This is a genomic window from Candidatus Manganitrophaceae bacterium (assembly GCA_016200325.1).
Classification (GTDB): Bacteria; Nitrospirota; Nitrospiria; order SBBL01; family Manganitrophaceae; genus Manganitrophus.
Genome location: JACQEZ010000011.1, coordinates 1 through 115,343, shown reverse-complemented (window position 1 = coordinate 115,343; position 115,343 = coordinate 1). Strand labels below are relative to the sequence as shown.

Annotated in this window: 105 protein-coding genes, 4 tRNA genes and 2 pseudogenes (1 of these 111 running past the window's edge); 62 read left to right on the top strand and 49 right to left on the bottom strand. The window is 57.3% G+C overall.

All coding sequences use genetic code 11. The features are described from left to right. From lon to HY282_08420, 4 genes are all read right to left on the bottom strand, one after another. Positions 1–2,444, bottom strand: the 5' portion of a protein-coding gene (lon, locus tag HY282_08435) for an endopeptidase La (protein MBI3803773.1). It extends 28 nt beyond the left edge of the window; only the first 2,444 of its 2,472 coding nucleotides appear in the window; the start codon lies at positions 2,442–2,444; its stop codon lies off the left edge, out of view. 133 nt (positions 2,445–2,577) lie between these two features. Further along, the gene (gene galU / locus HY282_08430) at positions 2,578–3,450 is read right to left on the bottom strand and encodes a UTP--glucose-1-phosphate uridylyltransferase GalU (protein MBI3803772.1); all 873 of its coding nucleotides are present in this window, start codon (positions 3,448–3,450) and stop codon (positions 2,578–2,580) included. Positions 3,451–3,582: 132 nt separating this feature from the next. Continuing rightward, positions 3,583–4,197: a dephospho-CoA kinase gene (locus tag HY282_08425; GenBank protein MBI3803771.1), complete on the bottom strand. Its 615-nt coding sequence runs from the start codon at positions 4,195–4,197 to the stop codon at positions 3,583–3,585. Between the two features lie 85 nt (positions 4,198–4,282). Next, positions 4,283–5,941 carry an MFS transporter gene (locus tag HY282_08420; protein MBI3803770.1) on the bottom strand — a complete coding sequence of 553 codons (1,659 nt, stop codon included), beginning with the start codon at positions 5,939–5,941 and terminating at the stop codon, positions 4,283–4,285. A gap of 315 nt (positions 5,942–6,256) precedes the next feature. On the opposite strand from HY282_08420, the gene HY282_08415 reads away from it, so the two are divergent. The 6 genes from HY282_08415 (at position 6,257) to HY282_08390 (ending at position 12,984) form a co-directional block, all read left to right on the top strand. Then, positions 6,257–7,177 (top strand): MoxR family ATPase, encoded by a 921-nt coding sequence (locus HY282_08415; protein MBI3803769.1) that lies wholly within the window; start codon positions 6,257–6,259, stop codon positions 7,175–7,177. A 24-nt stretch (positions 7,178–7,201) separates the two neighbouring features. Continuing rightward, entirely contained in the window at positions 7,202–8,317 is a 1,116-nt protein-coding gene (locus tag HY282_08410) for a DUF58 domain-containing protein (GenBank protein MBI3803768.1), read from the top strand. After that, positions 8,304–10,418 carry a DUF3488 domain-containing protein gene (locus HY282_08405; protein ID MBI3803767.1) on the top strand — a complete coding sequence of 705 codons (2,115 nt, stop codon included), beginning with the start codon at positions 8,304–8,306 and terminating at the stop codon, positions 10,416–10,418. Before HY282_08410 ends, HY282_08405 begins: the two co-directional genes overlap by 14 nt. 229 nt (positions 10,419–10,647) lie before the next feature. Then, on the top strand, positions 10,648–11,145 hold the full coding sequence (locus HY282_08400; protein ID MBI3803766.1) for a MarR family transcriptional regulator: 498 nt from the start codon (positions 10,648–10,650) through the stop codon (positions 11,143–11,145). Beyond that, complete coding sequence (locus HY282_08395) at positions 11,142–11,873, top strand: pirin family protein (protein ID MBI3803765.1); 732 nt, start codon at positions 11,142–11,144, stop codon at positions 11,871–11,873. The genes HY282_08400 and HY282_08395 overlap by 4 nt, the downstream gene beginning before the upstream one ends. A 76-nt stretch (positions 11,874–11,949) precedes the next feature. After that, positions 11,950–12,984 carry a trypsin-like peptidase domain-containing protein gene (locus HY282_08390; protein MBI3803764.1) on the top strand — a complete coding sequence of 345 codons (1,035 nt, stop codon included), beginning with the start codon at positions 11,950–11,952 and terminating at the stop codon, positions 12,982–12,984. Positions 12,985–13,088: 104 nt separating this feature from the next. Here HY282_08390 and smc read toward each other — a convergent pair whose 3' ends face one another. Next, entirely contained in the window at positions 13,089–16,682 is a 3,594-nt protein-coding gene (gene smc / locus HY282_08385; protein MBI3803763.1) for a chromosome segregation protein SMC, read from the bottom strand. 427 nt (positions 16,683–17,109) lie between these two features. Here smc and HY282_08380 point away from each other — a divergent pair, with 427 nt between their 5' ends. Both HY282_08380 and HY282_08375 read left to right on the top strand, forming a co-directional pair. Beyond that, positions 17,110–17,808, top strand: a complete 699-nt coding sequence (locus HY282_08380) for a type 1 glutamine amidotransferase (protein MBI3803762.1) — start codon at positions 17,110–17,112, stop codon at positions 17,806–17,808. Between the two features lie 30 nt (positions 17,809–17,838). Continuing rightward, complete coding sequence (locus HY282_08375; GenBank protein MBI3803761.1) at positions 17,839–18,495, top strand: HAD family phosphatase; 657 nt, start codon at positions 17,839–17,841, stop codon at positions 18,493–18,495. A 332-nt stretch (positions 18,496–18,827) separates the two neighbouring features. Here HY282_08375 and HY282_08370 read toward each other — a convergent pair whose 3' ends face one another. Further along, positions 18,828–19,064 (bottom strand): hypothetical protein, encoded by a 237-nt coding sequence (locus tag HY282_08370; protein ID MBI3803760.1) that lies wholly within the window; start codon positions 19,062–19,064, stop codon positions 18,828–18,830. Here HY282_08370 and HY282_08365 point away from each other — a divergent pair. Next, a complete protein-coding gene (locus HY282_08365; GenBank protein ID MBI3803759.1) occupies positions 19,039–19,602 on the top strand; it encodes a hypothetical protein in 564 nt (187 codons plus the stop codon). The two genes, HY282_08370 and HY282_08365, sit on opposite strands and share 26 nt — an antisense overlap. Positions 19,603–19,734: 132 nt before the next feature. Here the strand turns inward: HY282_08365 and rnr are convergent, their stop codons facing one another. After that, positions 19,735–21,888 carry a ribonuclease R gene (gene rnr / locus HY282_08360; GenBank protein ID MBI3803758.1) on the bottom strand — a complete coding sequence of 718 codons (2,154 nt, stop codon included), beginning with the start codon at positions 21,886–21,888 and terminating at the stop codon, positions 19,735–19,737. 226 nt (positions 21,889–22,114) lie between these two features. Between rnr and HY282_08355 the strand changes: the two genes are divergently transcribed. Beyond that, positions 22,115–23,062 (top strand): diguanylate cyclase, encoded by a 948-nt coding sequence (locus HY282_08355; protein MBI3803757.1) that lies wholly within the window; start codon positions 22,115–22,117, stop codon positions 23,060–23,062. Positions 23,063–23,186: 124 nt separating this feature from the next. Continuing rightward, positions 23,187–23,636 carry a CBS domain-containing protein gene (locus HY282_08350; GenBank protein ID MBI3803756.1) on the top strand — a complete coding sequence of 150 codons (450 nt, stop codon included), beginning with the start codon at positions 23,187–23,189 and terminating at the stop codon, positions 23,634–23,636. 145 nt (positions 23,637–23,781) lie between these two features. Here the strand turns inward: HY282_08350 and HY282_08345 are convergent, their stop codons facing one another. The 9 genes from HY282_08345 to HY282_08305 all read right to left on the bottom strand — a co-directional run bounded on the left by HY282_08345 (position 23,782) and on the right by HY282_08305 (position 31,019). After that, positions 23,782–25,149 carry a tetratricopeptide repeat protein gene (locus HY282_08345; GenBank protein ID MBI3803755.1) on the bottom strand — a complete coding sequence of 456 codons (1,368 nt, stop codon included), beginning with the start codon at positions 25,147–25,149 and terminating at the stop codon, positions 23,782–23,784. A 3-nt stretch (positions 25,150–25,152) separates the two neighbouring features. After that, positions 25,153–25,524 (bottom strand): ribosome silencing factor, encoded by a 372-nt coding sequence (gene rsfS / locus HY282_08340; protein ID MBI3803754.1) that lies wholly within the window; start codon positions 25,522–25,524, stop codon positions 25,153–25,155. A gap of 157 nt (positions 25,525–25,681) precedes the next feature. Then, on the bottom strand, positions 25,682–26,347 hold the full coding sequence (locus HY282_08335; protein MBI3803753.1) for a nicotinate-nucleotide adenylyltransferase: 666 nt from the start codon (positions 26,345–26,347) through the stop codon (positions 25,682–25,684). Between the two features lie 72 nt (positions 26,348–26,419). After that, positions 26,420–27,691, bottom strand: a complete 1,272-nt coding sequence (locus HY282_08330) for a glutamate-5-semialdehyde dehydrogenase (GenBank protein ID MBI3803752.1) — start codon at positions 27,689–27,691, stop codon at positions 26,420–26,422. A 1-nt stretch (position 27,692) separates the two neighbouring features. Then, on the bottom strand, positions 27,693–28,826 hold the full coding sequence (gene proB / locus HY282_08325) for a glutamate 5-kinase (GenBank protein MBI3803751.1): 1,134 nt from the start codon (positions 28,824–28,826) through the stop codon (positions 27,693–27,695). Further along, on the bottom strand, positions 28,826–29,887 hold the full coding sequence (gene obgE / locus HY282_08320) for a GTPase ObgE (protein MBI3803750.1): 1,062 nt from the start codon (positions 29,885–29,887) through the stop codon (positions 28,826–28,828). The genes proB and obgE overlap by 1 nt, the downstream gene beginning before the upstream one ends. Before the next feature lie 88 nt (positions 29,888–29,975). Further along, positions 29,976–30,233, bottom strand: a complete 258-nt coding sequence (gene rpmA, locus HY282_08315) for a 50S ribosomal protein L27 (GenBank protein ID MBI3803749.1) — start codon at positions 30,231–30,233, stop codon at positions 29,976–29,978. Positions 30,234–30,256: 23 nt separating this feature from the next. Beyond that, positions 30,257–30,568 (bottom strand): 50S ribosomal protein L21, encoded by a 312-nt coding sequence (gene rplU, locus HY282_08310; GenBank protein ID MBI3803748.1) that lies wholly within the window; start codon positions 30,566–30,568, stop codon positions 30,257–30,259. A gap of 223 nt (positions 30,569–30,791) precedes the next feature. Then, the gene (locus HY282_08305) at positions 30,792–31,019 is read right to left on the bottom strand and encodes a response regulator transcription factor (protein MBI3803747.1); all 228 of its coding nucleotides are present in this window, start codon (positions 31,017–31,019) and stop codon (positions 30,792–30,794) included. Positions 31,020–31,279: 260 nt separating this feature from the next. Here HY282_08305 and HY282_08300 point away from each other — a divergent pair, with 260 nt between their 5' ends. Further along, the gene (locus tag HY282_08300; protein ID MBI3803746.1) at positions 31,280–31,936 is read left to right on the top strand and encodes a GNAT family N-acetyltransferase; all 657 of its coding nucleotides are present in this window, start codon (positions 31,280–31,282) and stop codon (positions 31,934–31,936) included. A gap of 45 nt (positions 31,937–31,981) precedes the next feature. On the opposite strand, the pseudogene HY282_08295 reads toward HY282_08300, so the two are convergent. After that, positions 31,982–32,500, bottom strand: a pseudogene (locus HY282_08295) (autoinducer binding domain-containing protein). A 560-nt stretch (positions 32,501–33,060) separates the two neighbouring features. Here HY282_08295 and HY282_08290 point away from each other — a divergent pair. The 9 genes and pseudogenes from HY282_08290 (at position 33,061) to HY282_08250 (ending at position 40,982) form a co-directional block, all read left to right on the top strand. Then, entirely contained in the window at positions 33,061–33,483 is a 423-nt protein-coding gene (locus tag HY282_08290; protein ID MBI3803745.1) for a CBS domain-containing protein, read from the top strand. A 17-nt stretch (positions 33,484–33,500) separates the two neighbouring features. Continuing rightward, positions 33,501–34,781 carry an ABC transporter substrate-binding protein gene (locus HY282_08285; GenBank protein ID MBI3803744.1) on the top strand — a complete coding sequence of 427 codons (1,281 nt, stop codon included), beginning with the start codon at positions 33,501–33,503 and terminating at the stop codon, positions 34,779–34,781. A 2-nt stretch (positions 34,782–34,783) separates the two neighbouring features. Continuing rightward, positions 34,784–35,674: a nitrate ABC transporter permease gene (ntrB, locus tag HY282_08280; GenBank protein ID MBI3803743.1), complete on the top strand. Its 891-nt coding sequence runs from the start codon at positions 34,784–34,786 to the stop codon at positions 35,672–35,674. After that, a complete protein-coding gene (locus HY282_08275) occupies positions 35,661–36,572 on the top strand; it encodes an ABC transporter ATP-binding protein (protein MBI3803742.1) in 912 nt (303 codons plus the stop codon). Before ntrB ends, HY282_08275 begins: the two co-directional genes overlap by 14 nt. 71 nt (positions 36,573–36,643) lie before the next feature. Continuing rightward, positions 36,644–37,300 (top strand): annotated as a pseudogene (locus HY282_08270) (ABC transporter substrate-binding protein). Between the two features lie 91 nt (positions 37,301–37,391). Beyond that, positions 37,392–37,832 carry a cyanase gene (cynS, locus tag HY282_08265; protein MBI3803741.1) on the top strand — a complete coding sequence of 147 codons (441 nt, stop codon included), beginning with the start codon at positions 37,392–37,394 and terminating at the stop codon, positions 37,830–37,832. 65 nt (positions 37,833–37,897) lie between these two features. Next, the gene (locus tag HY282_08260) at positions 37,898–39,259 is read left to right on the top strand and encodes an alginate export family protein (protein ID MBI3803740.1); all 1,362 of its coding nucleotides are present in this window, start codon (positions 37,898–37,900) and stop codon (positions 39,257–39,259) included. A gap of 87 nt (positions 39,260–39,346) precedes the next feature. Then, on the top strand, positions 39,347–40,060 hold the full coding sequence (locus HY282_08255) for a hypothetical protein (GenBank protein ID MBI3803739.1): 714 nt from the start codon (positions 39,347–39,349) through the stop codon (positions 40,058–40,060). 148 nt (positions 40,061–40,208) lie between these two features. Next, on the top strand, positions 40,209–40,982 hold the full coding sequence (locus HY282_08250) for a hypothetical protein (GenBank protein MBI3803738.1): 774 nt from the start codon (positions 40,209–40,211) through the stop codon (positions 40,980–40,982). On the opposite strand, the gene HY282_08245 is transcribed toward HY282_08250, so the two are convergent. Beyond that, positions 40,972–42,936 carry a carbon starvation protein A gene (locus HY282_08245; protein ID MBI3803737.1) on the bottom strand — a complete coding sequence of 655 codons (1,965 nt, stop codon included), beginning with the start codon at positions 42,934–42,936 and terminating at the stop codon, positions 40,972–40,974. The two genes, HY282_08250 and HY282_08245, sit on opposite strands and share 11 nt — an antisense overlap. A 175-nt stretch (positions 42,937–43,111) precedes the next feature. Between HY282_08245 and HY282_08240 the strand changes: the two genes are divergently transcribed. Both HY282_08240 and HY282_08235 read left to right on the top strand, forming a co-directional pair. Beyond that, positions 43,112–43,417 (top strand): non-heme iron oxygenase ferredoxin subunit, encoded by a 306-nt coding sequence (locus HY282_08240; protein MBI3803736.1) that lies wholly within the window; start codon positions 43,112–43,114, stop codon positions 43,415–43,417. Positions 43,418–43,437: 20 nt separating this feature from the next. Next, positions 43,438–44,070 (top strand): hypothetical protein, encoded by a 633-nt coding sequence (locus tag HY282_08235; GenBank protein MBI3803735.1) that lies wholly within the window; start codon positions 43,438–43,440, stop codon positions 44,068–44,070. Between the two features lie 36 nt (positions 44,071–44,106). Here HY282_08235 and HY282_08230 read toward each other — a convergent pair whose 3' ends face one another. From HY282_08230 to HY282_08220, 3 genes are all read right to left on the bottom strand, one after another. Next, positions 44,107–45,141, bottom strand: coding sequence for a zinc-binding dehydrogenase (locus tag HY282_08230; GenBank protein ID MBI3803734.1), 1,035 nt, complete (start codon positions 45,139–45,141; stop codon positions 44,107–44,109). Positions 45,142–45,279: 138 nt separating this feature from the next. After that, positions 45,280–46,263 carry an aminoglycoside phosphotransferase family protein gene (locus HY282_08225; GenBank protein ID MBI3803733.1) on the bottom strand — a complete coding sequence of 328 codons (984 nt, stop codon included), beginning with the start codon at positions 46,261–46,263 and terminating at the stop codon, positions 45,280–45,282. Positions 46,264–46,288: 25 nt separating this feature from the next. Beyond that, on the bottom strand, positions 46,289–47,164 hold the full coding sequence (locus HY282_08220; GenBank protein MBI3803732.1) for an SDR family NAD(P)-dependent oxidoreductase: 876 nt from the start codon (positions 47,162–47,164) through the stop codon (positions 46,289–46,291). Here HY282_08220 and HY282_08215 point away from each other — a divergent pair. The 5 genes from HY282_08215 to HY282_08195 all read left to right on the top strand — a co-directional run bounded on the left by HY282_08215 (position 47,145) and on the right by HY282_08195 (position 50,582). Then, positions 47,145–47,831, top strand: coding sequence for a glutathione S-transferase (locus tag HY282_08215; protein ID MBI3803731.1), 687 nt, complete (start codon positions 47,145–47,147; stop codon positions 47,829–47,831). The two genes, HY282_08220 and HY282_08215, sit on opposite strands and share 20 nt — an antisense overlap. Positions 47,832–47,895: 64 nt before the next feature. Then, positions 47,896–48,753, top strand: a complete 858-nt coding sequence (locus tag HY282_08210; GenBank protein ID MBI3803730.1) for a methyltransferase domain-containing protein — start codon at positions 47,896–47,898, stop codon at positions 48,751–48,753. A 28-nt stretch (positions 48,754–48,781) separates the two neighbouring features. Continuing rightward, positions 48,782–49,216 (top strand): GNAT family N-acetyltransferase, encoded by a 435-nt coding sequence (locus HY282_08205; GenBank protein ID MBI3803729.1) that lies wholly within the window; start codon positions 48,782–48,784, stop codon positions 49,214–49,216. Next, positions 49,213–49,662 carry a DUF5069 domain-containing protein gene (locus tag HY282_08200; protein MBI3803728.1) on the top strand — a complete coding sequence of 150 codons (450 nt, stop codon included), beginning with the start codon at positions 49,213–49,215 and terminating at the stop codon, positions 49,660–49,662. The genes HY282_08205 and HY282_08200 overlap by 4 nt, the downstream gene beginning before the upstream one ends. Continuing rightward, a complete protein-coding gene (locus HY282_08195; GenBank protein ID MBI3803727.1) occupies positions 49,659–50,582 on the top strand; it encodes a DMT family transporter in 924 nt (307 codons plus the stop codon). The genes HY282_08200 and HY282_08195 overlap by 4 nt, the downstream gene beginning before the upstream one ends. A gap of 19 nt (positions 50,583–50,601) precedes the next feature. Here HY282_08195 and trxA read toward each other — a convergent pair whose 3' ends face one another. Together trxA and HY282_08185 are read right to left on the bottom strand one after the other, a co-directional pair. After that, a complete protein-coding gene (gene trxA / locus HY282_08190; protein MBI3803726.1) occupies positions 50,602–51,456 on the bottom strand; it encodes a thioredoxin in 855 nt (284 codons plus the stop codon). 74 nt (positions 51,457–51,530) lie between these two features. Further along, positions 51,531–52,361 carry a kinase/pyrophosphorylase gene (locus tag HY282_08185; GenBank protein ID MBI3803725.1) on the bottom strand — a complete coding sequence of 277 codons (831 nt, stop codon included), beginning with the start codon at positions 52,359–52,361 and terminating at the stop codon, positions 51,531–51,533. Between the two features lie 247 nt (positions 52,362–52,608). Here HY282_08185 and glgP point away from each other — a divergent pair, with 247 nt between their 5' ends. After that, positions 52,609–54,750, top strand: a complete 2,142-nt coding sequence (gene glgP / locus HY282_08180; protein MBI3803724.1) for an alpha-glucan family phosphorylase — start codon at positions 52,609–52,611, stop codon at positions 54,748–54,750. A 12-nt stretch (positions 54,751–54,762) separates the two neighbouring features. Further along, positions 54,763–55,299 carry an NUDIX hydrolase gene (locus tag HY282_08175; GenBank protein ID MBI3803723.1) on the top strand — a complete coding sequence of 179 codons (537 nt, stop codon included), beginning with the start codon at positions 54,763–54,765 and terminating at the stop codon, positions 55,297–55,299. A gap of 7 nt (positions 55,300–55,306) precedes the next feature. Here HY282_08175 and HY282_08170 read toward each other — a convergent pair whose 3' ends face one another. From HY282_08170 to metH, 7 genes are all read right to left on the bottom strand, one after another. After that, positions 55,307–55,738, bottom strand: a complete 432-nt coding sequence (locus tag HY282_08170; protein ID MBI3803722.1) for a response regulator — start codon at positions 55,736–55,738, stop codon at positions 55,307–55,309. Next, positions 55,738–55,977 (bottom strand): response regulator transcription factor, encoded by a 240-nt coding sequence (locus HY282_08165; GenBank protein MBI3803721.1) that lies wholly within the window; start codon positions 55,975–55,977, stop codon positions 55,738–55,740. The genes HY282_08170 and HY282_08165 overlap by 1 nt, the downstream gene beginning before the upstream one ends. Positions 55,978–56,167: 190 nt before the next feature. Continuing rightward, entirely contained in the window at positions 56,168–56,800 is a 633-nt protein-coding gene (locus HY282_08160; GenBank protein ID MBI3803720.1) for a response regulator transcription factor, read from the bottom strand. Then, positions 56,793–63,386 carry a PAS domain S-box protein gene (locus tag HY282_08155; GenBank protein MBI3803719.1) on the bottom strand — a complete coding sequence of 2,198 codons (6,594 nt, stop codon included), beginning with the start codon at positions 63,384–63,386 and terminating at the stop codon, positions 56,793–56,795. Before HY282_08155 ends, HY282_08160 begins: the two co-directional genes overlap by 8 nt. A 194-nt stretch (positions 63,387–63,580) precedes the next feature. Continuing rightward, entirely contained in the window at positions 63,581–64,171 is a 591-nt protein-coding gene (locus HY282_08150) for a DnaJ domain-containing protein (protein MBI3803718.1), read from the bottom strand. Between the two features lie 56 nt (positions 64,172–64,227). Next, positions 64,228–64,545: a pyrimidine/purine nucleoside phosphorylase gene (locus HY282_08145; protein MBI3803717.1), complete on the bottom strand. Its 318-nt coding sequence runs from the start codon at positions 64,543–64,545 to the stop codon at positions 64,228–64,230. 182 nt (positions 64,546–64,727) lie between these two features. Next, positions 64,728–68,168: a methionine synthase gene (metH, locus tag HY282_08140; GenBank protein ID MBI3803716.1), complete on the bottom strand. Its 3,441-nt coding sequence runs from the start codon at positions 68,166–68,168 to the stop codon at positions 64,728–64,730. A 223-nt stretch (positions 68,169–68,391) separates the two neighbouring features. On the opposite strand from metH, the gene serS reads away from it, so the two are divergent. The 5 genes from serS (at position 68,392) to HY282_08115 (ending at position 70,949) form a co-directional block, all read left to right on the top strand. After that, positions 68,392–69,675 (top strand): serine--tRNA ligase, encoded by a 1,284-nt coding sequence (serS, locus tag HY282_08135; GenBank protein ID MBI3803715.1) that lies wholly within the window; start codon positions 68,392–68,394, stop codon positions 69,673–69,675. Between the two features lie 188 nt (positions 69,676–69,863). Beyond that, positions 69,864–69,949, top strand: a tRNA-Ser gene (locus tag HY282_08130). A 222-nt stretch (positions 69,950–70,171) separates the two neighbouring features. Continuing rightward, positions 70,172–70,265: transfer RNA gene (locus HY282_08125), tRNA-Ser, on the top strand. 46 nt (positions 70,266–70,311) lie between these two features. After that, on the top strand, positions 70,312–70,860 hold the full coding sequence (locus tag HY282_08120) for a DUF2155 domain-containing protein (protein MBI3803714.1): 549 nt from the start codon (positions 70,312–70,314) through the stop codon (positions 70,858–70,860). 12 nt (positions 70,861–70,872) lie between these two features. Next, positions 70,873–70,949: transfer RNA gene (locus tag HY282_08115), tRNA-Arg, on the top strand. 108 nt (positions 70,950–71,057) lie between these two features. Here HY282_08115 and HY282_08110 read toward each other — a convergent pair. From HY282_08110 to HY282_08090, 5 genes are all read right to left on the bottom strand, one after another. Continuing rightward, positions 71,058–71,432, bottom strand: a complete 375-nt coding sequence (locus HY282_08110; GenBank protein MBI3803713.1) for a response regulator — start codon at positions 71,430–71,432, stop codon at positions 71,058–71,060. Then, complete coding sequence (locus HY282_08105; protein ID MBI3803712.1) at positions 71,429–73,645, bottom strand: hypothetical protein; 2,217 nt, start codon at positions 73,643–73,645, stop codon at positions 71,429–71,431. Before HY282_08105 ends, HY282_08110 begins: the two co-directional genes overlap by 4 nt. A gap of 79 nt (positions 73,646–73,724) precedes the next feature. Then, the gene (gene lexA / locus HY282_08100) at positions 73,725–74,360 is read right to left on the bottom strand and encodes a transcriptional repressor LexA (protein MBI3803711.1); all 636 of its coding nucleotides are present in this window, start codon (positions 74,358–74,360) and stop codon (positions 73,725–73,727) included. A 100-nt stretch (positions 74,361–74,460) separates the two neighbouring features. After that, entirely contained in the window at positions 74,461–74,847 is a 387-nt protein-coding gene (locus HY282_08095; GenBank protein MBI3803710.1) for a response regulator, read from the bottom strand. A gap of 224 nt (positions 74,848–75,071) precedes the next feature. Then, positions 75,072–75,434: a PilZ domain-containing protein gene (locus HY282_08090; protein ID MBI3803709.1), complete on the bottom strand. Its 363-nt coding sequence runs from the start codon at positions 75,432–75,434 to the stop codon at positions 75,072–75,074. A gap of 654 nt (positions 75,435–76,088) precedes the next feature. Here HY282_08090 and HY282_08085 point away from each other — a divergent pair. The 4 genes from HY282_08085 (at position 76,089) to rpsU (ending at position 80,116) form a co-directional block, all read left to right on the top strand. Continuing rightward, positions 76,089–76,889 (top strand): hypothetical protein, encoded by an 801-nt coding sequence (locus HY282_08085; protein ID MBI3803708.1) that lies wholly within the window; start codon positions 76,089–76,091, stop codon positions 76,887–76,889. A gap of 56 nt (positions 76,890–76,945) precedes the next feature. Then, positions 76,946–77,380: a response regulator gene (locus HY282_08080; GenBank protein ID MBI3803707.1), complete on the top strand. Its 435-nt coding sequence runs from the start codon at positions 76,946–76,948 to the stop codon at positions 77,378–77,380. Positions 77,381–77,422: 42 nt separating this feature from the next. Then, complete coding sequence (locus HY282_08075) at positions 77,423–79,447, top strand: diguanylate cyclase (GenBank protein MBI3803706.1); 2,025 nt, start codon at positions 77,423–77,425, stop codon at positions 79,445–79,447. A 471-nt stretch (positions 79,448–79,918) separates the two neighbouring features. Then, positions 79,919–80,116, top strand: a complete 198-nt coding sequence (gene rpsU, locus HY282_08070; protein ID MBI3803705.1) for a 30S ribosomal protein S21 — start codon at positions 79,919–79,921, stop codon at positions 80,114–80,116. A 149-nt stretch (positions 80,117–80,265) separates the two neighbouring features. Here the strand turns inward: rpsU and HY282_08065 are convergent, their stop codons facing one another. Then, positions 80,266–80,472, bottom strand: a complete 207-nt coding sequence (locus HY282_08065; GenBank protein ID MBI3803704.1) for a hypothetical protein — start codon at positions 80,470–80,472, stop codon at positions 80,266–80,268. A gap of 14 nt (positions 80,473–80,486) precedes the next feature. Between HY282_08065 and HY282_08060 the strand changes: the two genes are divergently transcribed. The 4 genes from HY282_08060 (at position 80,487) to HY282_08045 (ending at position 84,522) form a co-directional block, all read left to right on the top strand. Next, positions 80,487–81,122: a radical SAM protein gene (locus tag HY282_08060; GenBank protein MBI3803703.1), complete on the top strand. Its 636-nt coding sequence runs from the start codon at positions 80,487–80,489 to the stop codon at positions 81,120–81,122. Positions 81,123–81,144: 22 nt separating this feature from the next. Beyond that, positions 81,145–82,677 carry a leucyl aminopeptidase gene (locus HY282_08055; protein MBI3803702.1) on the top strand — a complete coding sequence of 511 codons (1,533 nt, stop codon included), beginning with the start codon at positions 81,145–81,147 and terminating at the stop codon, positions 82,675–82,677. A gap of 75 nt (positions 82,678–82,752) precedes the next feature. Continuing rightward, positions 82,753–83,859 carry a beta-N-acetylhexosaminidase gene (nagZ, locus tag HY282_08050; GenBank protein MBI3803701.1) on the top strand — a complete coding sequence of 369 codons (1,107 nt, stop codon included), beginning with the start codon at positions 82,753–82,755 and terminating at the stop codon, positions 83,857–83,859. Between the two features lie 24 nt (positions 83,860–83,883). Continuing rightward, positions 83,884–84,522: a DedA family protein gene (locus HY282_08045; protein ID MBI3803700.1), complete on the top strand. Its 639-nt coding sequence runs from the start codon at positions 83,884–83,886 to the stop codon at positions 84,520–84,522. On the opposite strand, the gene HY282_08040 is transcribed toward HY282_08045, so the two are convergent. Beyond that, entirely contained in the window at positions 84,519–85,304 is a 786-nt protein-coding gene (locus HY282_08040; protein MBI3803699.1) for a TerC family protein, read from the bottom strand. The two genes, HY282_08045 and HY282_08040, sit on opposite strands and share 4 nt — an antisense overlap. Before the next feature lie 142 nt (positions 85,305–85,446). On the opposite strand from HY282_08040, the gene HY282_08035 reads away from it, so the two are divergent. The 10 genes from HY282_08035 (at position 85,447) to HY282_07990 (ending at position 94,488) form a co-directional block, all read left to right on the top strand. After that, complete coding sequence (locus HY282_08035; protein MBI3803698.1) at positions 85,447–86,019, top strand: hypothetical protein; 573 nt, start codon at positions 85,447–85,449, stop codon at positions 86,017–86,019. 23 nt (positions 86,020–86,042) lie between these two features. Further along, positions 86,043–86,777 (top strand): SDR family oxidoreductase, encoded by a 735-nt coding sequence (locus tag HY282_08030; protein MBI3803697.1) that lies wholly within the window; start codon positions 86,043–86,045, stop codon positions 86,775–86,777. A gap of 76 nt (positions 86,778–86,853) precedes the next feature. After that, the gene (locus HY282_08025; GenBank protein MBI3803696.1) at positions 86,854–87,453 is read left to right on the top strand and encodes a DUF502 domain-containing protein; all 600 of its coding nucleotides are present in this window, start codon (positions 86,854–86,856) and stop codon (positions 87,451–87,453) included. Positions 87,454–87,533: 80 nt separating this feature from the next. Then, positions 87,534–89,978 carry a heavy metal translocating P-type ATPase gene (locus HY282_08020; GenBank protein ID MBI3803695.1) on the top strand — a complete coding sequence of 815 codons (2,445 nt, stop codon included), beginning with the start codon at positions 87,534–87,536 and terminating at the stop codon, positions 89,976–89,978. Positions 89,979–90,191: 213 nt separating this feature from the next. Beyond that, entirely contained in the window at positions 90,192–91,031 is an 840-nt protein-coding gene (locus tag HY282_08015) for a hypothetical protein (protein MBI3803694.1), read from the top strand. Between the two features lie 104 nt (positions 91,032–91,135). Continuing rightward, complete coding sequence (locus HY282_08010; protein MBI3803693.1) at positions 91,136–92,041, top strand: TraB/GumN family protein; 906 nt, start codon at positions 91,136–91,138, stop codon at positions 92,039–92,041. Next, entirely contained in the window at positions 92,025–92,933 is a 909-nt protein-coding gene (locus tag HY282_08005; protein MBI3803692.1) for a S1/P1 nuclease, read from the top strand. Before HY282_08010 ends, HY282_08005 begins: the two co-directional genes overlap by 17 nt. Beyond that, positions 92,933–93,292, top strand: a complete 360-nt coding sequence (locus HY282_08000) for a hypothetical protein (GenBank protein ID MBI3803691.1) — start codon at positions 92,933–92,935, stop codon at positions 93,290–93,292. The genes HY282_08005 and HY282_08000 overlap by 1 nt, the downstream gene beginning before the upstream one ends. 36 nt (positions 93,293–93,328) lie before the next feature. Then, positions 93,329–93,703, top strand: coding sequence for a two pore domain potassium channel family protein (locus tag HY282_07995; protein MBI3803690.1), 375 nt, complete (start codon positions 93,329–93,331; stop codon positions 93,701–93,703). A gap of 332 nt (positions 93,704–94,035) precedes the next feature. Continuing rightward, positions 94,036–94,488, top strand: coding sequence for a cytochrome c (locus HY282_07990; protein MBI3803689.1), 453 nt, complete (start codon positions 94,036–94,038; stop codon positions 94,486–94,488). Positions 94,489–94,506: 18 nt separating this feature from the next. On the opposite strand, the gene HY282_07985 is transcribed toward HY282_07990, so the two are convergent. Beyond that, complete coding sequence (locus HY282_07985; protein MBI3803688.1) at positions 94,507–95,556, bottom strand: rod shape-determining protein; 1,050 nt, start codon at positions 95,554–95,556, stop codon at positions 94,507–94,509. A 117-nt stretch (positions 95,557–95,673) separates the two neighbouring features. Beyond that, positions 95,674–96,675, bottom strand: a complete 1,002-nt coding sequence (locus HY282_07980; GenBank protein MBI3803687.1) for an NAD-dependent epimerase/dehydratase family protein — start codon at positions 96,673–96,675, stop codon at positions 95,674–95,676. 194 nt (positions 96,676–96,869) lie between these two features. On the opposite strand from HY282_07980, the gene HY282_07975 reads away from it, so the two are divergent. Beyond that, positions 96,870–97,307, top strand: a complete 438-nt coding sequence (locus tag HY282_07975) for a VOC family protein (GenBank protein ID MBI3803686.1) — start codon at positions 96,870–96,872, stop codon at positions 97,305–97,307. Between the two features lie 18 nt (positions 97,308–97,325). Here HY282_07975 and HY282_07970 read toward each other — a convergent pair whose 3' ends face one another. Then, the gene (locus tag HY282_07970; GenBank protein ID MBI3803685.1) at positions 97,326–97,757 is read right to left on the bottom strand and encodes a cupredoxin domain-containing protein; all 432 of its coding nucleotides are present in this window, start codon (positions 97,755–97,757) and stop codon (positions 97,326–97,328) included. 380 nt (positions 97,758–98,137) lie between these two features. Here HY282_07970 and HY282_07965 point away from each other — a divergent pair, with 380 nt between their 5' ends. The 4 genes from HY282_07965 to ettA all read left to right on the top strand — a co-directional run bounded on the left by HY282_07965 (position 98,138) and on the right by ettA (position 102,386). Further along, complete coding sequence (locus HY282_07965; GenBank protein ID MBI3803684.1) at positions 98,138–98,413, top strand: DUF485 domain-containing protein; 276 nt, start codon at positions 98,138–98,140, stop codon at positions 98,411–98,413. After that, positions 98,410–100,023: a cation/acetate symporter ActP gene (gene actP, locus HY282_07960; protein MBI3803683.1), complete on the top strand. Its 1,614-nt coding sequence runs from the start codon at positions 98,410–98,412 to the stop codon at positions 100,021–100,023. The genes HY282_07965 and actP overlap by 4 nt, the downstream gene beginning before the upstream one ends. A 1-nt stretch (position 100,024) precedes the next feature. Further along, entirely contained in the window at positions 100,025–100,564 is a 540-nt protein-coding gene (locus HY282_07955; GenBank protein ID MBI3803682.1) for a DUF2845 domain-containing protein, read from the top strand. Between the two features lie 142 nt (positions 100,565–100,706). Next, on the top strand, positions 100,707–102,386 hold the full coding sequence (ettA, locus tag HY282_07950) for an energy-dependent translational throttle protein EttA (protein ID MBI3803681.1): 1,680 nt from the start codon (positions 100,707–100,709) through the stop codon (positions 102,384–102,386). 86 nt (positions 102,387–102,472) lie between these two features. Here the strand turns inward: ettA and HY282_07945 are convergent, their stop codons facing one another. Then, entirely contained in the window at positions 102,473–102,847 is a 375-nt protein-coding gene (locus tag HY282_07945) for a transcription elongation factor (protein MBI3803680.1), read from the bottom strand. Between the two features lie 183 nt (positions 102,848–103,030). On the opposite strand from HY282_07945, the gene HY282_07940 reads away from it, so the two are divergent. Continuing rightward, positions 103,031–103,867, top strand: a complete 837-nt coding sequence (locus HY282_07940; GenBank protein MBI3803679.1) for an Fpg/Nei family DNA glycosylase — start codon at positions 103,031–103,033, stop codon at positions 103,865–103,867. Between the two features lie 76 nt (positions 103,868–103,943). Here the strand turns inward: HY282_07940 and HY282_07935 are convergent, their stop codons facing one another. From HY282_07935 to HY282_07900, 8 genes are all read right to left on the bottom strand, one after another. Then, positions 103,944–104,654, bottom strand: a complete 711-nt coding sequence (locus tag HY282_07935; protein MBI3803678.1) for a heme-binding protein — start codon at positions 104,652–104,654, stop codon at positions 103,944–103,946. 180 nt (positions 104,655–104,834) lie between these two features. Continuing rightward, the gene (locus HY282_07930) at positions 104,835–105,599 is read right to left on the bottom strand and encodes a gamma-glutamyl-gamma-aminobutyrate hydrolase family protein (protein ID MBI3803677.1); all 765 of its coding nucleotides are present in this window, start codon (positions 105,597–105,599) and stop codon (positions 104,835–104,837) included. Further along, the gene (locus HY282_07925) at positions 105,596–107,149 is read right to left on the bottom strand and encodes an ABC transporter substrate-binding protein (GenBank protein MBI3803676.1); all 1,554 of its coding nucleotides are present in this window, start codon (positions 107,147–107,149) and stop codon (positions 105,596–105,598) included. Before HY282_07925 ends, HY282_07930 begins: the two co-directional genes overlap by 4 nt. A gap of 47 nt (positions 107,150–107,196) precedes the next feature. Beyond that, a complete protein-coding gene (clpX, locus tag HY282_07920; protein MBI3803675.1) occupies positions 107,197–108,450 on the bottom strand; it encodes an ATP-dependent Clp protease ATP-binding subunit ClpX in 1,254 nt (417 codons plus the stop codon). Positions 108,451–108,507: 57 nt separating this feature from the next. Further along, complete coding sequence (clpP, locus tag HY282_07915; protein MBI3803674.1) at positions 108,508–109,098, bottom strand: ATP-dependent Clp endopeptidase proteolytic subunit ClpP; 591 nt, start codon at positions 109,096–109,098, stop codon at positions 108,508–108,510. A 50-nt stretch (positions 109,099–109,148) separates the two neighbouring features. After that, complete coding sequence (gene tig, locus HY282_07910; protein ID MBI3803673.1) at positions 109,149–110,429, bottom strand: trigger factor; 1,281 nt, start codon at positions 110,427–110,429, stop codon at positions 109,149–109,151. Between the two features lie 202 nt (positions 110,430–110,631). After that, positions 110,632–110,715 (bottom strand) — tRNA-Leu (locus HY282_07905). Between the two features lie 125 nt (positions 110,716–110,840). Next, positions 110,841–111,506 carry a hypothetical protein gene (locus tag HY282_07900; GenBank protein ID MBI3803672.1) on the bottom strand — a complete coding sequence of 222 codons (666 nt, stop codon included), beginning with the start codon at positions 111,504–111,506 and terminating at the stop codon, positions 110,841–110,843. A 223-nt stretch (positions 111,507–111,729) separates the two neighbouring features. On the opposite strand from HY282_07900, the gene HY282_07895 reads away from it, so the two are divergent. The 3 genes from HY282_07895 to HY282_07885 all read left to right on the top strand — a co-directional run. Continuing rightward, positions 111,730–113,064, top strand: coding sequence for a nicotinate phosphoribosyltransferase (locus HY282_07895; GenBank protein ID MBI3803671.1), 1,335 nt, complete (start codon positions 111,730–111,732; stop codon positions 113,062–113,064). Positions 113,065–113,142: 78 nt separating this feature from the next. Continuing rightward, the gene (locus HY282_07890) at positions 113,143–114,879 is read left to right on the top strand and encodes a hypothetical protein (GenBank protein ID MBI3803670.1); all 1,737 of its coding nucleotides are present in this window, start codon (positions 113,143–113,145) and stop codon (positions 114,877–114,879) included. A gap of 290 nt (positions 114,880–115,169) precedes the next feature. Next, positions 115,170–115,343 (top strand): NAD-dependent epimerase/dehydratase family protein (locus HY282_07885; GenBank protein ID MBI3803669.1); only part of this gene is annotated, 174 nt, incomplete at its 3' end.

The window sequence follows — 115,343 nt, the reverse complement described above, 5'->3', positions numbered from 1 at the left end:
CGGGTCCGCCGACGGGATTTTACCGCCTTGGCCGGAGCCTTGGCCACTTCCGGCGCCGGTTTCTTCAGATGAAAGGCGGTCGACAGAACAGTGTCCATGTGATCGGCGAAAACCAGAGCGAGTCCCCGTTGAATATGCCGGGGGACCTCTTCGAGGTCTTTTTCATTCCGCTTCGGGAGGACCACCGTCTTCATCCCGGCCCGTTTGGCCGCCAAGAGCTTCTCCTTGAGGCCGCCGATCGGAAGGACCCGGCCCCGCAGGGTCACCTCGCCGGTCATCGCGACGTCGCGGCGGATCGCTTTGCCGGTAAGGACCGAGGCCAATGCGGTCGCCATGGTAATTCCGGCCGAGGGGCCATCTTTCGGAATCGCCCCCGCCGGAACATGAATGTGGATGTCGTTCTTTGAGAAGAGGTCGGCTTTGATTCCCATCCCCTTCTCCATCGAGCGGATGTAGGAGAGGGCCGCCTGGGCCGACTCTTTCATGACGTCGCCGAGGTGCCCGGTGAGGGTGAGCCCGCCCCGGCCCTTCATCAACGTCGCCTCAATCCGAATAATGTCGCCGCCGGCCGGCGTCCAGGCCAATCCGGTTGCGACCCCGACCTCATCTTTCTCCTGTTCGGCTTCGGGAAGAAATTTGGGGATGCCGAGGTAGTGATGGAGGTTCGCAGGGCTGATCCGGTAGCGCTTCTCTCTCCCCTCGGCGAGCTTTCTGGCCACCTTCCGAAGGACATGCGCGATCTCCCGCTCGAGGTTGCGGACCCCCGCTTCGTGGGTGTATTGCATGGCAATCAACTCCACCGCTTTGTCCGAGAGGGCAACGGTGTCGGCGGGGACGCCATGCTCCGACATCTGTCGGGGGATGAGAAAGTTTCGCGCGATGCCGACCTTCTCCTCCGTGGTATATCCCGAAATATCGATTATTTCCATCCGGTCTCGCAACGGCGCCGGGATCGGATCGATCTGATTGGCGGTCATGATGAACATGACGTTCGAGAGGTCGAAGGGGACGCCGAGATAATGATCCGAAAAGCTCTGGTTTTGCTCCGGATCGAGCACCTCCAGCAAGGCGGCGGAGGGGTCGCCGCGAAAGTCCATCCCGACCTTGTCGATCTCGTCCATCATAAAGACCGGATTGTTCGAGCCGGCCTGGCGGATCCCTTGGATGATCCGTCCGGGGAGCGAGCCGACATAAGTCCGCCGGTGTCCGCGGATCTCCGCCTCGTCCCGAATGCCGCCGAGCGAGATCCGGACGAACTCGCGTCCCAGCGCGCGGGCGATCGATTTTCCGAGCGAGGTCTTCCCGACGCCGGGAGGCCCGACGAAACAGAGGATCGGCCCCTTCATCTTCTCTTTCATCTTTCGGACGGCCAGGTATTCCAGGATCCGATCCTTCACCCGCTCCAGATCGTAGTGGTCCTCATCCAAGACCTTCTTTGCCGCGTGGAGGTCGAGGTTGTCTTTCGTGGTGACCTCCCAGGGAAGCTCCACCAACCATTCGAGATAGGTCCGAACGGTCGAGGCCTCCGCCGAATCGGGATGCATCTTCTCCAGCCGCTTTACCTGCCGCTCCGCCTCCTTGGCGACCTTCTCCGGCATCTTTGCGTCGGCGACCTTGGTGCGAAATTCCTGAATCTCTTCGACCCGCTCATCGGTCTCCCCCAGCTCTTTTTGAATCGCTTTGAGCTGCTCGCGCAGGAAGTATTCCCGTTGGGTGCGGTCCATCTCTCCCTTTGCTTCGGCCTGGATTTTCTGCTGCACCGAGAGGACATCGAGCTCTTTTGTCAGCAGGTCGCCGATTTCGCGAAGGCGTTTCACCGGGTCGAGCGTCTCAAGAACGGTCTGGCCCGTTTCGACCTTCAGGCCGAGGTGGGAGGCAATCATGTCGGCAAGGCGGCCCGGGTCTTCCAAATTTTCGATGACGGAGAGGATGTCGGGGACAAGAAGTTTTCCATAGCCGACGATCTTTCCCATCTGCTCCTTCACCGTCCGAACCGCGGCTTCGATCTCAAGCGGATCTTCCTTGGAGACGATATCGGTCAGCGGTTCGACACCGACTTCATAATAAGGGGCCGTTTGAAGGAAGGACCGGACCCGTGCTTTGGCCACCCCCTGCACCAGAATCTTCACCCGCCCATCGGGGAGCCGAAGCATCCGCATGATCGTTCCGGCGGTCCCGACCTGATAAATATCCTCGGGCTTCGGCGCTTCCACCTCCGACGATTTCTGGGCCGCCAGGAGAACCATCCGGTTCCCGGCCAGCGCCGCTTCAATGGCCTTGATGGAAATCTCTCGACCGACAAAGAGGGGAAGGACCATGTGGGGAAAAATGACAATATCCCGGACCGGAAGAAGCGGGAGCTTCTCCGGAACTTCACTGCGCTGTTTCTCTGATTTTTTTGAAGGCACAAACACTCCTACATCAAAATGATTCGGGACGATCATCCTCGATCGGATGAAGGAAAATGTGGATGGAGGTCGGTGGGCCGCATCTGTATAAGAGGATAACCGATCGTCTCGACCCATTTTACACAGGTCGATTCGACTCTGCAAGCTGCCTTATGGGTTGGGGAAAGGGCTAAAGGGGGAGGTCTTTTAGATATTTCTTGAATTCTTTGCCGAGTTCGGGGTTCTTCAGGCCCATTTCCACCGTCGCTTTTAGGAAGCCGAGCTTATCGCCGGCATCGAAGCGTTTTCCCTCGATGATATAGCCATAGATCGTGCGAATCCGGGCGAGCTCTTTGAGGGCGTCGGTCAATTGGATCTCATTGTTTTTGCCCGGTTTGGTTTTTTCGAGGAGCTCGAAGATCTCCGGGGTGAGGATATAGCGTCCGATCACGGCCAAATTGGAAGGGGCCTCCTTCGGGGTCGGCTTTTCGATCAGATCTCTGATCTTATAAAGTCCATCGACGGCCGCGTCGGCCTGGATGATGCCATATTGGCGAACGTCGGCTTTCGGGACCCGCTGGACGCCGATTAAAGGGGCCGGGTTTTTCTGATAAAGATCGATCATCTGCTGAAGGGCGGAAGTGCGATGGTCGATGATATCATCCCCCAGCAGAACGGCGAAAGATTCGTCGCCGACTAAATTCTTCGCAGAGAGGATCGCGTGTCCGAGTCCGAGCGCCTGCCGCTGACGGATATAACAAAAATCGGCCATGTCGGAGATCTTCCGGAGGCTCTCGATCAGCTCGATCTTTCCGTTTTGTCTGAGGGTCTCTTCTAACTCGAAGGAGATATCGAAGTGGTCTTCAATGGCGCGCTTGCCGCGCCCCGTGATAATGATGATCTGCTGAATGCCGGCGGCGACCGCTTCCTCAACGACATATTGAATGAGTGGTTTGTCGACCAAGGGGAGCATTTCTTTGGGAGAGGCCTTGGTCGCCGGGAGGAATCGGGTCCCCAATCCGGCCGCTGGTATAACCGCTTTTGTAATCCGCCGTGCTGACATCCGTTTCTCCACAGACACCTAATTTATTTTATCGACGTATATGACAGAAGTCAAGAAAATCGCGCCAAAAAATTACACATTCCGCCTGAAATCATAAAGAACTAGAAGCAGAAGCAGCGCATTCATGGGTCTTTACTTCTTTGAGCTCGCCCTCTCACGCAGGCGTTGATAAAGCGCTTTCACCGCCCGTTCGATTTCCTCGATCGGTGCGCGGGTGTCGATCACTTCATCCGCAAAGGGGCGCTTCTCATCCAGCGGCATCTGCGCATCGATTCGCCGCTCCGCTTCCTCCAGCGTGAGACGATCGCGCTGCATCAGCCGGGCGATCTGCGTGGCCCGGTCGACATAAACCAGGATCACCCGGTCCATCTGCTGATGCGCACCGGTTTCGATCAAAAGGGGAACGTCGAAGAGGATGACGGCATCGGGATCGGCCGCGGCCATGCTCCGCCGCGCTGCCTCCGCCTGCACAAAGACATGCGGATGAACGAGCTGATTCAGCCGCGCGCGCCGGTCGGGATCTTTGAAGACGATCTCGCCAAGGCGTCTCCGGTCGATCTCGCCGTCGGGATCCAGAATGCCGGCGCCGAAAGACTCTACAACCGGGGCGTAGGCCGGTCCCCCTTTTCGGATGACGCCGTGCGCAATGTCATCCGCATCGATGACAGCGGCCCCCGCGTTGCGGAAGAGCCGTGCCACGGTGCTCTTGCCGCTGGCGATCCCCCCAGTCAATCCGACCCAGATCATCTGTCTCTCAACAGTTGAACAAGCCGCCAGGGTAACACAGTTCTACGGTCTCCACAATTGGTCTTTGCTCTTTTCGGTTCTTTCTCTACGGTTCTGACTCCATCATTTCATAGGCGTCAATAAAATGAGAGACGGTCGGAGGGATCGCGCCGATGTGGAAGGCTTGAACCCGCTCCTCCACCTCTCGGTCGGAGATCGTTACCCGCGCGTGTTGCCGGAGATGTTCCGCCCAAGAGGCGACGAGAAAGGTCTCAAAGTACCGACCCGGATCGGCGGTGTCGCGGTAGAGGGCCCATCGCATCCCGCCGTCGCGCCGTCGAACCTGCGCCAGCTCCAGCATCACCTCTGTAAATTTCTTGGCCTGTTCCGGGTCAATCCGGTATTCGACCGTCACCAAAACCGGTCCCTGCTCCGGCAGCGCCTTTCCGACTAAAACCGGTTCGGCCCAATGTAAAGAAGGGGTCAGATCGAGCCCCGCACTGTTCGGCGGCTGTTTCCGTACAGTGAACAGCCAGCTGAGGAGAAGGCTGCCTGCGGCCAGGAGCAGGGTGGTCGGGATGCCGACATGCTGCGCGACACTTCCCCAAAGGAGGCTCCCCAACATCATTCCCCCCTGGAGGACGAGGAGAAAGACGGCCAACGAACGGGCGAGCACCCAGGAAGGGGAGAGGGTCTGCGCCAAGACCGTGAGGCTCGACATCTCCACCATCCAGGCGATGCCGCCGAACGTCATCACGATGACTGACAAGGGAAAAGAGCGGGAGAGTGCGAAGAGCCCCGTGACCAGCGCAAACAGAAGGGTTGCGGCGGTCATCAGTTGGTCGATCGGAACCCGTCTTCGGATCTCCTGGAGAAAGACCGCTCCCATCACGGCCCCTGCGCCGAGGCTGCCGAGAAGGAGTCCATAACCCAAAGAGCCGAGGCCGAGTCGACGTTGTGCGATGAGGGGAAGAAGCGCCCAGAGGGCGCTCGCCCCCAACATAAAAAGGCCGGTTCGGACAAGCACCCACTGAAGGGGGGGCGCATAGCGGACATAACGGATTCCGGTCCGGATCGCCTCGAAGATCTGCTCGGGTGGAAACGGGCTCTTCCGGAGAGGGCGGCGCCAGCGGTAGACGACCACCACCACGCCGAGGAAGGTTGCCGCGTTGAGCAAGAAAACGACCCCCGGTCCGCTGGCTGCGACAACCAGTCCGCCGAGGGCCGGACCGATGGCTCGGGCGATATTGAATCCGGTGCTGTTCAGGGAGATCGCCGCCGGCAGCTCGTTCCGCGGTACCAGCTCGGGCAAGATCGCCTGCCAGGCGGGCGCATTGAGTGCCGCGCCGGCGCCGATGAGAAAAGTAAAGAGGAGAAGGGTTGCCGGGGAGGCCTGTCCGGTCAGGGTGAAGAGCCCAAGGAGCGCCGCCATCGCCAACATCCATCCCTGAGTAAAGAGAATCAGTCCGCGCCGATTGACGATATCGGCCAGCGCCCCCGCCGGAAGAACCAGAAGAAAGACAGGGAGGCTGGTCGCCGTTTGAACCAGTGCGATCATGAGGGTGGAATGGGAGAGCGACGTCATCAGCCAGGCGGCGGCGACATTCTGCATCCAGGTGCCGATGTTTGAAAAAAGGGTCGCCATCCAGAGCGCACGAAAGAGCGGTCGGCGAAGCGGCGCCCATGCTTCGGCGAAGGTCGATCGATCGGGAGAGAGAGGCGCTTCAAGGGGAGATTCTGTGTTGTGGCCGGAAGGATCACTCATCGATCGATACGAATAACTCCATCTTAAATCCTCTTTATCACGAAGAGAGCGGAAGAAGCCGAGGGGTTCATTCAGAACTTACCCGATCTGGAAGCGATTTTGCAAATTTAGCACATCGGAGGATCGGGTGCGAAGAGGATCTACAGAAGGATCAAGAGCCTTGGAATGGGGCTTTGCCCCAGACCTATTATCTAAGGTCGTGGGATGAAACCCACGCCTTCAGGCACTGCTGCCTGCAAATAAAGAGACCCCTTGCAACCGCGCTGTTTGCTCCGTTTCATTGACGGGCTGAGCCCCCTTTGTTACACTCTTCGGATGGAATCGCGCGATCAAGTTCAAGCCCTGCGGCAGAATATCGAACAGGCGATTAAGGGAAAGCCGGAAGCGGTCAAGATGGCGGTGGTGACCTTGCTGAGCCGCGGACACCTCTTGATCGAGGATGTTCCCGGCGTCGGCAAAACGACGCTGGCGGCGAGCCTCGCCCGTTCGATTGATTGCGCCTTCAAGCGCATCCAGTTCACCAGCGATCTCCTTCCGAGCGACATCCTCGGCGTGCCGATTTTCGACCCGAAGAAAAATGTATTCGAATTCCGGCCCGGGCCGATTTTTACCCACATCCTGCTCGCCGACGAGATCAATCGGACGACCCCCAAAACGCAAAGCGCCCTTCTGGAAGCGATGAACGACGGACAGGTGACGGTGGAAAACCAGACCTATTCGCTTCCCGATCCGTTCATGGTGATCGCGACGCAAAATCCATCGGATCATCAGGGGACCTATCCCCTTCCGGAATCTCAGCTCGATCGGTTCACCATGCGCATCCGCCTCGGCTATCCTGAGGCGTCGGACGAAAGAGCGATTTTGTTGCGGGCGGCCGCCCCGGCCGAAGTCCTAAAGCCGGTGTTGACCCGGGATCAGTTAATCTTGCTCCAAAAAGAGGTAGAGGAGGTCACCCTGGAAGAGAGCCTCATCGATTATCTCCTGGCGATCGTTCAGGCGACGCGGCGGCTTCGGGACCTCTCTCTCGGGGTCAGCACCCGGGGGGCGCTCTTCCTCCAAAGGGCGGCGCGGGCCCTTGCTTTTGTGGAGGGGCGCGCCTATTGCTTCCCCGACGATATCAAGCGGCTGGTTCCGTTGGTCTTCAGCCACCGCATTCTCTTGAAGGGGGTCTCTCCCCGGCAAGAGGCCGATGCGGTGATGATGCAGATCCTCGGGACGATTCCGGTTCCTCTCTGATCCGGCGAACGGCGGAGCAGACCGATGGTTTCCCGACTCACCCTGTTCAACTATTTTCCCCGCACCCTCCGTCCGACCAGAGAGGGAGGGTATTTCCTCATTCTGACCCTGGGGATCGGGGTTGCGGCCGTCAACACCGGCAACAATCTTCTCTACCTCTTGGTCGCCTTCATGCTCAGCCTCATCATCGTTTCCGGCCTCCTCTCCGAGCAATCGCTTCGAAAGCTCGCCCTCTCCGCGATTCACCCCGCAGCGACCGCAGTCGGAATGCCGGTGTCGATCTGGGTGCAACTTCGAAACGAAAAAAAACGCCTCCCCTCCTTCTCGCTTCGGATCGATCCGGTGCCGGCGCCTGAAGTGTCGGACCGCATCTACCTGTCGGAGGGGGCGCGCTTCGGGTGCATCGCCCCCCGGTCGGCCGAATCGCAGCCGTTGCGGATCACCTTTTCGAAGCGGGGCTGTTATCGATTGGAGGGGGTGACCCTTTCGACCACCTTTCCGTTTGGGTTTTTCATCAAAACCGCGGCGAGACGCGAGCCGATGGCGCTCTGGGTCTATCCAAGGCTTCGTCCGATCGCATCCCCGGTCCGGCCCGCTTCCTTCGGGATCGCATCCGCTTTCTCCTCTCACCAGACCGGGCAGGGAGCGGCATTTCATCAATTCCGAGCGTACCAACAGGGAGACGATTGCCGGTTAATCCACTGGAAGCTGTCGGCCCGGCAAGGTCGATGGATCCTCAAAGAGCGGGAGCGCGACGCGCGCGGCGTCGACGTGTTGCTGCTGTTGAACAACGTCGCGCCCCCCGCGCACGCCGAAGGATGGGAGGATCGTTTTGAGCGAGGGGTCGAGACGATCGCCTCGCTGGCAGCGGAGATGATCCGGACCGGGATGACGGTATCGGTGCAGACCGCCGATCAGGAAATCGAGGCGGGAGCGGGGCCGGCCCATCTCGATCGGATGCTCCGGGTTTTTTCTTTGATCCAACCGCTTCCGCTCGGGACCGCTCCGCTCCGGACGGTTGATCCTGACGGGAGGCCGGTCGTCTTCATCCAATGGCACCCGGAGTCGCGCGGGCTGGAGATTCCTTCCGAAGCGACGGTCATCGATTCCGAAGAAGAGAGGAGCAATGACGTTCACTAAAGGGGCAAAGTTCCTGAGCCATCTGACGGCGCTTGCTTCCTTTTCGGCGCTGATCACCAACGATCAATTCGCCTGGACCTGGAGCGTCGCGGGGCTCGGCCTGATCCTCGCCTCGCTCTACTTCGTCGTGACCGAACGCCCGACGGCGCTCTCTTCGTTCTTCTGGCGCGGGGCGTCGGTCCTCTTTTGTCTCATCTTTTTGGTCGATCTCCGCTTCTCTGGCGCCCTCCTGGCGGCCTGCATGCATTTCCTCGTCTACCTCATGGCTTACCGTCTTTTCCACCTTGAAAAAGCGAAAGACCACCTGCAACTTTATCTGATCTGTTTTTTGCAGCTCCTCGCCGCCGCCGGCGCGGGGAGCGGGTTTGGATATGCCCCCTCGTTCATCGTCTCTTCCGCGCTGTTGATCTGGGGACTGGTGGTTCAACATCTGAAGCGGGAGGAAGAATCGCGCGGTCCGGCGAATTCGGCGCGCTCGTTTAGATCGGTCATCCCCCTGCATTTCATGATGTCGATCCATCTCCTCTCCGTTGGGGTGCTCTTGCCGACGCTGCTGATTTTTTTTCTCCTTCCCCGGATGGGGGTCGGTTTTTTTCAGCGGGAGCAGACCGCCTCTCAGAAGATCTCGGGATTTTCCGAGAAGGTCGATCTCGGATCGATGGGCCCGGTGAAACGGGATTTTACCCGGGTGATGCGGGTCCTCCCCGTCGAAAAGGAAAAGGAGGCGCCGCTTTACCTCCGTGGGATGTCGTTCGATGCGTATGATGGGCGAACCTGGAGAAACACCCTGTCGCGGAAGGCCTCTGTCCGGAGGTCGTTTGATCGGACCTTTGAAATCAGTTCGGGTGAAATCGGCTCGGACCGGATCGGTTCCGGCCCGCCGACAGGAAAATCCCTTCGGCGAACCATCCTTCTGGAACCGTTGGAGAGCACTGTCCTGTTTACGGTCGGATCGCCGGTGACGGTTCGGGGCGGATTTCTTTCTCTGCTGGTCGATTTATCGGGGACCCTCTACCTCTCCTCCTCTCCGCTCCAGCGGACCGAATATGAGGTCACGGCGACCTCCGCGCTTTCTTCCGAAGCCGATCAGTCGGCCCGGCAGATTGACTATCCCCCCGACATCCGAGACCACTATCTCTCCACCCCGGTTCAGCCCCGTCTGGCCATCCTGGCCCATACGATCGCCGATCCCTTTCCAACGGTCTACGAGAAGGCGCAAGCGATCGCGCGTCACCTCCGAACGGAGTATGCCTACAGTTTGGACGTCAGCCCTTCGACCCGCCCGCCGCTCGAAGAGTTTCTCTTTTTCCAAAAGCGCGGCTACTGTGAATACTATGCCTCGGCGATGGTGATGATGCTCCGGAGCGTCGGGATCGCTTCCCGATTGGTAACCGGCTTTCTCCCCGGAGAGTGGAACGAATTCGGAAAATATTACCTCGTCCGGCAGAGCGATGCCCATGCCTGGGTGGAGATCTACTTTCCGGAGGGGCGATGGCTGACCTTCGATCCGACGCCGTCCGGCGACCCGGCGGAGGGGGCCCCCTCGGTGGGGGCCTATCTTGATTGGATGCGGCTGAAGGCCGGCGCCGTCTCGGCCTATGTCGATTGGATGCGGTTTAAATGGGACCGGTATATCATCCGTTATTCGCTTCGGGACCAGTTTGCGCTGCTGGAAGGAACCCGAAATCAGGTCGATCGTCTTTCGGATCGGATCAGTGAATTGATCGTTACCTTGAGGCGATGGGTGAGCCGGTTTCCGTTCCGTCTCTCCTTGGCGGGGGCCGCCACGATCGGCGTGATGCTGTTCTTCTATCGATCGGCCAGATGGAAACGCCTCCGCAGCACCCCCTCCAAACAGAGGGCGACGCTGCTCTATGAGCGGATGCTGCGTCTGTTGGCCAAACGGGGCTTCAAGAAGCGACAGGAGCAGACCCCGATGGAGTTTGTCGAAATGATCGCCCAAAACGGGGAGCGGTCGATCGATGCGATCAGGCGCTTGACCCAGCTCTATTATGGGGCCCGTTTCGGGGGGCAGGCCTTCTCCTTGGACGAGGTCCGACAGGCCGAGTACCTTTTCTCCGAGATCAAAGCCGGACGTTAAAGCGCGCCCCGCCTCTCCTCTCAAACGTCAGCACACCGATTAAGATCGCCTTTTTTCTCATCAGGCTTCAATCCTAGGACGTAGGACTATCTGCGGCTAAGAGCCTCTTTCTCTTGTTGGGGCCGTGCCGAAAGACGCCGATGGATCGCACCCCTTGATAATCGGGGCGGCCGGACTTATAATCTGAGATAGTTTAAGCTTAAAGCATTTAAATTTGAACCGTCGGTTTATGGAAACGCAGGAAACGCGAGCATTGGGAAGGGCGGAAGAGATCGACGCACTGAACACTTTCCTAAAGCTGATGCGGGCGGCCGATTCGCTGACAGCGCGGTTAAGCCCCCGGCTCTCGGAGGCGGGGCTGACGATGAGCCAATTCGGCGTCTTGGAGGTGCTCCTTCATTTGGGGCCGCTCTGCCAGAGCGAGCTGGGAAGAAAGCTCCTCCGAAGCGGCGGGAATGTCACCCTGGTGGTCGACAACCTGGAGCGGCGGGGGCTGGTCCGGCGGGAGCGGGGGGAAGACCGCCGTTTTATGACCGTTCACCTCACGGCGGAAGGGCGGCGATTGATTCATAAAGTGTTTCCCAAGCAGGTCGGGGCGCTGGTCGAGGAGATGCGCGTCCTGACCGGCGCCGAGCAGAAGATACTCGGTCGGCTTTGTAAAAAACTTGGGATGGGATCGGCGCGGGAAACCGAAACAGACGGCCGGCCCGAAAGGAGGAAGAGATGATTCGGACGAATATCGACATTCGACGCAATAAAGAGCGGTTTCATACCGAGATCCCTTGGCTTGACTCGCGCCACAGTTTCAGCTTCAGCCGGCATTACGATCCGGAGAATACCCATCACGGGCTTCTCTTGGTCAACAACGACGACATCGTCCGGCCCGGCAGCGGGTTTCAAACCCACCCCCATCAAGACATGGAGATCGTCACCTGGGTGCTCGAAGGGGAACTGGAGCACAAAGACACCCTCGGCAACGCCGGGATCATCTATCCCGGATTGGCTCAGCGGATGAGCGCGGGACGGGGGATCTGGCACTCGGAGATGAACCCGAGCGGCGATCAGGCGGTCCGACTGGTCCAGATGTGGGTCTTCCCCGATACGGAGGCGATCGATCCTTCGTACGAGCAACTCGACATCAACCGGGAGTTGGACCGGGGGGGACTCGTGCCGATCGCCTCGGGACGGGGACACCAGGCGGCGATTCAGATCCGTCAAAAAGGGGCGGTGCTCTGGGGAGGACGGTTGAAACCGGGAGAATCGGTCCGGATTCCGGAGGCGCCGTTTGTCCACCTCTTTGTCGCCAAAGGGACGGCTGAGTTGGAGGGGGCGGGCCGGCTCGAGACCGGAGATGCGGTTCGACTGACCGCCGCCGGAACCCCGGCGCTGAAGGCCGATCCGGCCGCCGGCGCGGAGATCCTGATCTGGGAGATGAACCGGCAGAGCGGCTCTTAAGGCCGCGGGGTCAGCGGCGGTTCGTCGATCCCTCCGTAGAAGCAGGAAGGAGAATGAGATGATTGAAGTAGAAAAAATGGCCACGATTGAACAGGAGACAACGAACGATGGAACGATCAGAGCGAACACCGGCGGTGCGGTGAGCGCGCCGGCCGATCCGGTCGAAAGCTCCGACCTGGAGCTCCTCGACGCCTATTCGCGCGCGGTGATCAACGTGGTCGATGTCGTCGGACCGGCCGTGGTCAGCGTCATGGTCGGCGGCGCCGGCCGCGGCCGGCGGCCGGAGATGACCGGCTCCGGCTCGGGGGTGATCTTCACGCCCGATGGGTATATTTTGACCAACAGCCATGTGGTGCATCAGGCGAAGCGGTTGGAGGTGATGATGACCGACGGCCGCCAGCTTCAAGCGACGCTCATCGGCGAGGACCCGGCGACCGATCTGGCCGTCATACGGATCGATGCCTTCGGCCTTCCCTTCGCCTCCTTTGGAACCTCCCGTTCGCTGCGGGTCGGGCAGCTCGTCATCGCCATCGGAAACCCGCTCGGGTTCCAATCGACCGTCTCGACCGGGGTCGTCAGCGCATTGGGCCGATCGCTGCGCGGCGTGGGGGGGCGTCTGATCGAAGAGATTATTCAGACCGACGTCCCGCTCAATCCGGGAAACTCGGGCGGTCCGCTCGTCGACTCCCGCGGTCGGGTGATCGGAATTAACACGGCCATCATTCGGATGGCGCAAGGAATCAGCTTCTCCGTTCCGATCGATACCGCCCAGTGGGTGATTCCGCAGCTGCTCACGCATGGCCGCGTCCGCCGCGGGCTGTTGTTGATCGGCGGCCAGCAGCGGCCGCTCGATCGTCGGCTGACGCGGGCGCTCCAGCTCAATCAAGCCCAGGCGGTAGAGGTGATCTCGGTCGAAGCGGGTGGGCCGGGCGCCCGCGCCGGTCTCCGCGATGGGGATATGATCCTCTCCATCAACGATCGGATCGTCACGAGCGTCGACGACCTTCATCGTTTCTTGGCCGAGTGGCCGATCGGCAGCACGGTGACGTTGACCCTCCTCCGCGGAATCGAGCGACTGATATTGGAGGTGACACCCGCAGAGGCGCCTTAAGGGTGACGGTTCGGTTGCGATTCAGAAAAAAAGCCCCGGCATCGATAAGATGTCGGGGCTTTTTTTCTTTTGAGAGGTGACCGTCGGACGATCGGCCTTTTGTATTAAGCCGAATCGGAAACGACGGGCGATTCGACCGGGTGGCCGTTTGTCCCTTGGCGTTCGTGTAGATCGACCGAGATCAATCGCGACAGACCGATCTCTTCCATCGTGACGCCGTAGAGGACGTCGGCGATCTCCATCGTCCGCTTGTTGTGGGTGATCACAATGAACTGCGTCTGCGACGACATGTTGGTCAACGCCTGGGTAAACCGGCGGGTGTTCTCCTCGTCGAGCGGGGCGTCGATCTCATCGAGCAGACAGAATGGACTGGGATGAATCAAGAAGGTGGCAAAGAGGAGCGAGATCGCGGTGAGCGCCTTCTCTCCGCCGGAGAGGAGGGAGATGCTCCGCGGTTTTTTGCCGGGGGGCTGTGCCACCATTTCGATTCCCGACTCCAGCGGGCGGCTCTCGTCGAGGAGGATGAGCTCCGCCTTGCCACCGCCGAAGAAGGAGACGAAGACCTCTTTGAACTTTTCGTTCAGCAGATAGAAGGTGTCGGTGAAGAGGCTCTGTGTCGTCTTGTTGATCTTCGCAATCGCCTGGCGGAGGCTCTCCATCGAGGTGGTCAGATCGGTCTCCTGGGAGGTGAGGAATTGATAGCGGCTCTCCAGTTCCCGATACTCTTCGATCGCGCCGATATTGACCGGCCCCATCTCATCGACGGCCCGCCGAAGGGCGGCGGACCGCTCGCGGGCCTGGTCGAGGGAAATCTCCTCCCCTTCCGGAGAGGCGGGGGGGGCGGGGCGGGTCTCGGCGATTTCGGTCTGATAATTCATGAAGATCGTCTCCCGGACCTTCTCCATCGTCATCTGGGCCTCGATCTTTCGGAGCGCACGCTCCTGAAGCGACTTCTGTGTCTGGTCGAGTTGGGCGCGGCACTGCTGGATCTCCTGATCGACCTGTTGGAGCTGGGCCAGGATCTCTGCATGGGCCTCCGTCTTTTCCCGAATCCGGGCATTTAAGGCCTCCCGCTCCACCGCCCCCAGCTGGATGAAGGAGGTGGTCTCGGCCTCTTCCCCCTCGGCCGCCCGGCGCTTCTCTTGGAGCGAGGCAACGAGGCGTTCCTTCTCTTGGAACCGCTGGACGAGCTCTTCCTTCGCCCGGACGACACGGCTCCGTTTTTCCAGCAGGTGCCGGTGCCGCTCTTTCAGCGAGGCGGTCTCCATTTTCAGCCGGACGACCTCTTCTTTCACGATGCCGAGACTTTGCCGCAGCGCTTCGACCTGCTCCTGCTGCTGGGTGATCGCCGCTTCTTTCTCCTCCTTCATCCGCTGCGCCTCGGTGACCTGATTCCGCTCGGTCTCCTCCTGTCGCAGCAGCTCGATCTCTTCCTTCGTTCCCTCTTCCTGCTCGAAGAGAACGGTCTGGAGGGCGTTTTGAAGCCGGTCGATCTCGGTAAGCGATGCGCTGTGATCCTTCAGGTCATGAAGGTGTTGGATCTCGATCGCCCGGATCTCGCCGCCGAGCGCCTCGATCTCTTGCCGCGTCGTCTGGAGCAGTGCCTGATTCTCTCCGATCTTTTCTTCCTGTCGGCGCATCTCTTCCTGCAAATGGGCCATCTGATCGGAGAGCGCCTTGATCTCCCGCTTCTGCTCGAGGAGGCCGGTCTCTCCCCGCTCTCCTCCGGTGACCGCGCCCGATCGATCGAGCACCTCCCCGCGGAGGGTCACATAGACCGCGGCCGGGGACAATTCCCACTGCTCGAAGGCGACGTCGAGATCGCGAACGAGAACGACGTCGCAGAGCAGGGCCTGGGTCAGCGCCTCGTAGCCGTCGCGGTGGCCGACCAGATCGAGCGCCCGACCAATCACCCCCTCCTGGCCTGTCTCCGTCGAAGAAAGGGGGGACTGCGTCCGGGGTTGGCGGGGGAAGAAGGTTCCCCGTCCGAGCTGCGCCTCGCGCAGATGCTCGATCCCCTGCCGGATCTCTGCCGCTCCATCGACGACGATTCCGCGAAGCCGGCTCTCCAACACCGCCTCGATCGCTTTTTCATAAGGGGCCGGGACTTCGATGAAGTCGGCAACCATTCCATGGAGTCCCTGGAGCTGGGTGAGAAGGTTCTCGGTGCCGGGCCCCAGAAGGCCGCGGTAGAACCCTTCGCGGGAGGCGAGCTGGGCGGCCAGTACCCCCCATTCTTCTTTAACCTGAGAGAGACGGGCGGTGCCGGCCTGCAGGGTCGCCTCGGTCTCTTTCAGCTGCGTGGCGGCGGCGGCCTGTGCGGCCTGTTTTTCGGAGAGCTGGCGCTTCATCTCTCCCAGTTGGGCCTTTAATTGTCCGGAGGCCGCTTCGGTCTCTTCTTTTTTCCGCTGAACCTCTTCTAACTCTTGTGCTCCCCGTCCTTTGCGTTTCATCAGTTCATCTTTGCGGAGCTGCAGGTGGACCAGGTTGTTCTTCGCTTGGGTGAGACGGGAGGCCAACTCGAAGAGATATCCCTTCTCCTGCTCCAGCCGGGCGATCTCCTCGGTCAATGCCGCCTCGATCCGGTTTGACTCCTCCTGCCGCTCGGTGAGGTGCCGCTCCCGCTCGGGAAGGGTCTCCTCGATCTGCTCCTGTTCTTGGTCGAGCGCCTGATCTTCCGCTTGAAGGGCCGTCTCGGCCTGGCGGATCTCGGCAATCTCTTGCAGGTTTCGGGTTTCGGTCTCGGTCCACTCCCGCCGTTGGGCGCGGATCGTCTCGATCCGCCCTTCCAGCCGTTGGATCTTCGCTTCCGTCTCGAAGATTTGGGTTTTGAGCTGCCCCAATGCTTGCTCTTGTTCCGTCAAAGAGAGCTTGATCTCCGACTGACGCAGGTCGAGTCCCGACCGTTGATTCTCTTGCGCCGAGGCGGTCTCCTGCAGGCTCCGCTCTTCCTGCTCGAGCGCCTCGCGGGTTCCGCTCCACTGGTCCCATTCGGCCCGGGCGACAAAAAAATCGAGCGATTTGAGCTCTTCGCGTATTTTTTGAAATTTCTCCGCCTTCCGTGCTTGCCGATCAAGCGAGTTGATCTGTCGCTTGATCTCGCCGATGATATCGCGAACCCGCGTGAGATTCTGCTCCGTCGCCTCCAGCTTACGCAGCGCCTCGGCCTTGCGAAGCCGGTATTTGGCGATGCCGGCCGCTTCCTCGACGATCTCCCGCCGCTGCAGCGGAGAGGCGGAGATCAGATCGTCGACCTTTCCCTGCTCGATGATGGTGTGGGCGCGGTAGCCGGCGCCGGTGTCGATGAGCAGGTCACGGATGTCTTTCAGACGGCAAGGGGTCTTGTTGATCAGGTATTCGCTCTCACCGGAGCGAAAGAGCCGCCGGCTCACAGTGATCTCCGAATAAGGGGCATACGGTTCCGGGAGGGCGCCGTTGATATCGCCGAAGGTCAAAGAGACTTCGGACATCCCGAGCGGCTTGCGATGCTCGGTTCCGTTAAAGATCACATCTTCCATCCGCTCGCCCCGAAGATTCTTGGCGCTCTGCTCGCCGAGGACCCAGAGAATGGAGTCGGCGATGTTGCTCTTGCCGCAGCCGTTCGGTCCGACGACGGCGTTGATGCCCGGCTGGAATGTGACGACGGTTTTGTCGAAGAACGATTTGAATCCGAAGATCTCTAATTTTTTAAGACGCATCTATTCATCCTCAGGTGACCAGTCAGTAAACAGTGAATTGGAGTGGAAAAGGGTGGACCCACCGGGAAGGGAAGACCCTGCCCGGACGCGTGGGGGATCGATCCCGAATTTCGAATCGGTCCATCATGATCAACAAGATAAAGGAAGACCTCCAACCAAAAAGAAATATTTTTCTTCATAACACAAGTTTGGGTTAAAGTAAAGTGAAATAGCCCATCCCTGGGGGATGGATTGGAGAAACACCCCCTTGGATCGTAGCAGGGTTGCAGCTTTTATATGGAAGTGCTAAAGATTTCGATCTAAGATGGACCGAGAGGGATATACTGATGCCGGAACGGGGCTGGCGAAAAGAAACGCAGTGATTCCGCAAAAAGGGTAAAATGACGGCTGAGAGCGTTTAACCCCTGGCAGCAAAGGGAGTGGATCGATGCCGAAGATCAGGGTGATTCAACACATCGGCTGTGAGACGTTGGGATCGATTGCCGATGCGCTCGATGCGGCGAAGCGCTCCGTGGAGTATATTCGACCCTTCGAGGGGATGCCGATTCCGGACACGATGGAAGAGACCGCGGGACTCATTATTATGGGGGGACCGATGGGGGTCTATGAGCATTCCCGATATCCATTTCTTTCAGAGGAGATGCGGCTGATCGAGCAGGCGCTCAAAGCCGAAACGCCGGTTCTTGGGGTCTGCCTCGGGAGCCAGCTTTTGGCGGCGACGTTGGGGGCCGCGGTCGCGCCGGGGGAGAAAAAAGAGATCGGATGGCATCCGGTCGAACTCTTGCCCGCGGCGCAGGCCGATCCGCTCTGGAGTGGAATTGAACCGGCCTTTACCGCGTATCATTGGCATGGTGACATTTTCCAGCTTCCGGACGGTGCGGTTTCGCTGGCGAAGTCGGCACAGACGGAGCGCCAGGCCTTTCGCTATCGATCCAATGCCTATGGATTTTTATTCCATATGGAAGTCACCGAGAAGATGATCGGGGAGATGGTGAGCACTTTCTCGGAAGAACTCAGAGAGAATCGGGTGGATGGACAAGAAATCCTCGGGAAGGTTTCCCATCATCTCCCGCGTCTTCGTGAGATCGGGGGCGTTGTCTTCGGGCGGTGGGCAAGGTTCATTTAATGCGACATTACTTTGATTGATGGAGGGGTGATGGATCAGTCCATTCATAACATCGTTTTCGACCTTGGCGGGGTTTTGCTGGAGTGGAAACCCGATCAAATCTTAGCTCGGCTTTACCCCGATCCGGACCTCCGGGCGGTCGTCAACAGGCAAGTCTTTCAGCATCCCGATTGGCTGGTCTTGGACAAAGGGGCGCTCGATGAAGAGGGGGCGGTGAACCTCTTCCATCGGCGGACGGAGCGACCCCTCTCGGAAATGAAGGAGCTCATGCAGGCGGTGAGGGAATCGCTCGTCCCGATTCCTTCCACGTTCGATCTTCTAGAAGCGCTGTCGAAGGAAGGGCTTGCGCTCTATTGCGTGTCGAATATGCAGGTCGCCGTCTTTGCCTACCTTCAGAAGAAGTATGATTTTTGGAGCAAGTTTAAAGGGCTTGTGATCTCGGCGCACATCCAAATGATCAAGCCGGACGCCGAGATTTTCCGCCACCTCTTCACCCGGTATGGATTGATCCCTTCCGAGAGTTTGTTCATCGACGACCATTTCCCCAACGTGGAAAGTGCGCGCCGGCTCGAAATGAAGGCGATCTTATTTCAAGGGGCCGACGATTGCCGCCGCCAGCTTCAGGAGTTGCACCTTCTCCCGCACTATGAAGGGGCCGCCCCTCCCGTAGGATTCCCGAGCGTTTGATAATCGATCTTAATCAAAACCGCAATCCGTTCAGGCGTGAATCGCCGCTGTTGCTTTTCCTTCATCCGATAGATAACAATTTGTCTGAACAAGAGAGCGGTCCGACCGAATCGGCGGGAGGAGAATGTTCCGGAAGACCCGGATCCGGTGAACGCGGATTCGGTCTGAACGGGGAGGGTGCTGAGATGAAGCGGTCGAAAGCAGAGCGGGACATTTTAGAGGCGGGAACGAAAGCGCTGGTAACGCGCCGTGCCAATAAAGAAAAGCAACGAACGCAGATCGCGTCGTTTATGGCGACGCGACGGCGGGCGGCGGGCAAATTCAAGCAGAAATTATTTGACCAGGCCCTTCAGGCAGCGGGGATCGATACCGAAGCGATCACGCAACGGCAAGCGCGTGATCGGGAGGCGGTCGCGCGGTTTTTCGACAAACAGAGGCAAGGGGCGCTGTCGCGATCGGGGAGGATCAATCGGGAGCAGAAGCGGAACGCCGCCGCGCGAAGGGCTCGTCTGGAGCGGGTCGTGGGTCGCGGATCGCGGATCGATGACGTCGGCATCGGTGGTCTCCACCTATCTCGAATCGGCGACCGACATCGTTACCACCCGGGGGACGACCTCCATCGGGCCGGAAGCGAATCTCGTCCAGACCCAGGCGGAGGTGTCGGGCGGAGGCTCCCTCGGCGGATCGTTCGAAGCCGATTTGGTCAGCATCGACTGGCATTTTGTCTGGACCCCGCCGGGGGATGGGTTTTTGAATGTCACGACCTTTTTGCAAATGAACGGCTTCAGCTGGCTGTCGATTAACTCCGATTGCAACGGGGGAGAGGCGTCGTCCAATGTGGGCGCTGCCGTGATGCTGACGCAGCGCGATGCGAGCGGGACGTCTCATAGCGATAGCCAATCGGTCAATCTTCTTGACCAGCAGATCACCGATACCCGTTGGTACGATTCGATCGGCGAGGTTCAATTTATTAATCTGGACGAATCGGATACTGTCGGTTATCGCGCCTTTCAATTCCCGACGATGCGGAATTCCCGATTCTCATCACCGTGTCGGCCGATCTTTTTGTCGATACCTATAACGGCCAGGCGATCCTCGATTTCATGAGCGAAGATTTTCGGCTCAATGTCCCGTTCGTCTTCGTGTCGCTCAATTCCTCTTCCGGCTAAATCGGGACAGGCTGCCGTAGGGGCGGTTTCCGCTTTCGAGAGGCCAGCGGACCGGTTTCACGCCGTGAGCTTATCGGGTCCGCCGTTTCCGGCTGCGCCGCTTCTCTTCCTCCAGCAACCCAAAATCAATCTGCCAGTTCTCCAGATCAACCCGCTCGACACGAACCTGGATCGGGTCACCCAGTCGGAAGGTCCGGCGGTGGTGCTCTCCAATGAGGGCGTGCTGTCGCTCGTCGTAGATATAATAGTCGTCGTGAAGATTGCTGACGTGGATCAGTCCTTCCACGAAGTAGGTGCCGAGCTCAATGAAGAGGCCGTAGGCGGCGACGCCGGAGATGAAACCGTCATAGGTCTCGCCGACTTTGTCCGACATGAATTTGACCTTCTTCCGTTGGATGACCTCTCGCTCCGCTTCCATCGCCTGGCGCTCCCGCTCCGAGGTCTGCTTCCCGATTTCGGGGAGGCGCTCGGCCCACGCCTCTTGCTCCTCTTGCGACATCCGGTGGTGAATGACTTTCTTGAGGAGCCGGTGAACGATTAGATCGGGATAGCGCCGGATGGGAGAGGTGAAGTGGGTGTACTCCTCGGAGGCGAGTCCGAAGTGGCCATGATTTTCAGCGGAATATTTTGCCTGCTTCAGCGAGCGGAGGAGGATTTGATGAATCAGACGCTCCTCCGGCCGTCCTTTCACGACATCCAAGATATCCGAGAGCGACCGAGGCCGAGGTTTTTCCAGGTCGTGAAGGACCAGACCGAAGGTTTTGAGCAATTCATTAAATTCGAAAATCCGGGTTGGCGTCGGCGGGTCATGGATGCGGTAGAGGAACGGCACCTCCAGGCGGGTCATATGCCCGGCAACCGTCTCATTGGCGGCGAGCATGAACTCTTCGATGAGTTGATGGGCGACGTTCCGCTCGCTCCGGATGATATCGATCGTTTCGCCCGTCAGGTCCAAAATAATCTCGGGCTCCGGAAGGTCAAAGTCGAGACTCCCCCGCGCCAGCCGGTTTTTCCGAAGCTGCATCGCGAGCCGCTCCATCATTTCAAATTGAGGGAGGAGTCCGGCATACCGCTTCCGGACCGTTTCGTCTCGGTCGGTCAGAATTTGCCGGACGGCGGTGTAGGTCATTCGCTCATCGCTTCGGATCACGCTGTCATAGAGCTTATAGTCGATGCGCCGGCCGGCCTCGTCGAAGACCATCTCGGCCGTCATGGTGAGGCGATCTTCTTTCGGGTTGAGGCTGCAGATGCCGTTGGAGAGTTTCTCCGGAAACATCGGCAAGACCGCATCGGGAAAATAGACCGAGGTTCCCCGCTCATAGGCTTCCCGATCGAGCGCCGACCCTTCCGGGACATAATGGGAGACGTCGGCAATATGGACCCAGAGGCGATAGCCCGACCGGGTTTTCTCAATCGAGATGGCGTCGTCGAAATCGCGCGCCCGTTCTCCATCAATCGTGACCGTCGGCAGCTCCCGAAGGTCTTCCCTCCCCCGGCGCATCTGCGCGGTGACTGATTCTTTGACCTTGTCCGCTTCCTGCAGCGTGTCGTCTGGAAAGGTGCGCGGCAGGTTGTACGACTCGACGACCATGACCGTATCGATCCGGGGATCATCGATCTTCCCGAGAATCTTGATGACCTTCCCCTCCGGGTTTCGGTTTTTGGTCGGATAGGCGAGAATCTCAGCGAGGACGATCTCCCCCGTTTCGGCCGAGAGGCGATGTTCGGGGGCGATATAGAGGTCGTTGGTGATCCGCTTGTCGGCGGGGATGACAAAGCCGACCGTCCGTCCCTTCTCAAACCGGCCGACGATCTGTTTTCGAGCGCGCTCCAGAACCCGAATCACCCGTCCCTCGGAACGGCCGTCGGGCTTGGTCGCTTCGACCCGGGCGACGACCCGGTCGCCATGCATCGCCTCTTCCATCTTTTTGGCGCCGATGAAAAGGTCGGGCTCCCCTTCCGTTTCAGGGATCACGAACCCATACCCGTCGCGATGCCCCTTCAGCCGTCCGACAACCAGGTTCATCTTCTGTGGGAGGCCGTAGCGGTTTCCCCGCGTCCGGATGATCTCTCCCGCTTCGATCATTCTACGCAGCAGCTTCTTTATCTCTCGTCGCGCTTCTTTGGGAAGATTGAGTGCCTGCATTAATTCTTTGAGCAGAAAAGGGTGGTCCGATTTTTTCTCAAGCTCTCGGAGGATGGCTTCTTTGTCGATCTTCGGCATGGTCGGTCTGAGCCTCAACTGGGTCGGGTGGGCGTTTGCGCAGACCGTCCGGATTCACGGTGTGCGCTCTCTCCCTGGGATGATTATACAGAAGCGCCGCCAAAGTTGAAAGTCTCCCTTTCCGGCCGGTTGAAGACCCCTTTGACCCTGCTTGAATTTCTTGACAGGACACGACCTTATGGTATCTTTGGCACAGGTCGGCCCCTACCTAATCCCGAGGCAATCAATGTCAAAAATTCTTGTTGTGGATGACAGTGCTTATGAGACCAAACGCTTAAAGGTGATGTTGCAGAAGGCCGGTTATGAGGTCTTGGTGGCGGAAAATGGAATGCAAGGGATTAAAATGGCGCGGATCGATCACCCCGACTTGATCCTCCTCGATCTCGTCCTCCCCGATATTTCGGGCCGCGAGGTCTGTCGCTGTCTGAAGATGAATACCGAAATGCAGTCGATCCCCATCATCATCCTGACCGCCCGAACCGAGATCAAAGACCGAGTTGCCGGCCTGGATGAAGGGGCCAACGATTATGTTATCAAGCCGTTCGACGATGCGGAGCTCGGGGCACGGATCGCCGCCGTTCTCCGTGAAAAGGCGCTCCGGGATCAGCTGGAAAAGAAGAAAGCGGAATATGAAGAGCTGATGCGGAAGTTCGAGCGGATGGCGATCACCGATCCGGTGACCGGTCTCTTTAATCGACGACGCTTCGAGGAGATGCTTGCACAAGAGTTCGAACGCTACAGACGCTACGATACCCCCCTGGCGTGCATGATGATTGATGTCGATCACTTTAAATATATCAATGACACTTACGGTCATGATATCGGTGATCTCATCTTAAAAGAGACGGCCCAGACGATTCAGAGCCAAATCCGCGGCGTCGACACGGTGGCCCGCTACGGCGGCGATGAATTCGCCGTGCTTCTCTCTCAGCAAAAGGGAGACGAGGCGATGAAGGCCGCCTTACGCATTCTCAAGAATGTCCGCCAACTCCGGTTGAAAGAGATGAAAAAAGGGGAGCGGATCACCCTCAGCATCGGCATCATCTCGGTGCCCGATCCCGATTTAAAAGAGATGGACCAAATCGTCCAGTGTGCCGATCTCGCCCTCTACAAGGCAAAAAAGCAAGGAAGGAACTGCATAGAGACGGCCATGATCAAGGAAATCGGTCAATAACCTCACCAAAGATTGCCCTCCCGAGAAAAGAAACAGATCCAACCTAAATGGCCTCCGGCCTGGGGCTTTAATTAGGGCCGATAACTTGATAGAATGAACATCGTTAATCACGGAGGGAGCGACTATGAGACGCGTCGACTATATGGTCGGGGGTGAGGATTTTAAGAAGATGTCGGCCGCCCACTTCATGCAGACCGATATTTATTACTACCCGAAGACGGCCACCGGTGACAAGGTCGCGACCGCAATTACAATGGGGGGGTTCGGCAGCGTTCCGATCGTCGATCAGGGGAAGAAGCTGGTTGGAATCGTCAGCGAGTTTGATCTGTTGAAGGCGATCATGAATGGGCGGGAGCTGGAGAAGGTGACGGCGGAGGAGATCATGACGCCCGATCCGATTTTCATCAATGAAGAAACCCTCTCGGAGGCGGTCGTCCAACTCCTTCAAGAAAAACACCTTATTCGGGTTCCGGTCGTCAATAAAAATGGAGCGCTGGTCGGGGTGGTGGCGCGAAGAGATATCCTGCAAGGTTATCTAAAGTCGAAGGAGAGTCCCCCTCCTTGGTGGTTCTAATCCATCGCGGGTTCTTCTATGAGTACCCTTTTATTCTGAATTCAGATAAAGTACAGCGACTTGGTTGCGCGCCGTGAACGGCGACATTGATGGGTCAGAGACATTCTATCGTCAAGACCGTTGGGTCGGTGCAATTTCGAGGAGATTAGATGATCTCCCGAGGATGGGGGGTGCTGTAAGGCGTTTCCGACAGCGCTTTTCTATTCGTTTTATCGATCAGGAGCGGGTTGGCTTGATACGTGTTCCAGCGACCGCACCGTCCACACCGACCCGACCATTCTGATGTATGGTAGTCGCACTGATCGCAATAATAGGGAACGAGCACCCGTTTCTTGAGTTTGAGTCCCTTTTTAAAGGCTTCGACCGCCGCTTCCGGCTCCCCTCTCCGCATGTGAATGTTCCCTAAAATTTTGTGAAGATCGGGGAAGTATTCGACGTGGGCATCAATTTCGGCCAGCGTTTCGAAGGCATCGTCGATCATTTCAAGCCGATAATAAAGCTTGCCTAGATAAAATTTGAGGGCGATGTTATGTCGATCTTTGTTGATCGCCCTCCGATAGACCTGTAATATCCGTTCCGGTTCGCCCATTTCGATGGAGAGATCTTCAAGACGATGGAGGAGGATCAGGTGGCCGGTCATGTCGTAAGCTTTTTCCAGCAGAGCCGCCGCCAATTCGGTCTTCCCCTCTTTGAGATGGGTTTCTCCCAAACCGATATAGGAGGGCAAAAATCCTTTGTCGAGCTTGATCCCCCCTTTGAAATAGCGCCGGGCCACCTCATGCTGGTCCCGCTGTAAAAAGAGACGTCCGATCTCATATTTGATTCCAAGAAAGGCAATCCGTTCTTTCTGAGCGGCCTCCGAAGAGAGAGGGAGTTTCATGATCTTTTCTTGAATCGGATGCGCCTCTTCCCACTGCTGCAGCCGAATGTAGAGCTCCCGCAGGCGGACGAGGGCGGCGATATTGGTTTCGTCGAGGCGGAGGATCTCTTTTAAATGCTGGATCGCCTCCTCGAACCGTTGCGCCTCTTCCAGGTCCCGTGTCAATGCGAGGAGGACTTCGATATTCTGCTCATCCAGACTGCGCGCCCGCCGGTGGAGCTTGATGGCGTCATTGAAGTTTTTTTCAATCCGATGGATCTTCCCCAGCCGCAGGAGGGTGCTGACGTGGTTCGGATTGAGCGCTAAAATTTTTTGGAAGAGCAGGGTGGCGTCGCGATAGCGTTTCCCAAGGAAGGCGTTGACCGCTTCGGTATAGTAGGTCTCAATCTGAGCTTCCTTTTTTTGAAGCCGCGCATATTTCCAGTTTAGAAAAAGATTTCGGGTCTCACGGATGCCGGCCGAAAGGATGACCAGAAGACCGCCGAAGGCGGTGGAGAAGAGAATCAGCGCGGTCACCGGCATTTCGAAGGAGGTCTGGCGCGTCACAAAAAAGATGACCTTTTCAGGGTTGAGCTGGGCCAGATAGCCGATGATGCCGATGAAGGCAAAGAAAATGAGGATCAGAAAAGGCATTTTTTATCTGACCCTCCCTTTCCTTTTCTTTTCGCTCTGCGGACCTTCCAATTCGGAAGAAGGAAAGGGGAGCTGGGGAGCGTCTCCCCAGAGCCGGTCGAGGTTGTAGAATTCGCGCGCTTCCTTCTTGAAAATATGAAGAATGACATCGTTGTAATCGACCAGGACCCACTGGCTGGCCTCTCGGCCTTCGACCCCGAGCGGCTTGGACCCCTTTTTCGACAGCAATTCGTAGACAGCATCAACGATGGCCCGGATTTGAGGTTCGGATTCCGCGGAGCAGATAATAAAAAAGTCGGCGAGGGAGGTCAATTCGCCGACTTGATAAATGACAATTTCCTCAGCATGTTTTGACTGGGCCCCTTCGGCGATCAGAAGCGCCTTCGCCTTGGTGTCCCAAGTAGATTTCTTCGAGCGGGGTTTCTTGGAATCTTTAAGAATCGTGATCCTCTATCGTGGTCCGAAGTCCCCAGATCGTCGACGGTTCCGGCGTTAAGGACCGGATTCCTGTGTGGGTCGCGGCCAGCCTGTCCTACCGAGTGTCATATAATTTGTTTTTAATTATATATGACGCTACCGGATCAGGCAAGAGATTTTTCACATCCCGACCGAAGGCCAGCCTTTTTCTAATTTCGCTGGCCGAAATCGGGCTGGGGGGGATCGCCAGAAAATAAATGCTGTTTCCAGAAGGAAGGGGAAGGCAGACTATTCCCTCGACTCGGCGATCGAGGTCGAGGAGCGGCGCCCGATCAAGGGTGAGGAGGGGACCGACCTCCGGAAGCTGTGAGAAAGGATGGTCCGGGCGGGAGGTGACGACAAAATCGCAGAGCGATAGAAGCCGCTCCGGCTCCCTCCAAGTCGAGAGCTCAAAGAAGGCATCACTCCCGATAATGAAGAAAAGTGAATCATGGGGATAGCGGCGCTTGAGCTCGGAGACGGTATCGATGGAATACGACTTGCCGGGTCGGGTTACTTCGATATCGCACGTTTGAAAGTCGGGGTGGCCGAGCAGAGCGAGCCGGGTCATCTCCAGGCGGTGGACGGCGGCGGGGAGCTCTTCTCCCTTTTTGTGGGGAGGGTCTCCGGAGGGGATAAAAAGGATGCGATCGAGTTGAAGCCGCTTGCGGACCGCCTCGGCGATATACAGATGACCGTTATGGATCGGATTAAAGGTGCCGCCCAAAAGACCGATGCGCATAGGTGCGTTTTCAGCCATCCGCTCTCAGCGTTCAGCTTATCTCATCTTAGGCTGAGCGCTAAAATTGGAGGACTATCTCCTAATCTGTCCGTCCCCGAAGATGATGAATTTTGTGCAGGTGAGCGCTTCAAGGCCCATCGGGCCGCGGGCATGGATCCGGCTGGTCGAGATTCCCATTTCGGCGCCGAGGCCGAGTTCGTAGCCGTCATTTAAACGGGTGGAGGCATTCACGAAAACGGCGGAGGCGTCGACTTCATTCAAAAATCGCATCGCATGGCCGTAATCTTGGGTGATGATCGCCTCGGAGTGCTGCGATCCGTAAGCAACAATATGCTCCATCGCGGCGTCGATCGAATCGACGACCTTCACAGAGAGGATGAGATCGAGATATTCGGTCCGCCAGTCGGTCTCTTCCGCCGGCACGATTTTCAGCCCGGAGCGCTCCTTGAGAAGCGCCTGGGTCTCCGGACAGCCGCGCAGTTCGACCACCGACTCCTGGAACCGCTTCGCAACCTTCGGCAGGAAGGTCGCCGCGACCTTCCGATGGACCAAGAGGGTCTCCATGGCATTACAGGTGGAAGGGCGTTGAACCTTGGCGTTGAGACAGATCTCTTCCGCCATCCGAAGATCGGCCGATTCGTCCACGAACGTATGACAGATTCCCTTGTCATGTTTCATGACCGGAATTTTAGAGTGCTCGACGACGGTTCGGATCAGCCCCTCTCCTCCCCGAGGGATGATCAGATCGATCAAATCGTCGAAGGTGAGGAGGTCGAAGATGGCCTGACGATCGGTCGTCTCGATCAGCGTAATGGCATGGGGCGGAAGACCGGCCCGACGGCCCGCCTCTTCCAACTGCCGCGCGAGGGCGGTGTTGGAGTGGATTGCTTCCGATCCGCCTCGAAGGAGAACACCATTTCCTGATTTAATGCAGAGGGCCGCCGCATCGACGGTGACATTGGGACGCGACTCATAGATGATTCCGATGACGCCGATCGGAACCCGCATCTGGCCGACCTGAATTCCGTTCGGTCGCCGGATCATCTTCAAGACCTCTCCGACCGGATCGGGAAGTGCCGCGACTTCGCGGAGGCCGGCCGCCATTTCACCGATTCGCTTTGACGTGAGCGCCAGCCGTTCCAGCAGGGGGCCAGCCAGCCCTTTTTCCTTTCCGGCGGCGAGGTCTTTTGCGTTTTCGGCGAGAATCAGATCGGCGTGGCGTTCCAGATCGTCGGCCATCGCCAAGAGCGCTCTGTTCTTGATCTCGGTGGAGCACTTGGCCAATGCGCCGGCTGCTTTTTTTGTCTCTGTCGCCTGGGCCCTGAGTTGGTCCTTGAGCGCCATCCTAAACCCCGTGGAGGATTACCAGGTTATCCCGATGGATCACCTCATCGGTTGATTTATAGCCGAGCACCTTCTCAATTTGAGAAGAGTGGATTCCCTTAATCAGCATCATCTCAGACGAGCTGTAGTTCGTCAAGCCTTTTGCGATTTCCTTCCCGTCCGGCGTCAGGCAGCGGATGGCGTCGCCGACCTCGAATTTCCCCGAGATCTCACGGATTCCGGAAGGGAGGAGCGACTTTCCCTTTTTCAGGACCGCCTCGACCGCCCCGGGATCTAAAACGACCTCTCCTTTTATCTTCAGGGAGTGGGCGATCCAATGTTTTTTGGAAGAGAGACGAACCGACTTTGGGAGGAATAGGGTTCCGATCTCTTCTCCTTGAAAGGCGCGCCGCATCGACCCGCGCAATGTCCCATTGACGATCAACGTGGTCACCCCATAGGCGGCCACCTGTTTCGCCGCTTGGACCTTGGTCGCCATTCCGCCGGTCCCAGAGGCGCCGGCCGAACCGGCGATCCGTTCGATCGCCGGCGTGACCTCTTCTACCAGGGGGATGAGTGTCGCATCCGGTATTTTTCTCGGATCGGCGGTGTAGAGGCCGTCGACATCGGAGAGAATAATCAATAAAGAGGCATCGACCAGATGGGTGACCTGAGAGGCGAGATTGTCGTTGTCTCCGAGCTTGATCTCGTCGATGGTGACGGTGTCGTTTTCGTTGATGATCGGCAAGACCTGGTGTTCGAGGAGGGTCATTAAGGTATTGCGGGCGTTGATGAACCGCTTCCGGTCGGCGATATCCTCCCGGGTGAGGAGGACCTGCGCCACCTTGATTCGATACGGCTCGAAATGTTTTTCATATGCCCACATCAGCCGGCTCTGTCCGACGGCGGCGGCGGCCTGCTTCAGCGGGATCGTTTTGGGTCGGCGGGCCAAGCCGAGCTTCTCCATCCCGCAGAGGATCGCGCCTGAGGAGACGAGGAAGATTTCATATCCGTCTCCGCGCAGTGCGGCGACCTCCTCGGCAATTTCGGAGAGCCGCTCCTCGCGAAGCCCCTTTTCGGGCGAGGCGATGAGGCTGCTTCCGATCTTGATTACCAGCCGTCTGTGTTTCTGAAGGAGTCGACGCGGTGAGGACATTACGGCTCCGATTCGGCCGCCGGGGGAACGGCTGTTCTCGTCTTTCTCAAAAGCTCGACCTGATTGCCAAGCGTGCGGACCAACGGTTTAATCCCTTTCCCGGTGGCGGCGGAAATTTCAAAGAAAGGAATCTTCTTCTGTTTGCAGTAGCGACGGAGCTGTTCCTGGCGCGCTTCGTCACCGGCGATATCGATTTTCGTGGCCGCGACCATAAACGGTTTTTCTGCGAGGGTGGGGTGGTAGGCGGCCAATTCGGCGCGGACCACCTCCAGGTCATGGAGTGGGTCTTCCGTTCCGGTTTCCGAGATGTCGACGAGGTGCAGGAGCAGGAGGGTTCGTTCGATGTGCTTCAGAAAGCGGATCCCAAGCCCTTTTCCCTCATGCGCCCCTTCGATTAAACCAGGGATGTCGGCGATCGTGAAATGAAGCGGCGTCTGACCGCGGACCTCTCCCCCCCAAGTGACCACCCCCAGATTCGGCTCTAATGTCGTAAACGGGTAGTTGGCGATTTTGGGTCGGGCGGCGCTGACGACCGAGATGAGGGTCGATTTGCCGGCATTCGGAAGGCCGACCAATCCGACATCGGCGAGGAGCTTCAGCTCGAGCTGCAGCCATTGCTCTTCTCCTTTGCCTCCCGGTTCGGCGATGCGGGGGGCCTGGCGGGTCGGCGATTTGAAATGACTGTTTCCCCGTCCCCCGCGGCCGCCGCGCGCGACGACGACCCGCTGGCCCACTTCGGTCAGATCGGCGATCCCCGCATCGGTTTCGGCGTTGCGTACAAGCGTCCCGACCGGAACCGGAATGATGAGATCAGGACTGCTGTGGCCGCTCCGATTCTGCCCGCTGCCATGTTCGGCCCGCTTGACCATATAATGTTGCTGGTATCGGAGATCCATGAGGGTCGAGAGATTGGAGGAGGCCTCCAGAATGATATCGCCTCCTTTTCCCCCATCCCCGCCGTCGGGGCCGCCCCGTGGGACATACTTCTCTCGCCGGAAGCTGACACATCCATCGCCCCCGTCGCCGGCCTTGACGTAAATTTTGACCTGATCAATGAACACAGCGGTTCCGACTTAGAGTGTACCGAACTCCGGGAGAGGGAGGACCATGAGACGAGTAGGGTGAGGAAGGAAAGGTGAAGCGAGAAGCTTACGAGGTGGGATAAACGCTCACCCGCTTTTTGTCTCTTCCAACCCGTTCGAACTTGACGAAGCCGGTAATCTTAGCGAAGAGGGTGTCATCGCTGCCGATGCCGACATTCAGTCCGGGATGGATGCGGGTTCCCCTCTGTCGGATCAAGATGTTGCCGGCCAAAACCTGCTCGCCGCCGAACCGTTTGACGCCCAAGCGCTGGGACTGACTGTCACGGCCGTTTCGGGAAGAGCCAACCCCTTTTTTGTGTGCCATGTTTCAAACTCCTAATCTGAGTCCTATCTTAAGATTTCAACCACCTTCAAGCGGGTGAAGGCCTGGCGATGACCCTGCGTCCGCCGGTAGTTCTTCCGCCGTTTTTTCTTGAAAACGAGCACCTTCCGACTCCGGCCCTGCTGGAGAATCTCAGCCACGACCTTCGCTGCTTTAAACGCTTCACGGTCTAGGGAGACTCCCTGCTCGTCTTGGAGGAGCAAAAGGGACTGGATTTCAATCTTATCGCCGACATTGCCGACACATTTTTCAACCTGAACGATATCGCCCGCGGTCACTCGATACTGTTTGCCGCCTGTTTCCATGACTGCATGCATTGCCACTCTCCCATTTTCCTAGTCTTTACGAAAGGAAATATTAAACACGATTTCATCATTCTTGTCAAGAAGTTTCATGGAAAGGGGTGAACGGAGGAAGGAAGATTGGGCAGGGCCGGTTTATCGCGGGCCATTCATTTGCATATTACAAGCATATTGCAAGGAAAAACCGATACCGCTTTCGGGTGGCAAGGAGCTCTTGACTCAGCGAGCGGAGTCGTTTTTACTGGGCCTTCTCAACTTCGATGTGGATCAGGCCATTCTGAACCGCATATCGAATCAGCTGTGCCAGATTGTCGAGTGCGAGCTTGTTCATAATGTTGACACGGTGTGTCTCAACCGTTTTGACGCTGATTCCAAGCGTCTTCGCAACGTCCTTGTTTCTCAGGCCGCCTGAGACAAGGCGAACGATCTCCGTCTCCCGCTTCGTCAGCGGTCTCTTTTTAAGCATCTTCCCTCCTTCATGGTTCAAGAGCAACATAAGCCTTTCCCTTCCTTGGGTTGGAGAAGCTTCTCGCGTACGGTCAGATACTGCCCGGCGGTCCCCTCTATGCGATCGCCTAGCGTTTTAACTTAGTAACCATTGTAAGCCGGGCCACTAAAAAGTCACCTGTCAATTCTGACAGGTCACCGCGACTCCTAAATTTCAGGTAGGATTTTCTCGCATGCATACCTTAAACCATTTTAATCGACCTAAAACAGGAGGAAAACATGAACGATCAAGCGATTCATCTTTATGAAGAGGGCTGTCAGGTCCGGTCCATCGAGTCGGAGGAGGAGCTTTTACTGGCATATCGGTTGAGACATCAGGTCTATTGCGATATCTTGGGTTGGGTCCCGCCGAACCCGACCGGCCTAGAAATCGACCGCTATGACTCTTTTGCAACCTCGGTCGGACTCTTCTCGGAAGAGAATGCCCTTCTGGGATTAATCCGCCTGCTTCCCTCAAGTCAGCCGTTTATGCTGGAGAGTGAGTTCTCCGACCTGGTCGCCCCAGGCTATCGGATTCGAAAGGAGGCGGACACCGTTGAAATCACCCGGCTGACCATCACCCCCTTTTCCAAGGGGAAGGGATTGTCCTCGCGTTACTTGAGCATCCTGCTCAAAGGACTTTATCAATGGTCGGTGGTCAATGAAATACGGTATGCCTACCTCGAAGTCGAGAAGCGCTTTTGGCGCGTGCTTCAATTTATGGGATTTCTCTCGACACCGATCGGACAGGGAAAATGCCTTCCCCCCCTGCAGTTTTGCCAAAATATTCTGGACATGAAAATTCACTGTCCGTTCGCTGATGTGAAGGATCTGGGAGATCTCCCAGCTGGTCTTCCCTTCCTTCATCCAATCGAGGACCTCCCGCTCACGGTGTGAGAGGTTGGAATCGGGGGTGGGGGAAGGGGAAAGGGTTTGCATGAGTGCCACATGGAGGTGGGGAAGGATATATTCGAGAACCGTTGCATGGCGGGCGTGATCCGATATCGATCGACCCGCGAATGAGAAAACACTTCCGACCCCCTGACGTTGGGAGGCGACCCCGAGGGTGATTCCATCCGATAACCCGAATGCCTCGGCGCTTCTGATAAACTTCTGCTCGCCGGGAGAAACGGCCTGCTGATAGGTTTCCGACCAAAGCTGGGTTGAGAATCGGCCGAAATGGGATCGAAGAATCGGGTCGACCGACGCGTAATCTTCTCTCATATAGAGGTCGACCCAGTCGAGCGGATAGCTGAGATTCACCATCTTCAGAAAGCCCTGAAAGCGGGTGTATGCGTCTATCCTGCCAAGAACGATGATGGTGTGAGCACAAGGGATTAAAGTTTCGACACGGGAGAGGAGGGTTTTGAAGGTTTCTTCCTCGCTGATGTTCAGCGAGGCATGGATCAGCTCTAGGATGGTAATCAGTTCATGTTTGGTCAGATCGGAAGGGACTCGCATTGCTATCCGTTTCCGTGTCTCTTAGATTTCTAGACACAAACTGAACACTGAAGGGGATGCAGTGGGTTTGAAGCGGTATATCCCTGAGCGTTGATTGGATCTCCCCGTGAACGGCACTATACAGTAATGATTATAATGAGTCAAGGTATCTGCTGGCCATCTCGAAGAAGAGATTCACCGATTGTTTTATTTGACGAAACCGCTCCATCGCGCCGACGGATTCGACTCATCATTCTCTCTTCCTCTCTTCGTTTTTGATCAGTATCGACGCATCCCGTTTTTCCCAACCTCACCCCTCTTGTCACAAACCAGACAATTCCGTCGTAGGGTCGCCTCGTTAGAATGAGACGATAAGCATCTCAAAACAATTTAAAAACAACTGTTTAATCTTTTTGTCCCGGCTTCGTTCGAGCGGCATTGTCTTTGCTTTATGTCGGGACAGATACAGCGTTGTATTCTGAAGGAAGCAAGGGCGCTCTCTTCCATGCGGACATGGAGTCTTCATGGGGAGAGCGCTTTTTTTATGGTCTTTACATTGTTGATCAACGGAGGGAGTCCAGATGAAACCACACTATGCAACCGTGGGAAACATCAAAAAGACCAATACCTTGTCGGCACGAGAGGAGACACCCGCTTACCAGGTGGCCTTGGCCCTGCTGGAGTCCGGTTTACATGGGATGCCGATCCTCAATTCAGAGGACAGGGTGGTTGGAAAGGTAAGTGAGGTCGATCTGCTCAAGGCGCTTATTGAAGGAAAAGATCTGGAGAAGGTGCTGGCAGCGGAGGTGATGCGGTCTTGTCCCGTCGTGATCGACCAAACGACGTCCCTGGAAGAGGTGGCGAATTACATGGTGGAGCTCCGTTTGTTTCGGATTCCGGTGGTGGATGGAGAGAACCACCTCGTCGGCTCGGTGACGCGACATGATGTTTTGCGAGGCTGGATCGGAGGGTTGGGTCTGACCAACGAAGGGTTTTGGGGTTAACGAAAGAAGGGGGGAAGATGACAGCATTTTCGGATCGGAAACAGAACAAGATCACCCGGCGGCGCTTTCTCGGTGCCGCCGGCCTTTCGACACTGGGGGTCCTCCTCTCGGGGCTCCCTCCCCTCACCGGCGGCCTCTTCGCCGGCACTGGAGAGACGCCGGAGATCTCCCGATTGAAGGTCGGATTTATCCCCTTAACCGATTGTGCTTCGGTGGTGATGGCGTATGAGCTCGGATTTTACAAAAAATATGGCCTGGAGGTCACGGTCTCAAAAGAAGCCTCCTGGGCGGCGGTTCGGGACAAGCTGGCGATCGGCGACCTTCATGCCTCGCACATCCTCTATGGGATGCCCTATGCCTCGACCCTCGGGATCACCGGCGCCGAAGGACAGAAGAAAGAGATGGTCATCCCGATGGCGCTTAACCAGAACGGCCAGGCGATTACACTGAGCGCGGATCTCAAGAAAAAAGGGGTGAAGACGCTGGCCGACCTGAAAAAACAGATCGACGCCGACAAAGGAAAGCGGGTCTATACCTTCGCGATGACCTTTCCTCCCGGGACCCATGCGATGTGGACCCGCTACTGGCTGGCCTCGGGGGGGATCGATCCGGACAACGACATCAAGCTGATCACGATTCCCCCGCCGCAGATGGTCGCCAACATGCGGATCGAGAACATGGACGGCTTCTGCGTCGGCGAGCCGTGGGGGGCGCGGGCGATTTCCGACGGGATCGGCTGGACCGTCGTGACGACCCAGCAGCTCTGGAAAAATCATCCCGAGAAGGTCTTGGGAATGACGAAGGAGTTCGCCGAGAAAAACCCGAAGACGGTCAAGGCGCTCCTGATGGCGATCATCGAAGCGTCGCAATATCTCGACCAGATGGAGAATCGGGCGAAGGTCGCCGAGGTGATCTCTAGAAAGGAGTATGTCAACGCTCCCTTGGAAACTTTTTTGGGGCGGATGCAGGGGAAGATCGATTACGGCGACGGCAAGGTGACCGATGACCCCGACTATATGAAGTTCTATCGCGACGGCGAGGTGACGTATCCCTGGAAATCGCACGGCCTCTGGTTCCTGACGCAGCACCGAAGATGGGGGTTCATCGACAAGCCGATCGATTACAAGAAAGTCGTCGATCAGGTCAACCGAACCGACCTCTACCGGGACGCGGCGAAAGCCCTCGGCATTCCGGTGCCGAAGGAAGAATACAAGAAGGAGACGCTCTTCGACGGGATTCCGTTCGATCCGGCCGATCCGGAAGGGTATGCCCGTCAATTTAAGATTCGGAGGATCTAAGGATGGAGAAGGTAGAGATGGAGGTGGGATTCCGAACCGTAGAAGTAGAAAAAGAGGTTGAGGGATCGGAGAGAAGATCAAAGAAAAGTCCGGCGGGGATGGCCTCCGAACGCCGGTATCGCTTTCTTCGCCTCGATCGGCTGCTTCCTCCGCTCCTGGTTTTTCTTATCGCGCTCGCCGTCTGGCAGGCGACCAGTCAGACCGTCGCGCCGATGCTCCCCGGGCCGGCCCAGACCGCAATCAAGAGTTGGGATCTGATCCGCAACCCTTTTTTCGATCGCGGTCCCAACGATAAAGGGCTGGGCTGGCAATTGTTGTACAGCTTGAGGAGGGTGGCGGTCGGATTCAGCCTGGCTGCGGCGGTCGGCATCCCGGTCGGGTTTCTGATCGGGGCGGTGCCGGTGTTTCATCGGGCGTTGAATCCATTGATTCAGATTTTGCGGCCGATCTCGCCGCTCGCTTGGCTTCCGATCGGTCTTGCTACATTCAAAGCGGCCAACCCGGCCGCCTATTTCGTCATCTTTATCACCGCGATCTGGCCAATTATTTTGAACACCGCCTTCGGGGTTCAGAAGATCCCGGCCGATTACCTCTCCGTTGCGCGGGTCTTAAAGCTCTCTCCCTGGCGGCGGTTTACCAAGATCCTCCTGCCGGCGACCCTTCCCTACACCTTCACCGGGTTGCGGATTTCGGTGGGGATCGCCTGGCTCGTCATCGTGGCGGCGGAGATGCTGACCGGCGGAATCGGGATCGGCTTCTTCGTCTGGGATGAATGGAACAACCTCAGCCTGGAACATATTATCCTGGCGATCTTTGTCATCGGTCTGGTCGGCCTGATTTTGGATGGGATGATGGCTCGTTTGGGAAGGAGGTTTGATTATGAAATGCGATGAGGCGGTCGGCCAAGATTTAATCAAGAGGATTGAGACGAATTATCTCGAGATCAGCCGGGTAAGCAAGACCTTCGAGGGGGCGACCGGAATTTATCCGGCGCTGCATGCAATCGACCTCAAGATCCGAAAAGGGGAGTTCGTCACCCTCATCGGCCACTCCGGTTGTGGAAAGAGCACGCTGCTCTCGATCGTGGCCGGCTTAATCGCGCCGAGCGAAGGGGTCATCGTCCTCGAAGGGAAGGAGATCGACGGGCCGGGACCCGACCGGGGGGTAGTTTTTCAGAGTCATGCGTTATTGCCGTGGCTCACCTGTGCGGAGAACATCGCCCTGGCGGTCGAGGCGGTTTTCCCCGGGATGACCCGCGCGGAGCAGAAAGAGAGGGTGGCTCATTTCCTGAATATGGTCGGGTTGACCGACGCGGCGGAGAAGCGACCGGCGGAGCTCTCCGGCGGGATGCGCCAGCGGGTCGGGATCGCCCGGGCCCTTTCAATCCGGCCCAAAGTGCTCTTGCTGGATGAGCCGTTCGGCGCGCTCGACGCGCTCACCCGCGGACACCTTCAGGATGAGCTCTTGCGGCTCTGGGAGAAGTTTGGAACCACCGTGTTGATGGTGACGCATGATGTCGATGAGGCGCTGCTTCTCTCAGACCGGGTCGTCATGATGACGCAGGGACCGGGGGCGACGATCGGTCGGATTGTTCCGATTCCTTTTCGCCGTCCGCGCTCGCGAATGGAGCTTGTCCGACAGTCCGGATATCAACATTGGAAGGGGGAAATCCTCGAATTTCTTTACGGCGATGACGGCGATGACGAATTGAAGCGAGGGGTGTCTGCGGGTGATCTCCAGAAAGGGGGATCAAAGGGGCCCGCGCTCGCTTCCGTGACCGATCATCAATAAATATCACTTCAAGAAGTGAAAGAATGAAAAAAGACGGGGATCACCCGCAAAACCGACTGATCGGCCGATCGATGTTGACTGATTCATTAGAGGCGATCTCCGATCGTGGGAATCGGGCGGCCGGACGGTCGCGTTCCGCCGACCCTGAAGAGATCCTCGACCGAGCGGCCGAAGAAACGATTGTACGGGCCGTCTTGGGTCATGCGTCTGTCAGCCGGCGCCGGGGCGGTCGCGGCGGTCTTCTTAAAGCTTCTCCCGCTCGAAGCGGTGAAGGCGGCGGTCAAAGAGAAGCCGGGTCCACTGGAGAAGAATGGATTGAAGATCGGATTTGTCCCGATCACCTGTGCCACGCCGATTATCATGGCCGGGCCGATCGGTTTTTACAGCAAATATGGGTTGGACGTCGAGCTGGTGAAGACCGCCGGCTGGGCCGTCATGCGGGACAAGGCGTTGATCAAAGAGTATGACGCCGAACAGATGTTAACCCCGATGCCGCTGCGGTCTGGATTCTGACCCAAATGAAACGGTGGGGGTATGTCAAAGGGGAGGTCGATTACAAAACCATTGCGGAGCAGGTTTATCTCGCCTCGGAGTGCGGCGGGAAGATGAAAGAGATCGGCTACCCTCCCCCCGCGTCGACCTACCAGAGCCACACCATCATGAACAAGGTCTTCGACTACAACAAACCGGAGGACCATGCGAAGAGCTTCAACATACGGAGGGTTTAGGAGGTAGGGGCAGGGGCGCACCGGCTGGGGAGATCCAAATTCAACAGACGCACTCCAGGGCAGGCCCTGCATATAAAAGAGGAGAAAAAGGATGGACAAGCTCGAAGCCGCCGAGGCGATTATCCTGGCAAAAACCGACAAGAAAATAACTTGGGAGCAGATTGCAGGGGAGGTCGGCATGTCTCCTGTCTGGACGACATCGGCCTGTTTGGGCCAAAACAGCATGCCGAAGGAAGTGGCCGATCGACTCTGCAAAGTCCTTCATCTCGGGCCCGAAGTCTCCGCCGCCCTGCAGGAGCCTCCCTACAAGGGAACAGAGAAGGTCATTCCGACCGATCCGCTGATCTACCGCTTTTATGAGATCGTCCAGGTCTACGGCGACACCCTCAAGGCGCTGATTCATGAAAAATTCGGCGATGGGATCATGAGCGCCATCGACTTTACGATGCATGTTGAAAAGGTGGAGGACCCGAAGGGAGACCGTGTGAAGGTGATGATGAACGGAAAGTTTCTCCCCTACAAAAAGTGGTAACCGGGGACCTATTTTGATGAGAGAGAAATTAACGCCGACGAATCAAACATACAATAGGGGGGAGAATGAAAGATTTGAGATCCACTTGGAGGCATGCTGCGTTCTTTCTATTTGTCTGCTTATTTTCGAATCTGGTTTATGCTGAAGAGCCTGTTGTCGAACTCCCTTCGGTGACGACCGCCGCCAAGCAAATTAATATCGGAGGACAGGGACGGATTCGGTATCAGTCATTCCCGGCGCCGCCGAAGAATGAAACCGACTTCTTCACCAACTACCGCTTTCGACTGAATGTCGACGTGACCGTGATCGATGGGGTCTCTTTTTTTCTACAGCCGCAGAAGGTGGGGGTGTGGGGAAATGGAGAGACGGGGGCTGGAACCGACGTGGCGTTGACATCGGTTCAGGTGAACCCGGCCACCGGCAGCGGAACGGGGACAGGAGACCTCACGCTGCATCAAGGCTACCTTGACTTCAAGCAGGTCGGCGGGGCGCCGCTGAACATTCGGCTCGGCCGATTCGAATATATCATCGGCGGGCATCGCTTGATCGGGAATTTCGATTGGAGCCAGCGGGCCCGCTCCTTCGATGGGGCACAGATCGGCTATGCGATTCCGGCAGCCGGAACCCTCTCTCTCTTTGCATTTAAATTGACCGGAGAGGTAGAGAGCGGTCCCCTGCCGACCGGGGATAGGGACTCGGACACCCATCTTTTTGGCGCTTATTTCTCCACCGCGCTTGTCCCGAGGAGCCAGACCGAATTGACCTTCATCAACGATCGGCGGCTTCCCGGCCTTCCCGATTCCAAGCGGTTTACAGCCGGCGTCAAGATCGAGCAAATCCCGCCGCTGCCGCCGCTGGCATTCATCTCCTCCCTCACCGGTCCGATCTGGCGGGGGGAATATTATAAACAGTGGGGGAACCGGACCGGCACACAAGAGATCGATGCCTTTATGTATGCGCTCCGGCTCGGATACCGGTTTGATCTTCCAACCCGGCCGATGGTCCTGGTCGGATGGGAAGTTCTCTCCGGCGACGACAGCCTCACGGCCGGCCACTACGGCGCCTTCGATACTCTTTATGCGACAAACCATCTCTACTATGGCTACATGGATTATTTCCTCAACATCCCCGCCGACATGCAGGGGAAAGGGCTTCGAGACGGGTTCGTCCGGCTCCATGTCACCCCCTGGGAGCGGGGAGGACTTGCCCTCGATGTCCATCAGTTCACCCTAGAAAAGAGGATCGGCGGAGAGAAAGATCTCGGGACTGAGATCGATCTGACCTTCCTCGCTCAGGTGAATAAGGTGACGTCGGTTCTGATCGGCTACTCCAAATTCTTTTCTGAAAAAGGAATGGAGCTGCTCGGCCGGATTGCGCCGGATAAAGATCCGGTGTGGGGCTATGCCATGGTCAATGTGATTTTTTAGGGTTGTTACAGAGAATTAATGGACAAGTGATCCTCGCGTAACGAGGGTTGGTTTTAATCTATTGTCGATAGGCGACCAGGAGGATCGATGACGACGTGGGTTCATTTTTTTTCGGGGGCGGGAATTCCGGCCTGGTTTTCGATGGAGGGACTCTGGCGGATCGATTGGTATCGGGTCCAGGAGGTCATCCCGGTTCAGGGAGAATCCCCTTTCGCGCTGCGGCGCGGGGCCGAGCTGGTCCGAATTGAAACAGGCTCGCCGGTCCGGTTTTCGGGGGATGACATCGCTGCGGAAGGATTAATCCCGCTTCACCTGCAGGGGGTAATGCAACATCTTCATTACACAGGTCGAGCGGAGCGGGAAGATCTGGAGCGGGTTTCCCGGCCGGAGCCGGGGCTGTCAGGAGAGATGATCACCGTGCTGATTCTGGTCGGGAAATCGGAGGCCTGGTGGAAGATGGCTCAAGATGAACGGCAGGTTCTTTTTCAAAAGACCGCCCGACACGAAGGCCACCGCAACATCGGGTACCGGTATGCCGACCGGATTTATCGAAGGTTATACCATGCGCGATATGTTCACCCCGCCGCCCCGTATGACTTCATCACCTATTTTGAATTTGAATCGTCTCATACCGCCGATTTCAGATCGCTTCTCTCGGAGTTGCGCGATATCCGAAAAAATCCGGAGTGGCTCTATGTCGATTTCGAATGTGAAGTTTGGATGGCGAAATCCCCTCCCCCCAGGGCGCCGCTCAGTGAGGGTCGGATTTGCAGTCCTTCGAGCTGCGGTCCGGTGGGGTGAGGCTGAACTGAACCGGTCCGCCGGGTAAAATGAAGGAGAAAGTGAAACCGTTTCAGGGCGATCAGGAATGCTTGTAACAAGAGCGTCCTCTTCGGGACAAGGGGGTTCCCGGTCGATCCCGGGCTCTCTCATTTAGGAGGAACGACGAATGTCATCGCTTCCATATCCTTTCCGAGTCGAATCGCATCCGCTTCTTTCTCGGCTCAAGCGGCTTATCGGCAGCCATGTTGATCTGATCAATGTGGCCTCTCGTTGGGGGGTTGCCCCCGCAACCCTCCGCCGGATTCTAGCGGGTGGACCGATCTCTCGGTTCATTCGGCGGAAGATCGGTTCGGTGCTGGAGGGACATGCAGCGCCGTCTTTGTTCAATCGGCGGCAGTCGAGTGTCGAGCGCCTTTTGGAGGTTCACCGCCTTTACACGGAATTGAGAACCCTTCAAGCGGTGGGGGACCAGGTCGGTTTAACCCGAGAGCGGGTTCGCCAACTTTTGGTGAAGGGGACGCAGATCGGTCTCTTCGACTATAAGCCGACCGCCGCCGTCTTGATCCCCCGGGAGAGGCTCTTAGAGGATTATCGGCGCTGTCTGAGCCTGCAAGGGGTGGCTCAGGCGAATCGGGTCTCGATCTCACACCTGAATTGGCTTCTCAGACAGCATCAGATCACCGATGCAAATCTAAAAGAGATCCGAATCGGTGAGAAGAAGATCAGCTGCCTGGAGCGGTATGGCGCGCTCGTTTGCAGGTTGGGTCACCATCCGACCACCACGGAGATGCAGCGGATCGAATCGGTCCGATCGCTTTCGATCCAGATTCGAAAGCTCTGGGGTTCGATCGATCACTTTCGAGGGGAGCAAGGAATCCCGCCGCCGCGGCGGCGCGCCGGCCAGATCGGACGGGACAGATTGCGTGATCTTATTGTCTAATATTTGAAATCGGTTGAACGATCGGTGCTGGAGCCAGGTCGGAGGCGACTTCGCTCGTGGTATAGGGGCGATTCAGGATGAGATAACCATACCATTTGATCGCCGAATCGGTGAGAATCACGATCGCCAACAGGACGATGGTTGCCACCAGCCCCGTATTCAGATATAGGGAGAAGGTTTCGGCCGAGGTTGTCGCCTTGCCGGCTTGATCCAGAAATCTCCAGAAGAGCTGCCAGCTTCCGCTTAAAGTGACCGCCCCGACGAAGAGCATCGGCAGCGCCGTTACCCAGATATATCTCCCCTTTCCCATCTTAATCAGAATCGTCGTTCCGACGCAGAGCGCCAGCGTACCCAGGAGCTGGTTGGCCGCTCCGAACATCGGCCAGATTGTGGCGATGCTTCCGGTGGAGATCAGATACCCCCACGAGAAAACCACCAGAAAGCTGGTGGCAAAGACCCCCGGCAGCCAGTTGATCTCCCGGAGGGGCGCATAAAATTTTGCCCCCATCTCTTGAACCAGATAACGGGCGATCCGGGTGCCGGCGTCGATGGTGGTCAGGATAAAGAGCGCCTCAAAGAGGAGGGCGAACTGATACCAATAGGCCATTAGGGCGCGCATTCCCGGAAGCGACGAGAAAATCGAAGCCATCCCGACCGCCAGCGAGACCGCGCCGCCGGGGCGCCCCGCCACATCAACCCCCACCAATTGCGAGAGCGCCTGGATCTGGCTGACCGGATAGCCGATCGCCGCGAGCGCCTCGGGAGTCAATTTCGTGTTGATCGCCAGATAATCTCCCGGAATCAAAATCGAAGCGGCCACCAGCGCCATCACCCCGACGAAGCTCTCCATCAGCATCGCGCCATAGCCGATCGTCGCGTGGGACTCGCAGGAGATCATCTTCGGCGTCGTTCCGGAAGAGACAAGCGAGTGGAAGCCGGAGATCGCCCCGCACGCAATCGTGATAAAGACGAAGGGGAAGAGCTTTCCCGGAATGACCGGCCCCCCGCCATAGATAAAGCCGGTGAGTCTCGGCATCTCGATCGTCGGGGCCATCAGGATCACCCCGGCCCCCAGGAGGCAGACGACCCCCACTTTCATGAAAGTCGAGAGGTAATCGCGCGGAACCAAGAGCATCCAAATCGGCAGGACCGAGGCGAGAAAACCATACCCGGCGAGCAGCCAGACGAGCGTATTTCGGTCAAAATCGAAAGCGGCGCCGAGCGGGGTTCCGGCGACCGATTGTCCCCCAATCACGGCGAGGAAGAGCAGCGCCACCCCGATGACCGACACCTCGCCGACCCGGCCCGGCCGGAACTTCTGAAGGTGAAAGCCCATATAGAGGGCGATCGGAATTGTCATCGCCAGGGTGAACGTTCCCCAGGGGTTATGATAAAGGGCGTTGACGACGGCGAGCCCCAGCCCGGCCAAGGCGACCACGACGATAAAGAGGACCGCCACCATCGTGGCGAGACCGGTCACCGGACCGATCTCGTCCTGGGCGATCTGGGGAAGCGACCGGCCGTTCCGGCGCATCGAGGCGACGAGGATGACGAAATCTTGGACCGAGCCGGCAACCACCGCGCCGATGACGATCCAGAGGAATCCGGGGAGAAAACCGAACTGCGCCGCCAAGACCGGTCCCAGGAGCGGCCCCGCGCCGGCGATTGCGGCAAAATGATGGCCGAAGAGAACCCATCGGTTCGTCGGCTGAAAATTGTGATCGTCGCGAAGCCGATGGGCGGGGGTGATCCGCCGGTCGTCCAGCTGAACGACCCGTGTGGAGAGGAATCGGCCGTAAAATCGGATGGCCAGCGCATAGAAACAGGCGGCGGCGACCACCAGCCAGAGGGCGTTGACCTTCTCCCCCGGATTGAAAACGCCTGTCACAAATGCAAAAGCGACCGCCGTGAGCGTGGCGACCCCTGCCCACCCTAATTTAGAAACGATCGACATGCTTCTTCCCTCCGGCCGGAATTATAACGAGGAAAAAAGGGGTTGTCAAAAAAGAAGAGGCGGACCGGGACCGATCGGCCGAGCGCCGGTTCCGCACGCGGTGTCGGCTGTCCGAATGTTGACCCTCCATGGCTGTTTCTATATAATGGCGCCGGATCTTTAGCGTGAGGTTGAAATGACATTTACACCGGTCGCAAACGCGAACCAGATCCCGCCGGGATCGGCTATACTAATAGAGATCAACAACCTGGAGATTGCCCTCTTTCGGCTCGGGGATGAGTTTTATGCGACATCGAATCTCTGCCTCCATCAGGCGGGGCCGCTCTCGGAGGGAAAAATCGAAGGGGAACAGGTGGTCTGTCCCTGGCACTATTGGCGCTTCAACATTAAAGATGGGACGTCTCCGTTGAGCCCCAAGCTGAAGCTGAAGACCTACCCGGTCCAGCGCGAGGGAGATCAGATCTTCATCGGCCTTCCCTAATGACGGAGAGGAATGATCGAATGAAAGGACCGTTTCGGCAATCTGCACTCCTTTTCCCATGGCTCGGCCGAATTTTTTTTCGGGGCGGCCCATGGCTGCTTCTCTTGGCCCTTCTGGCCGGCGGATGTTCCTCTTTCGGACGGCGCGCCGCGCCTTCGGTCAGCCCCGAGGCGGGGCGCCAGGTGTATGAGATCCGCCTGGCGACGGAGAAATACCGGGATGTCGAGAAGGCGCAAGCCGACGGCTATTTTCGCTTTACCGGTTATATCCCGAATATGGGATACCAATTTGCGAACCCGAAGCTCTTCTCGGGATTTGATCTCCGCCATCCTCCGATTCTAATCTATGACGAGCGGGACGGACGATGGGAGCTGATCGGCGTGATGTTCGTCACCCCGATCGACCGAAACCCCGGCAAGTCTCTCCCCTTTCGGGACGCCGAGTTCATGAAACATCCGATGATGTGCCACTTCCAAGATGGAACCAATTTGAATCTCGCCAAAGAAGATCAATGCCCCAAGGAGCATCCGCTGACCAAGGCGCCGCTCGCCTTCTGGCACCCCGATCTCTGGGTCATGTCGGCGTGGGTCTGGTATCCCAACCCGAACGGCCTCTTTGCCCTCTACAATCCGCTGCTCAACTTTATTCGCTAGACTACCGAGTCCAATCCGCGAGCCAAATCCAATAGATTACGGGGTCAAGAGGACCTTCCCGAAGAGATCGCGCGACTGCATCTTTTCTTGCGCCTCGCGCGCCTGTTCAAGAGGATAGATCGAGTCGATGATCGGTGTGAGCTTTCGCGCGCCGATCAGGCGGGTGACAATCTCCATTTCCGCGCGGGTGCCGACCCGTGCTCCCAAGATGGAGAGGTCTTTCCAGAAAATGTGGCGAAGATCGAGCTCGGTCGTCGGCCCGGTCGTCGCCCCGCAGGTCACAATGATCCCCCCTCTCGCCAGCGAAACGACACTTTTGCCGAAGGTCGCCGGGCCGACATGTTCGAAGACGACATCGACCCCGCGGCCTTGGGTCATTCGCATCACTTCTCTTGCGAAATCACGCTCGGTGTAGTGAATCAAAAGATCGGCCCCCAGCCGCCGGGCCCGGTCGAGTTTTTCCTGCGTGCTGGCGGTTGCGATCACCCGTGACCCGACCAGCTTTCCGATCTGAATGGCGGCGCTTCCGACGCCGCTTCCCCCGGCGAGGACGAGAAGGTCCTGTCCCGGCTGGAGCGCGGCGCGGGTGATCAGCATGTGCCAGGCGGTGACGAAGGTGATCGGAAAGGCGGCCGCTTCCTCAAATGAGATCGCATCGGAGATCGGGAGGAGGTTTATCGCCGGCACTTTTGCAAACTCGGCATAGCCCCCCTCCGTGCCCGGGCCGGCGCCGAACATTCGGTAGTGATCACAGAGGTTGTCCCGCCCCGAAAGACAATAGGAGCAGTGAAAGCAGGAGAGTCCCGGCGCCACAACGACCCGCCGGCCGAGCGGCAGATTTTCAACGCCGGGTCCGACCTCCGCCACCACCCCGGCGACATCGGAACCGGGAATGTGCGGGAGCGAGATCTTGTAGGCCGGGACCCCCTGGCGGATCCAGAGGTCGAGGTGATTCAAGGCGCATGCTTTTACTTGAATGACCACCTCTCCCGGGCCGGCCTTCGGCGCCGGGACCTCTTCATAGATGAGGGTATCGACCCCTCCAAACCGATGGAAGCGGACCGCTTTCATTTGGGTTGTCCCCCTTTGTTCAGCGCGTCATTCCTGCGAAAGCGGGAATCCAGAAGCGCTGAATATTCAGTGAACTGGATTCCTGATTAAACGTTTCGGGAATGACGTAATGAAGGTTCGTTCAAGATCCGAATGAAATCAAAATGGCTCCATCGGATTTTTCCCCTCGGCCAAGAGGCGAAGCCGCTCTTCATGTCGGGCGATCAGGCCCCAGTCAGGCTCCGGTGCGGATTCGTATCCGACGGCGAGCGCACGGAGTGAATGAAGGGTGCGATAGACCTTCAGCGACTCCATAGGCCAGGCGGCTTCCCCATAGCCGGCCAAAAACGGAGCGCGGTCTTGAGGGTAGAAAAAAAAGGCCTCTTCGAGATGGAGCAGGTCGGCGACCGCATCCCCCCACCAAGCCCATTCCAGATCGAAGACTCCCGAGATCCGGGGCGCGCCGGAGGCCTCCACAAAGACAAGATTATCATAATGGAAGTCGCCGTGGAGGAAGACCGGCTCGATCCGATCGGGAACCCCCTGCAGCGCCTCGGCAAAGCGGCGGGTCAATGTCTCTTTCCAAGTCGGTGGATCGCCGAGGGACCGTTCGCAGCGTGAGAGCCCTGCGTCAAATCGCCCTTCAAGATAATCCCGCCAGGAGTCCTCCTTTGGAAACACCTGAGGATCGTCGGGTCGGTTTCCGAAGAGAGGAATCCGAATCCGGTGGAACCGTCGCAGCAGTCGCCCGATCTCCTCCAGAAGGATCGATCGCTTCTCGGCCGGAAGCGACTCGATCGCATCGCCGACGCCGTGTCCTTCCAAGAAAGGGATCAACGCATAGTCAAACGGCAGCAGCGCTTTGGAGCAGTCGGGGAGATAATCGAGCGCAAGCGGCAGGTCGGGGGCGACCTGGTGAAGCCAGCGGTAGGTCTTCGTCTCCCGGGCGATTTTATCGAGATGCCGATCATGGACATTGATCCGACAGACCCAGCGGCGACCGTTGTCCATCAGGAAGAGATAACTTTCATTGACCACCCCGCCGAGCGGCTCGGAGACCCAGACCGGCCGGCCGATGCCGAGCCGATGGCAGATCTCCCGTGCGAGGGAGAGATCGATCGGCTGCTGTGGGTCGGCGGTCATCTGGTTCCTTGAGGGAGGAAGGTGATTACGACGTCTCTGTTGAAAGATCGGCCATATCGACCGACTTTCCATGCAGGTCGCGGTCGGCGGCGACGCGAGCGAGGAAGAGGAGCGCCTTGGCGACGCGGGCCGGGTCTTGAAGCCGGGCCGGATCTTCTTTCGGATAGGCGGCGGCGCGCATTCGGGTCCGTGTGCCGCCGGGATTGAGGGTGATCACCCGAAGGCCAAAGGGGGCGACCTCCTCCGCGAGCGTCTGCATCATCCCCTCCAGCGCAAACTTGGAGACCGAGTAGGCCCCCCAGGTCGCCCGTCCCCGCCTCCCGACGCTCGATGTCACCGAGAGGATCGTCCCGGCGCGGCGGGGGATCATCGTCCGGACGACCGCCTGGGTGATGTAGAAGGTGCCGTTGATGTTGATCCGGATCACCTCTTCCCACGCTTCCGCCGGATAGGTGGCGATCGGCTCGGAGGGGCCTAAGACCGACGCATTGTTGATCAACAGATCGATCATCCCCCATTCGGAGACGATCTGGGCCACCATCCGTTGGACCTCCCGACGAGAGGAGAGATCGATCCGAAACGGCCGAACCACCCCGCCCGCCGCTTCGATCTCTTTGGCCGTCCCAATGACCTCTCCTTCGGTCCGGGCGCAGATGGCCACCCGGCTTCTTTCGGCGGCAAACCGCTCCGCCGCCGCCCGGCCGATGCCGCGCCCCCCGCCGGTGATCAGGACGACTTTCTCTTTCAGATCGATCATGAAAACTCCGCCGTGAAACCCCGCCCCATTCTCATAGCCAGAATAATGGAAATGCCCCGGCAATTCAACGGCAAACCGGGCGTTCATTGATTTGGACCGGCGCTTGTGATAAATTTCCGCCACGATGAACGATCGCGCCGACAAGATCAAGCTCTATCAACATCCGGTGAGCCCCTTCTGCGTTACGATCGGTATGATCTTAACGTGGGGAAAGATCCCGCACGAGATCGTTCATATTCCCTATTCCGACCGGCGGCTGATCGTCGAGAAGAGCCAAGGCCAATCTTACAAGATTCCCCTCTTGGAAGACGGGGATCAGGTCGTCTGGGATCGGACCGATTTCGGTCAGGAGATCGCGCGTTATCTCGATCGGAAATTTGATCTCGGCCTCTTTCCTCCGAACCTGGAAGGAATTCAGGCGATTCTGGCCCGGTACATCGAGAACGATCTCGAATCGGTCGGCTTCAAGCTGAATGACATCCACTACCTTTCCTGGCTGCCCGACCCGTATGATCGTGCAATGTTTCTCCGCCACAAAGAGCGAAAGTTCGGCGCCGGCTGCGTCGATGCGTGGCGTCGGCAAAAAGAGCCGTTGCAAGGGGAGCTCGAAGCGCTTCTGGTCCCGATCGATCAGATGCTTCAAGCCGCTCCCTTCCTGATCGATCGGCGGCCTCGATTCGTCGATTTCGACCTCGCCGGTATTTTAGGGAACTACATGTTCAGCGGACACAATGTTGTTCCGAGCCGGTTCAAAGCAATCGGCCGGTGGCACGAGGCGATCGAATCGACATCCCATGCCGATCAATTGTAGATGAGGTTCCGGCGAGAGGTCTCTCTGTCGGACCATCATTGCATTTTCTGGAAGAGGAGTCTCTATGGCGCAAATGAGTCCCGAAGAGATCATTAATCAACAACGGCAAGACTGGAGCCGGGTCGCCCCGGCGTGGGAGAAGTGGGACCCGCTCCTCCATCAAAATCTCTCCTTCCTCAATTACCGTTTGGTGGGAGACGCCCGAATTCGGCCGGGCCAGCGGGTGTTGGACCTCGGCTCCGGAACCGGCTACCCGGCGATTGTCGCCGCCGATGCGGTGGGAAACCAGGGAGAGGTGATCGGCCTCGATCTCTCGGAGGAGATGCTCGATCGCGCCAAGCGCAAGGCGTACGGCTTGGGACTTTTCAATTTGGATTTTCGCGTCGCCGATGTCACCCGTCTTTCGGAAGGGGATGAATCGTTTGATGCGGTGATCAGCCGCTTTTGTCTGATGTTTCTTCCCGACGTTCCGATGGCGGTGTCCGAGATTGCGCGGGTCCTAAAGCCCGGCGGCTATCTGGCGGCGGCGGTCTGGTCGGGACCCGATCGGAATCCGTTCATTCGACTTCCGATGGATGTCCTCAGGCGGTTTATGGAGCTCCCCGCTCCTTCTTCCGACCAGCCGGGGATTTTCCGGCTGGCGAAGCCGGGAGATCTTTCGGGAATGGCGGAGCGAGCCGAGCTGCAGAAGCTGACCGATGAGGAGTTCCAAGCCGACTCGCTCTACAATTCGGCCGAGACCTATTGGACGAACCTTTTGGATATGGCCGCGCCGCTCCAGCCGCTCTTTGCCAAGCTTTCCCAAAAAGATCGGGGAGAGGCGGAGCGTCAGATTAAAGAGGCGGTCGAGCAGTATCGTAAGGGGGAGGAGATCGCTCTACCGATGGCCATCCGAATCGTGGTCGCGCGCAAGCCGGTTTAATTCTGCCGATGAAAGAGATCACGCCGTAATGAAAACGCCGCTCCAATTCAGCGACAGCCGAGAAATTGATCCGCAAGAGGTCTTGGCGCTCTACCGCTATGCAAACTGGTCCAAAGATCGGACGCTGGAGGAGACCCGGCAGGTCCTTGCCCAGTCGAGTGGTGTCTTTTCCCTTTGGGAGGGGCCGCGCCTGGTCGCCTTCGCGCGGGTTTTGACCGACTTCCTCTTCCGCGCCGCGATCTACGATGTGATTGTCCATCCCGATGTGCAGCGAAAAGGGGTCGGCCGCGCGCTGATCTATAAGGTTCTGACACACCCTTCTTTGAAGAAAGTGCCGGTCTTCCACCTGTTGACGAGCGACAAGCGACCCTTTTATGAGAAGCTCGGTTTTGTCACAAGCGAAGAGCGGGGCTATGCCGCAATGATCTTCGTGCGGCGGCAGGAAGAGAAGGAGAAGCAGTGAGCGTGGCCGATCGTCCATCGATCCGATCTCCCCGCGAGCGGCTCGGCGGTTATCTCCTCCTTCCCCGGCTCATCGACAAAGCGCGGCTCCATGCGAAGGGGGCGCTCCCAGCCGAGTATCTCGGCAATCTTCTTAAGAACACCGGAGAGACCGTCGACGGCCGGTTTCTCTCGTTTACCGGCTTGGAGGGGGAGAAGCTGCGAGGAGCCATTCTGGCCGCACGGGATGAGGGGGCGGTCCTCGCTTGGATAGAGCAGCATGCGCCCCTCCATCCCGCCGATGAGAAAGAGGCGTGGGTCAAGGCGATCGAAGCCGCTCGCCTCACCCCGGAGATCGCCGAATATCGAAAGAGGCTCTATCCCGAGCTGGCTGCCCCGGTCGATCTCGGCGCAATCAATGTTCTGGATCGGATCGACAGGGATGAGGGGCGGATCCCAACGAGATGAAACCGGTCTCGCACCGCACCGCCGCTCTTTTGCTGATGCTGGCCGCCTTGCTCTGGGGAGGGTCGGTGATCGCTCAGAAGTGGGGGGTCACCTACTTTCCGCCGCTGCGCCTGGCGCTGCTCCGCGGGGGCGGCGCGATCCTCTGTCTCCTGCCGTTTTGGTTGAAGGCCGACGATCGCGTCCGGCGGTTCGATCGAAAAGAGTTCCCTCTCCTTTTTCTTCTCGCCTTTCTATCGATGATCGGAAATCAACTCTCAAACTATTACGGCCTGAGGACGATTCCCGCTTCGGAGGCGGGGATCATCATGGGATCGACGCCGGTATTGACCGTTCTCCTCTCCTCCCTCCTCTTTCGCGGGCCGTCGCGCGGGCCGTCGCGCGAGCCGTTGACCCGGCGACGAACGGTCGGATGCCTCCTCTCTTTCACCGGGGTGGTCCTGGTCGTCGCTCGTCTTCCCCGCGGGGAGACAATCGCTTCCTGGCAGGGGGATCTGCTGGTCTGTCTCGGCGTCCTCTCCTGGGTGTTGTATACCCTCTTGGCGAGATTGATTTTAAAAAATCACTCCTCGCTCGCGCTGACGATGGCGACGTTCTCCATCGGCACCCTGATGGTCCTCCCCTTCGCGTTATGGGAGTCGGCTCAGCAAAACCCGATCCCCGATTCGGCCTGGGGCGCGCTCGCATATCTGATCGTTTTTGCGTCGGTGATTGCTTTTTTTGCCTGGAACATCGGCCTGCAGGCGGTGGGACCGACCCGGGCCTCCGTTTTCAGTAACCTGATTCCGGTGACGGCGCTGCTGTTGGGTGTGCTGCTTCTCTCGGAGTCGATCTCGATCAAACAGTTCATCGGGATGGGATTGATTTTGGTCAGCGTCTGGATGGTCAACCGGCCGGGGCCGGAGGGAGCCCGGCGGGCTTAAAAGAGAGTTCCCGGCGGGTTTAGAAAAGAATCTCGGCCAATTTTTCTCGGAATTTCTCGGCAAGCGGAGAGCGGGGGCCGACGATTTCGAAGAGCTGGAGCATCGCCTTCCGTGCGCCGTCGTCTTTGAATCGGCGATCTTTCCGGAGGATGGCGAGGTAGCGTTCGAGCGCCTCCTCGTGGTTTCCGTCGGCGGCCAGCCGGTGAGCCAGATCGAATGCGGCCTGAAGGTTCTCCGGCTCCTGCCCCACCCGGGCGCGCAGCTCCTCGAGCGAGGGGCCGTGCTGTTTGGAGAGGGCAAGATCGAGTCGGATCTGAAGCCGGCGGGTCTCCTCATGGAATTGAAGCGGGGCCGGAAGATGATTGAAGAGGTCCCGGGCTTCCTCCACCCGGTCGAGCGCCAGCAGCAGTCTCAGCTTGCCGAGCAGTGAAGGGGGATGTTGAGGCTCCCCCCGGAGGCCTTCTTCGTAAAGTTTCAGTGCCTCCAGCGGTGTTCCCTCGATCGCGCGCGCTTGTTGTCCCAACAGGTCGGCTTGGGTTGGAACAAGGTTGTCGACGAACTCGCGGATCTGGCGCTCGGGGAGGACGCCGACGAATTCATCGACGATCTGACCGTCGAGGAACGCCTTGACCGCCGGGATTCCCTGAATTCGATATCGGGATGCGAGGGTGGGGTTTTCATCGGTGTTGATCTTGATCAGCCGGACTTTTCCGCCGTAGGCCTCGACCACCCGCTCCAGCGTCGGGCCGAGGAGCCGGCAAGGACCGCACCAAGGGGCCCAGAAATCGACCAACACCGGCTGCGTCTTCGATGCGGTAATCACCCGCGCTTCGAAATTGCTCTCAGTTGCTTCGTCGATCCATGGAGCGGCCATTGGGTGCTTTCCCTGTTTAGCTTATTGTAGCATACCGATGCGTCATGTTAATTCTCGTCCCTTTTCAGAGCGGTTTATTGAAAGGGGTCGCCCCGACGGATCCATCCCATGATATCGGTCGCCACCTCTTCAACGGCGCGTCCGGAGACGTCGATAATTCCCCATTGCGGATTCTGGCGATAGATTTCGCGGCAGTAGTTCAGCTCCTGGATAATCGCCTCCATGTCGGCATATCCTGCGACGCGGCGGTTCAGACGGGTCAGGCGCGCTTCGCGGATTTCCATCAATCGCTGCGGATCGATAATCAGCGCGACAATTTTGACCGGATCGATGGTTTTGATCTCCTTGGGAAGGGGGATGTTGAGGATGATCGGGATGTTCGCCACCTTATATCCGAACTGCGCGAGGTAGATCGACAACGGAGTCTTGGCGGTCCGGGAGGGGCCGACCAAAACGATGTCGGCCTGGCGGACCCCTTGAAGGTTCTGACCGTCGTCATGTTTTACGGTGAACTGCACCGCCTCTACACGACTAAAATAGTCGGTGTCGATCCGGTGGAGCCGACCCGGCTCGGAGCGGGGACGGCTCTTGAGGAAGTGGCTCATGGCGGTCAGCAACGGTCCGAGGAGATCGACGGCCAGCAGCCCCGATTGCAGCGCCCCTTCTCGTATCTTGAGACGAAGGGACTCGGAGACAAAAGTAAAGATAATAAGGCCCTTGCGCGCCTTTGCCTCTTGAAGAACCTCCTCGATTTGGGATTCGGAGCGGATGTAATGCCGACGGGCGAGTACGATCTTTTCATCGGCAAATTGAGAGAGGGCCGCTTGACAGATTTTCTCTGCGGTCTCTCCCGTCGCATCGGAGACGACGAAAATCGGACGAATCTCGGGGGGGCGCTCGGTCATGGGCGACATCATAACCGATTTGACCCGAAAAGCCAACACGAAGCCGGAAGACAAGATCAATAAGTTTCCAAAAAAGGAGACAATTTTGTCTTTATTCACCTGCGCTTCGGCGATTCTATTTTCCGCTCTTTCATTGATCTTTCATCCCGATTTTGTTAAGCTGGCAACGGTGGCATTTTTCAGATTTCGAATGCCTGAGCCGTCAGGGACAGGCGCGGGTTTCTCTTAACGAAAGGAACGGCGTTCAATGGAGCAGGGGTTGCAAATTCCGCAGCGGATCAGTCGATTGGAGGAGTTGGCCTATAATCTTTGGTGGAGCTGGCATCCGGAAGCAAGGGCCCTCTTTGAGGCGATCGATCGCCCCCTGTGGAAGCAGACAAACCACAATCCCGTAAAGGTATTGGCCGGGGTGTCTTCGGAACGGCTGGCGGAGGCGGCGGAAGACCCGACGTTTCTCCGCCGTTATGACGCCGTACTAAAGGCGCTTGACAGCGATCTCGGCCAGCGGGAGACCTGGTTCGGCCAACGATTTCCGGACTTGGCGAGGGCGTCGATCGCCTACTTTTCAGCCGAGTTCGGCCTCCATAACTCGCTTCCAATTTATTCCGGCGGGCTGGGCCTCTTGGCGGGAGACCATTGCAAGGAGGCGGGGGATCTCGGAATCCCGCTCGTCGGGGTCGGCTTTCTCTATCCGCAGGGCTATTTCCATCAGAAGATCCAAGCCGACGGATGGCAGGAGGCAACCTACCGTCCGCTGGACCTGAACGCGGTGGCGATCCGGCCGACGACCTTCCCGACCGGCCAGAAATTGGTTGAGGTTCCGGTCGGGCCGCGATCGGTCTACATCGCGGTCTGGGAAGTCCGTGTCGGACGGGTGCGTCTCTATCTGATGGATACCGATGTGCCGGAGAACGCGCCTTGGGATCGCGAGCTCTCCGCCCGGCTCTACGGAGGGGATCAGGAGCTGAGGATTCGACAAGAGATCGTCCTCGGCATCGGCGGGGTTCGCCTTCTGAGAGCGCTCGGAATCGCGCCGACGATCTGGCACTGTAATGAAGGACACACCTCGTTCTTAATGTTGGAGCGGATTCGGGAGGGGGTCGCCGCCGGAAAATCGTTTGAGGAGGCGGCGGAGGCGGTTCGAAAGAGCAGCATCTTCACGACGCACACCCCGGTTCCGGCGGGGCATGATGCCTTTCCCGCCTCGCTGATTGAGAAATATTTCTCAAACTATTGGCCGACGTTGGGACTCGACCAGGCACGCTTCTGGGCGCTGGGCCGCAACAAGGAGCCTTGGGGCGAGGCGTTTAACATGACGGTCCTGGCGCTGCACCTGAGCAACGGCCACAACGCCGTCAGCCGATTGCACGGGGAGGTCTCGCGGCGGATGTGGCAACATCTCTGGCCCGATACCGACGTCGAGAAGATTCCGATCCTTTCGATCACCAACGGGGTCCATGTCCCGACCTGGGTGGCGCCGGAGATGAATGATCTCTACAAAAAATACCTCTCTCCCGACTGGGTGCATCATCATGATGATTCGATCCTTTGGCAACGTGTGATGGATATTCCGGACGATCTTCTCTGGGAGACCCGCCAGCACATGAAACGGAAGCTGCTCGGATTTATCCGCGAGCGGGCGAGGACCTCTTGGATTGAAGACCGGGTCGATCCGATTCAGCTCTTGGCGGGGGGGACCCTTCTCGATCCGGAGGCGCTGACCATCGGTTTCGCCCGGCGGTTTACCGCCTACAAGCGGGCAACCCTCCTCTTCCATAGCCTGGAGCGATTGAAAAAGATTCTCGGCAACCGTTGGCGTCCGGTGCAGATCGTCTTTGCCGGAAAGGCCCATCCGGCCGATGAGGTCGGTAAACGATTGATTCAGCAGATTTATAGTTTAGCAAAAGATTCGGGCCTTGCCGGCCACATCGCCTTCGTTGAAAATTATGATATGCATGTCGCCCATTTTTTTATTCAGGGGGTCGATGTCTGGCTGAATACCCCGCGGGCGCCGCTAGAGGCGAGTGGAACGAGCGGCATGAAGGCTTCCCTCAACGGGGTTCCCCAGTTGAGCATCCTTGATGGATGGTGGCCGGAAGGATATAACGGCTCCAACGGGTGGACCTTCGGGTTGACCCCCGGCGCCTCCTTGGATTCAATCTCGCCTGAGATGCAAGATGCGGCCGATGCGGAGAGTCTCTACCGTATTCTGGAGAATGAAGTCATTCCTCTTTATTATCGGCGAGACGCCGACGGGGTGCCGCGAGGATGGATCCAGACGGTCAAAGAAGCGGTCCGATCGGTGGTCCCTTCCTTCTGTGCGCGACGAATGGTCAAGGAGTATGCAGACCGTCTCTATGCGCCGGCGGCACGGGGTTCGAAAGAATAATAAGGAGTTTTCTTGGATCTTGAAGAGCGGCTGATTCGCAGGAAGGTGGTCTATCAGGGAAAGTACATTCGCGCCGAAGAGCAGGTGGTGCGGCTTCCGGATGGGACTGAGGCGACCCGGGAGATCATCGCTCCGCCCGATGCCGTCGGTGTTTTGCCGATTGATCAGACGGGCCGGGTCTATCTGGTCCGGCAATATCGGCCGGCCATTTGCCGGGTCACGCTGGAAATCCCGGCCGGTATTCTAGAGCCGGGAGAAACCTCGTCCGAAACGGCCTCTCGAGAGTGCGAAGAGGAGATTGGGATGAAGCCGGAGCGGCTTGATTTTCTCTTCAGCTATTATCACTCGGTCGGTTTCTCCACCGGAAAGATTGAGGTGTTTCTGGGTCGGGATCTCCGCCCCAGCATAGAGGCCCATACCGACCCGGGAGAGTTCATTGAGGTGGTGACTCTCCCTTTCGAGGAGATCTACCGGCAGGGCCTCACCGGAGAGCTCGTCGACAGCAAGACCCTCCTGGCCCTTCTTTGGTATCGACAGACCCTTCATTAGAGCGGTGTTATTGTAAAGAGAGGGGATTAAAGCGTAATGACGGGTTGTCTTTTTCTAAAGGATTAGGGGAGGCGGCAGAGTCGAACAAAAGATTGAGAATCGCCTTGATCTCTTTGATCGTGAATGGCTTCTGCAGATAAAGGCTTCCTGTTTTCTTAATAAAGTCGGCCGTCGTTCGATTTGCGACGTCTCCCGTCAGGAAGATGATTCGCTTTGCCATCTCCGGGAAATGGGATTGGACCTTGTCGTAAAAGCCGATCCCATCCATCAGCGGCATCTTCACATCCAGAAAGATCGCATCATATCCTCTCTCTTTGAGCAGGCCGGCCGCCTTCCGGCAATCGATCGCTTGATCGACCTCATACCCGATTTTGGAGAGAAGCTGGGTAAGAAGATCGAGTAAGAGCTGCTCGTCATCGATCACAAGGATCCGCTTCATCACCGAACCGATTCTTCAAAGGCCTCTTTATCGATCCGCACCAACCCCTTCTGGATAGCGTAACGGATGAGCTGGGCGACATTGCGCAGCGCCAGCTTGTTCATGATATTGGCCCGGTGGGTTTCCACCGTTTTGACGCGGATACCAAGCTTCTCTGCAACTTCCCTGTTTTTATAACCTTCCGCCACAAGACGGATGACTTCCGTTTCTCGCTTCGTGAGTGCCCTCGGTTCCGGCATGTTTCCTCCTTACTAATTATTCTGAGTTAAGGTTTAGGTGTTCGGGGAAAGACCCACATTGTCAATAACTAGACAGAACTATAGATGTAAACACCCAAATTGAATATCAGAGTTAGTCCGCATTTTCTGTGGGACAAAAACCGGATTTTTCGTAGGTGTTTGTCCTACAGCTACTGTTATATAAGGGGATTTATTCGACCAATTTCTGTTGGATGGCGTAATGGGTGAGCTCGGCGTTATTCTTCATTCTCATCTTTTCCAGAATGCGGGTCCGATAGGTGCTGATCGTCTTGACACTCAACGCGAGCTCATCTCCGATCTCCTTGACCGTTTTCCCGGAGGCAATTAATCGAAGGACTTGGAATTCTCGGTCGGAGAGACTCTCGTGAGGCGGTTTTTCCGACAGCGACTCCAGATTAAAGGCGAGTTTTTCGGCCAGGTGAGGGCTGATATATTTCCCGCCGCGGGCGACCTTTCGAATCGCCTCAACCAGATGGTCGGGAGCGCTCTCCTTGGTTAAGTAGCCTGAAGCCCCGGCGCGGAGAACGCGGACGGCATATTGATCTTCAGGGTAAATGGTGAGCATCAGAACAGGAAGCTTCGGCCGCTCGCTTTTGAGCTGTTTTAAGATGTCGAGACCGCCGCGACCCGGCATCGAAATGTCGAGAACGATCACATCCCACTGATCGTTGCGGACCATATCGAGCATCTCCTGTCCGTCATGGGCCTCTCCCGCCACCACCATATCCGAGGTCTCCGTGAGGATCTGTTTGAGTCCCCGTCGGACGATGGCATGGTCATCGGCAATTAAGATTTTAATCATTTTTCTCTCTGCTGTCGGCTTTCTGGTGAAGGGGAATCTGTACGGTAAGGGTCGTCCCCTCGCCGGGAGATCCACAGATCTCAACCGTCCCTCCCCAATGGCGGGCCCGCTCGCGCATCCCCAAAAGTCCCAACGATTTCGAATGGGTTTTCTGGTTCTCCGTGATTCCTCGACCGTTGTCGCTGACTTTGAGAATGGCAAAACGCTGATTTTTCTCCAGATAGATCCGCGCTTCATCCGCATTGGCATGACGGGCGATGTTGGTCAGCGTCTCCTGGAAGATTCGAAAGACCGCAGTGGATCGTTCCGGATCGAGCGTGATCTCCTCCGGCTCCCGGGTGAAATGGCATTTTATTCGGGTCCGGCTCTGGAACTCTTGAATCTGCCATTCGATGGCGGCGGTCAATCCCAAGTCGTCGAGGACCCCCGGTCTGAGTTCGGTCGAAATTTTACGGAGCGTCCGGATGGTGGTGTCGACCAACTCGGCCATCGATTTGGTCCGCTGACGAAGCAATTCAGGTTTCTTCGGAATGCGTCGCTTCAGCCAAGAGAGCTCCATCTTCAGAATCGTGAGCTGCTGACCCAGCTCGTCGTGAATTTCTCGGGAAATACGCGTTCGCTCTTCCTCGACCATCGAGTTGAGCCGGCCCGATAGACTCCGCAGCTCCTCTTGAGAACGCCTCAGCTCACTTTCCACCGTTCTCTGTAGATTCTCGAGGGCGATTTCCCGCTCCCTCTGACGGTAGCTGTCATAGAGAATTCCCGTCGCATGGGAAAGAATCTCGATCCCTCCTTGCTCGGCCGCGCTGTATCCACGGAGGCGATTTGCGAGTCCGATCATCCCGACCACCTGATTTTCTCGGATGATCGGAACGCCAAGAAAGGTCTGCAGCGGCGGATGTCCCGAGGGAAGGTTCCCTGCGCGAGCATCGTTGGCCGCATCGTTGGACAAGACCACTTTACCGGTCCGAACGACCTCTCCAAAGAGGTTGTCGAGCCGATCAAAATCGATATATCCCTGTTCGCGATAGCTTTGAAGGGCCGCCTGATAAAACGGATGGCCGGCTGCCGCGTCCCACTGGACCCCCTCACGGGCCATCACCCGAAGGCGGGGTCCCTCGATCACCACCCCAATAAAGCCGTACTCACTTTCTGTTTGAGAGAGGGCCGACCGGAGGAGGCGGGAGCTGGTCTCCATCCAGTCGCGGCTGTCGAGATAAGCGGCCATGGCATCGGTGACAGCCGCGAGCTGTTGGGTCTTGATGCGAAGCGCCTCTTCCGCCTGTTTTCGCTCGGTGATGTCCATCATCGCGCCGATCATTCGAACCGCTCTTCCAGCCGGATCGCGAACAACATAGCCGCGATCGAGAAGGGTGGCATAGCTTCCATCTCCCCGACGGAAGCGGTATTCGTCCGACCAGAATTGTTCGCCGCTGTCGATGACCTTTTGAATATTTGCCTCGACCCGCACTTTGTCCTCGGGATGAATTCGGTTTATCCAGGAGTCGACCCCCGGCTCAACCTCCGCCGGTTTATATCCAAAAAAGGTGTAGAAATTTTCATTCCACCAGACGAGATCTTTGATCAGATCCCAATCCCAGACGGCATCATTGGTGGCCCGGGTGGCGAGATGAAAACGCTCATCACTCTTCCGAAGCGCCTCCTCCGTTTTCTTACGATCGGAGATATCGGCGACCACGGCAACCATGCCGTTCATCGTTTGTCCCACACCGGGCAATGGCGCAATTGAAATGCTCAGATCGATGACTGATCCGTCCTTTCGGCGGCGGCGTACCTCTATTCCGGTGAATCCCTTTCCGCTTCCGATCGACTTTTGAAGAACGTCCTCATCCGGTTCCGGGCCGTTAGAAAGGATGGGGAGAGGATGATCGAGGATTTCCGGCTCGCTCCATCCGAAGATCCGTTCCGCCGCAGGGTTCCACATTTTAACCCTCCCTTGCGGATCTAAAGTGAAGATCGCCAACGGGGAGGCATGGATCAGCGCCCGGAGGGTTTCATTCGTTTCTCGCAAGGCCTCTTCAGCACGCCGGCGGTCGGTGATGTCGGTGGCAACCCCCGTAATACGATACGTCTTTCCCGATTCGTCTTTGACTGGAAAGCCCCGATCTCGAATCCAACGGATCGAGCCGTCCGGACGGATGATTCGGTATTCAATGTCGAGCCGCTTTCCCTCGCTCACAGTCACCATCCCGGAGATCAGGCGGGATCGATCCCCGGGATGGACGGCATCGAGGAACGAATGGGGCTCCGCATAAAGGCTCTGGCAGCTGCGGCCCCAGATCTGCTCGTAGGCGGGGCTGATGTAGAGCACCTGGCGGGGAGTGTTTTCCACCACCCAGAAGACCTCATGGATGTTCTCGGCCAGCTGTCTGAAACGTCGCTCCGATTCCTGCAGCTCCCGCTCGGTTTTTCTCGACTCGGTGACATCCTCCGCCAAGACCAGCCATGCCTCTTTCCCCCGAACCAAGATCATATTCCAGGTGATCTCAACCTCAATTAAGGTGCCGTCTTTCTTTCGGTGTGTCCAGAGTCCGCCTTGGACCGGGTCCGGCGGTGTTTTTGTGGTGTCCGCCAGATATTTTTTTAGGAGAGGAATCTCCTCTAGGGGGCGAATATCGAAAAGGGTCATCCGGAGGAACTCTTCACGCGAATAACCGTAGTGCCGAATGGCCGCGTCATTCACCGCCATATATGCCTGCGTCTTCGGATCAACGACCCACATCGGCCAGGGATTTCGATCGAAGAGGAGCCGATATTGTTCTTCGCTTCGTTGAAGGGCCTCCTCTGCATGCTTCTGTTCGGTAATGTCGGTAATAAAACCTTCCAGGAAGAGGAGCTCTCCGGCGGGAGAAAAAACGCCCCGCCCCTGCTCCCAGACCCATTTCTCCTCTCGAGAAGCGGTGAGGATTCGATAGACGAGCTGAAAAGGGTTCTTCTGCTGTAAAGAGGTCTGAACGGTCTCGTAAACCATTTTCCGATCGTCGAAATGAATGAGGCCGCCGAAGGTAATTTTACCTTCGGTAAAATCAGAGGAGGCATAGCCGGTCAAAGGGAAGACGCCGTCGCTGATAAATTCCATCGTCCACCCGCTGTCGTTTCGACACCGATAGACGAGGCCGGGAAGGTTACTGATGAGGGTGGAATAGGTTCTCTGCGTTTCCCGCAACGCCTCCTCTGCCTGTTTCCGCTCGGTAATATCCCGAGTAACGCTTAAGACGGAGCAAATCCCGCCGTGTTGATCTTTGAGAGGAACGGAATGGGTCTCAACCCAGCGGACTCTTCCCTGCAATCCGACCATCCGAAACTGTAAGTGGCCCGACTCGCCTTGACTGGCGGATTGATGGAGCGCCCGATAGCCGAGCCGATCCTCCGGGTGGACCAGCTCAAGCGCATTCTTCCCAACCACCTCCCGCTCCGAGGCAGCCTGAATCATCGCCAGTCCGGCCGGGTTCATGGCGAGGAGGGTTCCGTCGAGTGAAACCGTTTTTACGCATTCGGGTTCGCTGTCGATGATGGCGCGAAGATGGGCTTCGCTTTGTTTGACCGCTTCCCCTGCCCGGAGACGTTCGGTGACATCGTTGGCCAGAACGAGTTTGGCCTTTCTTCCCGAGAAGAGGATGATATCGGAGGTGATTTCTACATTGATGATCGTGCCGTCTTTTTTTTGTGTTCTCCAGATCCCTGCCGGACCGACCCGGGTGCTGATCTGCGGAAGGGCTTTGATGAGCGCCGGGAGTTCTTCGCTTGGACTGTGGTCCTTGATGGTCATGGAGAGGAACTCTTCTCGCGAGAAACCATAGTGGCGAATAGCCGCTTCGTTGACCGCCAGGAAGGCGAGCGTCTCCAGATCGAAGACCCACATCGGGTGTGGGTTGGTTTCAAATAAGAGCCGATATTTTTCTTCGCTTTGCCGCAATTTCTCCTCGGCCCGTCTCCGACCGGTAATGTCAAGGACAAAGCCGACGGTTCTCTCGTGGGAGCCCTCGAGAAATGCGCCACCGATCACCACAGAGATTCTCTTTCCATCTTTACAGGTGAATTCTTTTTCATAAGGGGTACAGACGCCCGTTGCAATCAGTTCATTGAGCGCTTTTAAATCCAGGCTCTGATATTCAGGCGGCGTCATCTCTTTCCAGCTGACATCCCCCCGCTGAAGCTCCTCTCGGCTGTATCCGACCATCTGGAGAAAAGCGTCATTCGCCTCTGTGATGTCTCCGTGGACATCTGAGAAAACGATGCCGAGCATGTTCGAGTCGACAACCCGTCTGAACCGAGCTTCACTTTTCCGCAGGGCCTCCTCCGCCTGTTTATAAGCGGTCCGGTCGGTGAGCAGGCCGATGAACCCTTGAATACGGCCGTTTGCATCGCGGAGCGCTGCGGTCGATAAGCTCATTTTAATGAGAGAGCCGTCTTTTCTTTGACGACTGACTTCCAGACTCGGAAAAGTCCGCCCCTGCAGAAGTGCATCGACCCGTGATTTAAAGTCATCCCTTTGATCGTCGGGAATGATCGGGTTGAAGTGACCGATGACTTCCTCTGCGCGCCATCCGAAGATCTGTTCTGCGGCCGGGTTCCAGGTTTTGATCTTTCCATCCAGATCGAGGGAAATAATGGCCAAGGGCGCCGACTCAATGATGGCTTGAAGGGCCTGATTGGTCCCCCGCAGCACCTCCGCCGCCTCTTTCCGGTCGGTGATGTCTTGCGCCGTTCCGACGATTTGAACCGCCTGGCCTGTTCCATCACAGAGGACTTCTCCCTCCGCATGGAGCGTTCGGACCGCGCCGTCCGGTCGGATGATCCGGTAGTCAAAGCTAAAGGGTCGACCGTCGCGCGCCGAGGTCGAAAGGATTTCGTTCACCCGCTCCCGGTCGGCGGGGTGGCTATATTGCATGACCGCTTCATAAGTCAGCTCTGATTTGGGGCTCAGTCCGTAGATCTGGTAGAGCGCATCGGACCACTGAATGGACCTGCTTTGGAGATCCAGACTCCAGCTTCCGAGGCGCGCGATCTCCTGGGCCTTGGCCAGCTGAGCCTCATTTCTTCGGAGCTTTTCCTCCGCCTCTTTCCGACGGGTGATGTCGTCGACGACTGCAACCAAATACTTCTGTTTTCCCGAGAGGTCAAAGATGGGGGAGACGGTCAGATCGGCCCAAACGATCTGACCGCTTTTTCGGACGTACCGTTTTTCCATCTTATAGTGGCTAATTTTTCCGGTGAGCAGGTGTTCCTTGAGTTCCAGGTTCGGCGTCAGGTCTTCGGGATGGGTAATGTCCTGAAAGGTTCGACCGAGCAGCTCCTCTTTCGTATATCCCATTATTGCAGCCAATCTTTCATTGAGATCGACATAGCTTCCATCGGGAGTCGCCACGGCAATTCCGGAAGGGGCCTGGTCGAAAATGGCTCGGAAACGCTCTTCGCTCTCCCGAAAGTCGACGGTCATGATCTCCGCCAGCTCAATGGCGCGACGGCGTGCGGTCGATGTGGACCAGGTAATATAAGAAAGGAGGAGGGAGACGATGATGCCGCCAAGCAAAATGAGAGGGGGGAGATTTTCTTCCTCTCCCGATTTAAAATGGGAATCGGCAGAAAAATAGATATGCCAGATGCGTCCCGCTATCTCCAAGGAGGTAATCTGTAAATAGCGTGGATCAGGTCCTTCGTTATTCGCATGGAGAATAGCATCACTGTCATAAAGGAGCCGCTCTTTCCTTAAGAGCGAGCGGGGATCGGCTGCTTTCTCCGTTCCTCCATCGAAGATTTCAAAATCAAAATCGCGCGGGATATCCTGCCCCAAGATGCTATGGATAAAGTCGTCCATATTAAAGGCAGCGGCAATGAACCCAATTAAGGCGCGGCGTCTTTCGTCAACGGTGGTCTGGGGCAGCTCATTGTGATAAACCGGCACTCGAATCGAGAATCCGGCCTTTTGAGTGGACATTAAGGTGATTTTTCCGGTAGAGACCGGCTGGCCGGTATCGCGCGCTTGCTCATTGGCCTGTCGGCGTATCGGATCATACCCCATGTCATAACCAAACTGCTTCGGCATCGGAGAGGAAAACGGCTCAATATATTCGATCGGGAAGTAGGCGGGGCGATCTCCCTCGGGGTGGACTGAAAAGGTGGGATAACCGCTTTGATTCAGGCTGCTGTCTTTTCGGACGTGTCTCTCGAACTCGGCTCTCTCCGCTTTTGGCACATACCGGGCGAAGACGATATCGTAAATTCCGGGATAACGCTTCAGATGGAGTGATTCGATATATTTTTTCCAGTCGGCCCGGCTGACCTTCTCGTTTACAACGAAGAGACCGCGGATTGATAAGAGGGTATCCACGTAGGTCTGGAGGCGCTCTTCAATTGCCTGAGATGCTTTTAGGACATGTTTATCAAAGCGGGCCTGTGCGCGATGTTCAATGCTCTGCTTTGTAAAATACCAGGCGGTGCCGGTGAGAAGGAAGGTCAGAAAAAGAACAATGAGAGCGGAAGGGGTGTGTAAGAGTGATGGGATAAAATGCTGAGAGTGCTCAGACGGTGCTCCTGCTGTCCTCTTCTGAGGAGATTGCTTCAAGAGCCTCTATGCTCCTTGATGAAGATCTTCGACCCGACTGTTTGGCCCCACGAAAGGAAGCTTACAGCTTTGTTATCCTACCACCCTGAGCAGTAAAATCAAGCCCTTGAGCAGTTCAAGACGGAGCGCCCTGGAATCTGACGTAATGGATGGGTCGGCGCGGAAGGACACTCTTCGGGATAGGCGGTTTCGCCCTAGGGATCGGCGAGGTGCTGTTTAATCATCTGATAGGCTTCGACGACCCTTCGAAGCTCGGATTCCGCGCTCCGATCGCCTCCGCGGGCATCGGGATGATACTCCTTCGCATAGCGGCGAAACGCGGTGGTCACGTCATTCATTCCCGTCCCTTCTTCAATGCCGAGGATGTGGTAAGCCTCGGTCAACGAAGAGATCTCTCCTCGGGCAGCGGAGGCGCCCGATCCATTCTGTTGGCTGAACTGACTGAAAAAATCTCCGAGATTAAAGGGACGGCGTCTTCTCCGGGACCGATTATAGAGTTGGCTTTCTGCTTCGTCAAGACGGTCTTCCACGTAAGAGATCCGTCCGACGGTCCGATCAAGGTCGGCCAGCGTGGTGGCTTCGTCTATCTGATCCAATATTTTTTGAAAGAGGATTTGAAAATCGAGGAGCTTTTCTTCGATGGTGAAGAAGGAGAAGGCACGGGCGTCGTCGCGGTCAGTTGCGAAAGCGAGGTCGATCTCGATCGTTTCGTTCAGCTCGAAGATGCGCCGCTTGAGACGCCCTTTTCGCTCTTGTAGCTTTTTGGAGAAATCTTCATCGATCATGATCAGATCCAGAAGAAATAATGATCTCCGCCCGACCCGGAGGATTCGCGGCGCGGCTAGCTCTTGATAAAACTGCAGCAGTAGTCGGTCAGGGAGTAGACCTTCAGCTTAAACGTGGTGTGCGCCGCAACGGTGAATTGCTCTCCCCCTTTGATCGGCTTCCATCCCTTCTCTCCTTCGAGCAGCACCTCCAGATTTCCGGAGAGTATTTCCATGATTTCCGAGTCGCCGATCTTAAATTCAAATTCGCCCGGCTGCATGATGCCCAAGGTTTTGCGGCTCCCGTCCGGGAAGAAAACCGTCCGGCTTGTGACCTTTCCGTCAAAGAAGATGTTCGCCGCTTTTTTCACCGTTATATTCTTGAATTCGCTCATGAGGCCTCTCTCTGTGTATATGGGTTGTATGTGGGGCCGGCGCTGGAAGAAGTCTTCGGTTTTAGATCTTCTCACCCGCTGCGTCCTGTCCCACACCTGCTCCCACTTAAATTTTATCAGGCAACGGCGCTGGATATTTCCCGGTTCCTTATTAGGCCTCGCCAGAAGCGCTCTGTCCTGGATTATGTATCCGTTCGAAAGTATTTTGCCTCGGGATGGTGGAAGACGAGGGCGGAGACCGATGCCTCCGGGTCCATCATGTCGCCGTCGGTCAGCTCCACGCCGATCTTTGCGGTGGCGTCGAGCAATCGGAAGAGTTTCCGCTGGTCGGTGAGGTTCGGGCAGGCTGGATAGCCGAAGCTGACCCGGATGCCACGATAGCGGTTCTTCAAGACCTCATGAATCGTCCGCTCCGGTGGATCGGGAATGCCCCAGTCCTTCCGAATTTTCTGGTGCACCCACTCGGCGAATCCCTCCGCCCCCTCGATCGCAATCGCCTGGAGCATATGCGACCGAAGATACTCACCCGCCTCCTTCCACTGGGTGGAGAGGGTGCGGACCCCCTTCCCAAGGGTGACGACGAAGAGGGCGACCGAGTCGATCTCGCTTGATTCTACATCCCGGCAGTAGTCGGAGAGGCAGAGCCGCTCGCCCGCCGGCTGCCGCGGGAAGGTAAAGGTCTCGAGCAGGCGGGTCGGATCGGCAGGATCATAGATCAGCAGATCATCTCCGCGCGATCGGCAGGGGAGATACCGGTAGATCCCCTGGGCGGTGAGGATGCGCTTTGCGAGGATCTCCTCCTGCATCGCCACCACGGAGGCGTGGAGTTTTTCGGCCCGCTCGTCTCGGTCGGCGAGGAGCCGTTCCAGATTGCCCTTTAGGCCGAGATGTTTTCCGTACAGCATCGACGGGTTGATGTAGGAGAAGATCTCCTGTAGCGGTCCTTCCTGGATCAGATGGTGATCGAAGTCGGGCGCTTTCGGCAGGGGAGCATCACGCCGGACATTCGATCGGGTCCGGGCATCCGGCGCGGGCGCCGGCTTCTTCTCCATCCCGTCGGCGATCTTCACCATCGCCGCGCGCTCCGTCTCGGTCTTCTTTAAGAGGGCCGGCCGCTGCCCTTTATCGGCCCATTGATTCGCCAGGTCGAGCCCGTTCATCGCGTCTTTGGCGTAGAAAACCGGTCCGGGGTACTCCGCGGCGATCTTCGTGTCGGTAAAGCGTTTGGTGAGGGCCGCCCCGCCGACCAAAATCGGCACCCCGACGCCGGCGGTTTTGAAGTCTTGCGCCGTGATCACCATCTGCTGGGCCGACTTTACCAACAGCCCGGAGAGGCCGACCATATCGGGCCGCTCTTTCCGGATTGCTTCAATCAAGGTTTCGGGGGGAACCTTGATTCCGAGATTGATGACGTTATAGCCGTTGTTGCTTAAAATAATTTCGACCAGATTTTTCCCGATGTCGTGGACATCCCCCTTCACCGTTGCAAGAAGGATTTTCCCCCGGCTCGAGGCGTCGTTTTTCTCCATGAACTGCTCAAGATGTCTCACGGCGGTCTTCATCGCTTCGGCCGACTGCAGCACTTCGGCAACGATCAGCTCATTGTTGTTGAAAAGCCGTCCCACCTCATCCATGCCGGTCATCAGCGGACCGTTGATGACCTCGAGCGGGGTCGCCTCTTTTAGCTTTAGATCCAGATCATCGATCAGCCCTTCCTTGGAGCCCTCGACAATATAGCGGCCGAGCCGCTCGTTGAGGGGAAGATCGGTGCGGGTCTTCTTGGCGATCCCCTTTTTATCCTTGAAGTGGGCGGCAAAGGCGGCGATCGGATCGTCTCCCCGCCAAAAGATGAGATCCTCGGCCAGCCGGCGTTCCTCCTCCGGGATGGAAGGATACCGCTCCAGCTTCTCGGCGTTGACGATGGCATAATCGAGCCCCGCCTTGACGGTGTGATAGAGGAAGACCGAGTTGAGGATCTCGCGTCCCGCGGTCGGAAGTCCAAATGAGACATTGCTGACCCCCAGGATCGTCTTTACCTCCGGGAAGGCCTCCTTGATCATTCGGATTCCTTCAATCGTCTCGGGCGCCGAGCCGATATAGTTTACATCGCCTGTTCCGACCGGAAAGACCAATGCGTCAAAAATCAAATCGCGGGGGGGCAAGCCGTATTTGTGGACAAGCAAGTTATAAGAGCGCTTCGCGATCTCAAGCTTCCGCTGGCGGGTGACCCCCATCCCCTGGATCGGGTCTTCATCGATGCAGCCGACCACCACCGCGCCGCCATATTTCTTCAGCAATGGGACGATCCGTTCGAAGCGCTCCTCGCCATCTTCCAGATTCATTGAGTTGATGATGCACTTTCCCTGGCAGAGTTTGAGCGCCGACTCAATGACTTCGTGATCGGTCGAGTCGATCATGATCGGCGCTTTGACCTTCTTGTTCAGAATCTGGAGGAACATCTCCATGTCGGCCAATTCATTCCGATCGGGATTGGCCATGCAGACGTCGATTACCTGCGCGCCGTTTCGGACCTGCGCCCGGCCGATCTCGGCCCCTTCCTCGATTTTTCCGTCGATGATCAGCTCTTTGAATTTGCGGCTTCCGATCACGTTGGTCCGCTCGCCGACGATAATGGGACGATTGTCCTCTTCAATTTGAAGAAAATCGATTCCGGAGGCCGCCGGTTTCAGCGTGTTCTTCGGAACGCGCGGTTGGCGTCCTTCGACCATCTTCGCAATCGCCGTGATGTGAGCCGGGGTCGTCCCGCAGCAGCCGCCGATGAGATTCACCCATCCTTCATCGACAAACCGGGAGAGTTTTCCGGCGAGCGATTCGGGGGTCTCCTCGTACTTTCCCTCTTCGTTCGGCAGCCCCGCGTTCGGATAGACCGACACGAGGCAGGTCGCCATGTTCGAAAGCGAGCGGATGTGGTCGGTCATGAACTCCGGCCCGGTGGCGCAATTCAGCCCGATCGAAAGAATGGGGAGGTGCTCCAGCGAGGTGTAGAGCGACTCGACCCCTTGGCCGGCGAGCATCGTTCCGGTCCGCTCAATCGTCGCCGAGATCATAATCGGAACCTCCACCCCGGTCTCTTTCTGGGCCTGGAGAATTCCGATGGCGGCGGCTTTCAGGTTAATCGTGTCCTGGGCGGTCTCCAGCAGCAGCAGATCGACCCCCCCTTCGATGAGTCCTTTCGTCTGCAGCGCAAAGGCTTCGACCAATTGATCGAATGTCACCCCGCCGGTGACGGTGATCGCCTTGGTCGTCGGTCCCATCGAGGCGGCGACGAACCGGGGCTTGGCGGCGGTCGAATATCTCTTTGCGGCCGCTTTTGCGACCTGCGCTCCCGCGCGATTGATCTCAATCACTTTGTCCTGGAGCCCATATTCGGCCAAGACGATGCCGGTTCCGCCGAAGGTGTTCGTCTCGACGATGTCGGCCCCGGCGGCATAATAGGCTTCGTGGATCGATTGGATGACATCGGGGCGGGTCAAATTCAAATGCTCGTTGCACCCTTCGAGCTCCGGCCCTCCAAAATCGGCGGCGGTGAGGTCTCTCGCCTGGATCATCGTTCCCATCGCCCCGTCCAATACCAAAATCCGCTCGCGCAATAACGCTTTCATTAAATCGCTTCCCAAGCATGCCTCCCTAAAAGTCTAGTGGGATTCATTGTAACAAAAAGGGGGTCGGCTCCTCCATCTTTTTTTCACTATTTTTGTTTCGGCGAAACAACGGCTTGCCGGGTCGGATCGGTCCAGAGCGGGGAAGAAAACGACAGGCTCCGGTTGACTCCTAAAAGGCAACATGTTAGATTGGGCGGATCGTTTGAGGTTTGAAGTCCGATCCATGCTCGATATTAAGCTGCTCAGAGAGAACCTAGAAGAGGTCCGAAAGCGGTTGGCCGATCGCCAGATCGACCTCTCTTTTGATACCTGGATCGAGTCGGATCAGCGGCAGCGGGCGCTGAAAACAAAGATCGAAACTCTCAAGGCGCGGAAGAACAAGGCGAACGACGAAATCGCGCGCTCGAAGCGGGAAGGAAAGCCGATCGCCCCGATTCTGGAGGAGATGAAGCAGGTCGCCCAAGAGATCGAGCAACTCGAGGTCGATCAGAAAAAGATTGAGGAGGCGCTCGGCCCGTTTCTCCTGATGCTTCCGAACCTGCCCCATCCGTCGGTGCCGGTCGGGAAGGACGAAAAGGACAATCAGGAGGTTCGGCGTTGGGGAACCCCGCCGCACTTTTCATTTTCCCCGAAACCGCATTGGGAGATCGGCGAGTCGCTCGGCATCCTCGATTTCGAACGGGGCGCCAAAATCACCGGGGCGCGCTTTACCCTTTATAAGGGCGCGGCGGCGCGGCTGGAGCGGGCGCTGATTAATTTCATGCTCGATCTTCACACCCGCGAACATGGCTATCAGGAGGTGCTCCCGCCGGTGATCGTCAACCGGGAGAGCATGACCGCGACGGGGCAGCTCCCCAAGTTTGAAGAGGACCTCTTTCGCCTCAAGGATGAAGATTACTTCCTCATCCCGACGGCGGAGGTGCCGGTGACCAATATATTCCGGGGCGAGATTCTGACCGAAGCCGATCTGCCGATTTCATATGCCGCCTATACCCTTTGTTTTCGCAGAGAGGCCGGCTCGTATGGAAAAGACACCCGCGGTCTGATTCGCCAGCACCAGTTTAATAAGGTCGAATTGGTGAAATTTGCGAAGCCTGATGACTCGTACGATCATCTGGAGCGGCTTTTAAAGGATGCGGAAACCGTTCTGCAACGGCTGGCGCTTCCCTATCGGGTGATGGCCCTTTCCACCGGCGACATGGGATTCGCGGCGGCGAAGACGTATGATATTGAGGTCTGGATCCCCTCGCAGCAGACCTATCGGGAGATCTCCTCGTGCAGCAACTTCGAGTCCTTTCAGGCGAGACGGGCCGACATCCGATATCGAACCGCCGGCGGCAAGGTTCAGTACGTTCACACCCTCAACGGCTCCGGCCTGGCGGTGGGACGGACGCTGGTCGCCATCCTCGAAAACTATCAGCAAGAAGAGGGCTCGGTGCTGATTCCGGAAGCGCTGCGTCCCTATATGGACGGGATGACAAAGATCGATAAGCCAAGGGCTGCTTAATTATTGGAGCGGGCTAAATTCCGGGAACTCTCTTTTCGACTTGGAAAGGGAGATTATTTCCCAGACGGATGAGGGACCGGTCGTAGATCAATAAAGGCGAGCACTGGCGATGCCGGTGCGAGCCGCGGGGCGTGGGGGCATCGGAGGACAAGCCTCTTCTCTGGCCGCACGGGCCCCACATACCTTATGGAGGGGTGGCCGAGTGGCCTAAGGCGGCGGTCTTGAAAACCGTTACCCGAAAGGGTCGTGGGTTCGAATCCTACCCCCTCCGCCACTCTTAAAACTTGAAATAGACACCGCACACGATTAGAATACGCAGATCAAACGAGCGGGTGCTTTACTCATGCGGCCTCGAAACGTAGAGGCAGGGTAGAAAGGCACAAAAGAGATTTAAACAAATAAAGCGAGCAGCCGGTTGTGCCGGTGTGAGCGCGGGGCATGGGGGCATTGGAGGACCGGATCTCCTTCAGTTGCCGGACAGGCCCCCATATTCAATGGAGAGGTGGCCGAGCGGCTGAAGGCAACGGTTTGCTAAACCGTCATAGGGGCCTAAACCTCTATCCAGGGTTCAAATCCCTGCCTCTCCGCCAAATTCCCCAGGCGCATTTTTTGGGGATGTATCTGTTAAGGAGTTTTATGACGCGGAAAGAGATCGTCTTGCTTCTCAGTGCCCTGTTGTTATTCGCTGCATGTAATAAGAAGGAATCGAATTATATGGGAGAGTCTGCCCCGGCGGCTCCCCAGGCCCAGCAGGTCCAACAGGGTCAACCGACGCCAAGAGGCCAGCACCCCACGACGGAGCGGCCTTCCGATGTTCCCGATCTGAGCAACGCCCAGATCGTTGTTCCGGAGATGGTCAAGGGAAAGTGGAAAGCGGTCAAGCTGATGGTCGAAGATAAGAAGACCAGCCAAATTTCCGAGCATGTCGTTAACATCGGGTCGGAATATACCCTTCCCGATTCGGAGGTCAAGATCAAGGTCGGCGATTTCCTGCCTGATCTCATTATTCAGGGAACGGTGTTTACCTCGGTGACGAATGAGCTGAAGAACCCCGCGGTCCGCGTTGTCATCTCAGAGAATGGAAAAGAGTTGTTTAGAGGGTGGCTCTTCTCCCTTTTTCCGACGATGCATCCCTTTCAACACCCCCGCTTTGCCGTCACCCTGAAGGATGTGGTTTCGGCCTAAGATCCTCCCATCGCGCCCGTAGCTCAGCTGGATAGAGCACTTGACTACGAATCAAGGGGTCGGGAGTTCAAATCTCTCCGGGCGCACCATCCTTATCCTTAAAACAACCTAACATCCGATTACTTCTCTGTCCGAAGCGGTTTATGCCATGTTGACGCTATATGCATACTCTTTCAAACGTCTCGCTTTTCTCCTTCTCAGCTTTCCTTCTCCAGAAAGAGCCGCTTCAAAATATCTTTTAGCTGTGGAACGGTAAAAGGCTTCTCAAGCCATAGGTTTCCGGTCTTTCTAATAAACGAGACGGTGTCCGGATTTCCAACATCCCCCGTCATGAATAACACTCGGCTGGCCAAGCTGGAAGAGCGCGTCTTCACCTTCTCATAAACCAACCTCCCATCGATATCACGCAGATGGATGTCCAATATAATGGCGTCGAATTCCTCTCTTTCGATCTTCTCCAACCCTGATATTCCCGATTCAGTCTGTGTCACGCAATAACCGATTCGCGTGAGCATATCGTTCAACAGCATTAAAATGAACGGATCATTCTCAATGACCAGGATTCGCTTCATGGAAGCAGTTCCAGCTGTTGTTGAGATGGATCCTTATTTCCTGGCAAGAGGACTTCTGTGGCCTGGATCAAAAGTGATTTATACTTCTCCGCATCAAATCCCCATGCTCCATCCATAAACCCCAACGCCCGGGCTCTCTCTGATTTCACCCGTGCTTTGGCATCGGTAATCACATAGGCAATGCTCTGGCCCGGCGAGAGTTTCACGCCGTGGCCGGCGAGCTCTTTGGCGACGATCGCGGTAAGGCTGTCTTTTTGATATTCCCCCGGAGATTTCGAAAGGGTCTTTGCGATCGCCAGCTCCCAGAAGGAGACCCGCCGGGTTCTCAGTCGCTCCAGATAAGCTTCTTTAATTTCCTCTACTTTCGGAAGCAGCGCTTCATACTCCTCTCGATTCTTCGCCTGCGAGAGGATCTGAAGCATCTCGGTCTGGGCCGTCCGAATAAAAGGGGAGGTGTCGCCGCGGCGCGCCTCAATCCCTCGCAGCTTGACCTCGCCATTTCGGAAGACCCCCCAATAGCGATTGGGCACCGCGATTTCAGAATCCGATTCCGAAAAGGGAAAGAGGACCCAGCGATAGATTCCTTCAAAGGCGATGGGGATCTCACAGCACTCTGAAATCTCCTTCGCAAGCGCTTCATACGTGGCCGCCGAGGCGCCCGGTTTTCGAATCCAGAGCGTATCAACCATTGCATGGATCATCTCGAATCCGTCTCTTTCCACGATCTCCTTCGCCTGCATCAGCTTCTCCCGGACGTATGCGGTGATCGCCTCATGCGCTTCGATCTTCCCAAAACGGGCGTTTTTATCGCCTTGATATCCAAAGGTTGTCACCAACCCCCACCGGAGTGCCGATTGCCGGGCCTCATACCGCTGCTTCATCTCCGGATCGGCCGTCTGCTTCTTCAAGAATTTATAAGCAGCCCGCTTGGCTAAAAAAGGCTCCAGGAATCGTGGAATCAGCCCACGGCGCTTAGTACAGAGATGATGACCGATCTCCGGGACGATGTTCGACTGGCAGCATTGACAGTTGACTGTCTCCGGCGAGATGTTGTAGTGCACCATGATGGCAGGGTACATCGAGGCGAAATCCATCTCCGCGACCTCTTCATGAAAACCGAGCTTCGGGGTCAGTCCTCCTTTATCGGTGAGAAGGATCGAATCGGCCGGCTTGAAAGCCGCTCCTTTCTGCTTTCTCCAGGGAATGAGGATTCCATCTTGGAAAGCCAAATCCATCTGCATTGACGTGATGCCGGTCCCGGTCGTCGTCCGTGCCATCTGCTGGACCGGAATTTTGGAGAGTCGCGCGAACTCATAAAGCCCTTCCAGCTCTGTATGGCCGATTAAGAAGGAGTTGTGCAGATCAATGTGCCAGCGGCCGAACAGAAGATGGGACTGCGCCTGATGCGCCACCTGACCATCGGTCAAATAAGAACGCTCGCGCCGGGTCATTACATCGGTATTGAGCTCACGGTTGAGCAGCAGCGGGAAGTGCTTCTTCTTCGCCATTGCGATGATCTGAGGGAGAATGTAGGAGTCGCCCCACTCCGAGAGGATCAAGTCGGGATCATGCCGGAGCAGCAGGCGATCGAACTGATCGATCAAGCCGGCTTCGTCTTCGGATTCAATGCAGGTCGCCCGACCTTCAACGACCACCTCCAGACGCCGGGGACCGGTGTGATCGGGCCGAATCTCTTCCCCCTCCATTCGAAGGGTCAGGATGGAAAGCGGAGGGGTGGTGTAATCAGTGCTCCAGATCGAGTCGAGCAGATTCACCCGCTGGACCTTCCCCTCTTCCACATCGACTTCACAATGGGCCAGCGGAAAACTTCCCCGCTCGTAAAAATAGAGCTGGGGCAGTGAGAGATCGCAGTGATAGAGAGAGAGGCCGGCCCCTTCCGGTTTGACGGCGGCAGACGTGCAGACTCTCGCGATCTTTATGAAGTGAATCGGATTGAGGACCTGTACCTGGGTCACCGGAATCGGTTTTCCGGAGTAGAATTCGACCTTCTTCGTGCGGGTGATCTCAAGCGGCAGGTTCAATTTCGAGAGGGCGGCCAGCAGCGGGCGCACAAGCGCACTTTTCCCGCCGATGTAGAAGCAGGGGGAGAAGGGGTCGAGCAACTCATGCTTGGCTCCCTGTGCGTCGATGAGCCAGACCCGCATTCCCCCGTCGACCGGGTAGACATCAAAGATCCAGCCGGTAAGCTTCATCGGCTCTCCTTCTCAAGAGAGGATTCAGAGAGGTCTTTCTCTTCCATCTCAGAGATCGCATCCACGGAGCCTCCTCTCGTCAGAGGGTTGGACGAATCAAGCTGACGACCTTCCCCAGGATCTGAAAGGTCAGATCTTTTTCGGTGATGACAATCGGTTTAAAGGCCGCGTTCTCAGGTTTTAAAACGAGGCTTCCTTTTTTCTTGATCAGCCGTTTAACGGTGGCTTCCCCTTCGGTCATCGCCACGACGATCTCGCCGGAGTCGGCATCGGACTGGGGCTTGACCAACACATAATCCCCCTCGAAGATGCCGGCCTCCTTCATGCTCTCTCCGTTGACTTTGAGTAAGAAGGCCTCCTTGCTTCGCACCAAAGAGGGATCGACCGTCAGATGACCGAGCAGGTTCTCCTCAGCAAGAATGGGCTGGCCCGCGGCGACCCGACCCAGGATCGGAATCAATCGACCGGGTCGCTTTGCTTCTGCTTTCACTTTAAGGGTTCGAGAGATGACCTCCAGGGTTCGGCGGCCGGGGCCTTTTCGAAGGTGGCCCTTTCGAATTAATTCCGAGAGATGTTTCTCGACCGCGCGGGTGCCGGATAATCCGAGGCCGCCTGCGATCTCCCGCAAGGTCGGTGGATAGCCCTGTTCTTGTACGGCCCGCTCGATCAGGTCGAGGATCTCTGTTTGTCTGGAAGTCAGTGGTAAGGTAGGCATATGTCTACCTTACCGGATATGAGAGGGAGCTGTCAAGGAATTCTTGAAAGGGGTATTCCCAATGTGGAATGAATGTCAAAGCAAATAGAAGGGTTGATGCTTATGGGGAGGGCGGCGGATCCTTTAAGCAATATTTTTTTGCTTTCAGGAGGACCTCTGCCGGTTGAATCGGCTTACTTAAATAATCGGCTGCCCCCAGACTCATCCCAAATGCTTGGGAACCGGGGTCCACTCTGGCGGATAGAAATAGAACCGGAATATGATAGAGATCTGAATTGCCCTTGATCGCCCGACAGACATCGAATCCATCCATCCCCGGCATCGACACATCCAGCAGGACCAGCCCCATCCGCTCCTCATTCAGGTGCCGCATCGCCAAAAAGCCATCTGTTGCCGTGCTGATCAGATAGCCGGCTTTGCTCAGGACCGCTGAGCAGGTGATCAACGTGTCCTGGTTGTCGTCAACGATGAGAATCCTCGATCGCAAAAGCACCTCTTTTTTAACCTGATCAGCATGCCTTGATCTTCATGATCATCGCACAGAGTATGGAAGGCGCGCGGTGCTTCCTGAGTTTTTTGATAGGAGATAAAAATGCGCTGTCGGAGACGGAACCATGGGCCGCCCGATAAAAGTAAAGAGAGCTGCTATTTTATTGAAAGAACGTACATTTAATTCTAAGGTTTTCCAAGCTTCACATTCAACTTTTATGTCTATTTAAGCTCTTTATAGTTTAGTCTTTCTTCGATTGAATGAATGTACGATTGCAGCTTTTCTTTGAATTCCGGTATAAGATGAAACTTGATTCCGATCAGATATTGGGTGACCCCCTGGAGAGTCTCAAGCCAGGCCACTTCACCCGGAATCATCAGAATTTCGGCGTCTTGCTCGCCTGGGAGTGCAAGCTCCACGAGCAACTGCTCGTCTTTTTGAAAAACGTCATTGGAATAAATTCCGATTCCTTTTATACTCAAATCGCGCACTCTGACGGCGTGAGAGACATTTTTATTTACCCTCGTGATAATGGCGATGGGCGCAAAAGGTACCCGAAGGCCGTCTCGTTTGTCTTCATGCATAGGACGTTTATCTCCCTTTCAATCTCAGCAGTTAGTATAGCGCAGTAATCCATTTTCAGAGGGCAGGCCTGCCGCCGATACGATTCATATATTTATAGGGAAGAACTTCTGAAATATAATCTGCGGTATGATAAATGCCCGGCTGACAAAGAGCCGAAGCGGAAGGATTCCTCCGCGCTCTTGGTTCTCTGCTCATCTCTGTACCTTCTCAGAATTACTCCATTCAGAGATCGATATTTAAAAAGGAGGACCAGTAATGGATGTCCGAATACCCTATCAAGGGGTCGGGAGCACCCTCCTTTTTCAGACACGTTGCGACATACTGTCCATCGAAAAGAAATGAAATTAAATCGCTTGAATGCCGACAATCTTCGGTCGAAGGTTTCTCTTCCTGAAGATGCAGCTCCTCGCTTTCGCTTCATCGCATCTAAAGGGTTCTGTCTATCATCCTTCCCTCTCCATTCGTTGACAACAAGCCGATCTATGCTACATTTTTCAGGTGATACATCCCTGTTTTAAGTCGATACAAAGAATGCCCGAGGGAAAACTTTCTGCAATTTATCTTTACCTGTTTAGAGCGCTGAAACAGGGATCGTTCAATCCTTTAATCGGTTGAGGAACTCCCTCCCCTCGGTGTGAGCCGGGGCATCGGAGATGATGCAAAGAGAAGAAAAAAAACATCCGGATCCACAGCCTCCGATGGAGGGGAGCCGGCCGAACTGTACTGAATGCGGGGTGTTGCGCCGGGCCCTTGCGCAAAACAAAGCGGAGCTCGACGCTTTTGTTTACCGGGTTTCGCACGATTTAAAAGCGCCGGTCGTCTCCCTTCAAGGAATGGCGTCGATCCTGCTGGAAGATTATCAAGCGGCGCTCGGTGAACGAGGCCGACACTATCTCGGCCGGCTCATGTCGAATGCGGAATTGATTGAACGACTCCTCGCCGATTTATTGATTTTTTCTCGGGTCGGAAGAAAGGGATCAAATCCGGAGCGATTGCACGTCGGCGAGGTCGTTCAGGAGGTCTTGAACCGATTTTCGGATGAAATTGCCAAAGGCAAAATAGAGGTTCGCGTATGCTCGCCCCTCCCAGCGCTTTTCTTTGATCGGGCACAGTTGGAGCAGGTTCTTTCGCAGTTGATCAGCAACGCCATTCAGTTTATGGGAGATCGGCAAAACCCGATGATTGAGATCGGGGCGACCTCGGACGGAGAGGCTGTCACGTTCTTTGTCCGGGACAACGGCATCGGAATCGATCCGCAATACCATGAAACGATCTTCGGCGTTTTTGAGCGCCTCAAAGAAATCGAGACGGAGGGAACGGGCATGGGGCTGGCCCTCGTTAGAAAAATTCTCAATCTGGCGGGTGGAACAATCTGGTTGGAGTCGGAGAAGAAAAAAGGAGCCGTTTTTTTCTTCAGAGTGCCCGACGGGGTTTTATTAAAGGATGGAATGTAAATGGACCCAAAGAGAATCAACCGATCTCGGCGGCCGATCTAAAGCGAGGAGCATGGATGGAACCGATTGAAATCCTTCTGGTGGAAGACAACCCCGATCATGCCGAGTTGACCCGCCGCTCGCTGGAAGGCGGGAGTATGGCAAACAAGGTCACTTGGGTGAAGGATGGCCAAGAGGCGCTCGATTACCTCTTTAAGAAGGGGTCCTTTATAGACGCCCCCCGGCCCGGGTTGATCCTGCTCGACATTAACCTTCCTAAGATCAATGGGGTCGAGGTGTTGAAAAAGGTAAAAGAGACCGAAGCGCTTCGCGTCATTCCGGTGATCATGCTGACGACCTCGGATCGCGACGAAGAGGCCCTCAAATGTTACAGCTTCGGCGCGAACAGCTTCATTACAAAGCCGGTGAAGTTCAGCGAATTCTCGGAAAAGGTCAAATCGCTGAAACTTTACTGGCTGCTGGTCAATCGTCCGCCGAACCCCGACGCATAACGGAGGAGTCTCTCATTGGGCTTTTTGGGAATGAAGAGTGGCATGGCAAAAGAACCGGTCAAGATCTTGCTGGTGGAAGACAATATCGATCAGCGGGAGCTGACCCTCCGTGCTTTTCAAAAAAAAGATCCCGATTTACAGATTACTTCGGTCGAGACCGGCCCGGCTTGTCTCGATGCGCTGAGACAGAGCCGCTTTGATGCGGTGATTCTCGATTACAGCCTTCCGATGATGAACGGGGTCGATGTGCTGAGCGAAATTCAGGCGTCGGGATATACCGCTCCGGTGATCATGGTGACGGGGCAAGGGGATGAGACGATTGCGGTCGAGGCAATGAAGCGCGGGGCCTACGATTACATCATCAAGAATCAAAATTATCATCATACCCTTCCTCCCGTCGTCCTCAAAGTGATCGATCAATACAAGCTCAAAAGACATCTTGAGAACAGCTCCCAACGGGCCCACCGCCTCTATGAGATCTCCCTCTCTTTGGCGACCGAGCGAAAAATTGGGGTCCTCAGCACGACCCTGGTGGAGGGGGCGAAGGAGTTGATGGATGCCGAAGGCGCGCTTCTTTTTTTAATCGATGCCGAACAGAAAATCCTTCAAACCGATTTTGTCGGGGTGGAGTTTGAGGGAGGGATTCCGCAAGGTCCCATCACAAAGACGGGGCTCTTCGGCCTCGGATGCCAGGAGCGAGGACCCGTTCTGGTGGAGAATCCGAAGGCGCATCCCCTGATCGGATCGACTCCCGAATTGCAATCTCCGCTGCGTCAAACGCTTTCCATCCCGCTGATCCGCGAAGGTCGGGTTTTAGGCGTTTTAAATCTGATCAATAAAAAAGAAGACCAGCCGTTCTCGTCCGAGGATCAGGATTTCCTGTCGACCCTCTGCATCAACGCCTCCGTGGCGATCGACAATGTCCGCTTTCTGGAAGAGGTGGAGAAGCAAGCGATCACCGACAGTCTGACCGGTCTCTACAATCATCGAGAATTCCAGAAGCGTTTATATGAAGAGACGGAGCGGGCGAATCGGTATGGAAAAGAGTTCTCGCTCATCATGCTCGACATCGATCACTTCAAGTCGTTCAATGATACGCACGGACATCCGGTGGGGGATTCGATCCTGAAAGAAATCGTTAAAGTCATTCAAAAGTGTGTTCGCAACGTCGACTTTCCGGCCCGGTATGGAGGAGAAGAATTTTCTGTCATTCTCCCGGAGACGGTCGGGATCCACGCGGCCAAAGTCGCCGACCGAATCCGAGAGGCGATCGACGAGGCCGCTTTCGTTACAACGACGGGACATCGCGTCCACATCTCGGTGAGCATCGGGGTGTCTTCCTTCCCGGAGGACGGAACGCGGCGGGAAGACTTGATCCTTGCCGCCGATCAGGCCCTCTATTTCGCCAAGCGGGACGGCCGCAACCGTGTTTGCCGCTATCAGGACACCTTGAAGGCGGCGATCGAAAAGGATCAAAGCAAGTTGACCGAAATGCTGCGCAGTCCGGAGATGAAGACCATTCGAGACCTGGCCTCCATCATTGATGCGAAGAGCCCCTACACGCGGGGCCACTCTGAAGGGGTCATCGAGTATGCCCTCCTGCTGGCCGACGCCCTCAATCTGAGCATCGAGGAGAAGCAGAGCTTGCAGCTGGCAAGCTTGCTTCACAACATCGGCATCGTCAGTATTCCCGATACCATCCTGAACAAGCCGGGTCCGCTCTCGCCCGAAGAGCGGAAAATTATCCAAGCGCATCCCGGCTTGGCTCAGATGTTGATCAAAGGCTCGCCGAGCCTCGAGTCGGTCCTCCCCGCCATCCTCTACCATCATGAGCGCTACGACGGAAAGGGCTATCCCAACGGCATGAAAGGGGAGGAGATCCCCTTTCTCGCCCGTGTCCTCGGGGTGGTCGAAGCCTATCATGCGATGATTTCGGTCCGCCCTTACCGCCCTAAACTCTCCCAAGGAGAGGCCCTCCAAGAGCTTCGGAAACATGCCGGCACCCAGTTCGATCCGAAAGTGGTCGAGGCCTTTATCGGCACCTTGAACAAAAGTACAACCGACTGATTTCACACTGACCCTTCCGATCAATCAGAAAATAACCTATCAAAGCCAAACGTGAATAGGTACTTAAGAGAGTGAAAGGCGGCTTTAAATGCATGTCTGGAGGTTTCGAGCGAAATTGCTCCGGAAGGCCGATAAAGTGCTTTTATGATACTCCGAACGGAATTCTTGATCTCTCTGATCTCAATCCTTCTTTGTTCGATTCCCAGAGAACGGAACGCCATGCCAAGCGTCCTCTCTGATGTAGAGGAGCGAAACCGTCCCTTTCCAGCAGGTATAGAGCGGTTTTTGTCCTATTCTTCCTTGGGAAAGTTAATTATCGGGCATCATTTTTTCTTGACAAGAATTATGAAATGGTGAATAATTACGTTCACTCTTAAAATTGGCTCTGCCCCCAGAGAGCTTCGCAGGTTCTGGGGGCTTTTAATTTAACATCGTTTGGACCGGTCGGTTTGATCGGAAAAGGAGAACTGTTTGATCAAAGTTTACGAGAACCAAATTGAAAAGGCATTAAAAGCGCTGAAACGTCAATTGGCGAAAGAGGGGCTTTTAAAGGAACTCAAACGTCGCAGCTTCTACGAAAAACCTTCCGTCAAACGAAAGAGAAAGCAGAAAGAAGCTAGAAAAAAGCGCTTAAAGGCGCAGCGTATCTCTTCGTCTATGAATCCGTAAGCCGACACCTTCAGATGTGAAAGACCTCGAACCCGCGACATTCCGGATGCAGGCGCGGGCTCGATCCGAGATTTTTTTTCGCGCGATCACCGGCCGCGGCTTTGCGATCCGCAATGCCGCTTCAAACTTGACGTTCCGCCATTAACCTGTTAAAATCCGTGCGGTTTGGAGGCAGCGTGGAGCGACGGAATCAGGAACGCCGGCAGATGACGCGCGGTTACGGGCCCGATCGGCGGGTGCAGAACCTTCCCAATGCCGGCATCGATCGTCGCCATCAGCAACGGCGCATCAAAGATCGACGCCAGGCAGACCGCCGGGAAGCAGACCTTCCTCCCCTTTATTCTCTCGACAGCCATTCTTCCAAAATTCTATGAAAGTGAATGAAATCTTCAAAAGCATACAGGGAGAATCGAGCTATGCCGGACTCCCTTGTATTTTCCTTCGAACGACCTATTGCAATCTCCGATGCCACTGGTGCGATACCGCCTATGCCTTCCATGAAGGAACAGAGCGGTCGGTTGAATCGGTGTTGCAAGAGATCCGCGGTTACGGATGCGATCTGGTTGAAATCACCGGGGGGGAGCCGCTCTTACAGGACGAGATCTATCCGCTCATCCGCACCCTTCTCGATGAAGGGTATCGGGTCTTGATCGAAACCAGCGGCAGCGTTCCGATCGACCGGGTCGACCCCCGCGCCGTCATCATTATGGATATCAAATGTCCCGGCAGCCGGATGAGTCACACCGTCTGCTGGGAAAATCTGAATCGGCTGAAGGGGGCGGATGAGGTGAAATTCGTCATTGCCGACCGCGCCGACTATATGTGGGCAAAGGAGATTCTTTCCCGATATCCCTCCCTCACCGACCGGACCGTTCTCTTCTCCCCGGTCTTCGATCAGATGGAGCCGCGGCAGCTGGCCGAGTGGATCTTAGAAGATCGCCTTCCGATTCGATTTCAATTGCAGCTTCACAAATATATCTGGGACCCGCAAATGCGCGGGGTCTGAATATCTGAATAGAGGAGTCCGAATGGAGTTTAAGGTCCAACGGGGAACGCTGGCGAAGCAGGGGGGCGAAATGCTGGTCCTCGGGCATTATGAGGGGGAGTCGCTTTCGCCCGAGACGGCGTCGATCGACAAAGCGATCGGCGGCAAGATTCAGGAGGTGATCGCCTCCGACGAATTCAGCGGTCGGTTCCTTCAGACGCTTGTCCTTCGAACCGACCGAACCGACCGAAAAATTGCCTCGCCCCGGCTCCTTTTGCTGGGGCTTGGAAAGCGCGCCGAGACGACGCTCGATCGGATCCGCCAAGCGATGGGACGGGCGGCGACCCAGATTCGCGAGATGGGGCTGACACAGTTCGCCACACAGATTCATGGGAAGGGACTGCCGCGTCTCTCCGTACAAGATTTGGCCCAGGCGATGGTGGAGGGGGTGATCCTCGGACTCTACCAATTTCAGGTTTACAAAACGGACCGGGAGGCCCTTCCGAAAGAGGTCCGCGAGTGCACCCTCGTCGATCCGGATGAAAAGCGGGCGGTCGAGATCCAGATGGGGGTCCGTCGCGGTCGGTCGATCGCCGAAGGGGTGAACTATGTCCGCGATCTCTGCAATGCGCCGTCGAATGTGATTACACCGAGCCGCCTGGCCGACGAAGCGAAGAAGATCGCCTCCGATTATCATCTCCGGGTCGAAGTTCTCGAGCGCTCCGACATGGAGCGGCTTGGGATGGGGGCCCTCCTCGGCGTGGCGCGGGGAACGGTGGAGCCGCCGAAGTTCATCGTCCTCGAATATGAGGGGGCGCAAAAAAAGACGCGGCCGATTGCGCTGGTCGGCAAGTCGGTGACATTCGATTCGGGGGGAATCTCGCTGAAACCGGCCGAGAGCATGGAGCAGATGAAATATGATATGACCGGCGGCGCCACCGTGCTGGGGACGATGCGGGTGGCCGCGCAGCTACAGCTCCCCCTCCATATCATCGGCGTCCTCCCGGCGACCGATAACATGCCGAGCGGCACCGCCATCCATCCCGGCGATGTCGTCACAACCCTCTCCGGAAAGACAGTCGAAGTGATCAACACCGATGCCGAGGGGCGGCTTTGCTTGGCCGACGCGCTCGCCTATGCCGTGCGATTTAAGCCGGCTGCGATGATCGATCTCGCCACCCTGACCGGCGCCTGTGTCGTGGCGCTCGGGAACCATGCGATGGCGCTGTTCGGAAACGATCCGAAGCTGACCGCGCAGATTCAGAAGGCGAGCGAGGAGACCGGCGAGCGGGTCTGGCCGCTGCCGCTCTGGGACGAATATTACGATCAGATCAAGAGCGAGGTGGCCGATCTGAAGAACACCGGGGGGCGGCCGGGCGGCAGCATCACCGCGGCGCTCTTCTTGAAACAGTTCGTCGGCGACACCCCTTGGGTCCATCTCGATATTGCCGGGACCTCTTGGAACGGGGAGAGACCCCGTCCCTATGTTCCGAAAGGATCGACCGGAACCGGCCTCCGCCTGCTGGTTCAGTATCTCACCGGTCTCGCCAAACAGCAAAAAGCCAAGCACAAATAAAGCCGTATTCGCCTCGCCCACTCGGGTGAAGAGGGGAATCAAAATGAGGATCGCGCAACTTCCAGGAGGTGTCGGATGAAATTGAGCCGAAAGATCGGCCAGCTCTTGATGATCGGGTTTGACGGAACCACCCCGACGAAGGGGGTGGAGGAGCTCATCAAGAAACATCAAATCGGCGGGGTGATCCTCTTTTCCCGAAACATCAAAGAGCCGCTTCAGTGCGCCAAACTGACCGCGTCGCTTCAGAAGCTCTCCCCCGATGTCCCGCTCTTCATCGCCGTCGATCAGGAAGGGGGTCGGGTCTCGCGGCTGGCCCCTCCCTTCACGCAGTTTCCCCCGGCGCGGACGCTCGGCCGTTGCGATTCGGTCGAGCTGACCTACAGCGCCGCCGAGGCGATGGCGAAGGAGCTGGCGGCGGTTGGAATCAATATGGACTTCGCCCCGGTGCTCGATGTCGACACCCACCCGAAGAATCCGATTATCGGAGATCGTTCGTTCGGAGCCAATCCGACGCTCGTCGCCAAGCATGGTCTGGCGGTGATCGCCGCCCTGCATGATCAGAAGGTGATCGCCTGCGGGAAGCATTTTCCCGGCCACGGCGACACCGCAGCCGACTCCCACAAAACTCTGCCGTCGGTCGATCATCCCCTCTCCCGGATGGCCGACCTCGAATTAAAGCCGTTTATCCATGCGGTGGAAAACCGTCTCCATGCGATCATGACCGCCCATGTGCGCTATCCGAAGCTCGACGAAAAATATCCCGCCTCGCTCTCCAAGAAGATCGTCACCCAGCTGCTCCGAAAAACGATTCAGTTCGAAGGGCTCGTCGTCACCGATGATCTGGAGATGAAGGGGATCACCGACGGATTTACGATTCCCGAGGCGGCGGTGAAGGAGGTTCAGGCGGGATCCGATCTGATTTTAATTTGCCATTCACCCGACCAGCAGATGGAGGCGCTTGAAGCGCTGATCCGCGCCGTCGAGAAGGGGACGATCAAGGAGGAGCGGCTGAATGAATCGCTCGCCCGGATTCTGAGTCTCAAAGAGCACTTCCTCCTGCCGCGCCAGGCTCCCAAACCGAAGCAGATCAAGCAGGTGGTCGGCTGCGACACGCATCGATTGGTCGTTGAGGAGATTGCAAAACGGGGTGAGCCGGTCCCGGCGCGGCGGGGAGGGCGTTAATGCCCTCCGGTTTGATGGAGTCCCGTGGAATTTTTTAAGACCTTCATCGACCTCTTTCTTCATCTCGACCGACATCTCGTCGCCGTCTTTCAAGATTATGGTCCCTGGACCTATCTGATCCTCTTCCTCATTATCTTCTGTGAGACCGGCCTGGTCGTCACCCCTTTTCTTCCGGGCGACTCCCTTCTCTTCGGCGTCGGGGCGCTGGCCGCCGGCAGCGACCTCCATATCGGATGGCTCTTTATCCTTCTGAGCCTTGCCGCCATCCTGGGCGATGCGGTCAACTACTGGATCGGTCATTTGATCGGTCCCAAGGTCTTTCAGAAGAAAGAGAGCCGCTTCTTTAAAAAAGAGCATCTCGACCGGACGCATCAATTTTATGAGAAGTACGGCGGCAAGACGATCATCCTCGCCCGCTTCGTCCCGATCATCCGGACCTTCGCCCCCTTTGTCGCCGGGATCGGCCGGATGCGCTACTGGCATTTTGCCGCATATAATATTGTCGGCGGAATACTCTGGATCGGTCTCTTCTTATTCGGCGGGTATTTCTTCGGGAATATCCCGACGGTCAAGGAAAATTTCACGCTGGTGATCCTCGGCATCATCGTCGTGTCGGTGTTGCCGGGGGTGGTCGAGCTGGTCCGATCGCGCGCGGGGGCCTAGGATCGACCTTTTTTTATCGGTCTCTTCCCCTTCTTCCCTGCCGGATCGACATACGGCTCTCGCAGTTGTACCGGCGCCAGTCCGCCCTTCCGCATCTTCAGGTTCAGCATCTCCACGAACACCGAAAAGGCCATGGCAAAATAGATATACCCTTTGGAGATGTGCTGGCCGAGCCCCTCGGCAATCAGCGTCACCCCGATGAGGAGAAGAAAGGCGAGGGCGAGCATCTTCACCGTCGGGTGGCGATGGACGAAATCGCTGATCGCCCCCGAAAAGAAAATCATGAAGATCACCGCGATGACCACCGCTAAAACCATGATCGCGATTTGATTGGCCATCCCCACGGCCGTGATCACCGAGTCGAGCGAGAAGACGATGTCAAGGAGGCTGATTTGAATGATGACGCTGGCAAACGAAGTGGCCGAGCGTCCCGCGGCGTGCGCCTCCTCTCCCTCCAGGCGCTCGTGAATTTCATGCGTGCTCTTGGCGATGAGGAAGAGGCCGCCGCCTAAGAGAATGAGGTCGCGCCCCGAAATGTCATGGGCGAAGAGGGTGAAGAGCGGCGTCGTCAGCCGCATGATCCAGGTGAGAGAAAAAAGGAGACCGACCCGGGTGACCATCGCCAGCATCAGCCCGACGGTCCGGGCCTTCGCCTGCGCCGCGGCGGGAAGCTTCCCGGCGAGGATGGAGATAAAAATGATGTTGTCGATTCCCAGGACGATCTCGAGCGCGGTAAGCGTCGTCAACGCGATCCAGGCCTGAGGGTCTGCCAGCCAATCCACGATTCACCTCCGAAAAAACAAAAGACCGGGTTTCGTTTGAAGCCCGGACTTTATAATATGAACGGGAGGCGAAGTCAATCGACTTGCCATTTCCCCCTGCGGGGTCGGGATTTCCTTTTCGACGGTTGACTGAGGAGGAAAATTGGAATATACAGGAATCGGGAGCGGCGGGGGAATGCTGAGGCGAACCGAGGGGATGAGCTGGATCAAACTGCTGCAGGGGATCTTAAAACGGGCGCTTCCTTTCTTTTTCGTCGGATTGATCTTGGGGCTTTTCTATCCGCTGATCAATGAAAAGGGGCAACGCGCGATTCTGGGGGTGATCTCCGAGCATGCCTCGCCGATGACTTTTGATTTTCTGGCGAGCTATTCCGTGGCGGCGATCTCTCTCTTCACCTCAATGGGGGGCCGTACCGGGATGCCGATCCCGAAGGCGAGGCTCTTTCTCGGTTATTATCCCGCCAAGGCGGCGCTCGATTCGGCGTCGATTTTCTCCGGGATCGCCCTCGGGTTCACCTGCGGCCGATTGCCCCATCCGGTCGCCTGGCGGCTCTCCGCCTTCATGGCGATGTTGTACAGCTCCGGTATTCTCGTCTTGATCGTCGCCGCTTCTTTCCGAGGGCGGGTGATCCGGGACGAGCGGCTCTGCCGGGCGGTCTCCATTCTGCTGGCGCTCAGCGTGGTCGGGCTTTTCATCAAACATTACATTCTTTAAGATCTCGAGGGTGGTGAGGGCTTATGTCGGAACGGGTGGTGTTGATCACGGGGGGGGCGAAGGGGATCGGCCGGGCGATCGGGCTCGATCTCGCCGGCCGGGGATGGTCGGTGGCACTCTGCTATCGAACCAGCGAGAAAGAGGCCGAGGAGACGGCGGTGGCGATTCGGGAAAAAGGGGTGAAGGCACTCGCCGTCCGGGCCGACGTGTCCGATCCGAAAGCGGCCGAGCGATTTGTGAAAGAGGCCGAAGGGACGTGGGGGCGGATCGATGCGCTGGTCCATGCCGCCGGGCCGTATCATCGGGTCAACCTGCTGGAGGAAACGATCGAGGGATGGCATGAAATGTTCGACCACAATCTCCATCCGCTCTTTTACCTCGCCCGTCTCGTGACCCCCGCCATGAAGGCGCGGCGGTGGGGACGGATCGTCAGCTTCAGCATGGCGAACGCCGACCAGATGATCGGCCAGCCCCAGATCACGGCGCATTATATCTCGAAGGTCGGCGTCCTGATTCTCACCCGGTCTCTTGCCAAGCTGCTCGCCCCGCATGGGATCACGGTCAACGCGATCTCGCCCGGCTTCATCCGGACCGGAAGCGCCCCCGAGTCGGAGATGACGGGAATGATCAAGAACATCCCGGCCGGTTATGTCGGCGAGGTCACCGATGCGGTCGCCGTCGCCCGATTTCTCCTCTCCGACGAAGCGCGTTATGTCACCGGAGGGAACATCCATCTCAGCGGGGGATGGGGGGTCTAACGAATGCGGAGTGCGGATTTTAGATTGCGGAGTTAAAATAAGTGCGTCCTCCTTCCGTCTTCCGTGGAGAAGATAAATGATGAAGCAGCTTCGAAATATTATGCTGACCGGGTTGATCGCCCTGTTGCCCCTTTATCTCACGGTCACCCTCCTGATCTGGCTCTTCGGCTTGATCGACGGCGTCGCCCAGCCGTGGCTCTATAACGTTTTTGGGGTGGAGATCTGGGGGTTGGGGGTGGTGGCGACGGTGGTGATCATCTTCGTTGCCGGCCTGGTCGTCTCCAGCGTGACCGGCGCCCTCTTCCTCGGCTGGATGGACCGCATCCTGGAGCGCCTTCCGATTATCCGAGGGGTCTATCGGGGGATCAAGCAGATCGTCGATAGTTTTAACCCGCACAATCCCTCCGGTTTTAAGGAATTCGTTTTCGTGAAACAGACGAGCGGGGAGGGCTATATCGGCGGATTCCTCACCAGTGAATTCAGCCTCGTTCAAGCCAACGGCGTACGACAAAACATGGCGGTCGTTTTCATCCCGAGCAATCACCTCTATCTCGGCGCGATCCACATCGTCGAGCGGACCCGAATCGTCAAAACGGCCCTGACCCTTCAAGAGGGGGTCACCTTCGCCCTCTCCGCCGGCGCGTCGATGAAGGGAGAGGTCCGACAGATCGAGTGATCTTTTGACGTTCGACCCCTCTTGGCCTTACAATAAGCAGACGTAACGATGCTTTCATTCCCCCATTTTAAAAGGGCGCGATGTCGAACGAACCGTCCAATCCAAAGAAAAAGAAAACCTTCACCGATCCGATCTGCCTGATGGAGATCACCCCGGAAGAGTCGGTGGGGACGTACGATTATGAGGGGACGCGGTACTACTTCTGCTCGCAATTTTGTCTCGACCGCTTCCGGGAGTCGCCCGCCCAATTTTTAGAGGGGGCCCCGGCCGCGGCACCCGCTCCCCCGCGCCCGCCGGGGACAGAATACACCTGCCCGATGGACCCCGAGGTCCGGCAGATCGGGCCGGGCGCCTGTCCCAAGTGCGGCATGGCGCTCGAGCCGATGACGATCGCCCCGCCCGCGACGAAGACCGAATATGTCTGCCCGATGCATCCGGAGGTCGTTCGCGACGCGCCGGGATCGTGTCCGATCTGCGGCATGGCGCTGGAGCCGAGGACCGTCACGGTAGAAGAGGAGGCGAATCCCGAACTGATCGACATGACCCGCCGATTCCGGATCAGCCTCGCCTTGACGGTGCCGTTGCTCCTGCTCTCGATGTCCGACCTGATTCCGGGAAACCCGCTGCAGCAGATCGGCTCGCCCCGGCTGCTCGCTTGGATTCAGTTCGCGTTGGCGACCCCGGTGGTCCTTTGGGGAGGGTGGCCTTTCTTCCAGCGGGGATGGAACTCGATCGTCCACCGCTCGCTCAACATGTTTACGCTGATCGCCATCGGGACCGGGATCGCCTATCTCAACAGCATCGTGGCGGTCCTCTTCCCCGACCTTTTCCCCCCTTCCGTTCGCCAGGGTCATGCAGAGGCGCCGGTCTATTTTGAGGTGGCGGCGGTCATAATCGTTTTGGTCCAGCTCGGCCAGGTGCTGGAGCTGCGCGCCCGAAGCCGAACGAGCAGCGCCATCCGCGCCCTGCTGGGGCTCGCCCCCAAGACCGCCCGGCGGCTTCGGGAAGACGGAACGGAGGAGGATGTCCCGCTCGATGCGGTCCATCCCGGAGACCGCCTTCGGGTCCGGCCGGGGGAGCGAATTCCGGTCGATGGGATCATCCTGGAGGGGAGCAGCGCCGTCGACGAATCAATGATCACCGGCGAGCCGGTGCCGGTCGAGAAGGGACCGGGCAGCCGGGTGACCGGCGGGACGATCAATGGAACCGGCAGCGTCATCATGCGGGCCGAGCGGGTCGGCGCCGACACGCTGCTCGCCCGGATCGTCCGGATGGTCAGCGAGGCGCAGCGAAGCCGTGCCCCGATTCAACGGCTCGCCGACGTCGTCTCCGGCTACTTCGTTCCGATCGTGGTGGCGGCCTCGGTCGTGACCTTCCTCATCTGGTGGACGGTCGGCCCGGAGCCGCGGCTGGCCCATGCGATCGTCAATGCCGTCGCCGTTCTGATTATCGCCTGCCCCTGCGCGCTGGGGTTGGCGACACCGATGTCGATCATGGTCGCCACCGGGCGGGGGGCGACCGCCGGGGTGCTCTTTAAAAATGCCGAAGCGCTTGAACTGTTGCAAAAGGTCGACACCCTCGTCTTTGACAAAACCGGTACCCTGACCGAAGGGCGGCCCCGTCTGATCCGGGTCGTTCCGCTGCCGGGGTGGACGGAGGAAGCGCTCCTCCGGCTCGCCGCCAGCCTCGAGCGGGGAAGCGAGCATCCGCTCGCCGACGCGATCGTCGCCGGCGCGGCGAGCCGGGGGCTCTCCCTCACCGAGGCGAAGGAGTTCCGGTCGATCACCGGAAAGGGAGCGGTCGCCGTTGTGGAAGGGAAAAAGGTGGCCTTGGGGAATCGGGCGCTGTTCGAGGAGCTGAAGCTGCCGCTCGATCTCTTCGTCGAGCAGGCGGAGGCGCTCCGCCGCGACGGCCAGACGGTGATTTTCGTTGCCGTCGATGGCAAGCCGGCTGGACTGCTCGGGCTGGCCGATCCGATCAAAGAATCGACGCCGGAGGCGATCGCATCACTCAAAAAACATGGCATTCAAACGGTCATGCTGACCGGCGACAGCCGAACGACCGCCGAGGCGGTCGCCCGTAAACTGGAGATCGACAAAGTCATCGCCGAAGTCCTTCCCGATCAAAAGCGGGAGGTGATCAAGCGGCTGCAAATTGAAGGTCATACGGTGGCGATGGCGGGGGACGGCATTAATGACGCGCCGGCGCTCGCACAGGCCGACGTCGGGATCGCGATGGGGACCGGAACCGATGTGGCGATCGAGAGCGCCGGGGTGACGCTGGTCAAAGGGGATCTGCGGGGGGTGATCCGCGCCTATCGGCTGAGCCGCGCGACGATGCGAAACATCCGGCAGAATCTTCTCTTTGCTTTTATCTATAATAGTTTTGGCGTTCCGATCGCCGCCGGCGCGCTCTACCCCGCCTTCGGGATTCTTCTCAGCCCGATGATCGCGGCGGCGGCAATGAGCCTCAGCTCGGTCTCCGTGATCGCAAACGCGCTCCGGCTGCGGAAGGTCTCCCTCTAGCCATAAGAAAAAATCTAAAATTTTGGGTTTCTCCTCGATCGGTTAAGAGCGTTGGAATGGGCTTTGCCCCATTCCAAATGCTCTTGACTTGATCCGATTTTTCCCTTCCTTTTCATTTTTCTAAACTTTATAATCAGAGCCGCCGTCTGTCCTCACAGGCGGTCGAACCGATTCATTTGGTGTTCTTCAGGAGGATAAGGAGCTATGCGATCTATGATGGATAGATTAAAAACAACGGGATGGAGCGTCGCCCTCACCGCGGCGCTGGTTCTAATCGGTCAACCCCTGGCGGCGAATGCGAAAGGGGAGCCGGCGGAGAGCGTCGTAACGCTCAACGCGATGGATTATAGCTACAAGGGACCCGACCGTATTAAAGGGGGGGTCGTTAAGGTCGAAATTAATAATGGGGGAAAAGAGCTGCACCATGCCCAGCTGATTCAGCTCCTCGACGGGAAGACCTTCGATGATTTTGTCGGGCTGAAGCCGGCTTTAAGCGGCCCGCTGCCGCGCTGGGCGAAGTTTGTGGGGGGACCGAACGGGGCGATCCCCGGTGAGAAGGCGACCGCGGTGATGAACCTGGAGCCGGGCAACTATGTGGTGGCCTGCCTCATTCCCGATGCGAAGGGGGTTCCCCATCTTGCCCTCGGCATGATGAAGCCGCTGACCGTCACGGCGGCCGAGACAAAAAAAGCGGAGCCGAAGGCCGACGTCACCATCACTGTGGCCGATTTCAGATTTGTCCCCTCCCAACCGCTCACGGCCGGCAAGCATACGATCAAAGTGGTCAACAATGGAACGATGCCGCATGAACTGCTGCTGGTGCGGATGGCGCCCGGCAAAAAGGTAGCCGATTTCGGCGCTTTTGAAGCCGATCGCTCCGCCCCCCCTCCTGGAAAGCCGATCGGCGGGATCGTCGGCGTGCAGAACGGAATGCACACCTACTTCGAGACCGATCTGGCCCCCGGCAACTATGGGTTGATCTGCTTCTTTCCCGATGAGAAGGGGGAGCCCCACTTTAAGCGGGGAATGACGCTCGACTTTACCGTTGAATAAACCGGGTCGCGGAGGAAGCGCGCGCGCCGTCCTCGTCCTCCGCGATTCCCTCTGCCCGATGGTTTGAAGCTGAACTTGTCTTGAAGGTGAAATAAGGATCGATTGTGAAGAGAGCGACCCGGTATACGATTGTCCTTCTTCTCTTCTTTCTTCAATTCTCCTGCGCTTCGGCGCCGAAAGCCAAGGAGAGTCCCGCCACCCCGAAGCACTTCCTCTGGTCGGCGCAGTCGGAGACCGCCACCGTCTATCTTCTCGGTTCCATCCATGTGGCGAAACCGGAGATGTATCCGCTTGCCCCATCGATTGAAGCCGCTTTTGATCGGTCGGAGACGTTGGTGGTCGAGATCAACCCCGATGAGTTCGATGCGGCGCGCCTTCAGTCGCTTTTTCTCGAGTATGGGGCCTACCCGTTTGGGGAGACGCTCGATCAGAAGGTCTCGAAGGAGACCTACTCCCTGGCGGAGAAAAAATTTAAAGAGGCCGGCTTTCCGATGGGGCAGCTGAACCAGTTTAAGCCCTGGGTCTTGGCGGTCATGCTCCAGGCCGTGGAGCTGCAACGTCTCGGCTTCGACAAGCAATATGGGATTGACGAGCACTTTATCACCCAAGCGCGGGGAAAGAAACGGGTGGCGGCGTTTGAGACGGTGGAATACCAAATCGGTCTCTTCGACAGCTTCTCCGATCGTCTCCAGGAGCTGTTTCTTCGCTACACCATCTCCGATTTGAACCTTCTCTCCGACCAGATGGATTCGGTGGTGAGCGGCTGGCAGGTGGGGGACACCGGTGCGATTGAAGCGTTGATCTTCCAGAGTGTGAAAGAGGAGCCGGGGCTGGCGCCGGTCTATGACAAGCTGATCTATGAACGAAACGCGCAGATGGTCTCCAAGATCGAAGGGTTTTTAAAAACGAAGGAGCCTTATTTTGTCGTCGTCGGGGCGGGACATCTCGTCGGCCAAGGAGGAATCGTCGACCTTCTCCGAAAGAAAGGGTACGTTGTTCAACAGATGTAAGTCTCACATCGGCCTTCTTCCGCACCGCGCGCACCGCGCGGGGCGCATCCCCTTTTTCCGCAAAGAAGTCCTCCTGAGTGTTTTTCTCGGTCTCTCTTTCTCCTCCTCCCTTTATGCGTGGGGCGAAGCAGGGCATCGCATCGTCGCCGATGTGGCGGAGCGCCATCTCACGCAACCCGCACGCCAAGAGGTGGAGCGGCTTCTCGAAGGCGCATCGCTCGCATCGATCGCCGCTTGGGCCGATCGAATTCGCGGCGACCGCCCGGAGACGGCGCCGTGGCACTATGTCAATATTCCCTTCAAGGCATCTCGGTATAACCCAAACCGGGATTGTCTCTCTCCGGCCGAGGGAGACTGCCTGATCGCCGCGATCGCGCGATTTAAGAGGGTCCTCGCCGATCGGGCCCGCCCCCTCCCGGAGCGGGCCGAGGCGCTGAAGTTCCTGGTCCATCTGGTCGGCGACCTTCATCAGCCGCTCCACACCATTAACCGGGACGATCACGGCGGCAACGACCTTCCGGTGATCTTCTTCGGAGAAGCGCTCAATCCGTTCGGCGGGAAGCCGTGGAATCTCCATGCCGTCTGGGATACGGGGCTGATCGATCATACCGGCTTGACCGAGCCGGCGTATGTGGCCCGTTTGGAGGGGTGGCTGAAGAAGCAATCGCGCGCCGATCTTCAAAAAGGAACGGTCGTCGATTGGGCGTTGGAGGGGCATCGGGCCGCGACGCAGGTCGCGTATCGCCTTCCCGAAGATCGAAAACTCTCCAGACATTATTTCGAAAAGAGTCTCCCGGTGGTCGACGCACTCCTGGCCAAAGCGGGTGTTCGGCTGGCGCGGGTCTTGAATGAAGCGTTTAATATGGACCTTAAAAAGAAGGGGGCACCGTGATGGAAGCGCAGGAAGAGGTGGGACTGAAGGCGGCGATGCAGCTGGGAATGTACTATGCCTATCTGGCGCGGGCGCTCCGGAGGGTGATCAACCCGGAGGGTCCGGTCGAGCTCCCTGAACCGCTCCTCGATCAACAGCTCGAGCAACTCCGAAGCCATCTGGCGATCCCGCTGGCGAAGAACCGGGTGGTGCGTCAGAAGTGGGAAGAGATTGATAAAGAGGTGGCGCGAATCCGTCGGGAGGCGGCCGATCCGGCGACCTGGGGCGCGGCCGTCAAAGAAGCGAAGCGGCTTCTGCCGGAGGTGGAGATCCGCGCGGAGACGGTGAGCGATCTGGTCGCCCTGCTGCGGGGCGGCTGAGTTTTTGGAAGCAGATCGGCAAGAATCAAAAGGGGGGTGAAATGGGTTGGGCGATCATTATCGGGAGGGACGGCATTGGTCTTTATCAACATCTTCGTCCATTACGAAGTGCTCCGGATCATCATGGGAATCTTGCCCCGGCTCGCGATGCCGCCCCGCGCCCGGATGATTATCGTCGTCTTCGCTACCTTCGCCGCCCATACCGTTGAGGTTTGGCTCTACAGCATCGGCTATTACCTTATGGATCAGCTTCCTGGAATGGGCCGTTTTATCGGACAATTTAAAGGAGAGTTCTTCGATTACATCTACTTCTCCGCCGTGACCTACACCTCGCTCGGTCTAGGCGATGTCTACCCGACCGCCCCCTTCGGCTCATCACCGGGATCGAAGGGCTCAACGGCCTGTTGCTGATCACCTGGTCGGCCGCATTTACCTACCTCGCCATGCAGAAGTTTTGGGATCTGCATCCGCATCAGGAAGAAACGCCGAAAGAGAAGCTGAGACCCGAAGCGGGGCTGTAAGGGGAAAGGCGGCGGCCAGCGTCTCTCTTGATCCGCTCCACCCCGATCCGATAGAATACCTCTAATATCCGTTTGTCCCATTTCCCACAAGAAAAACCGAAAAACCTCTGAGATCCTCACTCGCCCGCTTCGGCACATCCGTAGGTCCTCCGGTGTAGAAAAGCAGGCCGAGATCATTCAAGCGCCAATGCACCTCATGCTATTGCAAGGAGGAAAAATCCAATGCGACCTCTTACACTGACCGCCATTTTCATTGTCTCGACCACCCTTTTGCTCGCGACGGTTTTTTCGGCCGCTGCCGCGGAAAAAGATCCCTGCGCGCCGCGCGTGCCGGCGGGAGAGCTGGCGCAATATAAAGCGATGAAGCCGCCGGTGGCCGATTCACCGGAGTCGATTCAAAAAGGAAAAGAGATCTTCAATGGGAAAGGAAGCTGCGCCGGCTGTCATGGAAATGAAGGAAAAGGAGATGGTCCGTTGGCGGCCTCCCTTAACCCATCGCCGCGGAATTTCACCGATCCGAAGTTCGACCAGTGTAAGAGCGCGGGGGAGATGTTCTGGGCGGTGAAAAATGGGATCTCCGGCACCGGGATGCTCTCCGCCGTCGGCAGCGGTCTCATCACCGAAGAGGAGGCATGGCAGGCGGTTCTGTATGAGCGAAGCCTGGGGAAGAAGTAGGCTGTTATCGTTAATCGCTTAGGCCATCGAAATCGCCTCGAGCAGGCCGGGATTTTCAATCGCCCGGCCGCCGCCGAGCGCGACACTCAGCAGCGCCCCCTTGTCGATGATGATCGGGAGACCGGTTTCATGCTGAAGACGGATATCCAACTTTCGGATCAGCGCCCCGCCGCCGGTAATCACGATCCCTTTTTCGACGATGTCGCCCGACAACGCAGGCGGGGTGTTCGCCAGCGCCATTTTGATCGCGTTGACGATCACCCGCACCGACGGGGCGATCGCCTCGGCAATCTCGTTGGAGTCGATCTCGACGATCCGGGGAAGCCCGGTGACGGAGTCGCGTCCCTTGACCCGCGCCTTCTGGACCTCCCCGTCGGGCCAGGCGGTGCCGAGGGCGATCTTGACCTGCTCCGCCGTCTGCTCGCCGATGAGAAGATGATGCCGGCGCTTGACCATCTCGATGATCTTTTCGTCCATTGCATCGCCGCCGACCCGGACCGAATGGCAGCAGACGATGCCGGCCAATGAGAGAACCGCCACTTCGGTCGTCCCGCCGCCGATGTCGACCAGCATATTTCCGACCGGTTCGAGGACCGGCATCTCGGCCCCGATCGCCGCGACGATCGGTTCTTTGATCAAGAGGATCTTCTTCGCGCCGATCGAATAGCCGACCTCTTCAACGGCCCGCCGTTCGATTTCGGTGACGCCGTGCGGCAGGCTGACGGCGATCGACGGTTTTCCGAACGGCCATCGGCGGCGTGCCCGCCGGATAAAAAACTCGAGCATCTCTTTCGCAAGGTCGAAGTCGGCGACGACCCCCTGTTTGATCGGCCGGACGGTCCGGATCATCGTCGGAGCCTTTCCGACGAGCGCCTTGGCCTCCTGTCCGACGGCGATGACCTCTTGCTTTCCCTGGGCTCCTTCGCGGACGGCGACGACGGAGGGCTCGTTCACGACGATCCCTTTTCCCCGGACGTAAACGAGGGTGTTGGTGGTTCCAAGGTCGACGGAGATATCGGCGACCCAAGGCCGCATCCAGGGGAAGACGCTTCGAGAAAGTTCTTTCATCCTTGATTCCTCACTCTCAATTCGTTCTTACGATAAAGAACGTGTTCTTGGAAAGGCGATCCGGCATCCATGCATGGACTGATCCTTCCAGCAAGGGAGGATTTCTGCTTGTACAGGTTATTTCCGAGCTTCCTTCTGCCGCAGGCGGAGCAGCGACAGCTCCTGCAGCAAGGTCTCTTGCAACCCTTCTTCCAGGGGCCGAGTCTTAAAGCCCAATTCGCGGCGGGCCTTCTCGCTGCTTCCGAGGTAGGTCGTCCCGGCGATGGCCCGGAGGCTCTCGGCGCGGTAGAGATCGGGAAGCGGGAGGAGCGGCTCGATTGCGCCGACCAGCGCCGCAAATGCCTTCAACAGCCCCGGCGGGGGATGAAGACGGGGCGCCTTGATCCCGGTGACCCGCTCCGCGATTTCGAACGCCGCCTGCAGGGTATGCGGCGGCCCGGCGATGATGTAGTCTTCCCCCGGCCGTCCCCGCTCCATCGCCAAGAGATGGCCCCGCGCGATATCTTCCACATGGCCCCAACAGTAGGCGGTTCGTGGAGAGACCATCGGCAGCCGTCGTTTGAGATAGAGGAGAAAGAGATCTCTCACCGAGCTGGTATCCCCCGGGCCGTAGACCAAGCCGGGGAGGACGATCACGAGCGGCAGGCCCTGCGCGATCATCGACTCGGCGATCTCGGTCTGCGCCGCCCACTTGGTCCGTTCATACTCGGAGAGCCACGGCCCGTCATAACGCGATTTTTCATCGACCGTTCGGCCGTTCGTATCAGAGTAGATCGCCAGCGTGCTGGTGTAGACCCCCTTCGAGATCTTGAGAGCCTTCATCGCGGTGAGGACATTGCGCGTGCCGTCGATGTTAATCCGCCGGGCCGCTTCCCTGTCCGGAGAGCCGACCTTGTACCAGCCAGCGACGTGGAATACACCATCCGCGCCGGCCATCGCCGGACGGAGACTCTCCAGATCGGTGATGTCTCCTTTCCGAACGTCGATGCCGAGATGAATGAGCGCGGCCGCCTTGGAGGGATCACGGGCGAGTGCGACAACTTGGTGGCCCGACGCAACCAGCTGGCGCGAAATCCGCCCGCCAATAAAGCCGGTTGCGCCGGTGACGAAGAATTTCATCATCGTCCTTAGGGAGTGAGTACCTGATGATACCAGGCGTTGATCGGATCGGCAAGCAACTGTGATCTAAATCACCTGATTTTCTCCCCTAGATCGAAGTGGAAAAGACCTTAGAGGTACGATAGGGCGCTTGACGCCGATCTCCCTAAATCGGTATTCTGCTGCAGATGGGTTGATAGAGAGAGGGTATTTTTATGGAAGAGGTTCTTTTTCATCTCGCCTTTCCGTTGGATGATCTGGAGGAGGCGAAGCGATTTTACGTCGATGGCCTCGGCTGCACCTTGGGACGGGAGTCGCCCCGTGCGATCACCCTCGAACTGGCCGGACATCAGCTGGTCGGCCATCTTGCTCCGGCGGTGGCGGGACAGAAGGGGATCTACCCGCGGCACTTCGGCCTGATCTTTAAGACCGAAGCGGGTTGGCAGGCGCTGGTCGACCGGGCCCAGGCAAAGGGCCTCCGGTTCTACCAGTCTCCTCGTCGCCGATTCGAGGGGAGCCGGCTGGAGCATGCCACCTTCTTTCTTGAAGATCCTTCGCACAACCTCCTTGAATTCAAATGGTACCGGTACGAATCGGCGATCTTCGGCGAGCGGGAGTTCGGCGCGGTCGGCGATACCGATCCGGAGCCCTGAGAATGTGTCCATCATATATCACACCGCTCCAATCGACAGAAGAAGCACTTCGCCCTTCATCTGCGGATGGAGATCGCAGATAAAGGTGAACTTCCCGGGGCGCGGTGGAATGAAGAGAATCCGCATCTCTGCCCCCGGCGCGATGTGGACCCCTCGGATTCCTTTTCCTAAGGTGGCTGAGCCGCCGCTCTCCACCCGGACATCGACCTCCTGCAAAAAGAGGGAGGTGAAGCCATGCTCGACCTGATCCACGTTCCGAAGGACGATCATCGCCGGCACCCCCGGCGTCAGCGGCTTTCCTTGAACTTCATACGCGGAATTTCGAATCACCACCTCGACCCGCGCCGGCCCCTCGGCGGGAAAGGTCACCGCGTTCCTGTCGCCAAAAATAACCAGTAAGACGATGAGAAAAAGTGTGGACGATGTCCAGTACCGATTCCTGACCTGCATCTGAATCCTCCCTGTTGAACCGGGCCCGAAAGCCCGCCTGAAGTCCATCGATCTGTCATCTCTAGAATAACCAAATGAAGGGGGCGATTGAAAGGCGGTCGGAGCGAGAGAGCGGTTTTCGGCATGCGTGGGCGGGTCTATCGTATTACTTATTAAGAAAACAATTCCCTTGACGACGACGGAACGGGTCGGTATTCTGCTTTAAGTTTAGGAGTGGTATGACCATGGCCAAAAGGAAGAGACCGGTCAACGGCGATTTTACCCTCGAGGTCGGTGCCGCGACCGATGTCGCCCCGGTCGGACGGGGAAAGGGCAAGCCGCTGCACGAGCGGACGGCCGACGAAGAGCTGGATGTCGTCGACTGGGAGAAGGTTGCGGCGATGGCGGAGTTCAAGGCGCTCCTCGCCGCGAAACGGCGCTTTATTTTTCCGGCGACGATTTTTTTCATCGCTTACTACTTTGCCCTGCCGATTCTGGTCGGTTATGCGCCGGAGTTCATGAAGACGCAGGTCTTCGGCGTGGTGAACCTTGCGTATCTCTTCGCCCTCTCTCAGTTCTTCATGGCCTGGATCATCGCCGCCCTCTATGTCCGGGCGGCGGGGCGGTTTGATGGGATGATCGGGACGATTCTGGCCAAGTTGAAGAGGCGGAGATAGAGATGTCGACTTCGCTTCTTCTTTTTTTAATCTTCATCGCGATCACCCTGCTGATCACCTATTGGGCGGCGCGGCAGTCGAGCGGGTCGGCGGCCTTCTTCACGGCGAATCGGCAGATCACCGGCTGGCAGAATGGGCTTGCCGTTGCCGGTGATTATATGAGCGCCGCGTCTTTCCTAGGAATTGCGGGGATGATCGCCTTTCAGGGCTATGACGGCTTCATGTATTCGGTCGGCTTCCTCGTCGCCTATCTCACGGTGCTGTTGATTGTCGCGGAGCCGCTTCGGAACGCCGGTAAATATACGATGGCCGATGTGCTCGCTTATCGTCTCTCTCCACGGCCGGTCCGGGCGATGGCGTCGTTTTCTACGCTCACCGTCAGTACCTTTTATATGATCGCCCAGATGGTCGGCGCCGGGGCGTTGGTTTCCCTCTTATTGAAAGACTCCGGGCTGAACTATCAAACGGCCGTCATCGGCGTCGGGGTGTTGATGATTATTTATGTCGTCTTCGGCGGGATGCTCGCGACGACCTGGGTCCAGATTATCAAGGCGGTTCTCCTGATGGGGGGGACGATTTTTCTGAGCATCTTTGTGCTGGCCCACTTTGATTTCAGCTTCGGGAATTTTTTCAATGCCATCGCGCATGTGACCTACCACGATAAAACCGGGGCGGAGGTGACACATAACTTTCTTCAGCCCGGCCTGAAGTTTAAGCCCCCTTACGGCGCGCTCGATCTGATCTCGCTCGGTATGGCGCTGCTCTTTGGGACCGCCGGCCTGCCGCACATCTTGGTCCGCTTCTATACAGTGCCCGATGCCAAGACCGCCCGGGTGAGTGTCGTCTGGGCGATGGGGATCATCGGCGCATTTTATATTTTGACCACCTTTCTCGGCTTCGGCGCGGCGACGATCGTCGGGCGCGATTTCATCAGCAAGAACGGCGGGACGAACATGAGCGCGCCGCTCCTCGCCGAGACGCTCGGCGGCGAAATCTTCTTCGCCTTTATTTCGGCGATCGCCTTTGCAACGATCTTGGCCGTCGTCGCCGGCCTGACAATCAGCGCCTCGACGTCGTTTGCCCATGACTTTTATACCAACGTGCTCCACAAGGGAACCGAGCGGCACCCTGGCGAAGAGGTGCGCATCGCCCGGATCACCGCCTTTGTCGTCGGCGGCGTCTCGATGGGGATCGCCATCTCGCTCGGGCCGACGGCGAACGTCGCCTTTTTGGTCGGGCTGGCCTTCGCGGTGGCGGCTTCGGCGAACCTGCCGGTGATCGTCCTGTCGCTCTTCTGGAAGCGGTTCAACACGCGCGGGGCGGTGATCGGGCTGGCGACCGGATTGATCGCGTCGATCGGGTTGATCCTCATCAGCCCGAGCATCATGACGATCGATCCGCCGACCGTCGCCGGCGCGGCGCGCCACCTCATCCAAGCCGCCCCGATCTTCCCGCTGGAGAATCCCGGTCTGGTCAGCATCCCGCTCGGATTCCTCGGGGCGGTGATCGGAACGTTGCTCGGACGGGAGCCGAAGGCGGAGGCGAAGTTTGCTGAGCTGGTGGTCCGCGCGAACACCGGAATCGGCGCCGAAAAGGCGGGAGGGCATTGAGATGCGATTCGCTCTGGGGCCGATCTCCTTTCAGCTCGGAGTGGTATGGGGCCTCTTGTTTTTAATGGGTCAAGTCGATACTCTTTATGCCTGCGATGCACCGGCGGTTTCCATCGGCCAGACAAAGGGGGAGGTGAAAGCGATTTGCGGGGCGCCGAGTTCCATCGAGAAGCAGAAGGGGGGAAAGCGCTCCCGCGATCGGCACGCCGGAGATGTCGAAGCGTGGCATTACAATTTGGGACCGCAACAGCTGGTCCGGGTGCTTCGGTTCGAGAAGGGGAGACTGACCCAGATTGAGACCGGCGGATATGGCTGGACGGCGGAGGGCGCCGCCGATTACGGCTGTGAGCAGGCCGTTCTTCCGACCGGCAGCACCAAGGCGGAGGTGAAGGCCCGCTGCGGAAAACCGACCTCGATCCAAAAGAAAGAGGGACCGTATGAAACCTGGCGCTATAATCTGGGACCGAGCCGGTTTGTCCGGATTTTTCAGTTTCAGGGGGGACGGCTGGTCGGCATCAAAACGGGAGATTACGGAAAATAAGCGGGGCGCTTGTCTGTCATCCCAGAAGGTTTAATCTAGGGAGTCCGGACAGATCTCCTGTTTAGATTCTTAGAACGGATACGCTGTGAAGAGATATTTCTGGTTTATCAAGTAGACATTCATTAAGGAAAGGGTTGCGGTAATGCCATCATACCAGTACATCTACAACATGCAGGGGGTAACCAAAATCGTTCCCCCGAAGAGAGAAATCCTCAAAGACATTTCGCTCTCATTCTTGCCCGGCGCGAAGATCGGTGTCCTCGGTTTAAATGGCTCGGGGAAGTCGACACTGCTTCGGATCATGGCGGGAGAAGATCCGAATTTCCTCGGAGAGGCAAAGGCGGCAAAGGGGGTGCGGGTCGGCTATCTGGCGCAGGAGCCGAGGCTGGACCTGACCAAAGATGTCCGCGGGAATGTCGAAGAAGGGGTTGCAGGAACGAAGGCGCTGCTCGATGAATTCAACGCGGTGAGCGCCAAATTCGCCGAGCCGATGTCCGACGAGGCGATGGCGGCATTAATTGAAAAGCAGGGAAAGCTGCAAGAGCAGATCGATGCGGTGAACGCGTGGGATCTCGACCGACAGCTCGAAATCGCCGCCGATGCGCTCCGTCTCCCCCCCTGGGAGGCCGATGTCAATAAGCTCTCCGGCGGGGAGAAGCGGCGGGTCGCCCTCTGTCGGCTCCTCTTATCTGCGCCCGACATGCTCCTCCTCGACGAGCCGACGAACCATCTCGATGCCGAATCGGTCGCCTGGCTGGAGCGCTTCCTCACCGAATTTCCCGGGACGGTCGTCGCCGTGACGCACGATCGGTATTTTCTCGACAATGCCGCCGGCTGGATTCTGGAGCTCGACCGGGGCCGCGGCATCCCCTGGGAGGGAAATTATTCGTCGTGGCTCGATCAGAAATCGCAGCGGCTGGCGGTGGAAGAGAAGCAGGAGAGCGCCCGGCAGCGGGCGTTGAAGCATGAATTGGAGTGGGTTCGGACGGCACCGAAGGGACGTCACGCGAAAAGCAAGGCGCGCCTCCAAGCCTATGAAGAGCTGGCCTCGGTGGAGACCTTGGCGAGAAACGAAACGAAGGACATTATCATCCCGCCCGGCCCGCGCCTGGGCGACCTCGTCGTCGAGGCGGTGAACCTTCGAAAAGGGTTCGGCGACCGTCTCTTGATCGATGGCCTCAGCTTCAACCTCCCACGCGGCGGAATCGTCGGGATCATCGGCCCGAACGGCGCCGGAAAGACGACCCTCTTCAATATGATCGCCGGGCTGGAAAAACCCGATGCTGGAACCCTCCGGGTCGGCGAGACGGTGAAGCTCGCCTATGTCAATCAGTCGCGCGACACGCTCGATGACAAGAAGAATGTTTGGGAAGAGATCTCGGGCGGGAATGACATCATCATGATCGGAAAGAGAGAGCTCGCCTCACGCGCCTATGTCGGCGGATTTAATTTTAAGAACACCGACCAACAAAAACTGATCAAAGAGCTCTCCGGCGGGGAGCGAAACCGGGTCCACCTGGCGAAGCTGCTGCGAAGCGGCGGAAATCTCTTGCTGTTGGACGAGCCGAGCAATGACCTCGATGTGGAGACGCTCCGCGCGGTGGAAGAAGCGCTGCTCGATTTTGCCGGATGTGTCGTCGTCATCAGCCATGACCGCTGGTTCCTCGATCGAATCGCGACCCACATCCTCGCCTTCGAGGGGGACAGCAAGGTGGTTTGGTTCGAGGGAAATTACCAAGAGTACGAAGCCGATCGCCACAAGCGCCTGGGGGCAGAAGCCGATCAGCCGCACCGGATCAAATACAAACGGCTGACTCGGTAGAGCAGGAAAGAGGTTGATCGTCCTCCTGAAGCGAAGACGACGTCTCGCTTCAGGAGGACGGGTGGGTCGATTGTAAAATGTAAAAGCTACGCCGCTCTTCTCCGGCGCGCCGACTGCTTCGCCTGTTTCGAAAGGGCCTTTTTAGAGACCGACCGCTTTCCCTCCCGCTTTAATGCTTGTGTGGTCGCGCGGGAGCGCTTGGCGGAGGGTTTCCGCTTTCGACCGGCGGTGCTGCTGCTGTTGGTCGATTTGGCTGAAGATCCTTTTTTGGGAACAGCGACGCCGGCCCGCCGCGCCTTGGAGAGGCCGATCGCAATTGCCTGCTTTGCCGAGCGGGCGCCATGTTTGCCCTTCCGGACATGTTCAATCTCTTCACGAACGTATTCACCTGCTTGTGTGGTCGGCTTCTTCCCTTGCCGCTTTGCTTTACGCGCTCGTTGAACGGTTTTTTTCTCAGGCATGGTTTTCATCCTTTCTTCAGTTGCCCCCACTTGCTAAAAGAATAACATGAATGGTCTGCCCGTTTGAAGAGGGAGGAGCGGTCCGGCGGAAATATCCTTGTCAAGAATAGGCCGATTCATTATGATGAGAGAGAAGGTCGCGCAGCGCGCGCGATCCGAGTATCAAGGGTAGAGGTTAGTTTAATGCCGGAGATTCCCGATTTAGATGCCATCGTCTCTTACCTTCGGACCCAAATCATTGGGGCGACCGTTGCCGCCGTTTCGATCCCGCGCGCTTGGATGCTCCGGACGGCCTTTTCCGAGGCGCCCGAGGCGGTCTTGCAGGGGAAGCGGATTCAGGCAGTCGATCGTCGCGGCAAACAGGTTCTCTTCAGTTTGAATGAGGCGAGCTTGGTGATCCACCCGATGCTGGTCGGCCGGTTTTATTATGGCGCTCCGGAAGAGAAGCCGCCGCGGGAGATGGTTTTTGACCTGACCCTTTCTACCGGAAAAGCGCTTCGTTATGGTGATGAGAAACAGATGGGTCGGCTTTATCTGGTGCCGGGGCGGGATTATTCGACGATCCCGGGATTTCTCGAGCAGGGGCCCGATCCCCTTTCCGACGATTTTACGTTCGAGCGGTTTATGGCTTGCCTGAAGGGGCGTCGCGGCGAGATGAAAGGGTTGCTGACGAATGCAAAAGTGATCTCCGGGATCGGCAATGCTTATGCCGATGAGATTCTCTTCGAAGCAAAAATTTATCCTTTCCGAAAGAAGACCGATCTCTCGGACGAAGAGCTGCGGCAGGTCTATCAGGCGATTCCGGCGGTGCTCAACCGGGCCAAGGGGGTGGTCGCCGAACGGATGGGGACGCAGATTCATCTGAAGATCCGCGATTTCCTCGACGTCCATGGCAAAGGGGGAAAGCCGTGCCCCCGCTGCGGACAGAAAATCGCCACCGTCGGCACGTGGCAGCGCGCTACGAATTTTTGTAGAAACTGTCAGCCGGGGTTGCTGGTGGATCCTAAAAAAGGCCTATAACTTAATTCAGAACCTGCCTCGACCCCGTCTCGGTTTTCAACCCCGCATTCCGCACTCCGAAATCTGCACGGCCCCCCTACGGCGTCTCCTCTCCAACGGACTCCCCGTTGCGTACCGTTTTAATGCAAAGAGAGTGGGCGAGAAGATTTGGGGGGTCTACTTTGATGTATTTGATGTCGTCGACCAAGGGGCCGCCCGGCGGATTTAGCTTCGCCAGATCGCGGACGCGCTTTGCGATCTCGTGATCGGCGCAGGCGGTGTCTCCGCTGACGCCGAGGCCGCCGATGATTCGACCGGCGGCATTGTACAGGGGAACCCCGCCGCCGAAGGTGATGATTCCGGCGGCCACTTTTCCGCGCTCTCCCGCTTCTCCTTGGGGAGGCGCCAGAAATTGCGGATCAAAAGGATTCGATTGATTTAATCCATAGAGGGAATGACCCGGCTGGGTCAGGAGATAAAGGTTGGCGGTGGAGAGGGGGAGGATATCGTTGCTGAAGGCATTCGCGGTGAAGGCCTTCGCTTTTGCGATCTGTTGGCTGCCGGGCCAGACTTGCGTCGGGTCGGCCGTGGAGGTGACGAACGCGCAGAGCTCTCCGTCCCGATTAACCAACGCCCCCCACATTCGTGTTCCATCAAAAAGGCCGCCGACCGCTTTTGTCGGACCGAGTGTCGAACCGATTCCTATTCCCGTGGCGGCATTCTGCAAAAAGAGCCTCAATTGGGCCGCCGTTGGAAGCCCGGCACAGGGCGCTGCCGCTTCCGCCGGGGCCGATAAAAAGATCATCATCCAGATCGCCAACACAACAAGCAGTGCTTCTCTTCTCCGAGTCATTGGATCCCTCCTCTGTTAAACGCGTGATACACCCTCCTGGATTTCGTGAAATCTCGGTTGGGTCTGAATAGTATTGATGAAATGAGCGTAGGATAGCAAGATGAGGCAGGACGGGTCAAATAGATACCGAGTAGATTACGGAGTGGGTGAACTGTTGCGGGCGGTGTTGTTCCGACGGTACTGCGTCGCCATTTTAAGAAAACTTTTAAAAAGCGATCGGCTTCGGTCCTCTGCATTCAGAAATTCCGGATGCCATTGGACGCCGAGGACAAAGGGGTGGTTGACCGCCTCGATTCCTTCAATCACCCCGTCCGGGGATTCGGCATTTGCGATATAGCCACGCGCGACCCGGTTGACCCCTTGATGATGGGCGCTGTTGACCCGGAGTTGATCTCTCTTGATGATTTTTGAGAGAAGACTTCCCTTTTGGATTGAGATCAGGTGGGCCGGTTTTCCGCCCCGCTGGTGCTGGATCGCCTTCGGAATCTCTTCTCGAATCTCTTGATAGAGACTCCCGCCGGCCGCCACATTGAGCATCTGCATTCCCCCGCAGATCCCGAGGATCGGCATCTCCCGACGAAGCGCATGCCGAATCAGCGCCCGTTCGAGTGAGAACCGCTTCGGATGGACCGTCTTAAAAGGAAACCGCCGGCGCTCTCCGTAGGCCGCCGGGTCGATGTCGGGACCGCTTCCTGTTAAGAGGAGGCCGTCGATCCGATCCAAAATCGCTTGGGCCGATTTCAAAGGGGCTTCGAGTGGGGGAAGGAGGAGCGGGATGCCGCCGGTCGACTCGATCGCCTGAACATAACGATCCCGAAGAAAACAGGTGGCGATCTTGCCGCCGAACTCGGGGCGGTCGCCGCCGTTGTAGTCGCTTGTGATTCCGATCACCGGTCTCATCTCTTTCGTCGCACCTCCGTCAGCGAATAAAAATCACCATCCGGATAGAGTATATATCCTTCCACCTCTTTTTTCATCACAACGATATTATCCGTGTGCCAGAGGCTGACATAGGGAAGATCCTCGGCGACGATCTGCTGGACCGCTTCATAAATCTTCTTCCGCTTTTCCGGGTCGAGCGTGGTCCGTCCCGATTCGACCAGACGGTCGAGCCGAGGGTTCTTGTAGGCGACGCGGTTCGCGCCGTTCGGCGGGGTGCTCTCCGAGTGGAAGAGATTATAATAAAGGTCGGGATCGTCGACGCCGACCCACGACAGGGTGAAGAGCTGAAAGTTCCCCGACTTGATGTCGCCGTAAAAGGTTCCCCATTCATGGTTGCGGATTTCCACCTCGATTCCGACGTCGGCGAGCTGCCTCTGAATGACCTCGACGACCCGCCGGGAGAGCTCATTCTGAGAGGTTTTATGGATTAATTTGAAGCGGTTCGCCGGTCCGGGCGGGTCGGGGTAGCCCGCTTCATCGAGCCGTTTTTTGGCGAGATCCGGATTGTACGAATAATGAGCGACGGCGTCGGCATAGGCCCAATGAGAGGGCGAGAGAAGCCCGGCGGCAGGATGGGCCAACCCTTTAAAGAGGTGCTCGGTGATATCGTCGCGGTTGATCGCCAGAGCAATCGCCTCCCGGACCGACCGGTTCCGCAGAATCGGATCTTTCAGATTAAATCCTAGATACGTATACGTGGTGCTCGGGGCGCTGATGATTTTCAGCCGCGGGTTTTGTTGAAGCCGCGTCAATGCGTCGGGGGGAAAAGCATTTTGAAGGAGGTCGATGTTCCCTTTTTCCAACTCCAAGAGGCGAACCGAATCTTCCGGGATGATCCGAAAGAGAAGCCGACGAACGGCAGGGGGGCCGCCAAAATAATCTGGATAGGCGGCGAGCTCGACGGCATCGTCCGGGTCATACCGGACGAATCGGAATGGCCCCGATCCAACCGGCTGCGCGGCGAAGGCGCCCGCCTCTTTTTCTGCGAGATGCTTCGGAACGATTCCGCGGGTCAGCTCGGTGAGAAAGGGGGCATGGGGCTGTTTTAATATAAACCGGACCGTTGTATCATCGGGCGTTTCAATCCGAGCAATCACCTCATAATTTTTTCGATGGGGAGAGGCAATGCGTGGATCGAGGATGCTCTCGAAGGTGTAGCGGACATCTTCGGCGGTGAGCGGATGACCGTCGTGAAAGCGGACATTCCGTTTTAGGTGGAAGGTGTAAACCGTCTCTCCCTCCCGCTCCCAGCGCTCTGCGAGATCGCCGACTTTCTGACCGGTGGGGTCGGATCGAATCAGACGGCTGAAGAGGAGCTGACCGATCCGCTCGGAGTAGGCATCGGTCGCAAGCCGCGGATCGAACTGGGTCGGCGCCGATTCGATTGCGACGGTGAACGGCGTCTCGGCGGGAGGGGGCGGCGTGCAGGCGGCGGCAAAGGGCAAACAGAGAAAAAGGGAGAGGACCCAATAAAAAGAGGGGCACGGTCGACCGTGCCCCTCTTTCATGCTTTTGCGCAGATCTTTGCGATTTTTGCTCGGGTATCCCCGGTTGATTAGGCCGATTTGATCCCTTTCTCCCGCTCGTAGAGGAGGACCGGCTGTCCGGTGCCGTTGATCACCTCTTCGGTGATGACGCACTCCTTTACGTTCTTGAGCGAAGGGAGCTCATACATCAGCTCCAGCATGACATCTTCGAGGATGGCGCGAAGTCCGCGGGCGCCGGTCTTCTGCGCGAACGATTTCTTCGCGACGGCGGCCAGCGCGCTGTCGGTGAATTTTAACTTCACCTTTTCCAGAGAGAAGAGCTTTTCATACTGCTTGACCAATGCACTCTTCGGCTCGGTCAAGATTCGCATCAATGCGGTCTCTTCCAGATCTTCCAGGGTGGCGCAGACCGGAAGCCGCCCGACGAATTCCGGAATCAATCCGAATTTGATCAGGTCTTCCGATTGGGTCAGGGCGAGGAGCTCGCCGAGCCGGCGATTGCTCTTTCCCTGAACCTCGGCGCCGAAGCCCATCGATTTCTTATGAATCCGCTGCTCGATCACCTGCTCCAGCCCGACGAAGGCACCGCCGCAGACGAAGAGGATGTTGGTCGTATCGACCTGGATGAACTCTTGGTGTGGATGTTTTCTCCCCCCTTGCGGCGGGACATTCGCGACCGTTCCCTCGATCAGCTTCAATAACGCCTGCTGGACCCCTTCGCCCGAAACGTCCCGGGTGATCGAAGGCGATTCGCTCTTTCGGGAGATTTTGTCGATCTCGTCGATGTAGACGATCCCCTTTTCGGCTTTCTCCACGTCATAGTCGGCTGCTTGGAGAAGTTTTAAAATGATGTTTTCGACATCTTCTCCGACATAGCCGGCTTCGGTCAGCGTCGTTGCGTCGGCGATGGTAAAGGGGACGTCCAAGATGCGCGCGAGGGTCTGGGCCAGGAGGGTCTTGCCGGTCCCGGTGGGGCCGATCATCAAGATATTTCCCTTCTGCAGCTCGATTTCATCCGATTGGGCGTTGGTGGCGACCCGCTTATAGTGGTTATGGACGGCCACGGACAGAATCTTCTTGGCGCGATCTTGTCCGATGACAAACTGATCAAGAATTTTCTTGATCTCCATCGGTTTGGGGAGGGTAGAGGTGGTCTCCTCCTTCTCTTCTTCCCACTCTTCGGCGATGATGTCGTTACAGAGATCGACACACTCATCGCAAATGTAAACGGTCGGTCCGGCGATCAATTTCTTGACCTCGTCCCGGCTCTTTCCACAAAAGGAGCAGCGAAGAAGTGAATCGGTTTTTTCCTGTTTTGCCATACATTCCTCCCCATTCCTAAAATGGAGTTATTAAAGCATTGAAAGTATCGCAGGCCTTTATTTACGTATCGGTGCCCGCTCAATCACCTCATCGATGAGACCGTATGTCTTTGCTTCTTCGCCCGACATGAAGTAATCCCGTTCCGTGTCGGTCCGGATTTTTTCAATCTGCTGACCGCTGTGTTTTGCCATGATCTCGTTCAGACGTTCTCGGATTTTTAGAATCTCTCGCGCATGGATATCAATATCGGTGGCCTGTCCCTGAAACCCGCCCATCGGCTGATGAATCATCACTCGGGCGTTGGGAAGGGCAAATCGCTTCCCCTTGGCTCCGGCGGTTAGAAGGAGGGCCCCCATACTTGCTGCTTGTCCGATACAGATGGTTGAAACAGGTGACTTGATATATTGTATTGTATCATAAATTGCCAGACCGGAGGTGACGTGGCCCCCCGGCGAGTTGACATAGAGATTGATATCCTTCTCCGGATCCTCGGCTTCTAAGAAGAGGAGCTGCGCGATAATTAAATTGGAAACGTTGTCGTCAATGGCGGTGCCTAAGAAAATAATCCGGTCTTTCAGAAGACGGGAGTAGATATCGTAGGCCCGCTCGCCGCGGTTCGTCTGTTCGATCACCATGGGTACTAACATCAGGATGTCTCTCCTTATCTCCTCGGCCAAGGTATGGGGCCGGGCGGCTTTTATTCGGTTTTCTCTGCTTCCGCTTTATCGTCAAACTGGGCTAAAGCCAATACCCGGTTGAGGGCTTTTTCATCTCTGATTCTGGTTTTGAGGCCTTCCACCGATCCCTCCTGCTGGTGGATGGCGCGCTTGGCGTCTTGAGCGGAGACTTTGGCCCGCTGTGCGAGCTGGTTGATTTCTTCATCGATCTCCTGCTCCGTCACTTCGATTTTCTCCGTGTCCGCAATGGCGTTCAAAATGAAGTTTCCCTTCACCCGCTCTTTGGCAAGCGGCTCGTATTCTTTATGGAGGGCTTCGTGATCGAGGCCTTGCGGAATCCGCTCCTGAAATCGATCGATCATGGCATGGAGTTCGCGCTCGACCATGGAATCCGGAACATCGAACGGGTGCATCTCGACCAGTTTTTTCATCAGCGTATTTTTCTGGTCGTGTTCTTGTTGGGCCTTGCGCTGTTCCAAGAGGGTGTTTTTGATCTTTTCCCGTAGCTCTGTCATCGAGGTCAGTCCAATGTCCTTGGCCAGCTCGTCATCCAGAGGCGGGAGCACCTTGGTCTTCACCTCTTTGACGTTGACCTTAAAATGGACCGCCTTACTTGCGATCTCTTTATTATGATAATCTGCCGGATAGGGAACATCCACCTCTATTTGTTCTCCCTTTTTCTTTCCAAGGAGGGCCGCTTCAAACTCGGGGGGGAAGATTTTTGAGCCGATCTGGAGGGTATAACCCTCGGCCTGGCCCTGATCGACCGGCTTCCCTTCGATCGATCCGACGAAGTCGATTATAACATAGTCGGAAGAATCGACCGGGTGATCGTCCGGATAGGATTCCAGCCGTCCCTGCTCGTCTTGAATTTTCTTGAGGGTCTGATCGACCTCTTCGTCGGTTGCGGTGATCTCCTTTCGCGCGACTGTGATCCCCGCGTAGTTTGAAAGTTGAAAGGTCGGCCGGACCTCCACCGTTGCCGTGAAGAGGAGGGGCGCTCCCTTTTTTATTTCAATCTTTTCGATCGAGGGAAATTCAACGGGAGAAAGGCCGGTTTCTTTCAGCGCCCGCTGATAATAATCGGGGATCAGCTTTCGGACGATATCTTCTTCAACCGAGGGGCCGAATTTCTTTTCAAGAAGAGGAAGCGGCACCTTCCCGGGCCGGAATCCGGGCACCTTTGCCCTTTTTTTTAAATCGGAATAGGCAAGGGTAAATTCGTTCGTAACAACATCTTGCGGGATTTCAATTTTGAGAGACTTCTTAACAGGCGAGATCTCTTCAACCTGGACCTTCATAAGCTCCTTCCGAAAAACTTTCTCATTTTATATCCGGTTTGGGTGATTGTCAACCGCTTGCCCGCGCCCCGTGCGGGGACTGATTCTCATCCAAGTCCGGCGTTTCGACCGTCGGGGTTGTCTCTCCGAAGAGAATAACCGAGAAGGGCAGACAGAGATGCGTCTGATCCTCAGATTGTGATGCGTTTTGAAGCGTAGAAATTGGTGCGAGAGGGGGGACTTGAACCCCCACGGGATGTCCCACCAGATCCTAAGTCTGGCGCGTCTGCCATTCCGCCACTCTCGCCCGGATGGACAAAGGGAATCCGCTCCCTCATAAAGGGAAACGGATTATATCATGGCCTTTTTGAATCTGCAATTGGCGATTCGATCGAAAAACGTCTCATCGCCGACCCGTGGAAAGAGGTCTTTCTAGAAATGATAGCTCATCAGAAGCGAAAAAAGCGATTGTTGAATATCGAACAGGCCTTCATGCGTGGTCTGTACCGGAAGGATGCCGAAGCTCGGTGTCTCATTAACCGATTTGTCGACCGGTTTGCCGATCCGATAGGTGTACTGAAAGCCCAAGCCGATTCCGGAGGCAAAGACCTTCTCGATCCCGATACCGAGCCGATAGGCATAGGCTTTGCGGTGCAATGAGGTGGTGTGGCAGAATCCGAAGAACTCGGTGTCGCAGGTGTCGGAGGCGCCGGTATCGACGGCGGGATCGAGTCGATAGTGAAGCTGGGCGAGCCGATCCAAGCCGACCTCAAAGAAGGGGGTGAATGATTCAGCAATCGGAGGGCTCAGCCGGAGGGTGAAGCCGACCGGCATCATTTTGATCTTGCTCCCGATCTCCAGGTTTTTGTGATTCGCCGGCGCCTGAAGGTATCCGATGCCGATGCCGGCCGAGAGATAAAGAGAGGGGAAATGGAGAAAGTAGCGCAGATCGAACGTCGGCGCTCCATCCGAGGCCGAATCGGGCGCCTTGTAGCCCGGCAGGAACTCAATCGACTGCTCAAAGGCATAACAGGGGAGTGTGAGTCCGATGAAGAGGGAAAAGATGAAGAAGATCCGCTGTGCCTGCCGAAGGAGCATCGAGCCGCCTCTCTATCCCTCTATATACAAAGAGGGGATGCAAATTCGAACCAAAATATATCATAGGAAGGGAGAACCCGCCACAAAAGCGAGCCGCCGCGTCATGAATGAAGGCGGTCCATCGATTGAGAAGAGGGGATTCGGCGCGGTCGGATTGACACCGATGAAAAAACCGAATTAAAGTAATCAGTGGGTCTCTAGATCTCTCTAAAAGGAGCATCTCTTGTTCTCTCCCTCCAGCCCGTTGTTGACCGATCTCTACCAGCTCACCATGCTTCAGGGGTATTTTGAAGAGGGGATGGCGGAGACGGCGGTCTTTGAATTCTTCATCCGTACCCGGCCGGTCGGTCGGAATTTCTTCGTCGCCGCCGGATTGGCGCCGCTGTTGGATTATCTGGAGCAGCTTCGCTTTACTTCCCAGGAGCTGCAATGGCTCGCCGAGAGCGGACGGTTCAGCCGGGAGTTTATCGACGCCCTCTCGCGGTTTCGTTTTGCCGGCGATGTCGATGCAATGCCCGAGGGAACCCTCTTCTTCCCGAACGAGCCGATGGTCCGGGTGACCGCCCCGCTGCCGCAGGCGCAATTCATTGAGACCCGCTTGATCAATCTGCTTCATTTCCAGATCCTCATCGCTTCCAAGGCGGTCCGGTCGGTTCTCGCGGCGCCAGGCAAGCTGCTGATCGATTTTGGTCTGCGGCGCGCGCACGGCGCCGAAGCCGGTCTGATGGCGGCGCGCGCCTCTTACCTGGCGGGCTTCACCGGCTCGGCGACGGTGCTTGCCGAAGCGATCTATGGCGTCCCGTCGTATGGGACCCTGGCCCACTCCTTCATCCAGGCGCATGATGATGAAGCCGACGCGTTTTTTAGATTCGCAAAAGCCCACCCCAATAATGTGGTCTTTCTCATCGATACATATGACACCGAAAAGGGGGCGGCGAAGGTGGTCTCGCTGGCGCCCCGGCTGAAGGGGTCCGGAATTTCGATTCAAGGCGTCCGGCTCGACAGCGGCGACCTGGCCGCCCATGCAAAACAGGTGCGGCGAATTCTCGACGCAGGGGGGCTGGCGGAGGTGAAAATCTGGGCGAGCGGCAATCTCGATGAGTTCCGGGTGCGGGAGCTGCTGATGTCCGGCGCGCCGATCGACGGTTTCGGAATCGGCTCTCGGCTCGATACCTCCGCCGATGTCCCTTACCTGGACTGCGCCTACAAACTTCAGGAGTATGCCGGACGGCCCCGGCGCAAGCGCTCCGAGGGAAAGGCCACCTGGCCGGGACGAAAACAGGTCTACCGCCGCACCGGACCGGATGGACGGATGCATGACGATCTGGTCGCTCTGTTAGACGATCGACCGGAAGGAGAGCCGCTTCTCCAGCCGGTGATGCGCGCCGGCCGACCGGTCGGCCCTGCTCCTTCGCTGGCGGAGTCGCGCAAGCGCACCGCCGCCGCGCTGGCCCGGCTTCCCGAACCGCTTCGGCAATTGGAGGAGGCTCCGCCCTATCCGGTCCGAATCGCTCCCTCCCTGGAGAGCCTGGCGAAGACGGTCGATCGGCAACAATGAGCGAGGTTGCGCCGCTTCCCTCGCGGATGAACATCGTTGTAAACTGATCGGGAGCGTTTAATCTCCTGAGCCGCTGCGATGATTGTATATGGAGGAAGAGAGGAGCGGATCGACCCGGCCGATCGACTCGGTCGGCTCCAAGCGCAGGTCGATCGATTGAATGTGGGTCTTGAGACGCACGACCCGGTTGTGGCGCTCCTCATCGAGTGGGGGGTGCTCGAGTCGGCGGTCGCCGATGCCCTCTCTCCCGAGATCGACATCGAGTCGCCCCTGCTGAAGCGATTTCGAGAGGGAGCCCGGTGTGTCGGACACCTCTTCCGCCTCAGCCTGCAGCGGCGATCCCGTGAGGTCCCCCTGTGGATCGATCGATTTTGCGGCATCCTCTCGGAGATTGCTGCGTCGCCGCTTCCTCCCCGCGTTGTGGCGCGGACTCCGGAGGGGTATGCCTACTATGCCCTCTATCCTGAAAGCTACCTCGAAGCGGCCACCCGGTTTTTCCAAGAGGCCGGCCCGCGAAAGGCGGTCTGCATCGGTCTTCGAAGCATCGGCGCCAGCCTCTCCGCCGTGGTGGCCGCCGCGCTGGAGGGGGAGGGTTGTCCGGTTCAGGTTCACACGGTCCGGCCGCGCGGCCATCCGTTTGACCGACGCCTTCGCCTCTCCTCCGCACTGGAGGCCGATCTGCGCCGGCCGAGCGGCGCACACTACCTCATTGTCGATGAAGGGCCCGGCTTGAGCGGCTCTTCCATCACCTGCGTGGCGCAACGGCTCTCCGAGCTGGGGATTGCGGAGGAGCGGATCGCCTTCTTCCCGAGTTGGGAGCCGGACCCCTCTCGCTTCCGGTCCAAGGAGGCCAGGGCGCGCTGGGAGAGACATCGGAAGTATACGGTTCCTTTCAACCTCCGCTTCTTGGATCTTTCTCCCAACCGGCCGCTTCGCGATCTCTCCGCCGGCCGGTGGCGATCTCTTTTCTACCAAACGGAATCGGAGTATCCCGCCGTCCACCCGCAGCATGAGCGCCGGAAATACCTCGCCTCAACGCCGGAGCGTCCCGGCGAGAGACCGCTTTTTTTGAAGTTTGTGGGGCTCGGCCGATATGGAACATCGAGGCGATCACGGGCAGAGCGGCTTGCCGCGGCGGGGTTTGCCCCGGAGCCGCTCGATCTCCAACGGGGCTTTTTGAGCACCCCGTTTATCCAGGGGTCGCCTCTTTCAAAGGGAGAGATCGATTCGGACCTTCTTCAGACGATGGCCCGCTATCTTGCTTATCTGAGTCAAACTTTTCCTGTCTCCCAGTGCCGTTCATTTGACGAAATAATCGAGATGGTCCGAGTCAACGTCGGCGAGGGGTTGGGGGAGCGGTGGACGGAAGCAGTCGGCCGGCTTGAACCTTTTCGGACCTGTTTTGAGACGGCCCGGCCGATTGCGGTGGATGGACGGATGCTGCCGCACGAGTGGCTACGTACCGGGTCAGGATATATCAAGACCGACGGGGTCGATCATCACGATGATCATTTTTTCCCCGGCTGCCAAGACATCGCATGGGACATCGCCGGCGCTGCGATCGAATTCGGCCTGACGGGAGGGGAAGAGACGCTGCTGATCGATCGGTATCAATCGCTTATGGACGATGCCGCGCTGAGGACCCGCCTCCCCTTCTACAAAATCGTCTATCTCTCTTATCGGCTCGGATATACCCATCTGGCCTCGGAGACGCTCGGTCCAGATCCGGACGGAGCCCGATTCAAAAGATGGGTGGTCCACTACGGCATATTGCTTCAACAGGAACTTCAACGCCTCTCTTTAATTAGATTTTGATAGATTTTAATAAATCAATTTCGCCTCAGCGGTTCTTAACGGTACTGCTTTTGCTTATCCTTATTAAATGATTTCATTATTAGATGATTTCATGTCCATCTTAGAATGAGGATGGTTCAACGAAAGGGGCTCACCCGCCTTTGAAGCTCTAGGTAAATGGGTCATTTCTGAAAGTGGAGAAGTGTCTGCGGTGTTCAGCCGATGATGAGGTTCTGCGAAAAAGGTTGCAGCTTTGATGCAGTGTTGTATCGATTTCTGATTTGAATGACCTAAAGAATGAGGAGATTCTGATGCAGTTAAAGATCGGTTCGGAGAAAAAAAGGATTTTGGTAACCGGGGGAGCGGGGTTTTTAGGCTCGCATTTGTGTGAAGCGCTGCTGGGGCAGGGGCATGAAGTGCTCTCGCTGGACAACTACTTCACCGGCAGCAAAGAGAACATCGCCCCTTTCCTGCAGCATCCACGC

Excerpts from the sequence above, each read along its gene's own strand:
- galU (MBI3803772.1), bottom strand. The coding sequence starts at position 3,450 with ATGTCAGCACGGCGGATTACAAAAGCGGTTATACCAGCGGCCGGATTG.
- HY282_08425 (MBI3803771.1), bottom strand. The coding sequence starts at position 4,197 with ATGATCTGGGTCGGATTGACTGGGGGGATCGCCAGCGGCAAGAGCACC.
- HY282_08420 (MBI3803770.1), bottom strand. The coding sequence starts at position 5,941 with ATGAGTGATCCTTCCGGCCACAACACAGAATCTCCCCTTGAAGCGCCT.
- HY282_08415 (MBI3803769.1), top strand. The coding sequence starts at position 6,257 with ATGGAATCGCGCGATCAAGTTCAAGCCCTGCGGCAGAATATCGAACAG.
- HY282_08410 (MBI3803768.1), top strand. The coding sequence starts at position 7,202 with ATGGTTTCCCGACTCACCCTGTTCAACTATTTTCCCCGCACCCTCCGT.
- HY282_08405 (MBI3803767.1), top strand. The coding sequence starts at position 8,304 with ATGACGTTCACTAAAGGGGCAAAGTTCCTGAGCCATCTGACGGCGCTT.
- HY282_08400 (MBI3803766.1), top strand. The coding sequence starts at position 10,648 with ATGGAAACGCAGGAAACGCGAGCATTGGGAAGGGCGGAAGAGATCGAC.
- HY282_08395 (MBI3803765.1), top strand. The coding sequence starts at position 11,142 with ATGATTCGGACGAATATCGACATTCGACGCAATAAAGAGCGGTTTCAT.
- HY282_08390 (MBI3803764.1), top strand. The coding sequence starts at position 11,950 with ATGGCCACGATTGAACAGGAGACAACGAACGATGGAACGATCAGAGCG.
- smc (MBI3803763.1), bottom strand. The coding sequence starts at position 16,682 with ATGCGTCTTAAAAAATTAGAGATCTTCGGATTCAAATCGTTCTTCGAC.
- HY282_08380 (MBI3803762.1), top strand. The coding sequence starts at position 17,110 with ATGCCGAAGATCAGGGTGATTCAACACATCGGCTGTGAGACGTTGGGA.
- HY282_08375 (MBI3803761.1), top strand. The coding sequence starts at position 17,839 with ATGGATCAGTCCATTCATAACATCGTTTTCGACCTTGGCGGGGTTTTG.
- HY282_08365 (MBI3803759.1), top strand. The coding sequence starts at position 19,039 with ATGACGTCGGCATCGGTGGTCTCCACCTATCTCGAATCGGCGACCGAC.
- rnr (MBI3803758.1), bottom strand. The coding sequence starts at position 21,888 with ATGCCGAAGATCGACAAAGAAGCCATCCTCCGAGAGCTTGAGAAAAAA.
- HY282_08355 (MBI3803757.1), top strand. The coding sequence starts at position 22,115 with ATGTCAAAAATTCTTGTTGTGGATGACAGTGCTTATGAGACCAAACGC.
- HY282_08350 (MBI3803756.1), top strand. The coding sequence starts at position 23,187 with ATGAGACGCGTCGACTATATGGTCGGGGGTGAGGATTTTAAGAAGATG.
- HY282_08345 (MBI3803755.1), bottom strand. The coding sequence starts at position 25,149 with ATGCCTTTTCTGATCCTCATTTTCTTTGCCTTCATCGGCATCATCGGC.
- HY282_08335 (MBI3803753.1), bottom strand. The coding sequence starts at position 26,347 with ATGCGCATCGGTCTTTTGGGCGGCACCTTTAATCCGATCCATAACGGT.
- HY282_08330 (MBI3803752.1), bottom strand. The coding sequence starts at position 27,691 with ATGGCGCTCAAGGACCAACTCAGGGCCCAGGCGACAGAGACAAAAAAA.
- proB (MBI3803751.1), bottom strand. The coding sequence starts at position 28,826 with ATGTCCTCACCGCGTCGACTCCTTCAGAAACACAGACGGCTGGTAATC.
- rpmA (MBI3803749.1), bottom strand. The coding sequence starts at position 30,233 with ATGGCACACAAAAAAGGGGTTGGCTCTTCCCGAAACGGCCGTGACAGT.
- rplU (MBI3803748.1), bottom strand. The coding sequence starts at position 30,568 with ATGCATGCAGTCATGGAAACAGGCGGCAAACAGTATCGAGTGACCGCG.
- HY282_08305 (MBI3803747.1), bottom strand. The coding sequence starts at position 31,019 with ATGCTTAAAAAGAGACCGCTGACGAAGCGGGAGACGGAGATCGTTCGC.
- HY282_08300 (MBI3803746.1), top strand. The coding sequence starts at position 31,280 with ATGAACGATCAAGCGATTCATCTTTATGAAGAGGGCTGTCAGGTCCGG.
- HY282_08290 (MBI3803745.1), top strand. The coding sequence starts at position 33,061 with ATGAAACCACACTATGCAACCGTGGGAAACATCAAAAAGACCAATACC.
- HY282_08285 (MBI3803744.1), top strand. The coding sequence starts at position 33,501 with ATGACAGCATTTTCGGATCGGAAACAGAACAAGATCACCCGGCGGCGC.
- ntrB (MBI3803743.1), top strand. The coding sequence starts at position 34,784 with ATGGAGAAGGTAGAGATGGAGGTGGGATTCCGAACCGTAGAAGTAGAA.
- HY282_08275 (MBI3803742.1), top strand. The coding sequence starts at position 35,661 with ATGAAATGCGATGAGGCGGTCGGCCAAGATTTAATCAAGAGGATTGAG.
- cynS (MBI3803741.1), top strand. The coding sequence starts at position 37,392 with ATGGACAAGCTCGAAGCCGCCGAGGCGATTATCCTGGCAAAAACCGAC.
- HY282_08260 (MBI3803740.1), top strand. The coding sequence starts at position 37,898 with ATGAAAGATTTGAGATCCACTTGGAGGCATGCTGCGTTCTTTCTATTT.
- HY282_08255 (MBI3803739.1), top strand. The coding sequence starts at position 39,347 with ATGACGACGTGGGTTCATTTTTTTTCGGGGGCGGGAATTCCGGCCTGG.
- HY282_08250 (MBI3803738.1), top strand. The coding sequence starts at position 40,209 with ATGTCATCGCTTCCATATCCTTTCCGAGTCGAATCGCATCCGCTTCTT.
- HY282_08245 (MBI3803737.1), bottom strand. The coding sequence starts at position 42,936 with ATGTCGATCGTTTCTAAATTAGGGTGGGCAGGGGTCGCCACGCTCACG.
- HY282_08240 (MBI3803736.1), top strand. The coding sequence starts at position 43,112 with ATGACATTTACACCGGTCGCAAACGCGAACCAGATCCCGCCGGGATCG.
- HY282_08235 (MBI3803735.1), top strand. The coding sequence starts at position 43,438 with ATGAAAGGACCGTTTCGGCAATCTGCACTCCTTTTCCCATGGCTCGGC.
- HY282_08230 (MBI3803734.1), bottom strand. The coding sequence starts at position 45,141 with ATGAAAGCGGTCCGCTTCCATCGGTTTGGAGGGGTCGATACCCTCATC.
- HY282_08225 (MBI3803733.1), bottom strand. The coding sequence starts at position 46,263 with ATGACCGCCGACCCACAGCAGCCGATCGATCTCTCCCTCGCACGGGAG.
- HY282_08215 (MBI3803731.1), top strand. The coding sequence starts at position 47,145 with ATGAACGATCGCGCCGACAAGATCAAGCTCTATCAACATCCGGTGAGC.
- HY282_08210 (MBI3803730.1), top strand. The coding sequence starts at position 47,896 with ATGGCGCAAATGAGTCCCGAAGAGATCATTAATCAACAACGGCAAGAC.
- HY282_08205 (MBI3803729.1), top strand. The coding sequence starts at position 48,782 with ATGAAAACGCCGCTCCAATTCAGCGACAGCCGAGAAATTGATCCGCAA.
- HY282_08195 (MBI3803727.1), top strand. The coding sequence starts at position 49,659 with ATGAAACCGGTCTCGCACCGCACCGCCGCTCTTTTGCTGATGCTGGCC.
- trxA (MBI3803726.1), bottom strand. The coding sequence starts at position 51,456 with ATGGCCGCTCCATGGATCGACGAAGCAACTGAGAGCAATTTCGAAGCG.
- HY282_08185 (MBI3803725.1), bottom strand. The coding sequence starts at position 52,361 with ATGACCGAGCGCCCCCCCGAGATTCGTCCGATTTTCGTCGTCTCCGAT.
- glgP (MBI3803724.1), top strand. The coding sequence starts at position 52,609 with ATGGAGCAGGGGTTGCAAATTCCGCAGCGGATCAGTCGATTGGAGGAG.
- HY282_08170 (MBI3803722.1), bottom strand. The coding sequence starts at position 55,738 with ATGAAGCGGATCCTTGTGATCGATGACGAGCAGCTCTTACTCGATCTT.
- HY282_08165 (MBI3803721.1), bottom strand. The coding sequence starts at position 55,977 with ATGCCGGAACCGAGGGCACTCACGAAGCGAGAAACGGAAGTCATCCGT.
- HY282_08160 (MBI3803720.1), bottom strand. The coding sequence starts at position 56,800 with ATGATTAAAATCTTAATTGCCGATGACCATGCCATCGTCCGACGGGGA.
- HY282_08150 (MBI3803718.1), bottom strand. The coding sequence starts at position 64,171 with ATGATCGATGAAGATTTCTCCAAAAAGCTACAAGAGCGAAAAGGGCGT.
- HY282_08145 (MBI3803717.1), bottom strand. The coding sequence starts at position 64,545 with ATGAGCGAATTCAAGAATATAACGGTGAAAAAAGCGGCGAACATCTTC.
- metH (MBI3803716.1), bottom strand. The coding sequence starts at position 68,168 with ATGAAAGCGTTATTGCGCGAGCGGATTTTGGTATTGGACGGGGCGATG.
- serS (MBI3803715.1), top strand. The coding sequence starts at position 68,392 with ATGCTCGATATTAAGCTGCTCAGAGAGAACCTAGAAGAGGTCCGAAAG.
- HY282_08120 (MBI3803714.1), top strand. The coding sequence starts at position 70,312 with ATGACGCGGAAAGAGATCGTCTTGCTTCTCAGTGCCCTGTTGTTATTC.
- HY282_08110 (MBI3803713.1), bottom strand. The coding sequence starts at position 71,432 with ATGAAGCGAATCCTGGTCATTGAGAATGATCCGTTCATTTTAATGCTG.
- HY282_08105 (MBI3803712.1), bottom strand. The coding sequence starts at position 73,645 with ATGAAGCTTACCGGCTGGATCTTTGATGTCTACCCGGTCGACGGGGGA.
- lexA (MBI3803711.1), bottom strand. The coding sequence starts at position 74,360 with ATGCCTACCTTACCACTGACTTCCAGACAAACAGAGATCCTCGACCTG.
- HY282_08090 (MBI3803709.1), bottom strand. The coding sequence starts at position 75,434 with ATGCATGAAGACAAACGAGACGGCCTTCGGGTACCTTTTGCGCCCATC.
- HY282_08085 (MBI3803708.1), top strand. The coding sequence starts at position 76,089 with ATGATGCAAAGAGAAGAAAAAAAACATCCGGATCCACAGCCTCCGATG.
- HY282_08080 (MBI3803707.1), top strand. The coding sequence starts at position 76,946 with ATGGAACCGATTGAAATCCTTCTGGTGGAAGACAACCCCGATCATGCC.
- HY282_08075 (MBI3803706.1), top strand. The coding sequence starts at position 77,423 with ATGGCAAAAGAACCGGTCAAGATCTTGCTGGTGGAAGACAATATCGAT.
- HY282_08065 (MBI3803704.1), bottom strand. The coding sequence starts at position 80,472 with ATGGCTGTCGAGAGAATAAAGGGGAGGAAGGTCTGCTTCCCGGCGGTC.
- HY282_08060 (MBI3803703.1), top strand. The coding sequence starts at position 80,487 with ATGAAAGTGAATGAAATCTTCAAAAGCATACAGGGAGAATCGAGCTAT.
- HY282_08055 (MBI3803702.1), top strand. The coding sequence starts at position 81,145 with ATGGAGTTTAAGGTCCAACGGGGAACGCTGGCGAAGCAGGGGGGCGAA.
- nagZ (MBI3803701.1), top strand. The coding sequence starts at position 82,753 with ATGAAATTGAGCCGAAAGATCGGCCAGCTCTTGATGATCGGGTTTGAC.
- HY282_08030 (MBI3803697.1), top strand. The coding sequence starts at position 86,043 with ATGTCGGAACGGGTGGTGTTGATCACGGGGGGGGCGAAGGGGATCGGC.
- HY282_08025 (MBI3803696.1), top strand. The coding sequence starts at position 86,854 with ATGATGAAGCAGCTTCGAAATATTATGCTGACCGGGTTGATCGCCCTG.
- HY282_08020 (MBI3803695.1), top strand. The coding sequence starts at position 87,534 with ATGTCGAACGAACCGTCCAATCCAAAGAAAAAGAAAACCTTCACCGAT.
- HY282_08015 (MBI3803694.1), top strand. The coding sequence starts at position 90,192 with ATGATGGATAGATTAAAAACAACGGGATGGAGCGTCGCCCTCACCGCG.
- HY282_08000 (MBI3803691.1), top strand. The coding sequence starts at position 92,933 with ATGGAAGCGCAGGAAGAGGTGGGACTGAAGGCGGCGATGCAGCTGGGA.
- HY282_07990 (MBI3803689.1), top strand. The coding sequence starts at position 94,036 with ATGCGACCTCTTACACTGACCGCCATTTTCATTGTCTCGACCACCCTT.
- HY282_07985 (MBI3803688.1), bottom strand. The coding sequence starts at position 95,556 with ATGAAAGAACTTTCTCGAAGCGTCTTCCCCTGGATGCGGCCTTGGGTC.
- HY282_07980 (MBI3803687.1), bottom strand. The coding sequence starts at position 96,675 with ATGAAATTCTTCGTCACCGGCGCAACCGGCTTTATTGGCGGGCGGATT.
- HY282_07975 (MBI3803686.1), top strand. The coding sequence starts at position 96,870 with ATGGAAGAGGTTCTTTTTCATCTCGCCTTTCCGTTGGATGATCTGGAG.
- HY282_07970 (MBI3803685.1), bottom strand. The coding sequence starts at position 97,757 with ATGCAGGTCAGGAATCGGTACTGGACATCGTCCACACTTTTTCTCATC.
- HY282_07965 (MBI3803684.1), top strand. The coding sequence starts at position 98,138 with ATGGCGGAGTTCAAGGCGCTCCTCGCCGCGAAACGGCGCTTTATTTTT.
- HY282_07955 (MBI3803682.1), top strand. The coding sequence starts at position 100,025 with ATGCGATTCGCTCTGGGGCCGATCTCCTTTCAGCTCGGAGTGGTATGG.
- ettA (MBI3803681.1), top strand. The coding sequence starts at position 100,707 with ATGCCATCATACCAGTACATCTACAACATGCAGGGGGTAACCAAAATC.
- HY282_07945 (MBI3803680.1), bottom strand. The coding sequence starts at position 102,847 with ATGCCTGAGAAAAAAACCGTTCAACGAGCGCGTAAAGCAAAGCGGCAA.
- HY282_07940 (MBI3803679.1), top strand. The coding sequence starts at position 103,031 with ATGCCGGAGATTCCCGATTTAGATGCCATCGTCTCTTACCTTCGGACC.
- HY282_07935 (MBI3803678.1), bottom strand. The coding sequence starts at position 104,654 with ATGATGATCTTTTTATCGGCCCCGGCGGAAGCGGCAGCGCCCTGTGCC.
- HY282_07930 (MBI3803677.1), bottom strand. The coding sequence starts at position 105,599 with ATGAGACCGGTGATCGGAATCACAAGCGACTACAACGGCGGCGACCGC.
- HY282_07925 (MBI3803676.1), bottom strand. The coding sequence starts at position 107,149 with ATGAAAGAGGGGCACGGTCGACCGTGCCCCTCTTTTTATTGGGTCCTC.
- clpX (MBI3803675.1), bottom strand. The coding sequence starts at position 108,450 with ATGGCAAAACAGGAAAAAACCGATTCACTTCTTCGCTGCTCCTTTTGT.
- clpP (MBI3803674.1), bottom strand. The coding sequence starts at position 109,098 with ATGTTAGTACCCATGGTGATCGAACAGACGAACCGCGGCGAGCGGGCC.
- tig (MBI3803673.1), bottom strand. The coding sequence starts at position 110,429 with ATGAAGGTCCAGGTTGAAGAGATCTCGCCTGTTAAGAAGTCTCTCAAA.
- HY282_07900 (MBI3803672.1), bottom strand. The coding sequence starts at position 111,506 with ATGCTCCTTCGGCAGGCACAGCGGATCTTCTTCATCTTTTCCCTCTTC.
- HY282_07890 (MBI3803670.1), top strand. The coding sequence starts at position 113,143 with ATGATTGTATATGGAGGAAGAGAGGAGCGGATCGACCCGGCCGATCGA.